The 114532-nt window shown below is 58.3% G+C and carries 107 protein-coding genes, 1 tRNA gene and 1 pseudogene (2 of these 109 cut by a window edge); 62 read left to right on the forward strand and 47 right to left on the reverse strand.

The window, feature by feature from the left end; translation table 11 throughout:
• The 13 genes from PMI27_RS02115 to yaaA form a co-directional block, all read right to left on the reverse strand.
• Window positions 1–1039 carry the 5' portion of a mannose-1-phosphate guanylyltransferase/mannose-6-phosphate isomerase gene (locus tag PMI27_RS02115; RefSeq protein ID WP_008153491.1) on the reverse strand. 413 nt of this gene lie to the left of the window's left edge, so 1039 of the gene's 1452 nt are visible here — the first part of the coding sequence; the start codon lies at window positions 1037–1039; its stop codon lies beyond the left edge, outside the window.
• A 106-nt stretch (window positions 1040–1145) separates the two neighbouring features.
• Window positions 1146–1799, reverse strand: a complete 654-nt coding sequence (locus PMI27_RS02110) for an alginate O-acetyltransferase AlgF (protein ID WP_008153490.1) — start codon at window positions 1797–1799, stop codon at window positions 1146–1148.
• A gap of 14 nt (window positions 1800–1813) precedes the next feature.
• Complete coding sequence (locus tag PMI27_RS02105; RefSeq protein WP_008153489.1) at window positions 1814–2989, reverse strand: alginate O-acetyltransferase; 1176 nt, start codon at window positions 2987–2989, stop codon at window positions 1814–1816.
• An 11-nt stretch (window positions 2990–3000) separates the two neighbouring features.
• Window positions 3001–4566: an MBOAT family O-acyltransferase gene (locus tag PMI27_RS02100; protein WP_008153487.1), complete on the reverse strand. Its 1566-nt coding sequence runs from the start codon at window positions 4564–4566 to the stop codon at window positions 3001–3003.
• Window positions 4567–4778: 212 nt separating this feature from the next.
• Window positions 4779–5903: a mannuronate-specific alginate lyase gene (locus PMI27_RS02095; protein WP_008153486.1), complete on the reverse strand. Its 1125-nt coding sequence runs from the start codon at window positions 5901–5903 to the stop codon at window positions 4779–4781.
• Window positions 5904–5910: 7 nt separating this feature from the next.
• Window positions 5911–7359, reverse strand: a complete 1449-nt coding sequence (locus tag PMI27_RS02090) for an alginate O-acetyltransferase (protein ID WP_008153485.1) — start codon at window positions 7357–7359, stop codon at window positions 5911–5913.
• Between the two features lie 10 nt (window positions 7360–7369).
• Window positions 7370–8959, reverse strand: a complete 1590-nt coding sequence (gene algG, locus PMI27_RS02085) for a mannuronan 5-epimerase AlgG (protein WP_008153484.1) — start codon at window positions 8957–8959, stop codon at window positions 7370–7372.
• Window positions 8960–8985: 26 nt separating this feature from the next.
• Complete coding sequence (locus PMI27_RS02080; protein ID WP_008153483.1) at window positions 8986–10473, reverse strand: alginate export family protein; 1488 nt, start codon at window positions 10471–10473, stop codon at window positions 8986–8988.
• Window positions 10470–11876: an alginate biosynthesis TPR repeat lipoprotein AlgK gene (algK, locus tag PMI27_RS02075; RefSeq protein ID WP_033053649.1), complete on the reverse strand. Its 1407-nt coding sequence runs from the start codon at window positions 11874–11876 to the stop codon at window positions 10470–10472. Before algK ends, PMI27_RS02080 begins: the two co-directional genes overlap by 4 nt.
• Window positions 11877–11888: 12 nt before the next feature.
• Window positions 11889–13058 carry an alginate biosynthesis protein Alg44 gene (locus PMI27_RS02070; protein WP_008153480.1) on the reverse strand — a complete coding sequence of 390 codons (1170 nt, stop codon included), beginning with the start codon at window positions 13056–13058 and terminating at the stop codon, window positions 11889–11891.
• A gap of 35 nt (window positions 13059–13093) precedes the next feature.
• Complete coding sequence (alg8, locus tag PMI27_RS02065) at window positions 13094–14575, reverse strand: mannuronan synthase (protein ID WP_443200790.1); 1482 nt, start codon at window positions 14573–14575, stop codon at window positions 13094–13096.
• A gap of 221 nt (window positions 14576–14796) precedes the next feature.
• Window positions 14797–16113 carry a nucleotide sugar dehydrogenase gene (locus PMI27_RS02060; protein ID WP_008153478.1) on the reverse strand — a complete coding sequence of 439 codons (1317 nt, stop codon included), beginning with the start codon at window positions 16111–16113 and terminating at the stop codon, window positions 14797–14799.
• An 807-nt stretch (window positions 16114–16920) separates the two neighbouring features.
• Window positions 16921–17700 carry a peroxide stress protein YaaA gene (gene yaaA / locus PMI27_RS02055; protein WP_008153476.1) on the reverse strand — a complete coding sequence of 260 codons (780 nt, stop codon included), beginning with the start codon at window positions 17698–17700 and terminating at the stop codon, window positions 16921–16923.
• 303 nt (window positions 17701–18003) lie between these two features.
• On the opposite strand from yaaA, the gene PMI27_RS02050 reads away from it, so the two are divergent.
• From PMI27_RS02050 to moaE, 5 genes are all read left to right on the forward strand, one after another.
• Window positions 18004–19128 (forward strand): polysaccharide deacetylase family protein, encoded by a 1125-nt coding sequence (locus PMI27_RS02050; protein WP_033053651.1) that lies wholly within the window; start codon window positions 18004–18006, stop codon window positions 19126–19128.
• Window positions 19129–19464: 336 nt separating this feature from the next.
• Entirely contained in the window at window positions 19465–20859 is a 1395-nt protein-coding gene (locus PMI27_RS02045) for a PhoH family protein (RefSeq protein WP_008153474.1), read from the forward strand.
• 252 nt (window positions 20860–21111) lie between these two features.
• Window positions 21112–21585, forward strand: coding sequence for a cyclic pyranopterin monophosphate synthase MoaC (gene moaC, locus PMI27_RS02040; RefSeq protein ID WP_008153472.1), 474 nt, complete (start codon window positions 21112–21114; stop codon window positions 21583–21585).
• Window positions 21582–21824 (forward strand): molybdopterin converting factor subunit 1, encoded by a 243-nt coding sequence (moaD, locus tag PMI27_RS02035; RefSeq protein WP_008010586.1) that lies wholly within the window; start codon window positions 21582–21584, stop codon window positions 21822–21824. The genes moaC and moaD overlap by 4 nt, the downstream gene beginning before the upstream one ends.
• 3 nt (window positions 21825–21827) lie before the next feature.
• Window positions 21828–22280 (forward strand): molybdopterin synthase catalytic subunit MoaE, encoded by a 453-nt coding sequence (gene moaE, locus PMI27_RS02030; protein WP_008153471.1) that lies wholly within the window; start codon window positions 21828–21830, stop codon window positions 22278–22280.
• A gap of 135 nt (window positions 22281–22415) precedes the next feature.
• Here the strand turns inward: moaE and PMI27_RS02025 are convergent, their stop codons facing one another.
• On the reverse strand, window positions 22416–23363 hold the full coding sequence (locus tag PMI27_RS02025) for an IS110 family transposase (RefSeq protein ID WP_008156820.1): 948 nt from the start codon (window positions 23361–23363) through the stop codon (window positions 22416–22418).
• Window positions 23364–23776: 413 nt separating this feature from the next.
• Between PMI27_RS02025 and PMI27_RS02020 the strand changes: the two genes are divergently transcribed.
• From PMI27_RS02020 to cyoE, 7 genes are all read left to right on the forward strand, one after another.
• On the forward strand, window positions 23777–24553 hold the full coding sequence (locus PMI27_RS02020; RefSeq protein WP_008147614.1) for an ABC transporter substrate-binding protein: 777 nt from the start codon (window positions 23777–23779) through the stop codon (window positions 24551–24553).
• Between the two features lie 262 nt (window positions 24554–24815).
• Window positions 24816–25325, forward strand: coding sequence for a disulfide bond formation protein B (locus tag PMI27_RS02015; RefSeq protein WP_033053653.1), 510 nt, complete (start codon window positions 24816–24818; stop codon window positions 25323–25325).
• A gap of 814 nt (window positions 25326–26139) precedes the next feature.
• The gene (cyoA, locus tag PMI27_RS02005) at window positions 26140–27084 is read left to right on the forward strand and encodes a ubiquinol oxidase subunit II (RefSeq protein ID WP_008147621.1); all 945 of its coding nucleotides are present in this window, start codon (window positions 26140–26142) and stop codon (window positions 27082–27084) included.
• 3 nt (window positions 27085–27087) lie between these two features.
• A complete protein-coding gene (gene cyoB, locus PMI27_RS02000; protein WP_008147624.1) occupies window positions 27088–29118 on the forward strand; it encodes a cytochrome o ubiquinol oxidase subunit I in 2031 nt (676 codons plus the stop codon).
• A gap of 3 nt (window positions 29119–29121) precedes the next feature.
• Window positions 29122–29748 carry a cytochrome o ubiquinol oxidase subunit III gene (locus PMI27_RS01995; protein WP_008147627.1) on the forward strand — a complete coding sequence of 209 codons (627 nt, stop codon included), beginning with the start codon at window positions 29122–29124 and terminating at the stop codon, window positions 29746–29748.
• The gene (gene cyoD / locus PMI27_RS01990) at window positions 29749–30084 is read left to right on the forward strand and encodes a cytochrome o ubiquinol oxidase subunit IV (protein WP_008147629.1); all 336 of its coding nucleotides are present in this window, start codon (window positions 29749–29751) and stop codon (window positions 30082–30084) included.
• Between the two features lie 11 nt (window positions 30085–30095).
• Window positions 30096–30983 carry a heme o synthase gene (gene cyoE / locus PMI27_RS01985; protein ID WP_008147631.1) on the forward strand — a complete coding sequence of 296 codons (888 nt, stop codon included), beginning with the start codon at window positions 30096–30098 and terminating at the stop codon, window positions 30981–30983.
• An 86-nt stretch (window positions 30984–31069) separates the two neighbouring features.
• On the opposite strand, the gene PMI27_RS01980 is transcribed toward cyoE, so the two are convergent.
• Entirely contained in the window at window positions 31070–32479 is a 1410-nt protein-coding gene (locus tag PMI27_RS01980) for an aminotransferase-like domain-containing protein (protein ID WP_008147633.1), read from the reverse strand.
• A gap of 149 nt (window positions 32480–32628) precedes the next feature.
• Here PMI27_RS01980 and PMI27_RS01975 point away from each other — a divergent pair, with 149 nt between their 5' ends.
• The 10 genes from PMI27_RS01975 to PMI27_RS01930 all read left to right on the forward strand — a co-directional run bounded on the left by PMI27_RS01975 (window position 32629) and on the right by PMI27_RS01930 (window position 41910).
• Window positions 32629–33729, forward strand: a complete 1101-nt coding sequence (locus tag PMI27_RS01975; protein WP_008147635.1) for a hypothetical protein — start codon at window positions 32629–32631, stop codon at window positions 33727–33729.
• Between the two features lie 42 nt (window positions 33730–33771).
• Window positions 33772–35052: a hypothetical protein gene (locus PMI27_RS01970; protein WP_008147636.1), complete on the forward strand. Its 1281-nt coding sequence runs from the start codon at window positions 33772–33774 to the stop codon at window positions 35050–35052.
• 50 nt (window positions 35053–35102) lie between these two features.
• Window positions 35103–35597, forward strand: a complete 495-nt coding sequence (locus tag PMI27_RS01965; protein ID WP_008147638.1) for a RidA family protein — start codon at window positions 35103–35105, stop codon at window positions 35595–35597.
• An 83-nt stretch (window positions 35598–35680) separates the two neighbouring features.
• A complete protein-coding gene (locus tag PMI27_RS01960) occupies window positions 35681–36148 on the forward strand; it encodes a cupin domain-containing protein (protein ID WP_008147639.1) in 468 nt (155 codons plus the stop codon).
• Between the two features lie 226 nt (window positions 36149–36374).
• Window positions 36375–37019, forward strand: a complete 645-nt coding sequence (gene yfcF / locus PMI27_RS01955) for a glutathione transferase (protein ID WP_008147641.1) — start codon at window positions 36375–36377, stop codon at window positions 37017–37019.
• A gap of 31 nt (window positions 37020–37050) precedes the next feature.
• On the forward strand, window positions 37051–38391 hold the full coding sequence (locus PMI27_RS01950; RefSeq protein ID WP_008147643.1) for a KamA family radical SAM protein: 1341 nt from the start codon (window positions 37051–37053) through the stop codon (window positions 38389–38391).
• Window positions 38392–38415: 24 nt separating this feature from the next.
• Window positions 38416–39288: a branched-chain amino acid aminotransferase gene (locus PMI27_RS01945; RefSeq protein ID WP_008147645.1), complete on the forward strand. Its 873-nt coding sequence runs from the start codon at window positions 38416–38418 to the stop codon at window positions 39286–39288.
• A gap of 21 nt (window positions 39289–39309) precedes the next feature.
• Window positions 39310–40068, forward strand: a complete 759-nt coding sequence (locus PMI27_RS01940) for a TauD/TfdA family dioxygenase (RefSeq protein WP_008147647.1) — start codon at window positions 39310–39312, stop codon at window positions 40066–40068.
• Between the two features lie 67 nt (window positions 40069–40135).
• Window positions 40136–41095 (forward strand): diiron oxygenase, encoded by a 960-nt coding sequence (locus PMI27_RS01935; RefSeq protein WP_008147649.1) that lies wholly within the window; start codon window positions 40136–40138, stop codon window positions 41093–41095.
• A gap of 14 nt (window positions 41096–41109) precedes the next feature.
• Window positions 41110–41910, forward strand: a complete 801-nt coding sequence (locus PMI27_RS01930) for an N-acyl homoserine lactonase family protein (protein WP_008147651.1) — start codon at window positions 41110–41112, stop codon at window positions 41908–41910.
• 102 nt (window positions 41911–42012) lie between these two features.
• On the opposite strand, the gene PMI27_RS01925 is transcribed toward PMI27_RS01930, so the two are convergent.
• The 5 genes from PMI27_RS01925 to PMI27_RS01905 form a co-directional block, all read right to left on the reverse strand.
• Window positions 42013–43443: an aminotransferase-like domain-containing protein gene (locus PMI27_RS01925; RefSeq protein ID WP_008147652.1), complete on the reverse strand. Its 1431-nt coding sequence runs from the start codon at window positions 43441–43443 to the stop codon at window positions 42013–42015.
• 302 nt (window positions 43444–43745) lie between these two features.
• Window positions 43746–44450 (reverse strand): hypothetical protein, encoded by a 705-nt coding sequence (locus PMI27_RS01920; RefSeq protein ID WP_008147654.1) that lies wholly within the window; start codon window positions 44448–44450, stop codon window positions 43746–43748.
• Window positions 44451–44587: 137 nt separating this feature from the next.
• On the reverse strand, window positions 44588–45103 hold the full coding sequence (locus PMI27_RS01915) for a hypothetical protein (RefSeq protein ID WP_008147656.1): 516 nt from the start codon (window positions 45101–45103) through the stop codon (window positions 44588–44590).
• A gap of 64 nt (window positions 45104–45167) precedes the next feature.
• The gene (locus PMI27_RS01910) at window positions 45168–46685 is read right to left on the reverse strand and encodes a sensor histidine kinase (RefSeq protein ID WP_008147659.1); all 1518 of its coding nucleotides are present in this window, start codon (window positions 46683–46685) and stop codon (window positions 45168–45170) included.
• Window positions 46682–47398 (reverse strand): response regulator transcription factor, encoded by a 717-nt coding sequence (locus PMI27_RS01905; RefSeq protein WP_008147661.1) that lies wholly within the window; start codon window positions 47396–47398, stop codon window positions 46682–46684. The genes PMI27_RS01910 and PMI27_RS01905 overlap by 4 nt, the downstream gene beginning before the upstream one ends.
• Before the next feature lie 151 nt (window positions 47399–47549).
• On the opposite strand from PMI27_RS01905, the gene msrB reads away from it, so the two are divergent.
• From msrB to msrA, 3 genes are read left to right on the forward strand one after another with little or no spacing between them, the layout of a single operon-like run.
• The gene (msrB, locus tag PMI27_RS01900; RefSeq protein WP_008147663.1) at window positions 47550–48068 is read left to right on the forward strand and encodes a peptide-methionine (R)-S-oxide reductase MsrB; all 519 of its coding nucleotides are present in this window, start codon (window positions 47550–47552) and stop codon (window positions 48066–48068) included.
• 42 nt (window positions 48069–48110) lie between these two features.
• Window positions 48111–49886: a cytochrome c biogenesis protein DipZ gene (locus PMI27_RS01895; protein ID WP_008147666.1), complete on the forward strand. Its 1776-nt coding sequence runs from the start codon at window positions 48111–48113 to the stop codon at window positions 49884–49886.
• A 31-nt stretch (window positions 49887–49917) separates the two neighbouring features.
• Window positions 49918–50625 carry a peptide-methionine (S)-S-oxide reductase MsrA gene (msrA, locus tag PMI27_RS01890; RefSeq protein ID WP_008147668.1) on the forward strand — a complete coding sequence of 236 codons (708 nt, stop codon included), beginning with the start codon at window positions 49918–49920 and terminating at the stop codon, window positions 50623–50625.
• 12 nt (window positions 50626–50637) lie between these two features.
• Here the strand turns inward: msrA and PMI27_RS01885 are convergent, their stop codons facing one another.
• The 3 genes from PMI27_RS01885 to PMI27_RS01875 all read right to left on the reverse strand — a co-directional run bounded on the left by PMI27_RS01885 (window position 50638) and on the right by PMI27_RS01875 (window position 53033).
• Window positions 50638–51042 carry a GNAT family N-acetyltransferase gene (locus tag PMI27_RS01885; RefSeq protein ID WP_008147669.1) on the reverse strand — a complete coding sequence of 135 codons (405 nt, stop codon included), beginning with the start codon at window positions 51040–51042 and terminating at the stop codon, window positions 50638–50640.
• Window positions 51039–52052: a sensor domain-containing diguanylate cyclase gene (locus PMI27_RS01880; protein ID WP_008147671.1), complete on the reverse strand. Its 1014-nt coding sequence runs from the start codon at window positions 52050–52052 to the stop codon at window positions 51039–51041. The genes PMI27_RS01885 and PMI27_RS01880 overlap by 4 nt, the downstream gene beginning before the upstream one ends.
• A gap of 75 nt (window positions 52053–52127) precedes the next feature.
• Window positions 52128–53033: a LysR family transcriptional regulator gene (locus PMI27_RS01875; RefSeq protein ID WP_008147673.1), complete on the reverse strand. Its 906-nt coding sequence runs from the start codon at window positions 53031–53033 to the stop codon at window positions 52128–52130.
• 102 nt (window positions 53034–53135) lie between these two features.
• On the opposite strand from PMI27_RS01875, the gene PMI27_RS01870 reads away from it, so the two are divergent.
• Complete coding sequence (locus tag PMI27_RS01870; RefSeq protein WP_008147675.1) at window positions 53136–54311, forward strand: aspartate aminotransferase family protein; 1176 nt, start codon at window positions 53136–53138, stop codon at window positions 54309–54311.
• An 8-nt stretch (window positions 54312–54319) separates the two neighbouring features.
• Here the strand turns inward: PMI27_RS01870 and PMI27_RS01865 are convergent, their stop codons facing one another.
• The 7 genes from PMI27_RS01865 to PMI27_RS01835 all read right to left on the reverse strand — a co-directional run bounded on the left by PMI27_RS01865 (window position 54320) and on the right by PMI27_RS01835 (window position 59127).
• Window positions 54320–54574, reverse strand: coding sequence for a Txe/YoeB family addiction module toxin (locus PMI27_RS01865; protein ID WP_008147677.1), 255 nt, complete (start codon window positions 54572–54574; stop codon window positions 54320–54322).
• Window positions 54571–54825 carry a type II toxin-antitoxin system prevent-host-death family antitoxin gene (locus PMI27_RS01860; protein WP_008147679.1) on the reverse strand — a complete coding sequence of 85 codons (255 nt, stop codon included), beginning with the start codon at window positions 54823–54825 and terminating at the stop codon, window positions 54571–54573. Before PMI27_RS01860 ends, PMI27_RS01865 begins: the two co-directional genes overlap by 4 nt.
• A gap of 257 nt (window positions 54826–55082) precedes the next feature.
• Complete coding sequence (locus PMI27_RS01855; protein WP_008147682.1) at window positions 55083–55520, reverse strand: bleomycin resistance protein; 438 nt, start codon at window positions 55518–55520, stop codon at window positions 55083–55085.
• 25 nt (window positions 55521–55545) lie between these two features.
• Window positions 55546–56049, reverse strand: coding sequence for a hypothetical protein (locus tag PMI27_RS01850; protein ID WP_008147683.1), 504 nt, complete (start codon window positions 56047–56049; stop codon window positions 55546–55548).
• Window positions 56050–56084: 35 nt separating this feature from the next.
• Entirely contained in the window at window positions 56085–58007 is a 1923-nt protein-coding gene (locus PMI27_RS01845; RefSeq protein ID WP_033053658.1) for an alkaline phosphatase D family protein, read from the reverse strand.
• 78 nt (window positions 58008–58085) lie between these two features.
• On the reverse strand, window positions 58086–58349 hold the full coding sequence (locus PMI27_RS01840) for a hypothetical protein (RefSeq protein ID WP_008147685.1): 264 nt from the start codon (window positions 58347–58349) through the stop codon (window positions 58086–58088).
• Window positions 58339–59127 carry an MlaA family lipoprotein gene (locus PMI27_RS01835; RefSeq protein ID WP_008147686.1) on the reverse strand — a complete coding sequence of 263 codons (789 nt, stop codon included), beginning with the start codon at window positions 59125–59127 and terminating at the stop codon, window positions 58339–58341. Before PMI27_RS01835 ends, PMI27_RS01840 begins: the two co-directional genes overlap by 11 nt.
• A gap of 166 nt (window positions 59128–59293) precedes the next feature.
• Here PMI27_RS01835 and PMI27_RS01830 point away from each other — a divergent pair, with 166 nt between their 5' ends.
• Window positions 59294–60004, forward strand: a complete 711-nt coding sequence (locus tag PMI27_RS01830) for a response regulator (RefSeq protein WP_008147687.1) — start codon at window positions 59294–59296, stop codon at window positions 60002–60004.
• Window positions 60001–61359, forward strand: a complete 1359-nt coding sequence (locus PMI27_RS01825; protein WP_008147689.1) for a sensor histidine kinase — start codon at window positions 60001–60003, stop codon at window positions 61357–61359. The genes PMI27_RS01830 and PMI27_RS01825 overlap by 4 nt, the downstream gene beginning before the upstream one ends.
• A 152-nt stretch (window positions 61360–61511) precedes the next feature.
• On the opposite strand, the gene PMI27_RS01820 is transcribed toward PMI27_RS01825, so the two are convergent.
• From PMI27_RS01820 to PMI27_RS01805, 4 genes are read right to left on the reverse strand one after another with little or no spacing between them, the layout of a single operon-like run.
• Entirely contained in the window at window positions 61512–61733 is a 222-nt protein-coding gene (locus PMI27_RS01820) for a formate dehydrogenase subunit delta (protein WP_008147690.1), read from the reverse strand.
• Entirely contained in the window at window positions 61730–64612 is a 2883-nt protein-coding gene (fdhF, locus tag PMI27_RS01815) for a formate dehydrogenase subunit alpha (protein ID WP_008147691.1), read from the reverse strand. The genes PMI27_RS01820 and fdhF overlap by 4 nt, the downstream gene beginning before the upstream one ends.
• On the reverse strand, window positions 64609–66171 hold the full coding sequence (locus tag PMI27_RS01810; protein ID WP_008147693.1) for a formate dehydrogenase beta subunit: 1563 nt from the start codon (window positions 66169–66171) through the stop codon (window positions 64609–64611). The genes fdhF and PMI27_RS01810 overlap by 4 nt, the downstream gene beginning before the upstream one ends.
• The gene (locus PMI27_RS01805) at window positions 66168–66644 is read right to left on the reverse strand and encodes a formate dehydrogenase subunit gamma (RefSeq protein ID WP_008147694.1); all 477 of its coding nucleotides are present in this window, start codon (window positions 66642–66644) and stop codon (window positions 66168–66170) included. Before PMI27_RS01805 ends, PMI27_RS01810 begins: the two co-directional genes overlap by 4 nt.
• Before the next feature lie 508 nt (window positions 66645–67152).
• On the opposite strand from PMI27_RS01805, the gene PMI27_RS01800 reads away from it, so the two are divergent.
• Together PMI27_RS01800 and PMI27_RS30855 are read left to right on the forward strand one after the other, a co-directional pair.
• Window positions 67153–67512 (forward strand): potassium channel family protein, encoded by a 360-nt coding sequence (locus PMI27_RS01800; RefSeq protein ID WP_008147695.1) that lies wholly within the window; start codon window positions 67153–67155, stop codon window positions 67510–67512.
• 12 nt (window positions 67513–67524) lie between these two features.
• A pseudogene (locus PMI27_RS30855) lies at window positions 67525–67635 on the forward strand (PH domain-containing protein); the annotation flags it as partial.
• Between the two features lie 196 nt (window positions 67636–67831).
• On the opposite strand, the gene PMI27_RS01795 reads toward PMI27_RS30855, so the two are convergent.
• From PMI27_RS01795 to PMI27_RS0229930, 7 genes are all read right to left on the reverse strand, one after another.
• A complete protein-coding gene (locus tag PMI27_RS01795; RefSeq protein ID WP_008147696.1) occupies window positions 67832–68143 on the reverse strand; it encodes a DUF3077 domain-containing protein in 312 nt (103 codons plus the stop codon).
• Between the two features lie 775 nt (window positions 68144–68918).
• Window positions 68919–69644 carry a hypothetical protein gene (locus tag PMI27_RS01790; protein WP_008147698.1) on the reverse strand — a complete coding sequence of 242 codons (726 nt, stop codon included), beginning with the start codon at window positions 69642–69644 and terminating at the stop codon, window positions 68919–68921.
• 268 nt (window positions 69645–69912) lie between these two features.
• Window positions 69913–70905, reverse strand: coding sequence for a hypothetical protein (locus PMI27_RS31680; protein WP_008147706.1), 993 nt, complete (start codon window positions 70903–70905; stop codon window positions 69913–69915).
• Window positions 70906–70908: 3 nt separating this feature from the next.
• Entirely contained in the window at window positions 70909–72015 is a 1107-nt protein-coding gene (locus PMI27_RS30860) for an AAA family ATPase (RefSeq protein WP_008147708.1), read from the reverse strand.
• Window positions 72012–73208 carry a DUF262 domain-containing protein gene (locus tag PMI27_RS01785; RefSeq protein WP_008147710.1) on the reverse strand — a complete coding sequence of 399 codons (1197 nt, stop codon included), beginning with the start codon at window positions 73206–73208 and terminating at the stop codon, window positions 72012–72014. The genes PMI27_RS30860 and PMI27_RS01785 overlap by 4 nt, the downstream gene beginning before the upstream one ends.
• Window positions 73209–73802: 594 nt before the next feature.
• Window positions 73803–74132, reverse strand: a complete 330-nt coding sequence (locus PMI27_RS01780; RefSeq protein WP_008147712.1) for a hypothetical protein — start codon at window positions 74130–74132, stop codon at window positions 73803–73805.
• 150 nt (window positions 74133–74282) lie between these two features.
• Window positions 74283–74367, reverse strand: a tRNA-Leu gene (locus PMI27_RS0229930).
• 107 nt (window positions 74368–74474) lie between these two features.
• On the opposite strand from PMI27_RS0229930, the gene queA reads away from it, so the two are divergent.
• The 6 genes from queA to PMI27_RS01750 all read left to right on the forward strand — a co-directional run bounded on the left by queA (window position 74475) and on the right by PMI27_RS01750 (window position 80561).
• On the forward strand, window positions 74475–75524 hold the full coding sequence (gene queA, locus PMI27_RS01775) for a tRNA preQ1(34) S-adenosylmethionine ribosyltransferase-isomerase QueA (protein WP_008147713.1): 1050 nt from the start codon (window positions 74475–74477) through the stop codon (window positions 75522–75524).
• A gap of 14 nt (window positions 75525–75538) precedes the next feature.
• Window positions 75539–76654 (forward strand): tRNA guanosine(34) transglycosylase Tgt, encoded by a 1116-nt coding sequence (gene tgt, locus PMI27_RS01770; RefSeq protein ID WP_177327889.1) that lies wholly within the window; start codon window positions 75539–75541, stop codon window positions 76652–76654.
• A gap of 43 nt (window positions 76655–76697) precedes the next feature.
• The gene (gene yajC, locus PMI27_RS01765) at window positions 76698–77033 is read left to right on the forward strand and encodes a preprotein translocase subunit YajC (RefSeq protein ID WP_008147715.1); all 336 of its coding nucleotides are present in this window, start codon (window positions 76698–76700) and stop codon (window positions 77031–77033) included.
• Between the two features lie 63 nt (window positions 77034–77096).
• Complete coding sequence (gene secD / locus PMI27_RS01760; RefSeq protein ID WP_008147716.1) at window positions 77097–78965, forward strand: protein translocase subunit SecD; 1869 nt, start codon at window positions 77097–77099, stop codon at window positions 78963–78965.
• A gap of 9 nt (window positions 78966–78974) precedes the next feature.
• Window positions 78975–79889, forward strand: a complete 915-nt coding sequence (gene secF / locus PMI27_RS01755; RefSeq protein ID WP_008147726.1) for a protein translocase subunit SecF — start codon at window positions 78975–78977, stop codon at window positions 79887–79889.
• 120 nt (window positions 79890–80009) lie between these two features.
• Window positions 80010–80561, forward strand: a complete 552-nt coding sequence (locus tag PMI27_RS01750; protein WP_008147727.1) for a glycine zipper 2TM domain-containing protein — start codon at window positions 80010–80012, stop codon at window positions 80559–80561.
• 233 nt (window positions 80562–80794) lie between these two features.
• Here the strand turns inward: PMI27_RS01750 and suhB are convergent, their stop codons facing one another.
• Window positions 80795–81610 (reverse strand): type III secretion system regulator SuhB, encoded by an 816-nt coding sequence (gene suhB / locus PMI27_RS01745; RefSeq protein WP_008147729.1) that lies wholly within the window; start codon window positions 81608–81610, stop codon window positions 80795–80797.
• A 146-nt stretch (window positions 81611–81756) separates the two neighbouring features.
• Here suhB and trmJ point away from each other — a divergent pair, with 146 nt between their 5' ends.
• The 21 genes from trmJ (at window position 81757) to PMI27_RS01640 (ending at window position 100642) form a co-directional block, all read left to right on the forward strand.
• Complete coding sequence (trmJ, locus tag PMI27_RS01740) at window positions 81757–82527, forward strand: tRNA (cytosine(32)/uridine(32)-2'-O)-methyltransferase TrmJ (RefSeq protein ID WP_008147731.1); 771 nt, start codon at window positions 81757–81759, stop codon at window positions 82525–82527.
• 2 nt (window positions 82528–82529) lie between these two features.
• Entirely contained in the window at window positions 82530–83306 is a 777-nt protein-coding gene (gene cysE, locus PMI27_RS01735; protein WP_008147732.1) for a serine O-acetyltransferase, read from the forward strand.
• A 248-nt stretch (window positions 83307–83554) separates the two neighbouring features.
• A complete protein-coding gene (gene iscR / locus PMI27_RS01730) occupies window positions 83555–84046 on the forward strand; it encodes a Fe-S cluster assembly transcriptional regulator IscR (RefSeq protein ID WP_007903581.1) in 492 nt (163 codons plus the stop codon).
• A 50-nt stretch (window positions 84047–84096) separates the two neighbouring features.
• Complete coding sequence (locus tag PMI27_RS01725) at window positions 84097–85311, forward strand: IscS subfamily cysteine desulfurase (RefSeq protein ID WP_008147734.1); 1215 nt, start codon at window positions 84097–84099, stop codon at window positions 85309–85311.
• Between the two features lie 84 nt (window positions 85312–85395).
• Window positions 85396–85782 (forward strand): Fe-S cluster assembly scaffold IscU, encoded by a 387-nt coding sequence (gene iscU, locus PMI27_RS01720; RefSeq protein ID WP_003443374.1) that lies wholly within the window; start codon window positions 85396–85398, stop codon window positions 85780–85782.
• Between the two features lie 34 nt (window positions 85783–85816).
• Window positions 85817–86140, forward strand: a complete 324-nt coding sequence (gene iscA / locus PMI27_RS01715; protein ID WP_007903589.1) for an iron-sulfur cluster assembly protein IscA — start codon at window positions 85817–85819, stop codon at window positions 86138–86140.
• An 8-nt stretch (window positions 86141–86148) separates the two neighbouring features.
• Complete coding sequence (gene hscB, locus PMI27_RS01710; protein ID WP_008147743.1) at window positions 86149–86670, forward strand: co-chaperone HscB; 522 nt, start codon at window positions 86149–86151, stop codon at window positions 86668–86670.
• Window positions 86671–86721: 51 nt separating this feature from the next.
• Window positions 86722–88584 (forward strand): Fe-S protein assembly chaperone HscA, encoded by a 1863-nt coding sequence (gene hscA / locus PMI27_RS01705; RefSeq protein ID WP_008147744.1) that lies wholly within the window; start codon window positions 86722–86724, stop codon window positions 88582–88584.
• Window positions 88585–88586: 2 nt separating this feature from the next.
• Complete coding sequence (gene fdx / locus PMI27_RS01700; RefSeq protein ID WP_008147745.1) at window positions 88587–88928, forward strand: ISC system 2Fe-2S type ferredoxin; 342 nt, start codon at window positions 88587–88589, stop codon at window positions 88926–88928.
• A gap of 14 nt (window positions 88929–88942) precedes the next feature.
• The gene (gene iscX / locus PMI27_RS01695; RefSeq protein WP_008147746.1) at window positions 88943–89143 is read left to right on the forward strand and encodes a Fe-S cluster assembly protein IscX; all 201 of its coding nucleotides are present in this window, start codon (window positions 88943–88945) and stop codon (window positions 89141–89143) included.
• A gap of 92 nt (window positions 89144–89235) precedes the next feature.
• Entirely contained in the window at window positions 89236–89661 is a 426-nt protein-coding gene (gene ndk / locus PMI27_RS01690; protein ID WP_007903599.1) for a nucleoside-diphosphate kinase, read from the forward strand.
• 28 nt (window positions 89662–89689) lie between these two features.
• Entirely contained in the window at window positions 89690–90838 is a 1149-nt protein-coding gene (rlmN, locus tag PMI27_RS01685; protein ID WP_008147747.1) for a 23S rRNA (adenine(2503)-C(2))-methyltransferase RlmN, read from the forward strand.
• 12 nt (window positions 90839–90850) lie between these two features.
• The gene (gene pilW, locus PMI27_RS01680) at window positions 90851–91609 is read left to right on the forward strand and encodes a type IV pilus biogenesis/stability protein PilW (RefSeq protein WP_008147748.1); all 759 of its coding nucleotides are present in this window, start codon (window positions 90851–90853) and stop codon (window positions 91607–91609) included.
• Window positions 91609–92628, forward strand: coding sequence for a RodZ domain-containing protein (locus tag PMI27_RS01675; protein WP_008147749.1), 1020 nt, complete (start codon window positions 91609–91611; stop codon window positions 92626–92628). The genes pilW and PMI27_RS01675 overlap by 1 nt, the downstream gene beginning before the upstream one ends.
• Window positions 92629–92631: 3 nt before the next feature.
• Window positions 92632–93741: a flavodoxin-dependent (E)-4-hydroxy-3-methylbut-2-enyl-diphosphate synthase gene (gene ispG, locus PMI27_RS01670; protein ID WP_008147751.1), complete on the forward strand. Its 1110-nt coding sequence runs from the start codon at window positions 92632–92634 to the stop codon at window positions 93739–93741.
• A 24-nt stretch (window positions 93742–93765) separates the two neighbouring features.
• Window positions 93766–95055, forward strand: coding sequence for a histidine--tRNA ligase (gene hisS, locus PMI27_RS01665; protein WP_008147753.1), 1290 nt, complete (start codon window positions 93766–93768; stop codon window positions 95053–95055).
• Between the two features lie 40 nt (window positions 95056–95095).
• Window positions 95096–95737: a tetratricopeptide repeat protein gene (locus tag PMI27_RS01660; protein WP_008147755.1), complete on the forward strand. Its 642-nt coding sequence runs from the start codon at window positions 95096–95098 to the stop codon at window positions 95735–95737.
• The gene (gene bamB, locus PMI27_RS01655; RefSeq protein ID WP_033053665.1) at window positions 95730–96881 is read left to right on the forward strand and encodes an outer membrane protein assembly factor BamB; all 1152 of its coding nucleotides are present in this window, start codon (window positions 95730–95732) and stop codon (window positions 96879–96881) included. Before PMI27_RS01660 ends, bamB begins: the two co-directional genes overlap by 8 nt.
• A gap of 139 nt (window positions 96882–97020) precedes the next feature.
• Entirely contained in the window at window positions 97021–98490 is a 1470-nt protein-coding gene (gene der, locus PMI27_RS01650) for a ribosome biogenesis GTPase Der (protein ID WP_008147761.1), read from the forward strand.
• 224 nt (window positions 98491–98714) lie between these two features.
• Entirely contained in the window at window positions 98715–99863 is a 1149-nt protein-coding gene (locus tag PMI27_RS01645) for a pyridoxal phosphate-dependent aminotransferase (RefSeq protein WP_008147763.1), read from the forward strand.
• The gene (locus tag PMI27_RS01640) at window positions 99851–100642 is read left to right on the forward strand and encodes an amidohydrolase (protein ID WP_008147765.1); all 792 of its coding nucleotides are present in this window, start codon (window positions 99851–99853) and stop codon (window positions 100640–100642) included. Before PMI27_RS01645 ends, PMI27_RS01640 begins: the two co-directional genes overlap by 13 nt.
• A gap of 166 nt (window positions 100643–100808) precedes the next feature.
• Here PMI27_RS01640 and leuA read toward each other — a convergent pair whose 3' ends face one another.
• Entirely contained in the window at window positions 100809–102488 is a 1680-nt protein-coding gene (leuA, locus tag PMI27_RS01635; protein WP_008147766.1) for a 2-isopropylmalate synthase, read from the reverse strand.
• Between the two features lie 397 nt (window positions 102489–102885).
• Between leuA and PMI27_RS01630 the strand changes: the two genes are divergently transcribed.
• Complete coding sequence (locus tag PMI27_RS01630; RefSeq protein WP_008147767.1) at window positions 102886–103242, forward strand: hypothetical protein; 357 nt, start codon at window positions 102886–102888, stop codon at window positions 103240–103242.
• Between the two features lie 137 nt (window positions 103243–103379).
• Here PMI27_RS01630 and PMI27_RS01625 read toward each other — a convergent pair whose 3' ends face one another.
• Both PMI27_RS01625 and xseA read right to left on the reverse strand, forming a co-directional pair.
• Window positions 103380–104201, reverse strand: a complete 822-nt coding sequence (locus PMI27_RS01625) for a peptidoglycan DD-metalloendopeptidase family protein (RefSeq protein WP_008147772.1) — start codon at window positions 104199–104201, stop codon at window positions 103380–103382.
• Between the two features lie 3 nt (window positions 104202–104204).
• Window positions 104205–105584 (reverse strand): exodeoxyribonuclease VII large subunit, encoded by a 1380-nt coding sequence (gene xseA, locus PMI27_RS01620; protein WP_033053669.1) that lies wholly within the window; start codon window positions 105582–105584, stop codon window positions 104205–104207.
• Between the two features lie 187 nt (window positions 105585–105771).
• Here xseA and PMI27_RS01615 point away from each other — a divergent pair, with 187 nt between their 5' ends.
• From PMI27_RS01615 to guaA, 4 genes are all read left to right on the forward strand, one after another.
• Window positions 105772–106539, forward strand: coding sequence for a sulfite exporter TauE/SafE family protein (locus PMI27_RS01615; protein ID WP_008147781.1), 768 nt, complete (start codon window positions 105772–105774; stop codon window positions 106537–106539).
• A gap of 178 nt (window positions 106540–106717) precedes the next feature.
• Entirely contained in the window at window positions 106718–107266 is a 549-nt protein-coding gene (locus PMI27_RS01610) for a hypothetical protein (RefSeq protein ID WP_008147784.1), read from the forward strand.
• Between the two features lie 207 nt (window positions 107267–107473).
• A complete protein-coding gene (gene guaB, locus PMI27_RS01605; protein ID WP_008147785.1) occupies window positions 107474–108943 on the forward strand; it encodes an IMP dehydrogenase in 1470 nt (489 codons plus the stop codon).
• Between the two features lie 97 nt (window positions 108944–109040).
• The gene (guaA, locus tag PMI27_RS01600; RefSeq protein WP_008147787.1) at window positions 109041–110618 is read left to right on the forward strand and encodes a glutamine-hydrolyzing GMP synthase; all 1578 of its coding nucleotides are present in this window, start codon (window positions 109041–109043) and stop codon (window positions 110616–110618) included.
• A 79-nt stretch (window positions 110619–110697) separates the two neighbouring features.
• On the opposite strand, the gene PMI27_RS01595 is transcribed toward guaA, so the two are convergent.
• Both PMI27_RS01595 and PMI27_RS01590 read right to left on the reverse strand, forming a co-directional pair.
• Window positions 110698–113751, reverse strand: a complete 3054-nt coding sequence (locus PMI27_RS01595; protein ID WP_024164600.1) for a membrane-targeted effector domain-containing toxin — start codon at window positions 113749–113751, stop codon at window positions 110698–110700.
• Between the two features lie 58 nt (window positions 113752–113809).
• Window positions 113810–114532 carry the end of a membrane-targeted effector domain-containing toxin gene (locus PMI27_RS01590; RefSeq protein ID WP_024164601.1) on the reverse strand. The gene runs 2400 nt beyond the window's last position, so the window shows 723 of its 3123 coding nt (coding positions 2401–3123); its start codon lies beyond the right edge, outside the window — the gene reads right to left on this strand; its stop codon occupies window positions 113810–113812.

A 114532-nucleotide genomic window follows, 5' to 3' on the forward strand; every position in this document is an offset into this window, starting at 1 on the left:
TGAGGGTGTTGACCATCTGTTTCACGCCTTGGACCTTGTCCTTGTGGGCGATCATCATGGCGTCCTTGGTTTCGACGACCACGATGTTTTCCAGGCCGATCACCGACACCAGTTTGCCGTTGCCGTGGATCATGCAGTTTTTGCTGTCCTGGATGACCACATCGCCTTTGGTGACGTTGCCGTTGGCGTCTTTTTCATTCACTTCCCACAACGACGACCAGCAGCCGACATCGCTCCAGCCCGCGGTGAGCGGTACAACGCAGGCGCGCTGGGTTTTTTCCATCACCGAGTAATCGATGGAATTGTCCGGGCAGCAAGCGAAGGTGGCGGAGTCGATGTCGACGGTGTCGGCATCCTGCTCGCTACGTTCCAGGGTCAGCACGCAGGTGTCGTAGATGTCCGGATCGTGTTTTTTCAGCTCTTCGAGGAAACGGCTGGCACGGAACAGGAACATGCCGCTGTTCCAGAAGTAACCGCCGGATTCGACGAACTCGGTGGCGCGCTTCACGTCCGGTTTTTCGACGAAATGCGAGACGCGGCTGACACCTTCGGGCAGCAGCGAATCATTGGCCGACTTGATGTAGCCGTAGCCGGTTTCCGGTTTGGTGGCCGGTACGCCGAACAGCACCATTTCGCCGTTTTCTGCAGCGACCGTGGCCAGGGCCAGCGCGCGTTGCAGGGCTTTCTGATCTTCCAGCACGTGGTCGGCTGGCAGCACCAACATCAATTCGTCGCGACCTTCGTTGACCAGCATCAGTGCGGTCAAGGCCACGGCTGGCGCGGTGTTGCGGCCGAACGGTTCCATCAGGATGCGCTGCACGTCCAGTTTACGGGCGGCCAGTTGCTCGTTGACGATGAAACGGTGTTCCTTGTTGCAGACCACGATGGGGGTGTCCATGCCTTCGAACACCAGGCGTTCCAGGGTTTGCTGGAACAACGTTTGTTCGCCGGTCAGGGCGAGGAATTGCTTAGGGAATTGCTTACGCGAAAGCGGCCAAAGACGTGAGCCACTACCACCTGACAAGATCACCGGAATCATGTTGTTACTCCTTGAAAATCGTATGGGTCAGAGCTACTGCGTTCTGTCGTTTCACTCTTGTTCTTATTCCGTGTCCGGGTAGCCCGTGGGCTACCCGACAAAATGATTAGCGCGTCGAAACCGGGCGTTTTACCCAGACTGGCGCCAGGCTGCTGCCGCTGCCGGTCACATACAGCACGGCGGCTTCACCGCGTTCCAGGGCAACCGGTTTCACGTCGCCGACTTTCTTGTCGCCATCGTATAGCGCCAGGCTGACTTTGACGGGGTTGATTTCACGTTCGCCACGGCCCTTGGCGGCCACGGTCGGGACCACTTCGGTCTTGCCGTCAGCGGTTTTCAGAGTCAGGGCCTTGTCGCTGAGGTTCTGCATGCGAACCAGGGATTTTTGCTTGTTTTTGAACGGCGGCTCTTCGATCAGTTGCGGTGCGCCGCTGGCGTTGTTGACCAGGGTGTAATAGTGATCACCGGCCAGTTTCACCGGCAGGGACTGGCTACCGATCTTGGCGCTGTAGTCGCCGCCCGGCATGAAGCTGAAGTCAGTGCTGGACAGCGGCGCGACTTCGGCCAGGTTGGTGGTGCCGACGGTGGCGCTGACTTCAGCGTTACTGGCGTTGTAGACACGTACGAAGCTCGAACCTTTCGGTGCAGTCGGGCCGTAGAGTGCGGCGTCGCCAGCGAAGGCGGACATCGACAGAACGCTCATGCCTGCAACGAGTGCGAAGGTCTTGGCGAGACGGCGAGGAGTAGTAGTGAAAGTCATGGTGTACCTCTCTTTCAGTTTTGCGCCCGGTCGGGCGTCTCGGATTTAGTGTTTGCTGCTACGTTTTGTTGGTTTACGCCGGCTTCTTTGAGCTCTGCGACCCACTGCGGGTCGGCGTCACCGATTTCGTTGTTCACAGGCAGATAACGTTCAGGAAACTCCCAGATCAGCACCTGTGGCGGGCTGTTCTTGAAAGCATCACTTTTCAGATAGCTGAGCATCGGCAGAATCGGGCCGTGGCCGTCTTCGGCGTAATTGACCACGTCGCTGTTCAGCGCTTGTTTCAGCGCACCGACGAAGTTCCAGTTGGGGTTGGCGCTGTAGCTGGTGCCGATCAGGGCCACCGGCACTTCAGTGTTGGCGAACAGGGCGTCATCGCCGCCAGCCTGGTCTTGCGCCGCAACGGTGTTGCGCTTCTGCAACGGCTCAGTCTTGGGCATCAGGTTTTCGAACAGCGGGTCCAGCGGCAGGAACAACCGCAGGTCGCCCTTGTGAGTCACCTTCTCCGCAGGTTCAGTGACGAAGTGTTGTGGCTCGCCGCTCAGCGGGGCTTTTTCGGCGATGGTTTTGGCCAGGGTCTCGGCAGCGATTTGCGCGCCTTCCGGGGTCCAGTGAGTGTCGGTGCGCAGGAACACTTGCTGACCGTCCAGCTTGGCCTTCAGCATCGGGCCGAACAGGTCGGGAGCGAGGATCTTGTTGGCCGCCACATGAGCGTGGAAGTCCTCATAGAGGTTGGCGTGGATGCTCGAAGGCTTCACTTCACCCAGGTGTTCCGGGTACAGGCGAGTCTTGGCCGGCACGATCGCCATGACCAGTTTCACGCCTTTGGCCTTCAGTTCCTGGCGTACGCCTTCAACCAGCGCGTAGTTGCCTTGCAGGTTCAGCTCTTCGTTGACGATCGGGTTGAATTCCTCATCGCTGTACAACCACTGATCGCGGCCGAGCACGACGCCCGGACGACCTTCGTTGAACAGTTTGAAATCCAGCGCAGCCCAAAGGTTGGTACCCAGGCGCTTGATCGGGAACTCGTCGTCGTAGTGCGTCTCCACGGCTTTGGTCCAGCGGCCGTTGAGCACCGTCGTTTCAGCCGAGGTGCTGAAGCCGAGGAAGCTGCGCGTGGACCACAGGCCCAGGACTAACAGCGTCACCATGAACAGGCCGATGTAGAGGATGCGTAATGAGCGGGTCATAGTCAGATCCCTCAGAACTGGAAGTAAAGGAACGGCGAGAAGCTTTGCGCCGAGAGTTTGAAAATCGAGGCGATGAACAGCACCAGTACCAGCGTGCGCATCACGTAACGAGACCAGTCCGCCGTCCAGTAGGCCGGTTGCACAGTCGCTTCAACGCCGACGGTGTAGCCAGGCTGGTGGATGCTGCCCGGGTTGTCGCCCGGTACGGCCTTGATCATTCCAGGAGTCGCGGCAGCCGGGCCATCGGCCTCGACGTTCACAACAGGCTTGGTTTTCTCAGGCGGCAGGTTGCTGTAGAAGTCACGAATGCCGAAGAACGCCAGGGTCATGTAAGCCACCACCAGGGTCGCCACTTGCAGGCCGGTGAGGCTGGCCGCGTTGAGTTCCGACAGTGACCATTCGCCGAAGCTGAACATCGCGCCGTACATACGACCGGCGACGTGAAGGTTTTCCGAGCGGAAGATCACCCAGCCCATGACCACGAGCAGGAAAGTCAGCGCCCAGCGGATCGGGTTGATGCTGCGCGGCGAGGTGTTCAGGCCCAGCGCTTTTTCGATCGCCAGCCACATGCCGTGCCACGCACCCCAGACGATGTAGGTGATGTTCGCGCCGTGCCACAGACCACCAAGCAGCATGGTCAGGAACAGGTTGCGATAGGTCATCAGCGTACCTTTACGGTTACCGCCCAGCGTGATGTACAGGTAGTCACGCAACCAGGTGGACAGGCTGATGTGCCAGCGACGCCAGAACTCGGTGATCGACTGGCTGATGTACGGCTGTTTGAAGTTTTCCATGAAGCGGAAACCCATCATCAAGCCCAGGCCGATGGCCATGTCGCTGTAACCGGAGAAGTCGAAATACAGCTGCGCGGTGTAGGCCAGCGCGCCGAGCCAGGCATCGCCCGTGGTCGGGTTCTGCAAGGCGAAGCAATGGTCGGCCACGACCGCCAGGGTGTCGGCGATGAAGACCTTCTTGATGAAGCCCTGCATGAATCGCGTCGCACCTTCGGAGAACTTGTCGAGGGTGTGGGTACGATTGTTGAACTGGTCGGCGAGATCGCGGAAGCGCAACACCGGACCGGCGATCAGGTGCGGGAAGATCGCCACGAACGCGGCAAAGTCGATCAGGTTGCGAGTCGCCGGCGTGTCACCACGGTAGACGTCGATGATGTAGCTGATGGACTCGAAGATGTAGAACGAGATCCCGATCGGCAACAGCACGTGGGTCAGGATGAACGGCGACAGACCGACGGAGGTCATCATCGCGTTGATGCTGTCGACGCCGAAGTTGGCGTACTTGAAGTAGCCGAGAACGCACAGGTCGACGGCCACGCCCAGGAGCAACCAGCGTTGTGCCGGTTTGGTCCGAACGCCTGCGGCACCGACTTTGAGGCCGATCCAGTAGTTCCACAGCGTGACGGCTGCGAACAGCGCAAGGAAGTCCACACGCCACCAGGCATAGAACACGTAGCTGGCGATCAGCAGCAGCAGGTTGCGATAGCGAATTCCGCTTAAGTAGTACATGCCGAGAAAGATCGGCAAGAACAAAAACAGGAACACGTTGGATGAAAATACCATCCCGGTCTCTCCATGTTTAACCAACAGTCAAGGGCCGCAGCCCCCCCAAACCCCCCATCGAAAAACCGGGGGAATATCACTCAATTCAAATCTTGCACTGACCCTGTAGGAGCCGAGCTTGCTCGCGATTGCGGTCTGACATTCAACATCGATGTCGACTGACACTCAGTCATCGCGAGCAAGCTCGGCTCCTACAGGTTTTGCGTTTGGCTCTAGGAGCCTTTTTTGCCTTTTTCGTTGGCCGGGTCGTAGACCTTGGTCAGGTCACCCCCGAGACGGAAGGTCTTGAACGGCTGCATCTCGTGCTTTTTCTCGAGCACATCCGGCGAGCAGGTGTAGAGCGAGCAGAACGGTTCGAGCCAGGCGAATTTCGAGTCGACCTTCAGGTCGGTCATGTCCTGTTCCTTACCGTTCTTCTCCTCGAATTCTTCCGGGTCTTTGACACCCGCGAGCACTCGATCACCCAGGCGTTTCAATGCGCCGTTGTTTTCCTGACGCAAGTCCACACCGTTGACCTGAGCGAAACTGGCGATCATCGCCAGTGGCGGCAGGGCGTAGTTGTGGTAGGCGAGGGCGCGTTGCTGGCGCTTGAGTTCGTTGGGCAGGTAACCCTGGGCGTCGATTTGATTGGCGCCGACCTTGAATTCCTTCACCGACCAGTCGAACAGGTCGCGACGGTTGGTGGCGATGGACGTTGCCATCACCGACCAGGCGGCCCAGTACGAATGGTTGTTGGTTTGTTCCAGCGGCAAGTTGTCCCAGTCGCTGACTACCTGATCGGCCAACTTGTTGAACCAGGCTTCAATCAACTGCGATTCTTGCGGATGATTCGCCAGCGGATGGGAGTCGGAAAACTTCAGGCGAATGTACGAAGACGCCATGCTGCCCAAGGCCCATTTGCGCATCGACTTGCCGGTGTGGTTGAAGTCCTTGGACATCAACGCATCGGCCTTGGCCCAGGCGGTCAACCAGTTCAGCGTGCATTCAAGTTGTTCCGGACGACCGTCACGCATGAACTGCATCACGCGCTTGCTGGTGCCGCGTTCCAGTTTGGTGATGTCGGCGGTGCTGTCACGAAAGGCTTTTTCCGATGCCTCGTTCAGGGTCGAACGGGCCTTGTCGGAACCTTCGTATTTGCTGCGAAATTGCAGCGAGCCGGTGTACGGCGTCGGCATCGCATCACAGCCTTCGCTCTTGTCGCCGGTTTTGACTTTTTCAATCGGCGCGAAATAACCCTGGGGTGGACGCAGGGGCGCGGCGGCCTGGGTGGCTCCGGCGAACATCGCCAGAGTCAGCAGGGACGGTGCGATCAATCTTTTCAAAGTTCGGGTTTGCATAGTTGCCTCATTGCCCGGCCTGAGCGGTACGCTGCCCAGCGCCAGGGAACACGTTGCGTTTGCAGATTTTCGCTTCGACTTTCTGTCCCGCGGCACCTGCTTCAGGTCCCTGGATTTCGACGGCCAGCAGATTCTGCGAGGCCCAGTCTTCGTCCGTGCGCAACTCAAAGGCGAAACGCCCGTCAGTGTCGGAGGTTTCCGGCTTTTCGATCTTGATGTCCTCGTGGCGGCCGTTCATGTACCAGAGGGTGGCTTGCAGAGTTTTCACCGACGGATCGGCGAAGCGGATATCAACCTGGTGGCTGCTGTTTTGCAGGTTCAGGTTCTTGCTGTTGACCATCAATTCGTTCTTGCCCGGTTTCAACGTGGTGCTGCCGGTCATCTGTGCATCCTTTCCTTCGCAACCGTTGTCCAGCAGCGCCATCATCTGGCGGTAGATGGTTTCCTGGTCGAGGCGATAGAGCGGCGAGAATTCCCAGATCAGAATCTTCGGCGGCTTGGTCTGGAACTCTTCGCTGCCCAGGTACTGCAGCATCGAACCTTCCAGGCCACCGCCAGGGAACGCTACGTTGAGGATGTCGGCGCCGATGGCCTCTTCGAGGAAACCGGCGAAGTTGTAGTTCTTGCCACTGTGGCTGGTGCCGACCAGGGTGATCTCCGGATTGCCGGAATCACTGAACAGATCGCCATCAGCTGCTTCGCCTTTCGGCTCGGTGGTGAACTGATCCATGTACTGGATCGCGTAGCTGGTGCCACAGAGTTGACCAGCCATATTGTGTAACGTTCCGGTCTTGCCCATGCGACCCGACTTATGGCTCTCGAATTCGCGTTTCGGCACGTCGGCAAAGGCCGGCATTTTCTTGATTTGCTCACCGACGATTTTCGCCGTGCGCTGGGCGCCATACGGCGTCCAGTGTTGGTCGCCCTGGAAGTAGAAGTCGTGGGCCGGCAGAGTGTCAGGCAGCGACTCGTTGGTCAGCGGCGACAGGTCCGGCACGGTGTAGCCCATGGCGGCGAAACGCCCGAGCATGGCCTTGTAGTTTCTCAAGGCCTTGTCGAAATCGTACTTGGCCTTCTCTTCCGGGTTGAGCTTGTTGCGGTTCACCAGACCACGGGTCGGCTGGTAAACGATGACCAGTTCAATGCCTTTGCTCTTGAACGCATCGTGCAGTTCTTTCATGCGCTTGTAGCCGGCGGGTGTGGTGTCGAATTCGGTGCGCAAGTCTTCTTGCGTACGGAACAGCCAATCGCCCTGAGCCTGCACCAGCGTGGTGAAGTTCTGCTGGTAACGCGTGGTGTAGTTCTTCGCGTCGTGGGCTTCCGGGCACAGGTTGCAGCACGGTTCGGCGTTGAAGGTTGGTGCTTTGGCTTCATCGGCACGAGCGCCGGTGCTGGCCGCGAGAATGCCGGCGGTCAGGGCCGACAGGCTGAGTAATTTGATCAAGTGTGGGTGCATAAAATTATCCTCAGTCCCGTACTTTGGTCTGGCGTTCGACAGGGTCGATCAGCACGGCTTTCTGCTGGCGCACCAGCAGGTCGAGAATTTCATCCTGGCGTTCGCCGAGAATCCCCGAGAAGCTGATGCCGCTGGATTTGGTCGGCGCGAGCATGGACACGCGATACAACTCCACGCTCAACGGCGAGTCGATGGACAGCGGGCCGCTGCCGTTGCCGGCCAGTTCGCCGCCGACCACGATCAGGGACACCTGGGCATCGAACGGGTCGAGCTTGATGTCCCGGTCGGTGTCGCTCAGGTCCTTGATGTGCCCGTAGACGCCGGTCAGGCCGTTGGCCATGGACAGGTTTTCGTAGAGGCGGATGTTCACGCTGTTACGAATCCGGATGCCGTGGCGTCGGTTGCTGATCACCTTGTTGCCCCACAGCAGATTGTCGGCACTCTCGTAGAGGGTGATGCCGTCAGTGTGGTTCTTGTAGATCTCGTTGTAGGCGATCAGGTTGTTGACGCTGTTACGGTCGATCACCAGGCCCGACAACTTGTTGTCGTAGCTGCGGTTGTTGAAGATGAAACTGTCGTTCACTTCACGGGAAATAATGATCCCGTGCTTCTTCTTGGTACCAAACACCGTGTTGTCGGCAATGATCAGACCGTGGGAACGGTCATGCGGGTCAATGCCGTAGACGATGTTGTCTTTGTAGGTGTTGCCCTTGACCACGAAGTCGCGGGCTTCGTAGCAGTAGAAGCCGTACCACATGTCCGAGAACTCGGAACCGACGATCCAGCCGCTCGGTTCAGGGCGCTTGAGCACCTTGGCCATGTTCGGCGTGTACTGGGAAATACTCACGCCGTAGGACTTACTGTTGGCGTAGCCGAAACTGGCGATCTTACTGTTGGCGATGTAGGTCTGGGTGCCGCCCCAGGACAGCAGGAACGGACGGAATTCCTTCGGCGACTTGAAGGCCGCCGGGCCGTTTGCCTTCTCGCTCCAGCCAGTGATTTTGGTATCGCGCACGAATAGCTGGCCGTCGTTGACCAGGAACGAACCGCCCTCTTGGGACAGGCGCAGTTCCTGGGTCTGCTTGTCGATTTCCAGGATGCCTTTCTCACCGACCACGATCGGCAACTTCGCCAGGAATACACCCGGCGAGGTTTCGCTGAAGTACTGCTGGGGTACTTTCTTGGCCAGATCCTTGAGGTTCATGTAGCCGTCGTCGATGAAAATCGCCTGCGGGATACCGTGCTGACGCACGACCCATTCGGCCATCTTGTTATCGCCGCCAATGAAGTCCTTCAGGGCGTTTTCCTGCATCATCCGGCGCACGCTGATTTTGCCGGGCTTGGTGCGCACGACTTTCGCGGCGATGGCTTCGGCGGTGTAGCCGGAGGTGTCCGGCAGTTTCGGCTTGGCCAGCTCCAGCGGCGCGGTCGGGGCGCTGCTGACGGTGTAGGTCTTGGCCTGTTGCAACCCTTTTGCAATGGTCGCCGGTTGCCCTTTTTGAACGGGCGAGGCCGGCTCCACTGAGGCGAAGGCTGCCGTGCTGGCCAGCAACATCGCGCCGGCCAGCAAGGTTATCGAGCCTCTCTTCGGACTGTTCATGTCAGGAACTCCCTTAGCGGTTCGCATCAGAAGCGCCAAATCACGTCGACAAACGCGCGGTGCATGTACGAGTCGACGCCTTTGCCATACGCATCGCCGGGCTTGAACACACCGCCACGCAACCGCACCAGGGCCGAAGGCTCATCGATCGACTGGCTCAAGGAGGCGGGCAGCAGGCCTTGCTTGAAGTACTTGGTGACGACCACGTCCATTTCCTGACCGAGGTCTTTGTTGCCATCTTCCAGCGGCAGGGATGTGCTGGACAGAATTGCGCCGGTCGCGTCGTCGGTGTTGTTCTCGACGGCGTTGATGCCGTTGCTGCCGACAGGCTTGTTGCCGTCTACGCGCCAGAATTTGTGGTAGATCACGCTGGCGTCGTATTCGTCGTTGAGCATCCACGAACCGAACAAAGTGGCGGACTGCATGTTTTGCATTTCGCCACGGAAGGCTTCGCCGAAACGGTGAACCCGCGAGCGAGTACCGGTGTAGTTCGAGCGGTTGCTTTCCAGGCCGTTCTGTTCGTATTCGGCGCTGGCACGGGCATAGGCTGCACCGACTTGCCATTGCGGATCAAGGCGCAGACGCACGCCCAGGTCAGTGGCCCAGCCATCTACATCGCCGCTGGTTTTGGCTTGTGCCGGAGCGGTGCCATCGGCGTTGAGCGGGTTGACCTTGTCGCGGTCGCCGCTCATACCGGTCACGCTGCCCCAGTAATTGACGGTGTTGGTGTTGCGCCAGTTATAGGCATCGCTGTCGGCGGTAAGGCCCATCCAGCTGATGTCGCCATTCTCTTTCTTGTCCAGGGAATCGGCGGGAACACCTGGCTGCGCGGTATCGAGCTTGCCGTCATCGTGGGTGTGATGACCGCGAATGCCGACCCAGTTGCCCGGGGTCCACTGGTACGACGCATCGGCGAAAGCGTGCAGGCGATCCTTGTCTTTTGGGGCCAGCTCGGTGAGGTCGGTGCGGTACTCGCTGAAGCGTTCGGCAACACCGGCGTTGGCGCGCAACAGGGTGGTGTCGAAGGTCCAGTTCAGGGCTTCGATGTTGGTGTCGCGCCATTGGCCATCGTCGTTGTGCAGACGCTGGCGACCGAGCTTGAGCATCTCGCCGGGGTAGGGCGTAAGGCCGCTGTAGCCGACCCAGAACTCACGCATCGCCAGGTAGTTTTTCTTGCTCTTGCGACCACCGCTGTCGGTGCTCTGGGTGCCGTCGCTGTCGGACTGTTGCAGGGTGTCCGTCTCGATGATGTCGGTGGACGTCACGGCCTGACCCATGGCGTAGCCGCTCCACGCGCCGCTCTCGCCATAAATCCATGGACGCAAGTCAAGGCCGACGCCGTTGACGTCGCCGCCGCTCTGCGTACCCAGGTCAGTGTCGTCTTCGGACTGAGCGGTGACTTTCACGTCAAGGCCGTAGTTCTTGCTTTCAGTCAGGGCCGCCAGGGTCGGGCACGACCACAGCAGGGCGAATGACAGGCCAATACCGGCCTTAACGAATGGATTCAACTTCATAGGGATTCCTCGCCGTCTTCTTCTTCCAGGGCATGCAGTTCCAGCGTGTTCTGACTCAAGGCACCACGAACGGCCTGTTCTTGTTTCAACAGGCGTTGGGCCTCGGCGAGCTGGGCAGGCGGCAGTTGGGTTTCGAGTGTTTGCGCAAGCTCGGTGGCTTGCGGGGTGTTCTGGGCCTTGGCCAATTGGCTGAAGACATAAGCGTTAAGTGGGTCGGGCCGGGTGCCCTTGCCTTGGGAGAACAGTTGGGCAATGGCGAAGTCGGCGCTGTTCTGGCCGTTACGCGCAGCCTTGAGCAGGTGATCCAGCGCTTTCTGCGGATAGACCTTGCCCAGGTAACCGCGACGGTAGATCTGGCCGAGGTAGTAATCGGCAGCCACTTCTCTGTCGACGGCTTTCTTGAAGTGTTCTTCGGCGACCTTCGCGTCGGCCGGCACCATTTTGCCTTCGTAGTAGAGCTTGCCCAGCAACAGTTCGGCGCGCGGCTGGTCGGCGGCGCGGCCGTTGTCCAGGTACTTCATCATCGTGTCGACGTCACCCAGTTCCGGGAAGTCGTAGAGCAGTTGTGCCAGGCTGACCCAGGAAGCGGGGTAGCCGGGTGCGATACCTTCGAGCAGCGACTGGGCGGTTTTCTCGTCGGTCGTGCCCAGGGATGCATCGCCCAGCACGCGAGCCACGCTGTCCACCCGCTGGGCGGAAACCACGCCGCGAGCCTGAGCGGCTTGCATTTGCTTGATCAGCTCGGCCTGTTTCTCTGGCTGGGCTTTTTTCTGATAGACCGTGGCCAGTTCGACGTAGCAGATGTCGGTGGTGTTCAACGCGGCTTTGCAGATCGTTTCCACTTCGTCCAGATGCTGGTCGTAAGTGCCTTGGGTGCGATAAAGCAGCACTTGGGCCAGGCCCGCTTCCGGCTTGCCTTCGGCGCGCCATTGGCTGATCTGCTGTTGCGCATTGACGTTCGGGAAACTGTGCGGGTATTGCAGGTACAGCATCGCCAGCGGGATCAGGGTGTTGCCTTCACCATTGGCCGAGGCTTTTTTCAACAGGCCTTCGGCTTCGTGCTGTTCGGCTTCGGTGGAGCCGGGTTTGGCCACCAGCAGACGACCCAGGCGAGCCTGGGCTCGCGGCGAGACGCTGGCCGCAGCGCGATAAGTCGCCTCGGCTTTCTTGATTTGCGCCGGGTCACGGCTGTCGACCTGGATATCGGCGAGGCCAACCTGTGCTTCGCTGTAGCCCAGGTCTGCCAGTTGCTGGTAATTCTGCGCCGCCAGCGTGGTATCACCGCGCTTGAGGGCTTCGTTGGCCAGACGCTGGTCGGGCAGGCCGGCGCATCCGGCCAGGGCGATTGCCATGGCCAGAGTCAGCGGGACTGGCAGGATTCTGAGTGGGCTAGTCACGGGCATGTCCTCTTGTTTTTAACGACCGGCGGCCATGGCTTTGTCGATCAGCCAGTTCAGGTTCGGACCACGGGTGGCGTTGACTTCAACCGGGCGACCGGCGAATTTGCTGTCCAGCGGCTCGTCAGGCTTGATCATCACGCGGATGTCGGACGACAGGTCGGCGCTTTTCAGGCTGGTGCTGCTGACGATCGTGCCGGAGCGGGTTTTGTCTTCGCCGGCGATCTGGAAGCTGACCGAGCTGCCTGGCAGCACGTCGCCGAACTGGCGATAGGAGAAGCGCGCTTCAACGTTGGCTTCGCTGTTACGCGGCACCAGTTGGAAGATCACGTCACCCTTGCTGGCGTACTGACCGTTGGCGACCATTTGCTGCGCTACGGTGCAATCGCACGGCGACGTCAGGGTGCCGGTCATTTGCTTGCCGAACAGTTCTTCAACCTTGGCCGGTTGCAATTGATTGTCGTCAAGATGGCCCTTGAGCACATCGAGCATGCTGGTGCTGAAGGTCGCGAGCGGCGCGCCCTTGGCGGCAATGCCGTCGGGCTTGATCAGGCTCTGCACGGTGCCGTCGCGCGGCATGGTGATGTTCATGCCCGCCACGCTGACCAGACCGGCCTGGGCGTGGCTGACGAAGTACATGCCGTACACCGACTTGAAGATGAAGCCGAATGCCGTCAGACCGACGAGGAAGATCGCGAGGCTGAAGGTCACTGCACGCAGACGACCGAACGGGGTCATGCCGTGGCCGCCATCCTTGGCCTTGCGCGCCTTGGTGAAGTTGTCGCGTTGCAGGGTGGCCAGCACTTCACCCATGGTGACGATGTCGCCGGCCAGGTGAGAAGTGATCAGGTGGCGCAGGGTGGAAATGTCCTGGGATTCGAGGTTCTGGAACTGGCAACCGGTACGGCCGGTTTCGCGGTCGTGGGAGCGCACCAGTAACTCGACGTCCATGGCCAGGCCGAGGTTATCGATGACGAACTGCAGGCGAGCCTTGTACACGTCGCCGATCTTCAGTGGCAGCTGACCGGCGTTGAAAGCCAGGCCGCCAGCGGAGAGGTCGATGACCCGAGCTTCGACCGGGGTCCGGTCAGGACCGAAGAAACGCAGCTTGGCCGGAATTTTTACTCGGGCGTGTTGGCGCTGGGCTTCTGATTCATGCACTACGTTGGCGTTGACGGCGGTATTCATATGGGCGATTTCCTAGTTAATTCAGGCGAGTTCGGTCAGACCATCATCAACAGCACAGCAACAAAAATGCTGCCGGCGGAGAAGGTCATGGTCCGAGACGACCAAGTGTTGAACCAACCTTGAAAGCTGGCGAGATCACGGGTCAGGGAAGTGGGCTGGCGACTCCAGGACTGTCGGTCGAGGCGGAAGAACACGTAGATCTTCACCAGCGCGCCGACGATCTGGTTGTAATAGAGAATCACCGGGTAGGCCGGGCCGATCGTGTGACCGGACAAAGACAGCAGCACGGTCAGGATCAGGCGGGTAATGCCGATCCACAGCAGGTAAACCAGGATGAACGCGATGCCGTACTTGAAGCTGGCGATGAGCGCGACGGTCAGGCCCAGCAGCGACGTCCACATCGACACACGCTGGTCGAACAGCACCACCGAAGTGAACAGGCCGAGACGTTTCATCCCCAGGCCCAAGGCGCGGGAGTTCTGCCGCAGGTTGTTGCCGTACCAGCGGAACATCAGTTTGCGACTGGCCTTGATGAAGCTTTTTTCCGGCGGGTGTTCCACGGTATGAATGGCGGCGTCCGGCACATAAAACGTGTCGTAGCCCATGCGCATCAAGCTGAACCAGCTCGACTTGTCATCACCGGTGAGGAACTTGAAGCGACCCAGGCGCCAGTGTTGCAGCGAGTCGCTTTCCACGTCGGCGATGAATTCCGGGTTGGTCACCACAGTGGCGCGGAATACCGACATCCGCCCGGTCATGGTCAGCACGCGCTTGGACAGGGCCATCGAGCACATGTTGATGTGGCGCTGGGCGAATCGCAGTTTGTGCCATTCGCTCATGATGTAGCCGCCGCGCACTTCGCAGAACTCGTTGGTGGTCAGGCCGCCGACATTGCCGAACAGCTGGAACCACGGCACGGTCTTGAGCACGACGCCTTCGGCAAGCACGGTGTCGCCATCGATCACTGCAACCACTGCGCGGTCGTCCGGCAGGTGGCGGGAGATGGCGCGGAAACCGTAGGCCAGGCCATCACGCTTGCCGGTGCCGGGAATGCGCACGAAGTCGAGCTTGACGCGAGCCGGTGGGTTCATTTTGACCCAAAGGCTTTTCACCAGCTTCTCATCGGACATTTCCACGATGGAGCAGACCATGGTGGTCGGCAGGCCGCAGTCGATCGCTTCGCGAATTACCGAGGCGTAGACCTGGGCTGTGGTCAGCGCGTCGATACGAAAACTGGTGACCATCAGATACACATGGGACGGGTCTGCCGCTTTACCCAGCTTGCGCACTTTGCGCCGCAGGTGCGGGTAGACCACGTACAGAAACAGCATGCCGCGCAAAAAGTGCGTGGCACCCATCGAGTAGCGCCAGATACCGACGATACCGATCAGGAAGATGAAGTCCTTCGACTCGGAGTCGAACGTGGACGCAGGCAACGCCATGGCGATGCCCATCAAAATACTTAAGTAAAACAGCCAACCGGCGGCCTGAAGTAGGCCGTGCTTTAGCCTGTGCATAATCTGCATCCGTCTCTATCTCGGGCGAGCCTGTGGGGTGGCCCGATGGGGTTAAGGCAGGCTTACGAAAACTGGCGACATCCAGTCTGGATGACGCCAGAAATCCTGTAGGAGCTGGCGAAGCCTGCGATCTCTTGATCTTTCGTTTGAAACTCAAGTGGATCTGGAAAGATCGCAGCCTCGTTTCACTCGACAGCTCCTACGCAGCTCCTACGACCGCATTACCAGCAGATGCCTTCGGTGCGACCGCTAACACTGGTGGCTTGAGACATGAAGCCGACCAGGTCGATCACTTGCTTGCCGTGTGGGGCGTTCTGCGCCAGGGCGCGGAATTTCTCGTCACGGTTGCCAAGGATGATCACGTCGGAGTTGTTGATCACGTCGTCGAAATCGGAGTTGAGCAAGGACGAGACGTGAGGGATCTTCGACTCGATGTAATCCTTGTTCGCACCGTGGACACGGGCGTATTCGACGTTGGTGTCGTAGATGCTCAGGTCGTAACCCTTGCCGATCAGCATTTCCGCCAGATCAACCAGCGGGCTTTCGCGCAGGTCGTCAGTACCGGCCTTGAAGCTCAGACCCAGCAGGGCGACTTTGCGTTTGCCGTGGCTGGAGACGATGTCGAAAGCGTTCTGCACCTGGGACTCGTTACTGCGCATCAGCGAGTTGAGCAGTGGTGCTTCCACGTCCAGGGAGCCGGCGCGGTAGGTCAGGGCGCGAACGTCCTTCGGCAGGCACGAGCCGCCGAACGCGAAACCAGGGCGCATGTAGTACTGGGACAGGTTCAGCGTCTTGTCCTGGCAAACCACTTCCATCACTTCGCGACCATCGACGCCGACAGCCTTGGCGATGTTGCCGATCTCGTTGGCGAAGGTCACCTTGGTGGCGTGCCACACGTTGCAGGTGTACTTGATCATCTCGGCCACTGCGATGTCCTTGCGGATGATCGGAGCGTCGAGTTCTTCGTACAACGATTGCAGAACGTCACCCGAAGCCTTGTCGAACTCGCCGATAACAGTCATTGGCGGCAGGTCGTAGTCGGCGATCGCGGTGCTTTCACGCAGGAACTCAGGGTTCACTGCAACGCCGAAGTCGACACCGGCTTTCTTGCCGGAGCAGTCTTCGAGGATCGGGATCACTACGTTTGCCACAGTGCCTGGCAGTACGGTGCTGCGAACCACGATGGTGTGACGGGTGGTCTTGTCACGCAGGACAAAACCGATCTCGCGGCACACAGCTTCGATGTAGTTCAATTCCAGGTCGCCGTTCTTCTTGCTCGGCGTGCCGACGCAGATCATCGACAGGTCGGTGTCGCGAATCGCCTCGGCGAAGTTGGTCGTGCCGCGCAATTTGCCCGTCTCGATACCCTTCTGCAGAAGCTCGCCCAGACCCGGTTCAACGATCGGCGATTTGCCGGCGTTGATCATATCGATTTTGTCTTTGGCAACATCGACGCCAACGACGTCATGGCCCCGTGCAGACAGGCAACCGGCACATACTGCGCCGACGTAACCCAAACCAAATATGCTGATGCGCATCGCAATTACCTCTGTGTTTATCAAGCCATTACATGGCCGGAGTTAATGGTGTTCAGCGGTCGAAGTGCACTCGGAAGTGCGCCTTAAAGGCGTCACAATGCCGCGTGCAGGCATATAAGTTCCGAGTGTCTAAATAAGTGCACTCAAGATGTGCGCAACTAGGCTTTTATTGTTATGGCGTGCCCTGTTATGCAGCAGGTCTTCTAATCAGAAGACATTCGTGCAAAGGTCTTGCGCGCTCAATGCCAGGCCAGAAGCCCGTAAATCAAGCGGTTGGGTGCTCAGGTGAGCACGTTTATAGGGGCGCAGCCTTGGCCTTGTAGGGGATATTTCTGATGTTTATCTCCTGTCCTTCATGTGTTGCCCAAATCAGGGATCAGTCAGCAGAAGTTAATGTGACAACTTTGCTACGTGGATCTCTTCTCTGCGTAAGTTATCTCGTACAAGCTCAGAGAGAATGGTTACCGGTGGTATGAGCGACGCATTTGGACATAGTTCCAGTCCACCCATCGCGAATTCTGAAATTTCTTGAAATATTGAAAAAGATGGCACTGCTTTCATATTGATAGCAGCACCTGTTTGGCCCTTGATACATAGGGTTATTGTCGGATTAGATGGTTATGTGCCACTACCGATAAAAAATTTCAGTGCCACTACTGAAAAAATTCAACAATGTCGAGTGAAACTAAAGTTAGAAAATCGAGTGATGTATTTTTGACGTCAGTAAGATGACGAATGAGGCGGGGAATTGTTGGACGATTGGACGTGGCGCACGACCTGTTAATGAGGCGTGCGCCAACCGGATATTTACTCGGGGGTGTGATCGCGCAGGAACACCAGATTGTCCGGTTTAGACTGCTCGGCGCTGTAGCGATAACCTTGTACATCGAACTGCTTGAGGGCTTGCGGGTCGTTGATGCGCTCTTCAATGACGAAGCGACTCATCATGCCGCGGGCCTTTTTCGCGTAGAAGCTGATGATCTTGTACTGGCCGTTCTTCAGGTCCTTGAATTCGGTATTGATGATGCGCGCGTTCAGGGCGTTGCGTTTGACCGCCGAGAAGTACTCGTTGGAGGCCAGGTTCAGCAGCACGTCATCGCCTTGATCGGCCAGGGCTTCGTTCAGCCATTCGCTGATCCGTGTGCCCCAGAAGGCATACAAGTCCTTGCCACGGGCATTCGCCAGTTTGGTGCCCATCTCCAGCCGATACGGCTGCATCAGGTCCAGTGGGCGCAGCAGGCCGTACAGGCCGGACAACATGCGCAAGTGCTGCTGGGCGTAATCGAAATCGGCCTCGCTGAAGGTTTGAGCATTCAACCCGGTGTAGACGTCGCCCTTGAAGGCGAGCAATGCCTGCTTGGCGTTTTCTGGTGTGAACGCAGGCGTCCAGCTGCCGAAACGCGCGGCGTTGAGCCCGCCGATCTTGTCGGAGACGTGCATCAACTCGCTGATCTGCGCAGGGGCCAGTTCGCGCAATTGCAGGATCAGCTCCTGGGAATGGTCGAGGTATTGTGGCTGGGTGAAGCGCTGGGTCGCCGGCGGTGTTTCGTAATCGAGGGTCTTGGCGGGGGAAATCACCATCAGCATGAAGTCGTCTCCTTTAATCGTGGGGGCGATTCTAGGGGGTTGTCTGGGCTGACTCCAGCTATGGGTGTCATAGGTGATCGGTGGTGCATCAGTTTTTCATGGCGAGGGGAAGATCCCTGTGGCGAGGGGGCTTGCCCCCGTTGGGTTGCGAAGCAGCCCTAAATCGATTTCCTTCAGGTAATACGCATGCATCGGGTTTGCGACCGCTTCGCGATCGAACGGGGGCAAGCCCCCTCGCCACAGGAGTTCGGTGGGGCGGGATCAGCTATAGTGCCGCGCGGGTTTTGTTATGGAGACATCCCATTGCGTATCGTTTTTCTATTCTCGGCCTGGCTGTTGAGCTTCGGTGCCATGGCGGCACCGGGCGATGTAGCGACGCTTGATCGCAGCACCTGGCCTGAACAGCTCAACAGCCCGACCCTGTTTGATGTCGCGTCACGGGCCGAGATCCTCATGTTTTCTCGCGTCCTGTTGGCCAGCGAATCCCTGGATGAAGTGAGCCTGGCCCAGCGCCTGGGGTTGCGCACGGTCAATCTGGAATCGATCAACAACCTGCGTCAGCGCATGTGGCAGCGACTGCTGACCAACTACAACTTCGCCCAGCAGAGCTGCGATCAGGATGCTTCCTTCTGTTTCCTGGTCGAGGACATGGACACCCTGCGCCAGCAAGCCGCCAAGTTTCAGGTCAGCGATGAGAGCTACTACATAAAGTGGGCCGAGCCGAGCCGACTGTTCCACGCCCAGTACCTGGACGAGCAATTGCGCAAGGCCGCGCTGTTTCCGCAAACCAGCAGCGAAGTCGATCGTTTTGGCGACTATGAGCGCAACGGCGATCAGATGCATGACCGGCTGTTTTTGCTGACCTTCGACAGTGCCGCCAATACCGTGCCGGATAACACCGCCTGGGCCACGGAATACCTGCGCAAGTCGAACATGAATGGCACGTTCTTCGTCCTCGGCAAGGACATCCAGGCCCGTCTGGCCGATCGTTCGGTTGCCAGCCTGCAAGCGACGTACTCGAAGCAGTGCATTGGCGTGCAAGGTTGGGAGTTCCGCTCCCACAGCCACTGGCAGGACTGGCAGGATTCGGTGCGACGCAGCGCCGAACTGGTCAAAAGCAAACTGCCCGAGAACTACGTGCCATTGTTTCGGCCGCCCGATGGTCAGCGTCGGTCTGACGCTGAAGGATTCTTCAAGTCCCAGGGCTTGCAGGTGGCGCTGTGGGATATCGATGCCCAGGACGGCGCCGGCAAGCTGAAAGCCAATCAGAGCGCTCAACGGGTATTGAGCCTGATGTTGTTGTGGCGCCACGGGGTGATCAACTTCAACGTGAAGCAGGATGCGCTGAAAACGGCGATGCCCTGGCTCATCACGCAAACGGCGCAAAGCGGAATCGGCTGGGAAGACTGTCAGGACGCGTTTCGCTGAAAACGACGAAAGGCCGTAAACATTGGGGGAGGGGTGGTTTTGGACGAGAATTCGGTGCAGGCGGACTTCCGACTTTAACGGGGTGATGGCAATCCGCCTAGTGCTATTGGTCACTCTGAAAAATAAACTTCAAAAAAACGTCAAAGTACTTTTTTCTGTCACAGGTTTTGGAGTATTACGAAGACAGACCGCCGAAACCTGCAGACAGGTGGCGTCTTCCAAGACCCCCATTTGTGTGCAGTTCACTTGACTCCTCGCAGGTGAATTCGGTGGCCACTTCGAGGCGCAGCACTGTAACGGTATTGCGTCGACTGGCTCCCACAAAGGTGACCGAGTATGGATGATCACGGACGTAGTTCTTCCTCCAACCAGCCAATCCTTTATGTACTCGATACCAACGTATTGATTCACGATCCAAACGCCCTGCTTAACTTCGAAGAACACCACGTCGCTATCCCGATGACCGTGCTTGAAGAGCTCGACAAGCTCAAGAGCGGGCATCACAGCGTGGCTGCGGAATGCCGTCAGGCGATTCGCCTGATCGACAAAACCCTGGGCGATGCCAGTCCTGAAGACGTCGAGCTCGGCGTCCCGATCCAGCGTGGCAAAAGCGGACCGAAGGGTTTGCTGTCAATTCTGATGAGCAAGCGTGCAGAACCGAACCTCATTCTGCCCGAGCACCTGAACGACAACATCATCATCAACCAGTTGATCGACCTGCACGCACGCGAACCAAAGCTGCCCGTGGTGCTGGTCACCAAAGACATCAACATGCGCCTCAAGGCCCGGGCTTGCGGGATCGCGGCCGAGGACTACAGCACCGACCAACTGGTCGACGACGTGTCGCTGCTGCCCAACGGTTATCACAACATGACCGGCTCCTTCTGGGACCGCGTAAGGAATGTCGATACCCGTCAGGATCATGGCCGCACCTGGCACCAGGTGCAGCTGATCGACAACCTGCCGGCAGTGCACGTCAACGAGTTCATCATCGATGAACAGGGCTTTGTCGGCTGGATCAAGGAGATCGAGGAAGACAAGCTGCTGATTCTCGACCTGCATCAGGAACCCCTGTTGCACCAGGAAGCCTGGGGCCTGAAACCGCGTGACATCTATCAAAGCCTGGCGCTGTACGCCTTGCTCGACCCGGATATCCACCTGGTCAACCTGACCGGGGCAGCAGGTTCCGGTAAAACCATCCTCGCACTGGCGGCGGCGATCGAGCAGACCATGGTCAGCAAACGCTATCGCCGGATCATCGCGACCCGTAGCGTGCAGGGCCTGGACCAGGAGATCGGCTTCCTGCCCGGCACTGAAGCGGAAAAAATGGAGCCTTGGCTGGGCGCCATCACCGACAACCTCGAAGCCTTGCACATGGATGACGAAAACACCCATGGCAGTGTCGATTACATCCTCAGCAAAGTGCCGTTGCAGTTCAAATCCCTCAACTACATTCGAGGCCGCAGCTTCCAGCAGAGTCTGATCCTGATCGATGAATGCCAGAACCTCACGCCGCACCAGATGAAAACCATCATCACCCGTGCCGGCGCCGGTTCCAAAGTGGTGTGCCTGGGTAACCTGGCGCAGATCGACACCCCTTACCTGTCCGCGACCAGTTCCGGGCTGACGTACCTGACAGAACGCTTCAAGGATTTCCCCAACGGTGTGCACATCACCCTGCAAGGGGTGCCGCGTTCGATTCTGGCCGAATACGCCGAATCGCATTTGTAACCCTTCACACAAGAACCGGGCGACCTCAAAGTCGCCCGGTTTTTTTATGCCCCACACAAAACCTGTAGGAGCATGCGGGCGGCGATCCGACTTGCCCTCGATGGCTGCGTGTCAGTCGGCATCATTATTGACTGGCACGCCGCCATCGCGGGCAAGCCATGCTCCTACAGGGGTTGTGGTGATCCCATAATCAAAGGTGCGGAATTTTGACCCACAGGTTTACAATCGGGGCTCCTGATCAGGAGTATCCCTGTGCTGACTCATCTCGATTCCCAAGGTCGCGCCCATATGGTCGACGTCACTGAAAAAGCCGTGACGTTCCGTGAAGCAACGGCCCAAGCGCTTGTGCGCATGCTGCCCGAAACCCTGCAGATGATCGTCAGCGGCGGTCACCCCAAGGGTGATGTGTTCGCCGTGGCGCGTATCGCCGGCATTCAAGCAGCGAAGAAAACCAGCGATCTGATCCCTCTGTGCCATCCGCTGCTGCTCACCGGCGTCAAGGTCGAGCTCAGTGCCGAAGGCGACGACACCGTGCGCATTGTCGCGCGCTGCAAGTTGTCCGGGCAGACCGGCGTAGAGATGGAAGCCCTGACCGCCGCCAGCGTCGCGGCGCTGACTGTCTACGACATGTGCAAAGCCGTGGATCGCGGCATGACCATTGAAAGCGTGCGGCTGCTTGAGAAACTCGGCGGCAAGAGCGGCCATTTCCAGGCGGATCAACCATGAACGTCACCGTGAAGTTTTTTGCCCGTTACCGTGAGGCGCTCGGCGTGGACTCGGTGAAAGTTGAAGGTGATTTCGCCACGGTCGACGATGTGCGTGCGCTGCTGGCCCAGCGTGACGGTGCCGAAGTGTTGAGCGAACAGAACCTGATGTGCGCCCGCAACGAAGACCTGTGCCAGCTCGATGAGCCGGTGAGCGATGGCGATGAAGTGGCATTTTTCCCGACTGTGACCGGAGGCTGAGCCATGGCGATTCGCGTGCAATCCACGGCGTTCGATCCGGGGGCTGAAGTCAATGCCATGCACGCCGCCAATGTGGGCGTTGGTGCGGTGGTGAGTTTTGTCGGCTATGTTCGCGACTTCAATGACGGGCTCGACGTCGCCGGGATGTTCCTTGAGCACTACCCGGGCATGACCGAAAAAGCCCTCGCCAAGATCGCCACAGAGGCCGAGCAGCGCTGGCCGCTGCTCAAGCTTGAAGTGCTGCATCGCATTGGCGCCCTGGAACCGGGGGAGCCGATCGTCTTCGTCGGCGCCGCCAGCGCCCACCGCCAGGCCGCGTTCGATGCCTGCGCCTTTGTCATGGACTACCTGAAAACCCGTGCTCCGTTCTGGAAGAAAGAAAACACCCCTGACGGGGCGCGTTGGGTTGAAGGGCGTGACAGTGATCATGCGGCGGCGGATCGCTGGAAGCAGTAAGCAGACAGTTGGTTCTTCATTGACTGTCAGTCAGCCTTCGCGAGCAGGCTCGCTCCCACATTTGATCTCCATGTACACAAATGCTGTGTACGACATAGATTCCCTGTGGGAGATTCTATGGTTGAGGGGAAGCCCTCAACTGACTTTCGGTTGGTATTCGTCCTGCCCCTTTAGCAGAGCGAATACCACCCGAGCGAGCTTTCGAGCCAGCATCACCAATGCTTGAGTGGTGCTGAAACCCCGAGCTCTTTGTTCTTGATAAAAATCTTTCCAGGCCTCGGTGCGACTCGCCGACATTGCCGCATTGTGCAGCAGCCGCCGAGCCTCCGGGTCACCGCGCTTGGTCAAACTGCGGCGGCCGTCTTTTTGCCCTGATTTTGATACCCGCAAATCCATTCCCAGAAAGGCGATAAAGGCATCCGCGTTTCTGAAGTCACCCCGCTGAAACGCCGTGATCAAACGCGCACCTGTCAAAAAACCAATGCCTTCCACTTTCAGACAGCGTTTTAACTGGCCCAGCAAACCGGCTTCTTTGAGCTGATCGTTGATCGTCTTCTCGATCAGCATCTCAAGCTGTTGCATGGACTTCACTTGTTCGGCAAAAGCGGTCTTGAGCAGCGGCTCATTGGCCCAGCTTTGCACCAGGCCGACCCTTGCCTGGACCAACGCCGCCCGGCGGCGGAAAAGACTCAGCAGCTGGCGGTATAGTGGGGATGGCGGGGTCCATGGGTGAAGCTCTTCATGTTCATTTTTCAGATACCGAGCAAGCAACTTGGCATCCAGTGCATCAGTTTTGGCACGGACCTTCACACCTTCGCGGTAATGCTTGAGTTCATAGCCGCCCACCATGTAAATCACGCATCCGGCCTCGTAGGCCAGATCGGCGAACTCCAAGTGGTAGATATTGGTGGCTTCGACGGCAATGGCCACCGTGCTCGGCAAGGCCTTCAACCACTTCTTGATGGCTGTTTTATTGTTGGGAATCTCTTCAAGCAGGCCCAGTTCGGCGTGATAAATCACCAACTCATTCTTGGCGACATCCACGCCCACGATCGGCTTTGAAGCAGAAACCGGCATTGCCATAGGATTTCCTCCGGGATATGGTTTTAAGCACTTGAAGGGCTCACCCAGGGGCGCAGGCTTGTTCCTATCGTCGGTCTAGGCCCGATGCATTCTTTATCGGCGCTTGGGTGAAAGGAGGAGGGGCGAACTCTCCCACGGTCTGTACTGCGTCAACAGTCAGAATCGAGCCTTGTCCCTTCTCCTCCCTTCAAGTCCTACCATACAAGCGAGCCTGCTCGCGAAGAGGCCATCAGCAACACCAAAAATCCCAATAAGCCACCGCCCGACCACCGGCCCGCACATCCTCGATCGCCCTGATTGACGGTTTGTACATAAAAGTCCAGTATGGAATTATAAGTACAAAAAAGCGCTTCCCCCGTTTCTGCTCTTTCTTCTGTCTTGCCAAACCAACAACAACCCGCGAGAGAACGAATATGAAGAAATTCCCCCTCATCACCGGTCTGGCTCTGAGCCTGTTGGCGTGCAGTTCCCTGTTCGCCGCCGATAAAACCCTGCGCATCGGCATCGAAGCGGCTTATCCACCGTTCGCGTCCAAAACCGATAAAGGTGAGATTGTCGGGTTCGACTACGACATCGGCAATGCCCTGTGCGCGCAGATGAAGGTCAAGTGTGTCTGGGTCGAAGGTGAGTTCGACGGTCTGATTCCTTCCCTTAAAGTGAAGAAAATCGACATGGCGCTGTCGTCCATGACCATCAACGAAGACCGCAAGAAGTCGGTGGATTTCACCCACAAGTACTACTTCACCTCATCGCGTCTGGTGATGAAGGACGGAGCGGTCGTGGATGACCAGTACGCCAGCCTTAAGGGCAAGACGATCGGCGTGCAGCGCGCAACCACCACTGACCGCTATGCCACTGAGGTTTTTGAACCGAAAGGTATCAACGTCAAGCGTTACGGCAACAACGAAGAGATCTACATGGATCTGGCGGCCGGTCGCCTCGATGCCATTTTTGCCGACACCATCCCGCTGAATGACTTCCTGATGATGCCGCGTGGCAAGGGTTATGCCTTTGTCGGGCCGGAGCTCAAGGATCCGAAGTACGTGGGCGAGGGCGCCGGGATTGCGGTGCGCAAGGGCAACACCGAGTTGGTCTCCGAGCTGAACACGGCCATTGACGGTATTCGCGCCAACGGCGAATACCAGAAGATTTCAGATAAGTACTTCAAGTCTGATATCTACGGCGATTGATCAACCGCATCGCCAGCAGGCTGGCTCCCACAGTTGAATGCATTCCAAAGTGGGCCAGCCTGTGAATGCATTCCAAAGTGGGAGCCAGCCTGCTGGCGATACGGTCGCGGGATCATGCAAATCTCTGGAAATAGCCCGAATTTAATCCCTTCTTAACCGGCTCGTCGTCTATTCCCCGATACCCCGCTGCGCGCGCCGGACTCTCAAAGGTCAGGGCCAGCGTGTAGACTTCTGGGCAATCGATATTTAGAAGGGAAACGCAATGAGCGAGGAAACGATGCGGTTGGGCCGTGAACGGCGCTATCTGGTGTTACTGGGCATCATCTGCCTGGCGCTGATCGGTGGCGCGCTGTACATGCAAATTGTTTTGGGTGAGGCGCCATGCCCGCTGTGCATCCTGCAACGTTATGCGTTGCTGCTGATCGCGCTCTTCGCGTTCATCGGTGCGGCCACGCGCACCCGCCGCAGCATCACGGTTTTTGAAACCCTGGTGGTGATCTGCGCCCTGGCAGGCGTCGGGGTGGCCGGGCATCACGTCTATACCCAGTTCTATCCGGCGGTCAGCTGCGGCATTGATGTACTGCAACCGATTGTCGACGGTTTGCCACTGGCGAAGATCTTCCCGCTGGGCTTCCAGGTCGACGGCTTCTGCTCCACGCCGTACCCGCCGATCCTCGGTTTGTCGCTTGCGCAGTGGGCGCTGCTAGCCTTTGTGCTGGTCGTGGTGCTGGTGCCGCTGCTCACGTTGCGTAATCGCAAAGCCCTGCGCTGACGTCATCCGGCGCATCGCTGCCATACAAAAAAACGCCCCGGCCCTCGTTGAGGGGGCCGGGGCGTTTTGCATTTCAGGGCACGGGTGAAATGACCTTGATGCGCGACAAGTATGGGTGCGGCACGTGTGCGACATGTTGTCACAGCAGTAGTGTCGCAAGGCATTTCAGGGCGCCGAATTGGTACATGGCTACGTAACAAAATTGGCCTGGTTCAGCGTTCGGCAACTTCAGTCTCAAAAATCCGCAACAGGCAGTTTTAACAGGCTCTGGCGAATTGGCGAAGCCCTTGTCACATGGGGCTTTGGCAGGGTCGAAGGAGGGCGCAGAGCCTTCGATACTGTCTGAATTGCCTAAGGTAGACCTACAATTTTTGGTGTTTTTGTTGAGAATGAATTTCGATACCATGGCGCACTTTTGCAAATGCCGTTAATGATTGTTGCTGGAATGGATAAAAATTATTTCGGGATGAGACATGGTTTATAAAACGTTACATATCTACAATCGCCCGCACTGAATTCCCGGCACTGCTCATCCCTGAGCAGGAATAGGGCGTCGAGAGGCTCTTTGGCTTCATGCGACTCCCAGGTGTCGGTGCCTTCCAACTATCCGCACCAAATGGAATTGGTCTGTAACAAGGCCTTTGACCACGAATTCGAATAAGAACTCAACGCTGGCCCAGGATTTGTCGAACAGCGTCTGACGCGCGACGGGCAGCCACTTATTCAATCCAAGAAAAATGCCAACCCTTGGCAGGGTGAAGTGTTGGCGATCAAAACCCAACTGCATTGCGCAAGCTGCTTTAGAGGTCGTGAGATGAGTAAAAACAGGTACCCCAGACTACTAGGCTTATTGCCGCTGATCGGCACATTGTTGCTGTCAGGCTGCAACATGACCTTGCTCGATCCCAAGGGCCAGGTCGGCCTGGACGAGCGAAACCTGATCATCACCGCAACGCTGCTGATGCTGTTGGTCGTGGTTCCGGTCATCGTCATGACCTTCCTGTTCGCCTGGAAATACCGCGCGTCCAACACCGACGCCGTCTACACGCCGAAATGGTCGCACTCCACCAAGATCGAAATCGCGGTGTGGGCTGTTCCAGTGCTGATCATCATTGCCCTGGGTTATGTCACCTACAAGTCGACACACGCGCTGGATCCTTACAAGCCGCTGGAATCCGACGTCAAGCCGATCACCATTGAAGTGGTCGCGCTGGACTGGAAGTGGATGTTCATCTATCCAGAGCAAGGCATCGCCACCGTCAACAAGATCGTGTTCCCGGCGCACACGCCGATCAACTTCAAGGTGACGTCGGACTCCGTGATGAACTCGTTCTTCATCCCGGCCCTGGGCGGCCAGATCTACGCGATGGCCGGCATGCAGACCAAACTGCACCTGATCGCCAACCAGAACGCTGAAATGGACGGTATCTCCGCCAACTACAGCGGCGCTGGTTTCACCGGCATGAAATTCAAAGCTATCGCCACCTCTCAGGAAGATTTCGACGCCTGGGTCAGCGAAGTCAAAAAGGCACCTAAACAGCTTGAAAAAGCTGAATACGAAGCCCTTTCCAAGCCAAGCCAGAACAACCCAGTCGAGCTCTACTCCTCGGTCACGCCGAACCTGTTCCAGATCATCGTCGACAAGTACGAAGGTATGAATCCGGGCAAGCCGATGCACCACGAGAAGAAAGAGCACGAAATGGCCGCCATGGAAGGGATGGACATGAGTTCGCATTCAGCTGCCGGGGCAGAGGAGTAAACGATGTTTGGTAAATTAAGTTGGGAAGCGGTCCCGTTCCACGAACCGATCGTGATGATTACCATCGCCATGATCGCGCTCGGTGGTCTGGCGCTGTTCGCTGCAATCACCTATTTCAAGAAGTGGACCTACCTGTGGTCCGAGTGGCTGACCTCGGTCGACCACAAGAAAATCGGCGTGATGTACATCATCGTCGCCATGGTCATGCTGCTGCGCGGTTTTGCCGACGCCATCATGATGCGTACCCAGTTGGCCATGGCCACCGAGGGTTCGCCTGGCTACCTGCCACCTGAACACTATGACCAGATCTTCACCGCTCACGGTGTGATCATGATCATCTTCATGGCGATGCCATTCTTCACCGGCCTGATGAACCTTGCAGTGCCGCTGCAGATCGGCGCACGTGACGTTGCCTTCCCGTTCCTGAACTCCCTGAGCTTCTGGCTGCTGGTGTCGGGCGTGGTACTGATCAACCTGTCCCTGGGCGTCGGCGAATTCGCCAAGACCGGTTGGGTTGCCTATCCGCCGCTGTCGGGCCTGCAATACAGCCCGGGCGTGGGGATGGATTACTACATCTGGGCGCTACAGCTATCCGGTCTGGGTACGACGCTGACGGGGGTCAACTTCCTGGCCACCGTGCTGAAAATGCGTACCCCGGGCATGAAGCTGATGGACATGCCGATCTTCACCTGGACCTGCACTTGGGCCAACGTCCTGATCGTGGCTTCGTTCCCGATCCTGACCGCTACCCTGGCACTGCTGACGCTTGACCGTTACATGGATTTCCACATTTTCACCAATGAACTTGGTGGCAATCCGATGATGTACGTCAACCTGTTCTGGGCCTGGGGTCACCCCGAGGTTTACATCCTGATTCTGCCGGCGTTCGGGATCTTCTCCGAAGTCATCTCGACCTTCACCGGCAAGCGTCTGTTCGGCCACCACTCGATGGTCTACGCATCGGGCGCGATCTCGATCCTGGGCTTCATGGTCTGGCTGCACCACTTCTTCACCATGGGTTCGGGTGCCAGCGTCAACGCCTTCTTCGGTCTGGCGACGATGCTGATTTCGATCCCGACGGGGGTGAAGCTATTCAACTGGCTGTTCACCATTTACCAAGGGCGTCTGCGTTTCACCAGTCAGGTTCTGTGGACCCTGGGCTTCATGGTGACTTTCGCCATCGGCGGCATGACCGGCGTTCTGCTGGCCATCCCGGGTGCGGACTTCGTCCTGCACAACAGCCTGTTCGTGATCGCTCACTTCCACAACGTGATCATCGGCGGCGCGGTATTCGGCTACATCGCAGGCTTCGGCTTCTACTTCCCTAAAGCGTTCGGCTTCAAGCTGCACGAAGGTTGGGGCAAGGCAGCGTTCTGGTTCTGGATCTCGGGCTTCTTCGTCGCGTTCATGCCGCTCTATGCACTGGGCTTCATGGGCATGACCCGTCGTCTGAACGCCACCACCAACCCTGAGTGGGTGCCGTACCTGTACGTCGCCATGTTCGGTGCGGTGATGATCGCGGCCGGTATCGCCTGCCAGCTGATTCAGCTGTACGTCAGCGTGCGTGATCGCAACAAGCCGGAAAACATGTGCGAACACGGTGACCCGTGGAATGCACACACGCTGGAATGGTCGACCTCGTCGCCACCACCGTTCTACAACTTTGCCGTGCTGCCAAAAGCGGACACCATCGATCCGTTCACCGAAGCCAAGGAAAACGGTACCGCGTACAAGGCTCCGGCCAGGTACGAACCGATCCACATGCCAAACAATACCGCGACCGGTGTGGTCATGGGTGCTCTGTTGACCGTGTTCGGTTTCGCGATGATCTGGCACATCTGGTGGTTGGCCATCGTTGGCCTGGTTGGCACCGTGGGCTACTTCGTGATCCATGCTGCCCGCGATGATCAGGGCTATATGGTGCCGGTCGACGTGATCGAGCGCATCGAAGCCGAGCAGCACAAGCGTCTGGTAGCGGCCGGGAAAGTTCCAGCCACCGCCACCCGTGTTGAAACCTCGTTGGAACAGGCTTAAACCATGTCGAACTTAGTGACCACTGCTGGACACGCCCATGGCACGGACCATGGGCACGACGACCATCACCACGACTCGGGCGAGATGACCGTATTCGGTTTCTGGCTCTACCTGATGACCGACTGCATTCTGTTTGCGTCGATCTTCGCAGCGTACGCGGTACTGGTTAACAACGTAGCGGGTGGCCCGTCGGGCCACGACATCTTCGAACTGCCGTACGTACTGGGCGAAACCGCTCTGCTGCTGTTCAGTTCGATCACCTACGGCTTCGCCATGCTGGCGTTGTTCAAGGGCAAGAAGAACCAGGTACTGGGCTGGCTGGGCATGACCTTCCTGTTCGGCGCCGGCTTCATCGGCATGGAGATCAACGAGTTCCACATGCTGATCTCCGAGGGCTTCGGTCCTAGCCGCAGCGGCTTCCTGTCCGGGTTCTTCACCCTGGTCGGCACCCACGGTCTGCACGTGACCAGCGGTCTGATCTGGATGGCGATCATGATGTACCAGGTGCAGAAAAACGGCCTGACGGCGACCAACAAGACCCGTCTGAGCTGCCTGAGCCTGTTCTGGCACTTCCTGGACGTGGTGTGGATCTGCGTATTCACCGTTGTTTATCTGATGGGGACTATGTAAATGGCTAACGCTCATTCCCACGATAGCCACGACGCCAGCCACGGCAGCGTCAAGTCTTACGCTATCGGTTTCATCCTGTCGGTGATCCTGACCGTCATTCCTTTCGGCCTGGTGATGTACCCATCGCTGCCGAAAGCCTTGACCCTGTGGATCGTACTGGCCTTCGCAGTCATCCAGGTGCTGGTGCACCTGGTGTACTTCCTCCACCTGGACCGCTCCGCTGCCCAGCGTAACAACGTGATCGCGTTTGTCTTCGCTGCACTGGTCATTGTCCTGTTGGTAGGCCTGTCGCTGTGGATCATGTTCAGCATCCACTCCAACATGATGGCGCACTGAGGAAAGTCCGGATGTCCTTTAAGCACTTTATCCAAATCACCAAACCGGGGATCATTTTCGGTAACGTGCTTTCTGTGGCGGGCGGATTTTTCCTGGCCTCGAAAGGGCATGTCGATCTGGCCATTTTCCTGGCCGCCATGATCGGCACGTCGCTGGTGGTGGCTTCCGGTTGCGTGTTCAACAACTGCATCGACCGCGACATCGACCTGAAGATGGAACGCACCAAAAACCGGGCGCTGGTCCAGGGCTTGATCTCCCTGAAACTGGCCCTGGCGTTTGCGACCGTCCTGGGTGTTTTCGGCGTTGCACTGTTGTACAAAGTGGCCAACCCGTTGGCCGCGTTGTTCGCGGTGATCGGTTTCGTCATCTACGTCGGCTTCTACAGCCTGTACCTCAAGCGCAAGTCGGTTCACGGCACGCTGGTGGGCAGTCTGTCGGGCGCCATGCCGCCGGTGATTGGCTACGTCGCTGTGACGAACAGCTTCGACATGGCCGCACTGACGTTGCTGGTGATGTTCAGCCTGTGGCAGATGCCGCATTCCTACGCCATCGCGATCTTCCGCTTCAACGATTACCTGGCTGCATCGATTCCGGTGTTGCCGGTGAAGCGCGGGATTGAAGTGGCGAAGAAGCACATCCTGCTCTACATCCTGGCGTTCCTCGTGGCGACCTTGATGCTGACCTTCAGCGGCTATGCCGGCATGAGCTACCTCGCCGTCGCCGCGGCCATGGGCATGTACTGGTTGTACATGGCCTGGACCGGTTACAAGGCAGTGGATGACACGGTCTGGGCACGCAAGCTGTTCGTGTTCTCGATCTTCACCATTACCGCGTTGAGCGTGATGATGTCGCTGGACTTCAAAGTGCCGAGTGAGCTGTTGCTGACTTACGCGCCTTAAGCGTCGGATGCTGTAAAGAAAAACCCCGCCTTCGAGAGAAGCGCGGGGTTTTTTATTGGGTGTGCTCTGGTGGACCGAGAGAAAACTCAGCTATCGAGCAACCGGAAAAACCGCTCCCGCACCTGGCTGTTATCGCTATGCGCCACGTTGAAACGCAGGAAGCGGCTAGCGTCCGGCGCTTTGCTGAGCAGGGTGCCGGGCGCCAGTACAAGGTCGATTTCCAGGCCTTTGCGGGCCAGCGTTTCGGCATGCAGCCCTTCGGGCAGACGCGTCCAGATAAACAACCCTTCCCCCGGCAGCGAAGACACCGAGCAACCTGCCTCCTCCAGCCAACTCGTCACCCGACTGCTTGACTCGTAAAGCCGATCCACCGTGCGCCGGGTATGTTTGGCATAGCTGCCATCACTGAGCATCGTGCAGATAATCTGCTCCGCCAGTTCCGAGGTCATGCCACCTGCAGCCATTTTGAGCGTAACCAGCCGTGCGGCCAGTTGCGGTGAAAGCACCGCGTAGCTGACGCGGCTGTTAGCCGTCAGCGTCTTGGAGAAGCCGGACACGTAACTGACGTTGTTCAGCCCGCCCGCTGCCAGACGTGGCGTGCTTCGCTGCTGCAAGTCGCAATACAAGTCGTCTTCGACGATGTGGAAACCATAGCGGTGGCTCAATTCCAGCAAGCGATAAACCTGGGCCGGGGAGAACGAGTGCCCGGTCGGGTTGTGCAGGGTGCTGTTGGTCATGTAGAGAACGGGACGATGGGCAATCAGCAATTGCTCGAGGGCCTCCAGGTCCATACCGTCGCTGCCCCGGTGGATGGTGATGACCTTGGCACCATGCAAGGCCAGATTGGTGTGCATGGTGAAGTAACACGGATCGTCGAGCAGCACCGTGTCGCCGGGTTTGACCAGCAGGCGCATCAGCATGTCGATGGCCTGCACGGTGTTGGCCGTGGTGATGATCTGGTCCACCGGCACTTCGATGCCCAAGGCCGACAGCTTGACCCGCAACGCCTCGCGCAGTGGCAGGTAACCGCTGGCGACGCCGTATTCGCCCATGCGCAGGGAGGTTGCGCGCAATGTGCCGCGCACGGCTTTCAGCAACTCGTCAGCCGGTAGCCACGAGGACGGCAGGAAACCCGCACCAGGGCGCAGCGCGCCGTTGTCCAGCAGCACCGCGCGGCGGACCACGCTGAGGGTGTCTTGAGGCTGCAGGTCCGGGCCGGCATCGGTCTTGATCGGGGTGCTGGAACGGTGCACGTAATGCCCCGAGCCCTGGCGTGAAACCACCAGACCCTTGGCCCGCAAGCGGTCCAGAGCATCCACCACGGTGGATTTGCCCACGTTCATCATCTCGGAGAGCTCGCGAATCGGCGGCAGCCGGGAGCCGTGAGGCAGGCCTCCGTGGCTGATTGCCTCCGATAACTGATCGACGATCTGCTGAACCAGCGGTACACCCTGCTGGAACTCGATAGCGGCGATCACTGCGCGCTGAACCTGCATTTTACTGGTCTCTCCGGCAGTAAAGTTCGTTGGATTCTATACGAACTTGCTCTGATGAAAACAAGCGACTCTCTCTACCATCACCTTACAGACTTTCTTGATTGTCGGCGCCTGTGGCCTCGGCATTCGCTTGGTTCCAGAGGTATTGCATGAGTGTAGAAACAACGGTCGCCATCGCCAAACCGGTGATTAACATTCGCCTGTTCACAATCCGGATCATCACGGCCGTGTCGCTGTTTGCCGTGCTGGGCAAGGCCAACGTCTGGCTCGACACCGCCACCAACAGCATCCTCGCCCTCGGTTATCGGGCCTTGTTGTTGCTGTTGCCGTTGACCTTGTTGGTGTTGGGCCGGCGTTCGCTGAGCGTCACGTTGCTGTGCGCCGCCCTTGGATTGGTGTTGCTCGCGGTCACCAGCAACCAGGGCATGGTGATGTTTGCCGCTGCATTGTTTGCCTACGGCATTGCCATCGCCGGTTACCTGATCAAGAGCGAAGCCGCCCAGACCAAAGAGGGCGCGGCCTACAACCGGGTCGCCATGAACATGGGCAGCCTGCTGGCGGGGTTGATCCTGCTCTCGCCCTTGTTGACCCCAACCATGTTTTTTCTCGGCGCCGCCGCTTTCGTGCTGCTGTGTTTGCCCATCGCCATGGGCGCAACGTTCACCACTCAACCGGTCGTTGCCCACCCGGTGACCCAGGACGGCAGCGGCTGGCGCAACAAACTGCCGTGGGTGATCGCCGGCATCATCATGGGGATCAAACTGTTTGGCGTGTTCTCGATCCTGCCGCAAGCCATCCTGCTCGAAACCGGTGAGTTACCGGCCTGGTATGGCCTGATGCTGATCCTCAACAGCGCGGTAGTGGTGTTCGCTCAGGTGCCGATGATGAAACTGATCGAGCGCACCGGGCGCTTCAAGGTGGTCGCGGTGATCGGGATCATCGTCGGCGGTTTTGCGGTGCTTTCGTCTCCGGCCGCTTTTCACGTCGAAACCCTTGTGGGCGCGTTGATCTGGGTGGCGCTGCTGTCCCTCGCCGAATGTGCGTTCAGCTACCTCGATTACTTCTCCGTCAAACAAAACAACATGTTCGTCAAGGAAGTCTCCCTCGGTGTCGGCGCCGGTCTGACGGTGCTGATCATGCGGGTCGTGCCGCCGCCGTACAACGCACTGGTGCTGGCCGCCATTGGCGCGGGCGGGATCCTGGCCTGGTACTACCTCAACCGTAAATCCAATGCGTCGTTGCACGACTGACTCATCGCAGTTGCGTTATTCACTTCACAGGTCGGAGGCTTCATGAATACGACATCATGCGTAGTCGTGGTCGGGTACAACGGCAATCGGGTTCACGACATCCAGAAACTGCGCGAGCTCTGCAAGACGCTCTATAACGCCCGACTCATCCTGCTGGTCGATCAGATTCAGCCCGATGACGAGCAAGTGGCCGATCACGTCTGCAGCACTTCACTGGCGCCCGAAGCGGTAGCGGCCTCCCTCGAACTGGTGGTGGGATGTTTGAACGCCGATCGATGGAAGCTGATTGGCGTGCTGCCCTTTTCCGACCGTGGCGTGTTGCTCGGCGCCGCGCTGGCTTCCCATTTCGGCCTGCCCGGCATCACCCCGGACGAGGCGAGGGCCGGGCTGGACAAGCAGGTTTTTCGCAAGCTGGAAGCGGCTGCCAGCACTTCACCGCAGGATTACCGTCCGGTGTTTTCCGCACGCATCGAGAGCTTGCCCGAACTGCGCCAGAGGGTCATCGAACTGGGCGGCAAAGCCTTTATCAAACCGGCTTGTGAAGGGGCGAGCAGAGGTTGTCGGGTCATCCATCATCCGTCCGAATGCGACGAGGCCTGGCACGCACTCAAGCCGTATCGCGAAGGCGGCATCGTGCTCGAAGAGCTGATCCTGAACGCCCGGGAATACAGCTGGGATTACGTGGCTGGCAGCACCTGGGTTACCGAAAAAACCACCACCGAAGGCGCCTATCGCGCAGAAATCCAGCAGGTGGTGCCCGCGCCGTTGACGGCCGACGTGCAGGCTCGATTGTCGGCCGCGGGTCGGCACATGTCGGCGTTGGTCACGGTGGATAACGGTGCCTACCACAACGAAGTGTTCCTGCGCTCCGGCGGGCTGACCTCCGCAGTGGAAACCAACATGCGCCCCGGCGGCATGCACATCTGGGACCTGGCCCGTCTGGCGTTCGTGGATTTCGATCCGTGGGAGAGGTGGGTCAGATGGGCGGTGGAAGGCAAGACCGAACACCAGGATCCCGTCGCCCGGGGTTATTGCGGCATCCGTCTGCTCCGGGCGCCGGCTGACGGTCTTTTGCGCGCCACGCCAGACATCGAATCGCTGGCCCGCAAACTCAACATCGAACTGGTGGAAGCGGTGTATGCCAAGCGCCTCGGTGATTCGGTCGCGGCATTGGTGAAGGACAACACCTCATTCATCGGCCACATCGTGTTGTTCAGCAAGGACTACGGACAACTCAGCGACAACCTGTTGCGGCTGGCAGAAGCGATCGAGTCACGCGTCGAGGTCACCTGCCTGGCCCCGGCGACGAGGGCCTGTTGCTGAACCGTGGGGACCTGCGTTTTTTTGCATGATTGATTCAGAGGGTTTGGTAAATGATTGAGCAAAAGAGCTGTGATGAGCGTTTCATCGACCTGGCAAAAGAGCTCGGCTATGACATCTACGGCGAGAACACCGCTGGCGGGCATTATGCCCCGCTGGTTCGGCATCATGATGAGCTGTACATCAGTGGTCTGGTGCCGCGCATGAACGGCAAAATCCAGTACCCCGGCAGAGTCGGCCTGGAATTGAACATGACGGATGCTCAAACGGCAGCCAGCATCAGTGCGATGCGCGGGCTGGCGCTGATCGTTGATGCCATCGGTTCGCTGGATAAAATAAAGTCGCTGATACGGGTCACGGTCTATGTGAAATCCACGGCAGACTTTGTTGATCTCAGTGAAGTGGCCAACGGCGCATCGGATGTCTTCAGCCATGTGTTGGGGGACGCCGGTAAACATACCCGAACGACTGTGGGTGTTTATCAATTACCGAAAAATGCCGCGATAGAAGTTGACATGATTGTTGCGCTGAAGCCGGCAGCGTTATAAGTGTTAGTTGTTCGGCTTTACAGCGATGAATGGTTGGCCTAAGGTTCGGCCATTCAAGTCGACAACATAAGTTGGAACTCGCAATGAATAACGTTCAAGGTGCGTTTTTTTCATATAAGGACTTTCGCCAGAGTTTGCACCAGCCGCCGGTCAGTGCACAGGTGTGGAAGAGCGGTGAACTGACAGACATGCGGCAGAGCCTCGAGGCCAGCGATGTCGATATTGTCGCGCTGGCTCACGACAACAGCATCGAAGGTTGCAAGTTGACGCCAGGGATGGCGGTGTCCATGCAATGGTTGAAACCGGGTGCGGTGTTGAACGGGCACGCTCATTCGTGGTGGCACCTGTTCATCATTCAGTCCGGCCGTGGCGCGTTGACCTTGGGCGATGCCGATGAAGTGAGCGTCAGCACTGGCGATGTGCTGCTGGTGCCGGCGTGGACCCGGCACGGCTTCGTCAACACCAGCGCCGACGAGCCGCTGGCGATGCTCAACATGAGCAACATGCCGCAAATGGCGTCGCTCTCCAATCTGGGCGATCGCCAGGCCTGATCACTCTCCAACCGTCATTTTCCCTTCGTTGCACACCAGGGAGTCAGCGTTCGCTGACTCCCTTTTTCTTTTCTGCGGCCCTGAAAAATCCTCCCGGCGATCTGCGTTTTTGAACTTTCTGTATCGATAGAAACGGATAATTTCTGTATCTGTTCAGCGCTTGATCAACTAACTACGATCACTTCCAAGGCAACGGATTAATGTGGTTAATGCAAGGGAGTGTTCTATGGAAAGTACAAAGCTTAAACTCTATGTTGGCGCAGATTTTGTCAGTGCTTTTGCGATGTCGGCTTTTGTGGCGCTCAAGGAAAAGCAACTTTCATTTGAACTTGTCACGCTGGATTTGAAGGCTCGGGAGAACTATCAAGCGAGTTATCGTGATCTGTCTCTCACCTGCAAGATTCCCACGCTAGTTCACCAGGATTTCGCATTGTCGGAATCTTCGGCCATTGCCGAATACCTGGAAGAAATAGCGCCGGGGCATAACCGACTATTGCCGCTGGACATCAAGCAGCGAGCGCGCGCCCGTCAACTCCAGGCCTGGTTGCGCAGCGATTTGCTGGTCATTCGCAAAGAACGCCCAGCGGATCTTATTTATTTCGGCAAAAAACATACCCGGCTGTCCGACGATACCCTGGCCGCCGTCGACCGGTTGTTTTTTGTCGCCGATCGGTTGCTGGAGGGGGGCGCCGAGCATCTGTTCGGTGACTGGAGCATTGCCGACACCGACCTGGCAATCATGCTCAACCGACTGGTCGCCAATGGTGATGAGGTTCCCTCCCGACTCGCCGCGTATGTCCGCCGCCAGTGGGATCGCGACAGTGTTCGGGCATGGATGGACATAGAGCGCGCAGCGCCGGCCATCCAGTAAGAACTGTCAGCCAATCACCAGGAGCGCTGCCATGCAGGGAATGTCGGAACAGGAAAGATACAAGCCCTATAACTCACGCACCATTCGAGACACGCCGTACTGGCAGAAACTGACGCCAGCGTTGCAGGAAGCCATGACCGTCGTGGCCCGGGTCATGCCGTTTCGCACCAATGAATACGTACTGGGCACGTTGATCGACTGGAACAACATCCCGGACGATCCGATTTTTCGCATGACCTTTCCCCACAAGGACATGCTGCTGCCGGACGAGTACGCATCACTCAAGCAACTGATCGAACGGGATGACGCCGTGGCCATCAAGCGTCGGATCGAGGCGATCTGGTTGCGCATGAACCCGCATCCGGCGGGGCAACTGACCCACAACGGCGCGACCCTCGACGGAAAAGTCCTACCGGGCATTCAGCACAAGTACCGCGAAACCGTGCTGTTTTTCCCCGGTGCCGGTCAGACCTGTCACGCCTACTGCACGTTCTGTTTCCGCTGGGCGCAGTTCATCGGGGAAGAAGAACTCAAGTTCAATGCGCGCGAATCCCAGGAGTTGGTGAGTTACCTGCGGGTGCACACCGAAGTCACCGATGTGCTGATCACCGGGGGCGACCCGATGATCATGAACACCCGTTCGCTGGCCGGTTACATCGAGCCGTTGCTGGACTTGCCCCACCTGAAAAGCATCCGCATCGGCACCAAATCCGTGGCGTATTGGCCGCAGCGGTTTGTCAGCGACAAGGACGCGCCCGAGCTGCTGGAGCTGTTTAAGCGGATCGTCGCGGCGGGGAAAAATCTGTCGATCATGGGGCACTACAACCACCCGGTGGAGATCCGTCAGGACATCGCCCGCCAAGCCATCGAACGCATTCGCTCCAGCGGCGCGACGTTGCGTATGCAGGCGCCGGTGATTCGGCACATCAACGAGAACCCCGCTGATTGGGCGGCGCTCTGGACCGAAGGCGTGCGGCTCGGCGCGGTGCCTTATTACATGTTTGTCGAGCGCGATACCGGCCCCAGCCATTACTTCGCGATGCCGCTGGCTCGGGCATTCGAGATCTTTCAGGCGGCGTATCGCACGGTGTCCGGATTGGCGCGCACGGTTCGCGGCCCGTCCATGAGCACCTTCTACGGCAAGGTATTGATCAACGGCATCGAAACCGTGGCCGGGGAAAAAGTCTTCGTGCTGCAGTTTCTCCAGGCTCGCGATCCGCAATGGGTGTTGCGCACGTTCTACGCGCGCTTCGATCCGCAAGCGACCTGGTTCGATGAGTTGCGGCCGGCATTTGGCGAGCGCTCATTCTTCTTTCAGCCAGAGCCTGTGGCAGCACCCGAATTAATACCGGTTCTGCTCGAAACGGCGTAGGACGATTCATCAGGAGATATGGACATGAGCGGTATCCCGTTTGATCAGCGAGAAGGTTTCATCTGGCTCGACGGCGAGTTCGTCGAGTGGTCCCAGGCCCGGCTGCATGTGCTGACCCATGGTCTGCACTACGGGAGCACGGTGTATGAAGGGGAGCGTGTCTACAACGGTAAGATCTTCAAATTGCGCGAACACAGCGAGCGTTTGTATCGCTCGGCCCAGTTGATGGATTTCGTCATTCCCTATGAGCTGGCCGAACTGGAAGCGGCCAGCCATGAACTGCTGCAACGCAACAACGTGGTCGACGGTTATCTGCGGCCGGTGGCCTGGCGCGGCAGTGAAATGATTTCCACCTCGGCCCGCTTCAACAGCGTCCACGTGGCGATCGCCTGCTGGCAATGGCCGAGCTATTTCGACCCGGCGGGGCACATGGCCGGCATTCGCTTGAAGACCGCCGAGTGGCGTCGTCCGCCACCGAGCTGCAGCCCGTTTGAAGCCAAGGCATCCGGGCATTATCAGATCGCCACGCTGAGCAAGCACGATGCTGAAAACAACGGCTATCACGACGCCTTGATGCTCGACTGGCGCGGCAACGTTGCCGAAGCCACCAGCGCCAACGTGTTCTTCGTCAAAGGTCGGACGTTGCACACCCCGGTGCCGGATTGTTTCCTCAACGGCATTACCCGTCAGACCGTCATCGAACTGGCCAGGGCGCTGGATTACCAAGTGGTCGAGCGAACCATTATTCCTACGGAGCTTGGCGACTTCGACGAGTGTTTTCTTACCGGTACCGCTGCCGAAATCACACCCGTGCAGCTCATCGATGAACATCGCTACCGACCGGGCAACGCCTGCCGCGAATTCATTGCCGCCTACACCTCAACCGTCAACGCCTGATAAACAACCAGGAATCTCACCATGTCAGATCAAGGGATTGTCGCGTCTAAACCTTACGTTTCACTGGGCCACCGCCATGAAGAATTGTCGGCGCGAGGCTGGACGGTGCTGACGCCGGACGAGTTCGCCGATGATGTACTCGGCACGCTGCATGAGTTCGGTCCGGTCATTCCGCAATTCAACGGGCAGACCGCGTTCGCCATCACCCGCAAGCCAGGGTACGAAGACTTGCCGTATTCCCAGAGCATGAACGGCATCGGCCCACACACCGAAGCGCCGGTGTACGGACCGCCGCCGCGCTACCTGGCGTTGCATTGTCATCAACAGGCTACGTGTGGTGGCGGGCATACAGGGTTGGTGGATGGTTATGAATTGCTGGCGTTCCTCGAGCGCACCGATCCCGAGCTGCGTGAATGGATCGACGACACGCCTGTGGAGTTCGTTGCCACCGCCAAACCCGGTGAAGCCGCGCAACGCCGGGTCAAGGAATACATCCTGACGCCTACAGAGGACGGGGACATTTTCCGCTTCAGCTACAACCAGTTTCACTACGGCGATGTGAACCCTTCCAAGGAAGCGCTGCTGCACTCGCAAGTCGCCAACAGCTCGTCGCCACTGGCCAGGTTTGCAGTCCTGGGCGAAGCATATTTCATTGAGCACAACACCCCTGTGCTGATTCCCGACGGATGCCTGCTGATTTGGGACAACTGGCGAATGATCCACGCCCGCAGCCGATACACTGACCCGGCGCGAAACCTGACCCGCTATTGGCTGGCCTGATTCATCCGTCGCCCTTAATTCTATTGGCGTACCCGTCATCGGGTACGCGTCCTACAGGTATCGCGTCATGCAAACAGCAATCGAGATCGCCAAGGTCGATCATCAACTGGTCGTGCGGCTTAATCAGGCCTGGACCAAAAGAGCCACGGTGTGCGCACCGGACAAGGCCGAGGCGAGCGAAGCGTTCGATCCCGCGCGCCCGGATTACCCGGAGTGCATGGTGCCGTTTTTCCATCATCCGAAGTTCCAGGCCCTGAGCGATGAACTCAAGAGCACCGTGGTGACCTGGGGCTGGATCGGCTACAACCTGCGTACGGTGACCGCCGAAGAGCACGTAGTGAACCCGGCGTTGAGCGTCATAGCCAATCAATACCTGGGCAAGGATGACTGGCATTTTCGCGAGGCCATGCAGCAGACGTTGATCGACGAGCACTACCACACGCTCATGCACCTGCGGGCCATCGAACGGACCAAGCTGGAGAGGGCGCTCGATCAGGATCTGGATTTGCCGCCGTCAGTCACCTATCTGCGGCTGATCGCCCTGCGTGAGGAACTGCCGGAGCAGTGGAAGCGCGACCTGGCGGCGATCACTTTTGCGGTGGTGGCTGAGATCAGCGTCAATGCCTACCTGGATTTGCTGGCCGACGACCAGAGCATTCAACCGCAAAACCGCCGCGTGGCCGAACTGCATAACCGCGACGAATATGCCCACAGCAAGATTCTCGCTGAAGTGGCGAAGGTCATGTACACGAACATGCAGCCTACCCAGCGGGCGTTTTTCGCTCGCACATTGTCGGTGGCGCTGAGTGCCTTTATTGCCCAGGACTACTCGATGTGGGAAGCGATTCTGACGCAGCTTGGGGTCGAGGACGCGGCGCTGATCATCGCCGACACCCGGGAGAGCAACAAGAACGCCACGATCATGCGTGACTACAGTGGCCTGCATCGTCTGGCCCAGGATCTGGGCATCAGCGACGAGATCGATTTCGACTTCCGCCCGACCCTCAAAGCCACCGTAGCGGCCTGAACCAGGAGGTGAATATGTCCGTTCCTGTGTACGAAGTATTCGCGATCCGTGTCGGCGCCAATGCCCAGCGCACCGCCCGGGAGAACTTTCTCTACGACGCTTGCTGCGGTGATCCGAATGCGTCGATGCCATTGGATTATTACTTCTGGGTCATTCGTAACGAGCAGCAAGTGATCGTGGTCGACACCTGTTTCCAACCGGCCACGGCGGATCGGCGCAATCGTCAGATGTATCGCCTGCCGGAAGAATCACTACGCCAACTGGATATTGATCCGGCGCAGGTCGACAACCTGATCCTCACCCATTTGCACTGGGACCACGCCGGCAACCTGGGGCTTTTCCCCAAGGCCACAGTGCATTTGCAAGAAGCGGAACTGCGCTTCTGCACCGGGCCGAAAATGGCCCATCGCACGGTGAACAAAACCTACGAGGTCGACGACGTGATGTCGGCGCTTCCACCGCTGTTTGAAGGCCGAATGCGTTTGCACACCGGCACGGTCGAGGTGATTCCCGGTGTGACGTTGCACCCGGTAGGCGGGCATACACCGGGTAGCCAAGTGGTGCGGGTGAACACTGAGCGTGGGTGGATTGTTCTGGCCTCGGATGCGGCGCACTTGTGGGCGAACATCCGTCAGCGCAGTCCGTTTCCGATTCTGGATGATCTGGCGCAGACGCTTGAGGCGTTCAGCTTGATCGACAGCCTTGCCGACGGCGAAGATCACGTCATCCCCGGTCATGATCCGCTGATTGCTGAACGTTTCCCGCATTGGAATAACGATCCGCACATCATCTGCCTGCACCAACCCCCGATCTGAAGAACACCTTCAACCCTGTAGGAGCAAGGCTTGCCCGCGATGGCGGCGGCACATCCAGCATTTATGTGTCTGACACACCGCCATCGCGGGCAAGCCTTGCTCCTACACCTGGTTTTTGAGGAGTTGCCCGAGGGTCGCCAGCGCTTCATCTATCCGCGATGAATACGGCGCACCGCAACCAATGCGCACAAAGTGATTGAAACGCTGGGCGTTGGAAAAGATATCCCCAGGCGCAATCTGGATGCCGGCCTTCAATGCCTCATGGAAAAACGCCATGGACGAATGCTGACGCGGCAGTTCAATCCATAACAACGTACCGCCCCGAGGGGTGGTCACGCAGGTGCCGGTGGGAAAGTAGCGAATGATCGCTGCGCTCATTTGCTGGCGTTGTTGAGTCAGGATTTTCCTCAAACGGCGCAGGTAACGTTCGTAGGACGGTGTCTTCATGAACGCACTGACCGCCAGTTGCGACAACGCCTCACATCCCCGGGACTGAGTGTGTTTGAGCATTTCCACGCGGTCGTGCCATTTCCCCGCGCTGATCCAGCCCAGGCGTATGCCCGGTGCCAGGGTTTTGTTCAGGGAGGCGCAATAGATCACGTTGTCGGTGCGGTCCCAGTGCTTGAGTGTGGACAGCGGCTGCTCGGTATCCACCAGATCGCCATAGGTGTCGTCTTCGATCAGCACCGTGGCGTGCTCGGCACACAGCTGCACCAGCCGCGCCTTGTTGGCGTCGGGCATGATGCTGCCTAGTGGATTTTGCAGATTGGGAATGACGATCAGCGCCTGAATCCGTTCGGGGCCTTGTAGCAATTGTTCGAGGGCGAACAGATTGATGCCGGCGTGCGCAGTCGCCGGAACTTCCAGTACCCGTAGATTCAAGCTTTCAAGAATTTGCAGCAAGCCGTAAAAGGTCGGCGACTCCACAGCCACGGTGTCGCCGGGTTGGGTGACCGCGCGCAAGGCCAGGTTGATCGCTTCGGTCGCGCCGTTGGTGATCACAATCTTTTCCGCTGGCAGGTTGGCCTTTGCGGTCAGTGCCCGTCGCGCAAGAATACTGCGCAATGTGCTGTTGCCGCAGGTGGAACCCGCCGCGCCGAGCAAGTGCGGATCGTGACGCAGCGCCTTGATCATATGATCTTGCAGGATCTTCAGCGGATAGAGTTCCGGCGCGCAGAAGGCACTGGCGAAATTGACCTTGATCGTCGCGCGCTGACTGGCCATGAGGACCGATGATACCTGCTCGTGAATGCCGACGTAGACGCCGGTGTCCAGAGGCGGGGGAGGCGCGATCGGGACGGGTTTGCGCAACGTATCGGGCTGGCGAATGTAATTGCCGGAGCGCGGCCGGGCTTCCAGCACGCCACAGTCCTCGAGTTCCCGGCAAACCTGCACGGCGGTCGACAGACTGACAGCGTGTTTTTCCATCATCAGCCGAATGGAGGGGAATCGTTCACCGGTTTTCAAGGTGCCGCAGCGGATCGCGTCAAGGTAGTGGTTGGCCAACTGACGGTAAAGGGGAGTTGTGTTCATGATGACCTCAGCAATCGCACCACTGAAGTCTTGGGCTGGAAAGTGAGTTGGCGCTCCCTGCAGGCGGACCCGTGGTGCTGAAGGGTTAAGGAAAAGTATTTTTCTGGCGCCGAATCACCGTGGCATGAGTGCCTTTTGGGCATTGATTGCCGAACGGGGTGGCACTTTGCAACTGTCGCGGTGCGGGCGACGACGACAGGAAGGGAAATTGTGGGTTGTATAAAATCACGGGCAATAAAAAGCCCCGCTCTAGGGCGGGGCTCTTGGGTCAGTGGCGCCCGAAGCGCCGCTGATGGATCGTGTTACTGCGCGGCGATGCTGTAGCCATCGAACGCGGTTTGCTGCTGAAGCGCGGTGATGATGTTCTTGCGGTTAACCGCTTGTTCGGCCCCGGCATTGTCCAGGAACGTCTCGCTTTCCAGCTCCGCTTCTTCGCCTTCGCCGACGAAGGTGAAGCCCAGGAACTCCAGTGCTTCACGGTCAACGTTCAGTCGCGAACGCGGGGTGCGCAGCGGCAACGTCACGCTGATGCCGTCTTTGCTGATGGTGAACACTTCGACATCTTTCTTGGCGCGAGCCGCCTTGCTTTTGCCACTGCTTGGGTTGCTGATGGCCTGGTGGGTCTGGTTCAGCACTTTCAGTGCGAGGCCATAGACCAATTCCTGAAATGCCGGGTCGTCCTTGAAGCTGGAGAGAATCCGGCTGATCGGGAATTTGCTGCTCAAGTCTTCCAGAGCCGCAATGTCGGCAGCCTCGGCGTCCTTGAGCTGCTTGAGTTCGCCCATCAATTCGTAGGCTTTATCGTCGTCGAAGCTGTCGTGAGCCTGGCGAATCGCGGCGCGCAGCTCGCGGATCTGGTCGCTTTCCCGGGTGGACTGGAAAGCGTCCAGGACCATCTCGCTGATGGTCTTGGCCTGGGACACGTGCTGTGAAAGATTGATGGAGTTTTCGTATTCCGCTTTGGACGACAAGGTGACTACGGATTCAGCGGTATTGGAATCGGACATTGAAATTTCACTACTTCTTTTAACTTGGATTGAGGCGAGAAAGCACAGGGCCTTTTCAGGCCGCCTAATCTATTGGACCGAGGCGGCGTTGTCACGGATGAACAGGCGGCTGGTCATCATTTTTGGTACAGCGACTTTTAACCGGTGGCTATATGGGGGCGTTTTGCCTGAAGTGTCAGCAGCAGCCGATAAAGTTTCAATGCCCGACCGCTGATCAGTCCACAGACAAACCCGGAAGCCGACGCCTTGAGCAGCAACATCTCAAGGGTGGCGGCCATTTCCGGGTGAACGTCATCCTGGTAGCCGAAGTAATAGTTCACCGCAAAAAACAGCAGATACAGCACCAGGGTTTTTGCTGTGCCCGGCACGATCAGTCCGGTTTGCGGATCATCCAGCTCAATGCCCTTGCGTGGGAAAATCAGCAACGCCGCAAGGCTGCCCAGGATGACGGCGGCCAACCAGCAACTGACTGATAGCTGCGGATTCAGCGTCAGATTCAGCGAATACAGGGACCAGCCCAGCAAGATCGGCGCTGTGACGAGCAATGAAGTTTTGCTTTCACGGGTCGGGGACAGGGCTTTGATGCCGTAGTAGCACAGCAGCAGAAATATCGCGTAAACCCACAATGGGGTGTTTTGCAGGGTGTTGAGCATCGCGCAGCGTCCTTGCCGAAATGGGTGCCAGGATATTAGCCGTTACTGTGGCCCAGGCAGTCGACTATTTCCCCAGCGAATTCAGATTCATCGACCGAACCGCCAATTGCTCAGCCGTTTGCTGATCCACCGGCAACGAAAAGCGGAAGGTCGCGCCGCGACCGGGAACATCAATCAGCTGGATCTCGCGGCCGTGCAATTGCAGGATCCGGTGCACGATCCGCAACCCCAGTCCGCCATCACGCCGTGCGCCGCCAATGTTGAATGGGCGCAGGAACAGACCTTCGCGCAGTTCGGCGGCAATGCCGGGGCCGGTGTCGCTGACGGTGACTTCGATAAACGGTCCTTGAGGGCGCAGGCTGAGCTCGATTTCTCCTCCTTGCGGGGTGTGGCGCAGGGCGTTGTCGAACAGGTTGGTGAGCACCCGCTCGATCAATCCAAGGTCGGCGCAGGCCGCCGAAACATTGGGTGCGAAAGTGGCCTTCAGTTCGACCTGGCGCGCCTCGGCTGTCAGTTCGAACTTTTGGAAAATGTCCTGCACCAGATCGGTCAGCGAGAAACGCTCCAGCACCGGTTGCACGAAACCATGTTCCAGGCGCACCAGTTCCAGCAGCGATTGCGCCAGACCACCGACCTTGCGGCTTTGATCCAGCGCGATGCCCAGGTAACGGCGGCGGTCGGCGGGTGACAACGTGGCGTCCTTGAGCGACAAGGTTTCCAGGTAACCGTGCAGCGAGGCCAGAGGCGTGCGCAGGTCGTGGGAGATGTTGGCCACCAGTTCGCGGCGTTCCTGATCCTGGCGGGTCAATGAACGCCATTGCTCACCGAGGCGCGCCTGCATCTGCCGGAAGGTCGCGTCGAGTATGGCAATTTCATCGTGGCTGGCGGCTTTTTCCACCGGGACGGATGCAGGCGGCGTTACCGGAGCACCATCAATGTCGAACCGGCTGACGGTTTCGGTCAAACGGCGCAAAGGTCGGGTGATGAGGGCGAATGCGGTGAGACCGGCAATCAGGCATAGCAACGCCACCAGCCCGATGGACAACAGCGCGGTATTCAGGGCGGCGCTGGTGGCGCCGCGTTCGGCGAAGCGGTCGTGCTCTTCGCTCAACAGCACCACATAGAGATAGCCCACCTGTTTGCCATTGACCTGCAATGGCGCGGCGCTGAACACTTTGCGGCCATCGACGCTGCGCGGATCGTCGCCAAGAACCGGCAGGGCATCGCCCTTGAGCAGACGCTGGATCGGCGCCAGATCGACCCGCTCCCGGCGTATCCGACCCTCGGGTGCAGCACTGCCGACAATCCGGCCCTCGGGGTCGAGCAGATAGACCTCGACACTGGGGTTGACCAGCATCAGTTGGCTAAACAGGTCGCGCACGGCGTCGGGCATCAGCCCTTTGGCGTCCATCAGCACGGTGTCATGGGCGATGTGCCGGGCCAGATCCCGCGACAACCCTTGCACCACTTCCAGCTCATGCATCTTGTTGGACCGCACCTGCATCCAGGCCGACGTGCCGCAGCACACCAGCAGCAACACGGCGAACACCAGCGACAGGCGCTGAGTCAGGGTCAGTCTCACGGTTGCTCCTCCCTGGCCGCGAACTTGTAGCCGCGTCCCCACACCGTGAGGATGCGCGCCGGTTGCGCCGGATCGGCTTCGATCTTTGCCCGCAGGCGGTTGATGTGAGTGTTGACCGTGTGCTCGTAGCCTTCATGGCTGTAGCCCCAGACGGCGTTGAGCAGGTCCATGCGCGAGAACACTTTGCCGGGCTGACGGGCGAAGAAATACAACAGGTCGAACTCCCGTGGGGTGAGGTCGAGGCGGCGACCGTCAAGGGATACATCGCGCGTGATCGGGTCGATGGCGAGGCCGTCCGTGATCAGGCTGCCGGCGTCCATTTTCAGGTTGCGGGCCATGGCGTCGACCCGTCGCAACAGCGCTTTGACCCGGGCCACCAGTTCGAGCATCGAAAAGGGTTTGGCCAGGTAATCGTCGGCGCCGAGTTCTAGCCCGAGAATCCGGTGCACTTCGCTGGAGCGCGCACTGGTAATGATGATCGGTGTGTAGCGGGCCATGGCGCGGGCGCGGCGGCAGATTTCCAGGCCGTCGACGCCGGGCAGCATCAGGTCGAGGATCAGTGCGTCCCAGCTTCCTTGCTGCAGCAGTCGCATGCCTTCATCGCCGTCGGCGCAGTGCACCACCTCGAACTGCTCATCGCGAAGATGCAGGCAGATAAGGTCGGCGATATGCAGGTCGTCCTCGACCACGAGGACGCGTTTGGTCTGTTCCATCAAGCTCAATCCTTCGGCGCAATGAGCGCATTGTGCGGGTTTTCCGGGGCCTGAGTTATCACGAATTGTTTAACTTCTCGTGAGGATTTGGCGATCAACCCAAGCCTAGGCTGTGTTCCATGACAGGCACCTGGAATTTTCGGAGACGACCATGTTTTCACGGCGACAGTTTCTCGTAGCAAGCGGCGGGCTAGGCGCTGCAGCCCTGGTCATCGGTGTATTGCCAAAATTTGCCGCCAGTTCTGCACTGGTCAGTGACGCCAGCGCGGCGGAGGTGTTCGAGGTGACTCACAGCGACAGCGAATGGCGCGCCATGCTCAGCGCCGAGCAGTACGAAATCCTGCGCGAAGAAGGCACCGAACGGGCCTACAGCAGCCCGCTGAACAACGAGCATCGTGAAGGTACGTTTGCCTGTGCCGGTTGCGACCTGCCGCTGTTTTCTTCCGCGACCAAGTTCGACAGCCGCACCGGTTGGCCGAGCTTCTGGGCACCGCTGGACAAGGCCGTGGCCACTCGTCAGGACCGCTCCTTCGGGGTGCTGCGTGAGGAAGTCCACTGCCGGCGTTGTGGCGGTCATCTTGGCCATGTCTTTGACGATGGGCCCAAACCCACCGGCTTGCGCTACTGCATGAACGGCCTGGCGATGACCTTTGTGCCGCAGGCGACTTGATCCGCGGGTACTCCCTTTCACTCACTTTTGCAGGTCGATGTTATGTGGCTTCTGGTCCTCGCTTATCTCGGTGGTGTACTGACGATTGTCAGCCCGTGCATCCTGCCGGTGCTGCCCTTTGTCTTCGCTCGCACCGGGCAGCCGTTCATGAAGAGCGGGTTGCCGCTATTGGCGGGCATGGCGCTGACCTTTGCGCTCGTCGCCTCGCTGGCAGCGGTGGGCGGCGGTTGGGTGGTGCAAGTCAATCAATATGGTCGCTGGCTCGCATTGCTGTTCGTTGCACTGTTCGGGCTGACGCTGTTGCTGCCTCAATTGGCCGAGCGTCTGACCCGGCCACTGGTGGCGGCTGGCAGCCGGTTGTCGGAAGTCGCGGGCGCCGATGCACGGCCGCGTCCCGGCGCTTCGTTCCTGATCGGCGTCGCCACGGGCCTGCTCTGGGCTCCGTGCGCCGGGCCGATTCTGGGGCTGTTGCTGACTGGCGCCGCGTTGCAAGGGGCAAGCATCGCAACCACCTTGTTGTTGCTGGCCTACGCCGCGGGTGCCGCAACCTCCCTCGCGGTGGCGTTGCTGCTGGGCGGTAAAGTCTTCGCGGCGATGAAGCGTTCCATCGGCGCTGGCGAGTGGCTGCGTCGAGGCCTGGGCGCCGCGATGCTGGCCGGTGTCGCGGCGATCGCCCTGGGGCTCGACACCGGGATTCTGGCGCGGATTTCGACGGCGTCCACCGGCGGTATCGAGCAGGCTTTGGTGGGACGGCTGGCCGGCAAATCACCGAACGTTAGCGGGGCGATGATGGCGCAGGTTCCAGCCTCGGGAAGTGCAATGAAAGCGGCTGACAAAGCGCCGGGCGCACTGCCGATTGAAGGCAACCTTCCACCGCTGGACGGCGCGGTGCAATGGCTCAACTCGCCACCCCTCACAGCGCAGGCCTTGAAAGGCAAAGTCGTGCTGGTGGATTTCTGGACTTACTCCTGCATCAACTGCCTGCGTTCGCTGCCTTATGTGAAGGCTTGGGCCGAGAAGTACCGCGACCAGGGATTGGTGGTGATTGGCGTCCATGCGCCCGAGTTTGCTTTCGAACGAGACGTAGGCAATGTCACCAAAGCGATGAAGGACCTGGGCATCAACTACCCGGTGGCCATCGATAATGACTTCAAGGTCTGGCGAGCTTTCAACAACCAATACTGGCCGGCGCACTATTTTGCCGATGCTCAAGGTCGCATCCGTTATCACCATTTTGGTGAGGGCGAGTACGCCGAATCGGAACGGGTGATCCAGCAACTGCTGCGCGAAGCAGGTGCCGCGAAGGTCGCGGACGGCCTGATCAATGCCAGTGCCGAGGGTGTTCAACTGGCCCCGGACATGAACGAAGTGCAATCACCGGAAACCTATGTCGGCTACCAGCGTGCCGAGCATTTCGTGCCTGAAACCAGCCTGGTGCCGGACAAGGTGTCGGCCTATAGCGCTCCATCGCAATTAGCGCTCAACGACTGGAGCCTGGACGGTCAATGGAATGTCGGCCCGGAACGGGCGACTTCAAGCGCGCCGGCCAGTCGCATCGTTTACCGCTTCCATGCCCGCGATCTGCACCTGGTGCTGGGGCCTGGCGCTGACGGTAAACCGGTGCGCTTCAAAGTGTTGGTTGACGGAAAAGCCCCCGGCGATGCCCACGGTACCGACGTGGCGCCCGACGGCAGCGGCAGTGTGACTGAACAACGCTTGTACCAATTGGTGCGCCAAACCGGCGGCGTAACGGATCGGACCTTCAGCATCGAGTTTCTCGATCCCGGAGTGTCAGCGTATGCGTTTACGTTCGGTTGATCGTCATTCCATTCACTCAGGAATCAGTCTCATGAAAACCCTATTCACCTGGCGTCGCACCCTGTTGGGCCTGGCCGCTGCCGGCATCATCGGCCAATGCCTGGCGTTCTCCTTCGGTGCGGCGCAAGACGCGGTCATCATTCCTCCCCCCACCCTCGACGAAACCACCCAGGCCGACAGCGAAAAGGCAGTCTTTGCCGGTGGTTGCTTCTGGGGCGTCCAAGGCGTGTTCCAACATGTGAAAGGGGTGAAGAAAGCGGTCTCCGGCTACGCCGGCGGTGCAGCCAACACTGCTCAGTACGAGCGGGTCAGCAGTGGCGATACCGGTCATGCGGAATCCGTCGAAGTCACCTTCGACCCCCGTCAGGTCAGCTACGGCACCTTGCTGCAAATCTACTTCTCGGTGGCTCACAACCCGACCGAACTCAACCGTCAGGGACCTGACAGCGGCACTCAGTATCGCTCGGCGCTTTTCCCGGAAAACAGCGAACAGCAACGTGTTGCTCAGGCCTACATCGCCCAGCTCGGCGCCGCCCATTCGTTCAACAAACCCATTGTCACCAAGCTGGAAACCTACAACGGTTTCTACCCGGCCGAGGAGGAACATCAGGACTTTCTGACCGAGCACCCGACCTACCCCTACATCGTGATCAACGATCTGCCGAAGGTCGCGCAGCTGAAAAAGCTTTATCCGGATCGGTATCAGGAGAAACCGGTGTTGGTGAAGGCGGGTATGTGAATGGCGGGTTGGCTATTTACGACGTGGGCGCTCCATCGCAATGGTCGACGTTTCAAAACCCAGGCTTGAAAAGAAATCCGAAGCGCCTTCCCGGCCTGCTCGCAGAGCCCAGGTAATGTCGGTGTTCTCGCCCATGACATGTTCAACCAACGCGCGCCCGATACCTTCGCGTCGATGTTTTCCACAGACAACGACCATCGACAGATAACCGTTTGATAGGCCGTCAGTGATGCCTCGGGCAAAACCGATAATCCGGGAGTCCTTCATGGCAAGGGCTGTGCGTTGGGAGTTAGCGATCAACTGCGCAAAATGCTCAGCGGAACCTGTGCGGTGAGCCCATCCGTTCTGTCCCAGAAAAAGGCGTACGGACTCTACTTCCGAGGGCAGTACATCGCGAACATGCAAGGCATTGTTCATCCGGAAATCACATTCTTGCCGGCGATCTTCGACCGATACAGCGCCTGATCGGCCCTGGCCAGCAACCCGGTCTTTTGTTCTTCGTCAAAGCGCTGAACCACGCCAAAACTCATGGTCACTTGAAAGTCCCCCACTGGCAGCAGGCTTGCGAGGCCATGGCGGATACGTTCGGCGAGGGTCCGGGCGTCGGCGAGTGGTGTATTGGGGAGGATCAGGATGAACTCGTCGCCACCCCAACGCGCGAGCAGATCGCCCTCGCGTACGCAGTGCTTCACGCTATCGATCACCTGCACCAATGCTGCATCGCCCAGCGCGTGGCCATAGTGATCGTTGATGTTCTTGAAGTCGTCGATGTCCATGGCGATCAACGACAGCGGTTGTCGAAAGCGTTGGGCGCGGTCGCATTCCTGAGGCAGGGCTTTTTCCAGAAGATAGCGATTGGCGATTGAGGTCAGTGTGTCGGTTTCCGCCAGCTTGCGATTTTCTTCGAGTTGGATTTGCAGTTGCTGATTAACGCGAGACAACTCTCGAGTGCGTTCTTCAACGATCGCTTCAAGGGATTGGTTGCGTCGTTCAAGCGCTTCGTACAGGCGCTTCTTGTCGTCGATGCTACGGTGCGCGCCGACCATCCGCGCCACCGAGCCGTCGGCATTGCGTGCCAATACGTAGCCACGGTCTTCGATCCAGGTATAGCTGCCATCCTGCATGCGACAGCGATACTCGGCCTGATAGCCGGGGGCTCGTTGATTCAGGTAGTTGTCGAACAGCGCCATGACCTGCAGGTAATCGTCGGGGTGGATTATGTTTTCCCAGGTCAACACGTTGTTATTCAGGGAATGAGGCGGGTAGCCGAGCATCTCGTACCACCGGGGGTTGCGATAGACGAACCCTGTGTTGGCGTTCCAGTCCCAGATGCCGTCGCTGACCAGTTCCAGAATGGTGTGCAGCATGTCTTCGTTCAAATCCGACAGATTGAACTTCAACGGCTCGATTTTCGACGCTTCACCCATCTCCGCACTCCTTGCCGCCCTGAAATCTAAGTGACCCGCCTGTCGAGGAGATTAGTCGATGGCATATTGAGCCGGCTAGTGCTTGCCCCATCTCTGCAAGGCAAAGTCGACGAAACTGCGCAGTTTTGGCAAACGGTAGCGATCCTGGGCATACATCAGGTTCATCGGTCGGCTCGGCGGCAAGTAATTCTGCATCAATGCCACCAGTTTTCCGTCCTTGAGATCTTGCTCCATCAACGCATCAGGCAACACCACGATGCCCATACCGGTTCGCGCCGCTTGATGCAGTCCTGCCGAACTGTTGATCAACATCGGTCCATTGACCGCTACCGCCACTTCGCCCTCGGGACCGGTCAGGCGCCAGTGTTTTTCCACCGACTGCCAGTCATCCCCGGCCGGATAGGCAAAGGATAGACAGTCGTGGTGTTGCAGATCATCGGGTTTCTGCGGTGTGCCTTTGCGCGCCAAATACTCCGGTGATGCACACATGGTCAGGCTGTAGTCGAGGAGTGGACGGGCGATCAGGTGTGTCTCCTCGGTATTGCCCAGGCGAAACGCCACGTCGAAACCGTTTTCGAGCAGGTCCGGACGGCGATTGGTGAGGACCACATCCAATTTGACGCGTGGACACAGCAGGGTGAATTCACTCAGGGCCGGTGCCAGTTTTTCGCTGCCGAACGTCAGCGGCGCGGTGATGCGCAAGGTGCCACTCGGCTCGTCGAGGGCCTGCTCGGCCAACCGTTCGGAATCGGCCACCAGCCCCAGCACTTCGAGGCAACGCTGGTAATAAGCGGTGCCGAATTCCGTTAACCGCTGGCGTCGCGTCGTACGGTTGAGCAGACGTACACCCAGGCGTTGCTCCAGGGCCCGCAGGTGATTGCCGACCATGGTGGTGGACATTTCGCACTGCAAAGCGGCAGCGGTCATGCTGCCGCTTTCCACCACCCGGACGTAAACGGTCATTGCCTGGAATAAATCCATTATCAAGCCCAGCTTTAAAATGATTGAAGTGTTGCAGCGTTTATCCAGTTCAGGTGGCTAACCATACTGCAAAAACACCGACTATTGATGGAGCTTGATGTCATGACCGCCGCCTGCCTGATGACCACTTACCAACCCTTGGCCTTGAGTTTCACCAAGGGCCTGGGCACGCGCCTGTGGGATCAGGCCGGTCGTGAATACCTGGACGCGGTGGCGGGCGTGGCAGTGACCAACGTCGGTCACTCCCATCCGAAAATTGTCTCGGCCATCAGTGAACAGGCCGGGCTGCTGTTGCACACTTCCAACCTCTACAGTATCGATTGGCAACAGCGACTGGCGCAGAAACTGACGCAATTGGCGGGCATGGAGCGTGCCTTCTTCAACAACTCCGGCGCCGAAGCCAACGAGACCGCGCTGAAACTCGCTCGGTTATATGGCTGGCAAAAAGGCATCGAACAACCGCTGGTGGTGGTCATGGAGAACGCCTTTCACGGCCGCACTCTGGGCACCTTGTCCGCCAGTGATGGCCCGGCCGTACGCCTGGGCTTCAACGAGTTGCCGGGGGACTTTGTCAAAGTGCCATTCGGCGACCTCAAGGCGCTGGACAAGGTGCAGCAAGCCCACGGCCCGCGCATCGTGGCGATCCTGATGGAGCCGATTCAGGGTGAAAGCGGTGTCCAAATGGCCCCGCCCGGTTACCTGAAAGCCATTCGCGAACGCTGCACTCGGCACGCGTGGCTGCTGATGCTCGACGAAATCCAGACCGGCATCGGCCGCACCGGCCAGTGGTTTGCCTTTCAGCACGAAGGCATCGTTCCAGACGTCATGACCTTGGCCAAAGGCCTGGGCAACGGCATTCCCATTGGCGCCTGCCTGGCCCGGGGCAAAGCCGCCGACCTCTTTACACCCGGCAGTCACGGCAGCACCTTCGGCGGCAATCCACTTGCCTGCCGCGTGGGTTGCACCGTGCTGGAGATCATCGAAGAACAAGGGCTGCTGGAAAACGCCAAACTTCAGGGCGAACGTTTGCTCGCCAGATTGCGCATCGAATTGGCGGACGACCCGAACATCCTGGAGATTCGCGGCCAGGGTTTAATGATTGGTATCGAACTCAAACAGCCGATTCGCGACCTGACCCTGATCGCCGCGCGGGATCACGGCTTACTGATCAACGTGACACGGGGCAAGACCATTCGCTTGCTGCCGCCGCTGACGATTGATGAGCGGGAATTGGAGATGATTGTCAGAGGGGTTTGCCGGGCAGTGAGCGCGGCCTGATACTTATCTCAGTAGTGGTATCTACACATCACGATGCGTATTTCACCGTCCTCGACCGCATAGACCAAGCGATGCTCGGCTGTAATTCGGCGCGACCAGCAACCGCTCAAGTTGTATTTGAGCGGTTCAGGTTTTCCAAGTCCATCGAACGGCTCGCGCTGGATTGATTTGATCAGCAGGTTGATTCGCTTGAGTCCTGCCTTATCGTTTTGTTGGAACCACAGATAGTCTTCCCAACCTTCAGGAGTGAACTCAATATTCATTCTTCGATGAGTTGCCTGGTTTTAGTTTTCCCTGTCCGCAGGTTGCCGATCGATTTGATCAGGCGTTCAGCATTAGCAGGGGAGCGAAGTAGATAGGCTGTCTCTTCGAGGGCGTTGTATTCCGCCAGAGACATCATCACCACGGGTTCGCCTTTCTGGCGAGTGACCAACAGTGGAGCGCGATCTTCATTGACCCGATCCATGGTTTCGGCCAGATGTGCACGTGCAGTGGTGTAGTTGATGGTTTGCATGTTGTAGTCCTCGCTCGATGCAAAGAACGTACAGAAATGAGTACAGGATGACAAGGTGGTACCTACGAGTGGTCGTTGCGCAGACGATGCATCCGCGCTTGTCCTGAGTATCGCCGAAGATTCTTCAAGACGTTTCCGTGATCGATGTAATCCCGATCCGATTTACTCGACATCCCCCGGCACCCAAGTTTTTTGATCGTTCCCATGCTCCGAGTGGGAATGCTCGATGGTGAAATGCACACGGCCTAGGCATCGGCTCAGTGTCTTACGGACGCAAACGGCCGCTCCCCCAAACTCTCCACCAAACGAACCAGATAACCGTCCGGATCCTGCACCAGAAATTCACGCTGGCCGACTTCTACCGCACCGGCGCGATACCAGACATCGGCGCAAGGACGAAACAGCGGCCATTCAACGTCGGTCAGGCGCTGGAGTATCGGCTCGACGACATCAACCGTGATCTGAAAGTTGATGCCTCGGCCAAACGGCGCTTGCAGTACGCCGGTCATCCACTGGCCTTCGGCCGGGTTGTATTGCTCCAGCATGATCTGAACGCCGTTTTGATCGAGGTAGGCAAAGCCGACTTCGGGACGTTCATAGGCGATTTGAAAACCGATCAGGGATGTCCAGAAGTGAAGGCTTTTCTTGATGTCCGTGACCATTAATTCGGGGACTAATTTGCTCCGTGCAAACATACGTATCCTTGGTAAACAGTGTGAGTTAGTTGGCTTGTAACACGGTGTTTGCGAATGTTGTGACTTCGGTTCGATTCCTGAGCTTGAGTTTCGAACCGTCAAACCCGTCGAACAATTGCTCATGCGCGGAAAATCCACTGGAGTCTTCGCGCGTACGATAGCTGCCGGCCCAGTCGAGCAATGCAATCAACAACTCGTCAGTCTTGTCCCGCTGCGCCTCTCGCTGACGAACATTGGCAACACATTCGTCATCGTCAACGCACAGCCAGATCAGTGCTGTCGCCCGGGGCAAGAGTTCGCTGATGATCCAGCCGTAAACGCCTTCGATCACCCAGCGCTCTTCACTGGCCACCACCCGTGCCATGCCCAACACCTCGGCACGGGGGCGGGCGATGCTGTGTTCGTCGGACAACCAGTGAATCGAATCGAGATCAACCCACGGCACTTGCAGGTGCTTGGCCAGTCGTTCGGCCAGCCAGCTTTTGCCGGAACCGGAGTTGCCGATGATCAGGGTTCGGGTGAGGTTCATGAGCGGCACCGATCAAATGTCGGAACGATCAGCCTTCAGTCGTCATTCTCAGGCGCAACCATCCGGGTCTTCGGCGAGCCGTTTGAGTTGTGCTGATAGATCTCCTGCGGCTGTCCTTTTTCATTAAAGAACACTTGCCCGATCCCCGCCGAATTCCACAGCCGTTCACCCGCTTCAGCATGTTCCGGGACATGCGGAACAATGCGCATACGTCGACGTTTAGTCAGCCAGTTCAGTGGTGAGCGTGGCGAGTAGAGCCAGCGGTTGAGGCGGTCGAACCACTCGAGCAGTGCGGGCGGGAATTCGTTTTTGATGCCGCTGCTGGTGATCTGCCAGATGCGCGGGCCGGCCTTGCGGTGTCGGATCAGTACTTCGTAGACGAAGGAATAATGCACATCGCCTGACAGCACCACGTAATTACCGGGTGTACGCGAGTGTCGGAAAATGTTCAGGATCACCTGGGCCGCACCGCGATGGGCCATCCAGTTTTCGGCGTCCACCAGCAGGGGATAACCGCACCAGCTGAAGACGCGCTGCACGGTTTCGATCAGTTTGACGCCGAAGATTGGCGCCGGCGAAACGATGATGGCCGAGGGGTGATCGAGGAGTTCCTGTTGCAGTTCGCTGAGTGCTTCCCAGTCCAGCAAACCCGACGGTTGCTTGAGGTTCATCTCGCTGCGCCAGCGCCGGGTGCGGGTGTCGAGCACCACGATGGCTGGGCTGGTGGGCAGCACGTAGTGCCAGTTCTGAAATCTCAGCAGATCGTCAATCAACTCGTCCTGAATGTCACTGTCGAGGTTGCGGTCATGCCCGCTGGCGCTCAATCTGCCGGCCTTCTTCAGCACCGCGCCGAACGCATCCGGGTTGTTGCCCCAGCCTTGGCACAGCATATAAGCAAGCAGTGCGTTGCCGATGATGCGCCTGGAGAACGAATGGCCGTAGGCCGTTTCCTCCCATTGCGCGGAAAGATTCCAGTCATCGGTAATATCGTGATCGTCGAAAATCATCAGGCACGGCAGGTGCGCGAGTGCTCGGGCGACACCGCCCAGACCGGCCTTGAAACCATCGATGCGTGTCTGCTCAAGCGCATAACGCTCGCGTCTTGCAGGCGTCAGCGCCGGCGGTTGCGGGGCGATCAATGTCCAGGGTGTCGGCGACCAGACCAGCAGGTACATGGCCATGACTTCGGCGAACGTCACCAGGTGGTTGTCGGCACTGCTGCTGGTGAAAATCGGCTTACGCGCCCCACCGAAAAATCGCTCGCGCAGGGTTTCGTTGCTCTCCAGCGCCGGTAACAAATCCGCACGATGGTAATAACTGGCGGGGTGCTCGTAGAGCTTGGCGCTGTCGCTGACCACTGCGCCTTCGAGGTGCTCTTCGAACAGCCCAAGCCGCTTGATCAAGGCATGGATGGCTCGCAGCATCGGCCCCGCGACATCGTCGGCATACACCTGATCGCCGCTCATCATCAACAGCGCCGGGCGTTTGTGTGCGTCCGGCTCGGCTTCCAGCAAACGATCGACGCACAGCAAACCGTCCGGGGCTGGATGATGAGGTTTGCGGCAAGAGCCGTGCAGCAGATGATCGGCCCGTGTACGCAGGACGAAGTTGGGGCAACGGGCGTCGCCGTACAGCAAGTGCGGGGCCCAATCGGCGATGCCTGTGCCAGCGTCGTCAATCAGCAAGTCGTATTCGATTAACGTGTCGCAGGGCAGGGCGGTGTCCAGCGACACATCGATCAAATGAACAAAGGCCTGGGTGCCCACCGCAATGACCGTGCACTGACTCGCGTCGAGGTGGATAGCGTCGCGATCCTGCAGACGCAACGTCAGCGACAACGCCCGCGACCCCACCAGCCACATCACCAGCCGCGTGGGCTCCAGACGCCGCAACAGCGGCCCGACCAGGACAGGGGGCAGGGATTGGTGATCGTCAGGCAGCGGCAAAGACATGGACATCCGGGTTTCTGGAACGGAGAAGCGCGCGATGATAACGCAGCTGACGTCAATGAATGGCAACGGGCGCGAATCTGACAGTCAAGGCAACTGCTCGCTACCCGCCGTCATTACATCGGTCTCGCCATTGGCCACGAGCCAGCGAAACAAGTCTGTCACGGACACCGTGTGGCTACGCTCGATCCAGCGCACCAGCGCCGGGCCATAGTGTTCGGTGTAGCGGCTGAGCACCAGATGGCGACAGTCCTCTGACAGGCGCAGGGTAATTTCCCGGCAGTGCAGAGTGTCCGGGTCGTCCTTGATGACCCGTTGTTGCAGCGTCAGGCTATTGCCTTCAGAAACCATCGGCCGGTGCTCCTGTGCATTGATGTTTGGTTGTCTGCGCCGAGCCTTGTTTGCCATCGGCGACGTAAGCGGCACGATGCTCGGCGACCACGTTGCGTAACGCGCTGTAGTAGTCCGGCAGTTTTTGCAGGCTGTCGGTCAGCGGTAAGGCTTCTGCGCGGCCATCGACGAAGCCGCCGACCGTGCTGATAGTGGATAACGTGTCCACGGTGTCGCTGTTGCTGCCAAACGGATCGATCACAAAACCGAGCACGCGGCCGACGGCGTCGCGGCTGTTGGAAGTGCCGAGCAAAGGCAGTTCGACGATCGGACCGTTGCCGATGCCCCACACGCCGAACGTCTGGCCAAAGTCCGCGTCGTGACGCGGGATGCCGGCCATGCCGGAGACGTCGATCAAGCCCACTACACCGACTGTGGTGTTGAGCACGAAACGCCCCAGCGTATTGGCCGAGCGCATCGGGTTGCCTTGCAGCAGGTCATTGATGAACACCTTGGGCTCGCCAAAGTTCGCCACAAAGTTATGCACACCGGTCTGGAAAAAGTCCGGCGAGTAGCGATAGCCGCGAGCGACCGGCGCCAGGGCATAGTCATCGACCACCCGATTGAACGCGAAGACCCCGCGATTGAACGGTTCCGCCGGGTCGTACACCGAATAGGCGATGTCGGCGCAACTCACATCGGTGGACGGCGGCTGACTGCTGCAACCCGCCAACCCGGCGGCCAGCACGGCAACCGAGGTGTTGCGGGTCAGCCAGGGAGCACATTTGAAAGGCAACATGGACGCGATTCTCGGGAGGAATTCGCCGAGATGCTGAGCCCCAAGCCTTGCGCAAAGATGTCTGGTTTATTGCGCCGCTGTCGTTTTATTGCAGGATTGAAATATATGACGCGCTGCCGTGAATGGTTTTAGATGGCGGTTCCATTCGCCCCTTAAGTGACCTTCGGTGAACAGCCTTTTAATTGTGGACGACGACCTTGAGGTTCTCGATCTACTGAAAAAATTCTTTGTGCAGCACGGCTACAGCGTCGAAGTCGCCACCGACGGCGCATCGCTGTGGGCGGCCATCGAGCGACAACCGCCAGACCTGATCATTCTTGACGTGATGTTGCCCGGGGACAGCGGACTGATCCTGTGCCAGCAACTGCGGATTCGACACGCCATTCCGGTGATCATGCTCACCGCCATGGGCGAACTCAGCGACCGCGTGGTCGGCCTCGAACTGGGCGCCGACGATTACCTGACCAAACCCTTCGACGCCCGAGAGTTGCTGGCCAGGGTGCGCGCCGTGCTGCGTCGCGTGGACGAGCGCCGCCCGGTATTGCAGGAACGGCCACGGCCGCTGATCGACTTCGCCGACTGGCACCTGGACGTGACTCGTCGCGAACTGCGCTCGCCGGACAACGTGATGATTCCGCTGTCGGCCGGTGAGTTTGACTTGCTGCTGGTCTTCGTCGAACACCCGCAGCGCATCCTCACCCGCGAGCAATTGCTGGACCTGGCGCGTGGGCATTGCCATGAAGCGTTCGATCGCAGCATCGACGTTCAAGTCAGCCGCCTGCGACGCAAACTCGAGTCCGACACCAAACGGCCGGCGATGATTCGCACCGTGCGCAATGGCGGTTACCTGTTCACGCCCAGCGTGACGCGGCGATGAGCTGGTTGAAGCGGATTCGCGCCCGAGACTGGCCGCAAGATACGGTTGCGCGCTGGATCGCGTTGACGATCATCCTGGCCATGCTCATTTCACTGGCGCTCAATGGGCTGTTTATCCAACTGGCCGGCGTGTGGGCGCGTCCGCCGCTGACCGAAACCGGCTTGCTGGAAAAAGCCGCTGCCATCACCCGTGTCGTCGAGGCCGCCCCGGCGCCCCTGCGCAACTCATTGGCGCAAGCCGCCAGCGAGAACGGCTTCACCGTCAGTTGGCACCCGGACCGACACGATCTCAATCTGCCGACCGTAGAAGATCCGAAGTCCGGCATCGGCTCGACCATTCTGCAGCCCATGCTCAAAACCCCTGACCGGCGCATCGAAGCCTATGAACCGGCCGACTGGACGGAGCACTCGGCGGACGCACATTACGCGCTGCTGATCGAGCTATCGGATTCGACCTGGCTGATGTTCTCCGCGCCCTCGCGCAGTTGGGGGCTCGACGAAACGCCACGCTACCTGATCGTGATCCTGCTGGTGCTGATCTCCACCGCACTGGTCGCGCTGATCGCCACCCGGCGCCTCGCCACACCGTTGCAGCACTTCGCCGAAGGCGCCCGGCGCTTCGGCGTGGACTTCCGCGCACCGCCGATCGAACCGCTTGGCCCTCACGAAATCCGCCAGGCGATTCTCGCGTTCAATGCCATGCAGGCCCAGCTGCAGCACTTCATCCGCGACCGCACGCAAATGCTCGCCGCCATCTCCCACGACCTGCGCGCGCCCCTGACGCGGATGCGCTTGCGTGGGGAATTCATCGAAGACAGCGAGCAACAGCAGCGTTTGTTTCGTGACGTGGATGAAATGCAGGCGATGATCAACTCGGCGCTGGAGTTCTTTCGCGATGATGCGCGGCTTGAGCCGGCGACCCAGTTTGATCTGGCGGAACTGCTGCAAACGTTGCTGGATGATTATCGGGATCAGGGAGTCGAGATTGCTTTCAGTGGGCCGCTGCGGTGGGTGTATTTCGGGCGACCGTTGGGGCTTAAGCGGGTGATGACCAATCTGCTGGATAACGCGATCAAGTACGGGAGTGAGCCGGCGATTGAACTGATCCCGGGTGCTGGCGAGGTGCGGATCAACGTGCTGGATCGTGGGCCGGGTATTCCGGATGCCAGTCTTGAACAAGTGTTCGTGCCGTTCTTTCGCATGGAAGGCTCGCGGAACAAAAGCACGGGGGGCGTTGGTTTGGGGTTGTCGGCGGCGCGGGCGATTGTGCTGGAACACGGAGGCGAGCTGACGCTGCGCAATCGATCGAAGGGCGGGTTGGAGGCATTGGTGGTGTTGCCGGTGCATCCAGGTTGAGGATTTGACCGATTCTGATGAGTAGCCCCTGTGGGAGTGAGCCTGCTCGCGATGAGGGAGTGTCAGGCGCCATATCGGTCGACTGACACTCCCTCATCGCGAGCAGGCTCACTCCCACAGGGTTTTTCGGTCAGGCTTAGGATCGTGCGGACCTAAGCCTCCCAGCCCGCCCCACTGACCGCCGCTTGCGCCAGTGGATGCAAGTCTGCCCCTTGATGCTCCGTCTGCCAGGCCAGCAACTCCTTGCGCATGCCGGGCGTCCAGTACATCTGCAGGTGATTACGCACGCCGAGCACGGCCTGTTGCTGGTCCGGTTCGTTGGCGAAGTACTGGGCGATCTGGTTGACCATTTTGATCAGGTTTTCAGTGCTCATCGGCGTACCTCGGCTTTAGTGCCACGCGCCTGACGGCGTTCGTTGAGCAGACGGTGCTGGTTGTCGCTGAACTCCTGATAGCGTTTTTGCCACTCGGAAGGGTGGTAGACGCGGCTGACTTCCACGGCGGTGACCTTGTACTCCGGACAGTTGGTGGCCCAGTCGGAGTTGTCGGTGGTGATCACGTTGGCGCCCGATTCAGGGAAGTGGAACGTGGTGTACACCACGCCCGGGGCGACCCGTTCGGTGACCCGCGCACGCAGTACGGTCTGGCCGGCGCGGCTGCCGATACCGACCCAGTCACCTTCGTTGATGCCACGGCTCTCGGCGTCGGTCGGGTGGATTTCCAGACGGTCTTCGTCATGCCAGGCGACGTTATCGGTACGCCGTGTCTGAGCGCCGACGTTGTACTGGCTGAGGATGCGCCCGGTGGTCAGCAGCAGCGGATAGCGATTGTTGACCTTCTCCTCGGTGGGCACGTAGCCGGTGAGCATGAAGCGCCCCTTGCCGCGCACGAATTCCTCGATGTGCATGGTCGGCGTGCCGTCCGGTGCCGCGGCGTTGCACGGCCATTGCAGGCTGCCGTGGCGATCCAGTTCGGCGTAGCTGACGTTGGTGAAGGTCGGCGTCAGGCTGGCGATTTCATCCATGATTTCTGACGGGTGCGCGTAGTTCATCGGGTAGCCCAGCGCGTTGGCCAGGGCCACCGTGCCTTCCCAGTCGGCCTTGCCGCCCAGAGGCTCCATGACTTTGCGCACTCGGGAAATGCGCCGCTCGGCGTTGGTGAAGGTGCCGTCTTTTTCCAGGAACGAGCTGCCCGGCAGGAACACGTGGGCGAACTTGGCGGTTTCGTTGAGGAAAATGTCCTGCACCACGATGCATTCCATGGCGGACAGGGCTGCGGTGACGTGTTGGGTATTCGGGTCGCTCTGGGCGATGTCTTCACCTTGGCAATACAAGCCCTTGAAGCTACCGCTCAACGCTGCCTCGAACATGTTGGGAATGCGCAGGCCCGGGTCGGGTTGCAGGGTGACATTCCAGGCCTGTTCGAATTGTGCGCGAACGACCTCGTTGGAGATGTGCCGGTAGCCGGGCAACTCGTGGGGGAAGGAGCCCATGTCGCAGGAGCCCTGAACGTTGTTCTGCCCCCGCAGCGGGTTCACGCCCACGCCTTCGCGGCCGATGTTGCCGGTGGCCATGGCCAGGTTGGCGATGCCCATGACGGCGGTGCTGCCCTGGCTGTGCTCGGTGACGCCCAGGCCGTAGTAGATCGCTGCGTTGCCGCCGGTGGCATATAGACGAGCGGCGGCACGGATGTCGGCAGGTTCTACGCCGCAGATGGGACCGAGGGCTTCCGGCGAGTTGTCCGCGCGGCTGACGAATTCGCGCCAGTGGGCGAATTCGTTGTCCTCGCAACGGGCGTCGATAAAGGCTTGGTTCAACAGGCCTTCGGTGACGATGACGTGGGCCAGAGCGTTGAGCATGGCGACGTTGGTGCCCGGACGCAGGGCCAGGTGCAGTTCGGCGCGGGCATGCACCGTGTCCACCAGATCAATGCGTCGTGGGTCGATGACGATCAGTCGCGCGCCTTCACGCAGGCGGCGTTTGAGCTGGGAGGCGAACACCGGGTGAGCGTCGCTGGGGTTGGCGCCCATCACCAGGATCACGTCGGCCTGCATCACCGAATCAAAACTCTGGGTGCCGGCGGACTCGCCCAGGGTTTGCTTCAGGCCATAGCCGGTCGGCGAGTGGCAGACCCGCGCACAGGTGTCGACGTTGTTGTTGCCGAAGGCGGCGCGCACCAGTTTCTGCACCAGGTAGGTTTCTTCGTTGGTGCAACGGCTGGAAGTGATGCCACCAATGGAATCGCGGCCGTATTTTTGCTGCAGTCGGCGGAATTCGCTGGCGGCGTAGGTTACCGCTTCATCCCAGCTGACTTCCTGCCAAGGGTCGTTGATGTTTTTGCGGATCATCGGTTTGGTGATGCGATCCGGGTGGGTGGCGTAGCCCCAGGCAAAGCGTCCTTTGACGCAGGAGTGACCATGGTTGGCTTGGCCATTCTTGTCTGGAACCATGCGCACCAACTGGTCGCCTTTCATCTCGGCGCGGAACGAGCAGCCCACGCCGCAATAGGCACAGGTGGTGATCACGCTGCGTTCGGGCTGGCCCAGTTCGACCACGCTTTTTTCCATCAGCGTCGCAGTCGGGCAGGCTTGCACACAGGCGCCGCAAGACACGCATTCCGAGTCGAGGAAGTTCTCGCCACCGGCGGCCTCGACCCGGGATTCGAAACCGCGCCCGGTAATGGTCAGGGCAAAGGTGCCCTGGGTTTCTTCGCAGGCACGCACGCAACGGTTGCAGACAATGCACTTGCTCGGGTCGTAGTCGAAGTAGGGGTTGGAAGTGTCCTTCACGTCGGCGAGATGGTTGTCGCCTTCATAGCCGTAACGCACTTCTCGCAGGCCAACCTGGCCGGCGACGGTTTGCAGCTCGCAGTTGCCGTTGGCCGAGCAGGTCAGGCAATCCAGCGGGTGATCGGAGATGTACAGCTCCATGACGTTGCGGCGCAGGGTCGCGAGCTTCGGCGTCTGCGTGTGTACGCTCATGCCTTCAGTGACCGGCGTGGTGCAGGACGCCGGGTAGCCGCGCATGCCGTCGATCTCCACCAGGCACATGCGGCAAGAGCCGAAGGCTTCCAGGCTGTCGGTGGCACACAGTTTCGGAATGGTGGTGCCCAGCAGCGCCGCGGCGCGCATCACCGAGGTGCCTTCAGGCACGCTGATGCTGCGGCCGTCGATGTTCAGGGTCACCTGTACGTCGCTGTCGCGGGCCGGGGTGCCCAGATCGATATCGGTGTTCGGGTCGAAGAGAGTGATCATTGGTCGGCCTCCGAAGATTGCAGACCGAAGTCGGCGGGGAAGTACTTGAGGGCGCTGGCCACCGGAAACGGGGCCATGCCGCCCAACGCACACAGCGAACCGTATTGCATCGTGTCGCATAGGTCCTTGAGGATGATCACCTGCTCTTCGCGACCGCTCTGGTCTGGCGCGGCGAGCAGGCGGTCGATCACCTCCACGCCCCGGGTCGAGCCGATGCGGCACGGCGTGCATTTTCCGCAGGATTCCTCGGCGCAAAACTGCATGGCGAAACGCGCCATTTGGGCCATGTCCACCGTGTCATCCGCCACCACCACACCACCGTGGCCGAGCATCGCGCCAATGGCGGAGAACGCTTCGTAATCCAGCGGCGTATCGAATTGCGACGGCGGCACCCACGTGCCGAGCGGGCCGCCAACCTGCGCGGCCTTCAGCGGCCGGCCACTGGCGGTCCCGCCGCCGTAGTCTTCCACTAGTTCCCGCAGCGTCAGGCCAAAGGCCCGTTCCACCAGACCTCCGTGACGAATATTGCCTGCCAGCTGGAAGGGCATCGTGCCGAGGGAACGGCCCATGCCGTAATCGCGATAGAACTGCGCGCCCTTGGCCAGAATCAGCGGCACCGAGGCCAGGGTCAGCACGTTGTGCACCAGTGTCGGCAGGCCGAACAGGCCCTTCAAAGCCGGGATCGGCGGCTTGGCGCGGACGATCCCGCGCTTACCTTCGAGCGAGTCCAGCAGCGCGGTTTCTTCACCGCAGATGTACGCGCCGGCCCCGACGCGCACTTCCATATCGAAGGCCTGGCCGCTGCCGCCGACATTGGCGCCGAGGTAACCGGCGGACCGGGCGATGTCCAGCGCTGCACGCAATGTGGCCACGGCGTCTGGATATTCCGAGCGCACATAGATGTAGCCGTAAGTGGCGCCGACCGTGATGCCGGCAATGGCCATGCCTTCGATCAGCAGGAAGGGGTCGCCTTCCATCAACATGCGATCGGCGAAGGTGCCGGAGTCGCCTTCGTCGGCGTTGCACACAATGTACTTCTGCGCCGCCTGGGTGGCGCGCACAGTGCGCCATTTGATCCCGGCCGGGAAGGCCGCGCCGCCGCGGCCACGCAGGCCTGAATCGAACACTTCCGTCGCGGTCTGCTCGCCGCCCACTGCGATGGCGCGGGTCAAGCCCTCGAAGCCACCGTGGGCCCGGTAATCATCCAGGGACAACGGCCGGGTAATGCCGGCGCGGGCGAATAGCAGGCGTTGTTGAGTCTTCAGATAAGGCAGTTCTTCCACCAGGCCCAAAGCCAGTGGATGCGCGGACGGCTCGCCTTGCAGCGCATCGAGCACGGACGGCACGTCGGCAGCGGTCATCGGGCCAAAGCCGATACGGCCTTGCGGTGTGTCCACTTCCAGCAGTGGTTCCAGCCAGTACAGGCCACGCGAGCTAGTGCGTTGCACCTCCAGGGGCACAACGCGTCCCCGGGCATGGGTGATAAGGGCTACCACAACCTCTTCGGCACCCACGGCACGGGCTAGCGAATCACTGGATAGATAGAAAGCCGGCATCATGCGTCCTCCCGGCAAGCGTCGAGCAAGGCATCCAGACGCTCAGCGCTGAGCCGCGCATGCACCCGGCCATCCAGTTCCAGAGCGGGCGAGCAGGCGCAAGCGCCGAGGCAATACACCGGGCGCAAACTGATGCTGCCGTCGGCACTGCTGCCGTGATCGTCCAGTTGCAGGCGTTCGCGCAACTGCGCAGCAAGCTGCTCGGCGCCGCGACTCTTGCACGACTCGGCGCGACACAGCCGCAGGATATGCCGGGCCGGCGGCGCGGTACGGAAGTCATGGTAAAAGCTGATCACCCCGCGAACCTCGGCCTGACTCAGGTTCAGCGCGTGGGCAATCTCGGGGATGGCGGCATCGGGGATGTAACCGATGCCCTCCTGAATCTCATGAAGAATCGGCAACAGTGCGCCCGCAGAGCCCTTGTGGCGCTCCAGCACGCTGTTGACCATAGGCAATTGCAACATCTCATCAGGCATTCAGCATTCCTCACGGTCACGGACAAACCAGAGGGTTGTCGGTCGTCCGAAAGTGTCGGCTGCGGCACTCACACCACGTCACGGAATCGTGGCAATTTCAGGCCGTCGGCCAGGGCACCCTGAGCGGGCATCTTGTTGTGCCCGGCACGGTCTTCGCCGCACCTTTTATAGGGCATTGAGGCAGCTTGCCACGCTGCTTTTGATTCGACTGCACCAAAGCGACGTGTTCAGTTCTGCCTACGACTATCCATTAAGTCTAGATGAGTGTGCGGCCAGAGGCGGCGTCCCGGAATAGTCGGGGAGTATGGGCAGCGCTGTCGCGAATCATGCTTGAACCACCCCCAACCCGCTGCTGATGCACCGCGCCGTTTGGATGACGTGGAAATAAAAGAGGTGATCAAGTCGGGAGGGGGAGTGGCTCAGTTGGCCATCAGTTTCCAGCGCTTGTGCCAAGCTGATGGGGTGTTAATACGCCATCAGCTCAGGCAAACCTCAGGAAGCCCATGACATGAAGCCCACTCATGCATCGCACGTCCGTCGAGAATTCTTCAAAGCAATCGGGTTCTACCTGCGCGTTGTCTGGCCGATCTTTTCCGTACTGTTTTTTCTGATCGTGCTGTTCGGCCTCATCATCAGCTACCTGGAGGGCTGGGATCTTCTTGACGGCATCTATTTCGGCTTCGTGACCGGTTTGACCATCGGCTATGGAGAGCTCGTGCCGAAACTTGGCGTCTCGCGGATTTTGGCGATTTTGCTGGGGTTCAACGGAGTGTTGATGACGGCGATATTTGCGGCGATCAGCGTTCGGGCGATTGAGGTTGCAGTGCGGGCGGCGGGGCAGGAAGAGTCGGGTAAGCCGACGGCGTGAAGTTATGCTTGGTTGCTACTGGAAGGGGAGCAACTCATCGACTCCTGCAAATCCATGCGCGACGGCGTGGTGTTTACCAACAAACGCATCATCGCGGTCACGTGCGGGGCATCACCAGCAGGTTGAAAGCCCCGAAAGAACTCGGGGCTAACAATGCCAGTCAATTCACCGCAAACCCTGTAGGAGCAAAGCTTGCTCGCGAAAGCGCCAGACCAGCCAACATCAATGCTGAAAGCCCTGGCATCACCCTAAGCAGTCCGTTCCCCCAGACTTCAGACCTCGCCGACCGACATCAGAACCATCCCGCCATTTTCAGCCACTACCCCTCAGACTTCGCCCCCGCCCGCTTAGACGCCAGCTCATTATCCCGATCCCGATTCAGCACCTTCACCGCATCATCAACCACCGCCTTGCTCATCGCCGTCAAATAATGCGCGGCCCAGGCGTGGCGGTCGGTATCTGTGGCGTAGGCAGCATCTTCGGTGAGCTTCTTGGCGAGGAATAGGAAATCAGAAGCCATGGCCAACGCATCGCCGAGGGGGACGTTGCAGGAGACGTGGAATAAAGGTTGATCCCCGCAGTAGATCGCGGGTGTAAGGCCGATGGTTTTGAGTTCTGATTGTTCGGTCATTGGCCACCTCCGATGATGGAGAGGCAGTGGGCGAGGGTGGACGGAGGGGCGTTACGCAACCGGGAATCGCGTTGAGGGAAAAGCCAAATTTTGTAGGTATCCATACAGCGCATTGTGAAGCTCCTTAATTTTTAAGAGCTGCCACAATTCGTTACCAAGCGAATGGGTGGCAGCTGTGCGCAGGTTGGTAAACCGGGAAATCAAGGAAACCGGCACGTCCGAAGACGTCCCACGCACAGCCGCCATAGCGCAGATTGCAGGCGAAAAAAAAGCGCCTGCGAACGCATGGCACTGTTGCGCAGTGATTTACCTCGGGTTACCAAGCCCGGTCGCTGAATTGGCAGCGACGGTGGGAGGGTATCGTGCGGACTACCATGCTGCAACCTTCTACAGAATCCAGTGCCAGCTTTTTTGCGTCTGAAAATGACTGGCCTAATTGGCAGAAAAACCTCTTGGCTGAAATTTCTGAGTCGCTTGGAGCTCCTGCAGCGGTTTCGTGGAAGGAGGTCTTTTGATCTCGGTTTAACCGGGAAGCGGAGTGAGTAGCTAACCTCCTCGCTAGAACAAAAAAGGTCCAGCTTAGCAGGACCTTTTTTAAGTGCTAATGCCGAGGGAAGAAACACCCTTATAGTGCGGGCTTGCAGTCGAATTGTATGGGTTAGGGATACATGTCAAGATCTGCTGTAGCTGAGCATCTTACAAAAAATCAAGTCGCTCCCCTAGATTGAATCGAACATTCGGGCCTGTGGGAGCTCTCCGGGCATAGCAGCGCGATTCAAAAAATATTCTTTGTCAGCCATTCGGCGCCCTGTATCAACTCCTCGGCTTGTTCCTTCGTGGGTTCGACGTCTTTCTTATGCGAGCACAGATTTCTTAAATCGGCCAAGAACGAAATCTTCCGCCATACGGCAATGTCAATCACTCCGGCAGCTTTCAGTGGTTCGTTCAAGTCTGCGATTGTGGGGTGTTTCTTGGCAATTTTGATAGCGTGAGCATTCGCGACTTTCTGAAGGTGTCCTTCAATCATTACTCCCATCAGCGCACCTGCCGCTCGTGGGCTGATCTTTGCGAGCTGCGCGGCGATTACTAGCTCGCCATCTTGCAACTCAGCATAAAGTTCGCTTTCGATGTTGGAAATTACAGAGTCAATGCGTGCTTCTAAGGAGCTGAGAATCGTAAGCTGATTGATGAAACAAGTGAGCACCTGGCTTTTGGTATCGCTCGCGTCCCAAGATGCAGGGGAAACACCCTTCATAAAATCTTGTATTACGTATGTGCCATATCCGAGGCTTTTTCTTTTCGGATCAATTTCATAGTAGCTCTTAAACTCTATATATCGGTCGGGAGCAAGCGCTCCGGCAGCCTTTACTGCTTTCGAATACCACGTTTGATAGCCACCACGAAAATCTTTCGCCTCCTCTTTACTGAATTTACCTGCAAGCGCGTAACCTTCTGCGCACAGCTCTTCAAGCTCCTTGCGAATCCGTTCACGTTTAGTCATAGGTGCCCTCATCGTTCGCTGGTTGGTGAGGCAGACTGGATACATCATTTCTTGGGGCTAGCGCTAGGAGCAAAACCATCAACAATCCTGCAGGTCGCCACACGAGTAGCATTGATTGCCTAGTCGAACGTAGCTGGGGACTCTGGAGTATCCTGAGTCGGTGGGATCGGAAACCCTCGATCTCGTTAGCCTTAGGAGCTCCAGCTTACTGAAATTTAAGCGTTGAAATTGCAAAAATAAATCCGTCCCCGTTTCCAGCTTCGACTATTTAGGGAAGCTCTAAGTGTTCGTGGATTATGGCAATAATAAACTTCCCGTTGGACTCCTCAACTGGAGGGTGAACGTGAATTCTATTTTGATGTGCCTGTATTTTTGCATGCCATTCGCAATATAGCTCCCTGGTTCCGATGGTTATCTCGCGAGCTCGGCGACAGTTTGCGTTACGGTAGACGTTCGGATTTTCCGGTGCTATGTCTACATTAAAACCAACGAAGCGACGTTCAATTGTTTGATTGGGTGGAGCTTTTGACTGGTCCAGTGCCATGGCCTCATTTGGGGCTAAGGCTGGAGGCGGACACACAAATGCCCAAGTGCCGTAGTCATCGAAAACTGCAAAATGCCTCTTAACTTCACTCCGGTGCTCGAGGTACCCGCCAGACAGCCGATGCAGACCGGCCCAAACATCAGGATGAATATATAGGGAAGGAAACGCATGTGGTGCCAATCGACGCAATGATTCATAACTGTCGCCTTCGACATCAATCGCAGAGCGCCAAAACTCTAAGGTGCTTGTTTCATCAGTTACCCAATGAACGTTTGCAGTACCCACTCGGGAGGTAGTTGAATAGGCCCCTTTACGATTAAAACTTAGGCATGCAACAGCTCGTCCAGCTCGAACATTGTGGTGAGCCCACGCGACGTCTGAATTCTCCGTGACAGTTGCCCCATCAATTTCAGTAACTGGTTCATGCATGTCGATTGGCCAGTCTTCGTCCAAGTAGCAACACCCACGGCCTAGCCACGCAGCGAGCTCCTCCCATATTTCGGGCTCAAGGGTTACAGGCGATTCGGTCGATTTGAGTCCCCAAAGATCAAACTCTCCAAAAACATTCTGAATCTGGAGATCTTCCCCAACCCAGACCGATTCATTACGCTCTAGGGCAATATGAACACGATTGAGTAGCTTCTCCATTGCAGAGGATATTTGCTGCGAACTCCATCCATCAAATATCCATTCCGATCCATCGACCACCATTGCCATTGGTTATCCTCGCCTCCGCACTCGCCCGAGCGAGGCAATGTCTATCTGATACTGATCGAAGAATCCTTTTGGCCAATGAGAAATTCCCCCAATCGCCGTAAATTCGAGTTTTTGCACTTGAGGAGAGTCATCTTCTAATGCATCGAAAAAATGTACCACCGCATTATCGTGAGGAAGATATCGGTGTTCTCCGATTGCACGTCGTATTCCGTTGAGAACGTGATCGGAGTGAGTCTCGACAATTACTTGAACTCCGCAATTGGCAAGCCAAGCAAGAAAAACTCCCATTCGTGACTGTCCGGCCGGATGCAAGTGAGCTTCTGGGTTTTCTACGATAAACAAGCCGCCTCGTTCAATAATCAAACCAGCTAATATAATGGGAAGGGAATAAGATATGCCGAAGCCCATATTAGGTGCTCTTACCCAGTCTTGACCAGCAAAGCGGAATTGCATGGCATTATATGCAGTCCCAGGGTATTGAATTGTGTCCAGTTCGACAGGTCTGGCAACTTCTGCAAGCCAACGTTCCACCTCGTATTTTAATAGTGAAGTTGGCTCGCCTGAACTCAAGGGGTGAATTCGATCAGAAAACTCAATTGGTCGACTTCCAAGAGTTCCAAAAATTTGAGCGCAATACTCCCCCCTCACTCCAATTTCAAGTTTGTTGCTCGGTAGTGGCGAGGCGGAAGATACGTTTCTAGGGCCTAAGCGCTCTGCACATAAATATGAAAATGATCGCGGTTTTTTGCTGAAGGCAGTAAGCGAAGTGTTGGGTGTTTCTTCGATTGTTAGGTACAAGGAGTTGCTGGCTGGAACACCTAGTTTCCAGATTTCTGTTTCGTTTTTATCGGATGTTATATGAAATTCTATAAGTTCATTAGAGCTCCAGTTCCGAACCTCTTCGGCTGCTCCTAGTTCCATTCCAAATGGTCCGCTCAATCGGATTGCGTCACCTAGGTTTACTGTGGATGCTTCAGCAGCTAACAGTAGAGAGTGAATTACAGATGTTTTGCCAGAACCATTAAGCCCTGTCAGAACAGTTAATGGTCGTAAGGAAAATGTTTGATCGTTGAATCGCTTGAAAGATCGGATTCTCAAGTCCGTAATCATGGCAAAATCCCTTCGAGAATCGCTTTAGTATATTCAAGCCGCAAGATGACTTTTCTTGGGTCGCCCGTGCCTACGGTGACGGCGCGTGAATAATCAGGATCATCGAATGCTTTTCTAAATTCGAGAGCAATTTTGTCCTTAAAAGGCTTAAGCTCGGTGAGCTTGTAATCGGCCAGTGCAATTGCTTGGGACTCGAAAACTGCACGGTTTAGCGGGCCTCTGCGCTTCTGGCCTGGTGGCCAGCGCCTAAATGCCGCTGCGCCGAGAATCTCAGTTGCGTTCTTCATTGCTCGTTTGAAATCGGAGACTAATTTCCTTAGCTGAACATCAGTAATAGGAGATAGATCATCTGCTTCCGAGTCGACTCTTTTTGTAAATGCGACAAGAAATGCATCTAAACTTGGATGAGTTCTATAGTGTTCATCTGAGTAGTTTCGGAAAGCGCAAAACCTTAGCGCGAGCTCTCTATTTGTCATTCGACCACTGTCACGGACAAGGTTTTCGGATACCCATTTCCAATACTGCCATTCAGTGGCCTCGTCAAACTCTTCCATCTCAGAAAGTTTCTTCAGTAGCGACCTTGACCTTGATTTGCTCATGGCGTGTCGAATTTCTTGCGCTGAGAGTGGGCTTCCTAAAGTATTGACCCTGCTGAAAATGTCATATTTTACTTCGTCAGGGGTTTGAGGTTCTATTACGTGGACTACTATTTGCGTACTTCTAAAGCGGCGTAACTCTGCTGGGGTTAGTGTTGAGTAGATCATTCCGTCAAGGTTTATTAAGTATTCGAGATCTTGCGCTGAAAGCGTGTGCTCATCTTTCATGAACATGGCTACAGTTGAAAGTCGTTGAACGCCATCTACAACCTGATATGTGCCATCTAAAGCTTGGTTGAAGTAGAATGCGGGTAGGGGAATACCTAAGAGAACTGATTCAATAAGCCGCGTACGTTGTCTTTCTTTCCAGATATAGTCGCGCTGAAAGTCAGGCGAGAGATATATTTCTTCATCATTTATCTGGTCGACGACATCTCGTAGAGAGAAGTGCTTAGTAGTGATTCGAATTTTAGTAGGATCCCACGGCTTCGCAGTGGAATCTCCACGACTAGAATCCTCTACTTCAATATGATCGATACTATCTTCCCCGTCTAACTCGTCATCTGGTCGCTTGATGGAAGGAGGCTTCGTTGCCATTGTGGGTCTCTCGAAAAAAACGGTTATAAGCGGCTGGGAAAGCCAATTTAACAGCTAGCACGTCTGGAAGTACGCCTAAGCCAGGATAGGTTCAATCTACAGGGGCATATTAGGCACTTCAAGACTTGCGGGCGAATCACTTGTAGTTACCACACCCTTTCAAATTGTAAAGACGGAAATCTCTGCACGAAATTTCAGCTAGAGGAATCAGCGGGTCTGAACCCCGTGTAGGGTCCCCCTTTGGGATGCACCGTAAAATCCGCTGGGGTGGGTGCCTAGGCTGCGATGAGTCAGAGAAGACCTTCGAAAATTCGGAGTTAATCTGCACCGTCCGTTCTCACTGAAGGTTTACGCTGTGAAAAGGGGTGAGGGGAGTGCTAATACGCTGGTGTGTAGAAAGAGGTATTCCATGTGTTCCAGATTTGCTAGAGGCCATGTCTTGCTTTGCACACTTATTCTGCAGCTTTTGGAGATCCGTCTGCGCTTGGCTGATTTCTTTCTGGGAGAAAGAGAACAGAATTGCTATCTGTCCATACGTGGCGGCCAGCGTCGGTACGCCCATAGGGCGTACGCTTTTTAGTCAGACCCCTTCATTTATTGAATATCTTTCAAGTATTCCTTGAGCGAGTTAAGTGGGGCATCAAGCTGCTCCATTGTCCTTGCATCGCTGAATTCAGCTGACAACCTATGCATCTCACGCCCTAGCGGTTTATCAGCGCCGCCTAGAGATTCCATAGCCAAATTCAGGCATTCACGCACCTTCGACTGAATCGCCCCAACATCCCCCCTCCTTACCAACAACCCAAAAACCTCCCGCTCATAATCACTCATCAGCAAATCATCCCGAAGAATCGGACTCGAATCCTCCGTCTCATAAGCAAGCTTAAGGCAGAACAGGGCGACGGTTTCCAGCAGCAGTTCCATGGGGTGAATCCTTGAGATGGGTCGTACCGGTCGAGGATGCGAGAAATCAAAAGCATCGCCAGCAAGCCGGCTCCTACAGGTCGGCGTTGTGTCAGGCACTTTTTGGCAGACGAAAAAAAAGGCCTTGCAAAGCAAGACCTTTCTTAATTTTGGTGCCCCGAGGGAGACTCGAACTCCCACTTCTTGCGAAAACGGATTTTGAATCCGCCGCGTCTACCAATTCCGCCATCAGGGCTCAATGGCGGCGAAGTATAGAGATGAGATAACCGTCGGTCAATCAGGTACATGGAGAATTTTTGATATTTCCGCTAGACTTCCCGGCCCTGCTAGACGAACCCCATCATGCGCGTTGCTGACTTTACCTTCGAGCTCCCTGATTCGCTGATCGCCCGCCATCCTTTGGCTGAGCGTCGCAACAGTCGCCTGTTGACCCTTGATGGGGTCAGCGGCGCCCTGGCACACCGTCAATTCACTGATTTGCTTGAGCATTTGCGCCCGGGCGATTTGATGGTGTTCAACAATACCCGGGTGATTCCGGCGCGGCTGTTTGGCCAGAAGGCTTCCGGCGGCAAGCTGGAAATCCTGGTGGAGCGGGTGCTCGACAGTCATCGCGTGCTGGCGCATGTGCGTTCCAGCAAGTCGCCGAAGCCGGGGTCGAAGATCCTGATTGATGGCGGTGGCGAAGCCGAGATGCTGGCGCGCCATGACGCGTTGTTCGAGTTGGGGTTCGCCGAAGAGGTGTTGCCGCTGCTCGACCGCGTCGGGCACATGCCGTTGCCTCCTTATATAGACCGCCCGGATGAAGGCTCGGACCGCGAGCGTTATCAGACGGTCTACGCCGAGCGTTTGGGCGCGGTGGCGGCGCCGACGGCGGGGCTGCATTTCGATCAGCCGCTGATGGAGGCGATTGCCGCCAAGGGCGTCGAGACGGCGTTCGTGACCTTGCACGTCGGTGCGGGCACGTTCCAGCCGGTGCGCGTCGAGAAGATCGAAGATCACCACATGCACAGTGAATGGCTGGAAGTCGGTCAGGACGTGGTCGATGCAGTCGAAGCCTGTCGCGCTCGCGGTGGTCGTGTGGTGGCGGTGGGGACCACCAGCGTGCGTTCCCTGGAAAGTGCCGCGCGCGATGGCGTGCTCAAGCCGTTCAGTGGCGACACCGACATCTTTATTTATCCGGGCCGGCCGTTTCATGTGGTCGATGCCCTGGTCACCAATTTCCATTTGCCCGAATCCACGCTGTTGATGCTGGTTTCGGCGTTCGCCGGTTATCCCGAAGCCATGGCCGCTTATAAAGCCGCCGTGGAGCATGAATACCGCTTTTTCAGCTACGGTGATGCGATGTTTATCACCCGTAACCCTGCACCACGTGGCCCTGAGGAAACAGAATGAGTCGCCAAAGTCGTATGTCGTTTGAGTTGCTTGCTACCGACGGCAAGGCTCGTCTCGGTCGTTTGACCTTCCCACGCGGTACCGTAGAAACCCCGGCCTTCATGCCGGTGGGCACCTACGGCACCGTCAAGGGCATGTTGCCGCGGGATATCACCGCCACGGGCGCGGAAATCATTCTGGGTAACACCTTCCACTTGTGGCTGCGCCCTGGCACCGAAGTGATCAAGAAGCACGGCGACCTGCACGATTTCATGCAGTGGAAAGGCCCGATTCTGACTGACTCCGGCGGTTTCCAGGTGTTCAGCCTCGGCGCCATGCGCAAGATCAAGGAGGAGGGCGTGACCTTCGCTTCTCCTGTCGACGGCGCCAAAGTGTTCATGGGCCCGGAAGAGTCGATGCAGGTCCAGCGCGATCTGGGCTCGGACATCGTGATGATCTTTGACGAATGCACCCCGTACCCGGCTGACGAAGACGTCGCACGGGTATCGATGGAGCTGTCGTTGCGTTGGGCCAAGCGTTCGAAAGAGGCCCATGGCGACAACACGGCGGCACTCTTCGGCATCGTTCAGGGCGGCATGCACCAGGATTTGCGCATGCGCTCCCTGGAAGGTCTCGACAATATCGGCTTCGATGGTCTGGCCATTGGCGGTCTGTCGGTGGGCGAGCCGAAACACGAGATGATCAAGGTCCTGGATTACCTGCCGGGTCAGATGCCGGCTGACAAACCTCGTTACCTTATGGGCGTTGGCAAACCGGAAGATCTGGTTGAGGGTGTGCGCCGCGGTGTGGACATGTTCGATTGCGTGATGCCAACCCGTAATGCCCGCAATGGGCATCTGTTCATTGATACAGGCGTGCTGAAGATCCGTAACGCGTTCCATCGCCATGATGATTCGCCGCTGGATCCGACCTGCGATTGCTACACCTGCCAGAACTTCTCCCGTGCTTATCTGCACCATCTGGACAAGTGCGGCGAAATGCTGGGTAGCATGTTGAATACCATCCACAATTTGCGCCATTACCAGGTGCTTATGGCTGGTTTGCGCGAGGCTATTCAACAGGGTACATTGGCCGCCTTTGTCGATGCCTTCTACGCCAAACGCGGGTTACCTGTTCCGCCTTTGGACTGAGTTTTCTGACCCCAAGATTCAACATTTGCAACTGGAGTGCTAAATGAGCTTTTTTATCTCTAATGCCATGGCTGACGCTGCTGCACCTGCTGCAGGCCCAATGGGCGGCGGCTTTGAGTGGATTTTCCTGGTCGGTTTCCTGGTCATCTTCTACCTGATGATCTGGCGTCCACAGGCCAAGCGCGCCAAAGAGCAGAAAAACCTGCTGAGCAGCCTGCAGAAAGGCGACGAAGTTGTGACCACCGGTGGTATCGCCGGCAAGATCACTAAAGTGGCAGATGACTTCGTTGTTCTGGAAGTTTCCGACACCATCGAAATGAAGTTCCAGAAAGGCGCCATCGCCGCCACGTTGCCAAAAGGCACGCTAAAAGCGATCTAAGTTTCAACTTCTACTCAATCGACGGGGCGCGCAAGGCGCCCCGCGTCATAAGCGGGCGGCGTGATGCTGAACAAATACCCTCTGTGGAAATACATTCTGATCCTGGCGGTGCTGGCGGTCGGTCTGATTTATTCCGCTCCCAATCTATATCCTGATGACCCGGCCATTCAGGTCAGCGGTGCAAGCACTGCGCTGCAGGTCAATCAGGCTGATCTGGATCGCGTGAGCGCAGCGCTCAAGGAATCCGGGATCAACGTCAAGGCTGCCACCCTGGCAGCAAACGGCAAGGGCGGTCTGATTCGTCTGACCAAGGCTGAAGATCAGCTGCCTGCCAAGGACGTCGTGCGCAAGGCATTGGGTGATGACTACGTCGTTGCACTGAACCTGGCACAAACCACCCCGCAATGGCTGCGCAGCCTGGCCGCGCACCCGATGAAGCTGGGTCTGGACTTGTCCGGTGGTGTGCACTTCCTGCTGGAAGTGGACATGGACAAAGCCCTCGACGCTCGCTTGAAAGTGTACGAAGGCGATGTGAAGAGCCTGTTGCGTAAAGAGAAACTGCGCTATCGCAGCCTGCCGCAACTCAACGGTGCCATTCAGCTGGGCTTCACTGATGAAGCAGCCCGCGAACAAGCCCGTGCGCTGATCCGCAAGAGCTTCAACGATTTCGACATTGTTCCGGCCGACCTCAATGGCCAACCGGTACTGCGTCTGGCGATGACCCCGGCCAAGCTGGCGGAAATCCGTGAATACTCCATCAAGCAGAACTTGACCACGGTACGTAACCGCGTCAACGAACTGGGTGTTGCCGAGCCAATCGTTCAGCGTCAGGGCGCCAACCGCATCGTGGTTGAGCTGCCGGGCGTGCAGGACACCGCCGAAGCCAAGCGTATCCTCGGCAAGACGGCCAACCTTGAGTTCCGTCTGGCGGCTGAGCCAGGCGCTTCGAAAGCCACTTCCGAATCGTTTGAGTTCCGTGAAGGCAAGCGTCCGCCGGCACTGATCGAGCGTGGCTTGATCATCACTGGCGACCAGGTGACTGACGCCAAGGCTGGCTTCGGCGAGCACGGCACGCCAGAAGTGAACATCCGTCTGGATGGCCACGGTGGCGAGCTGATGAGTCGTGCGACTCGCAGCAACGTTGGTCGCAGCATGGCAGTGATCTTTATCGAGCAGCGTCCGGTTACCACTTACGTCAAGCAAGTGGTTAATGGCGTCGAGAAAGACGTGCCGGTCCAGACGTTCAAGGAAGAGAAGAAGATCATCAGCCTGGCGACCATTCAGTCGCCGCTGGGTGCTCAGTTCCGCATCACCGGCCTGAACGGGCAGGGCGAGTCGTCCGAACTGGCGCTGCTGCTGCGTGCCGGTGGTCTGGCTGCACCGATGTACTTCGCTGAAGAGCGCACCATTGGCCCAAGCCTGGGTGCCGACAACATCATCAAAGGTATCGATGCATCGCTGTGGGGCATGCTGTTTGTCTCGCTGTTTATCATCGCCATCTACCGCTTCTTCGGCATCATCGCCACCGTCGCGCTGGCGGTGAACATGGTGCTGCTGCTGGCCCTGATGTCGCTGCTGGGTGCAACACTGACCCTGCCGGGTATCGCCGGTATCGTGTTGACCATGGGTATGGCCGTCGACGCCAACGTTCTGATCTTCTCGCGGATACGTGAAGAGATCGCGGCGGGCATGACCGTACAACGGGCAATCAACGAAGGCTTCGGCCGGGCATTCACCGCGATTCTCGACGCCAACCTGACAACCTTGTTGGTCGGCGGGATTCTCTTTGCCATGGGCACCGGCCCGGTCAAAGGCTTCGCAGTGACCATGTCCCTCGGGATCTTTACCTCGATGTTCACGGCCATCATGGTGACCCGCGCGATGGTCAACCTGATCTTCGGCGGTCGTGACTTCAAGAAGTTGTGGATTTAAGGGGCTGCCATGTTACGTACAATCAACTTCATGGGCGTTCGCAACTTTGCGTTCGGCGTCACATTGTTCCTTACGGCGCTGGCCATTTTCAGCGTCTTCCACAAGGGCATGAACTGGGGCCTGGACTTCACCGGCGGTACGCTCATTGAGCTGACCTACGAGCGTCCGGCCGACGTCACCAAGGTGCGTGAGCAGCTGGTTACATCGGGTTATCACGAGGCGATCGTTCAGAGCTTCGGTGCGACTACCGATTTGCTGGTGCGTATGCCAGGTGAAGACCCGCAGCTGGGTCATCAAGTGGCAGAAGCGCTGCTGAAAGTCGGCGGCGACAACCCGGCGACGGTCAAGCGTGTCGAATTCGTCGGCCCTCAGGTCGGTGAAGAGCTGCGCGACCAGGGCGGCCTCGGCATGCTAATGGCATTGGGCGGCATCCTGATCTACCTGGCTTTCCGCTTTCAGTGGAAGTTCGCGGTCGGTGCCATCGTTTCGCTGATCCACGACGTGATCGTGACCGTCGGTATCCTGTCGTTCTTCCAGATCACCTTCGACCTGACGGTGCTGGCGGCGGTACTGGCGATTATCGGTTACTCGCTCAACGACACCATCGTGGTATTCGACCGGGTGCGTGAGAACTTCCGCGTACTGCGCAAGGCCACCCTGATCGACAACATCAACATCTCGACCACGCAAACCCTGCTGCGGACCATGGCGACGTCGATCTCCACCTTGCTGGCGATCGCGGCCCTGTTGTTCTTTGGTGGCGACAACCTGTTCGGCTTCTCCATCGCGCTGTTTGTCGGTGTGTTGGCGGGTACCTACTCGTCGATCTACATCGCCAACGTCGTGCTGATCTGGCTGAACCTGAGCACCGAGGATCTGATTCCTACGGTGGCTACCGATAAGGAAGTCGACGACCGCCCATAACGGCTATCGTTTTCCAGCTGTTGGCCGAAAAGGCGCGAGTGTTGAACTCGCGCCTTTTTTAATGCTCCAAGGCTAGGAGAAGCGCGGGCATGTCCCGCATGTGATGGTCAGGAGGTTCATGTGAACAAGTCGATGCTGGTTGGTGCAGTATTGGGTGCTGTTGGTGTGACGGCCGGGGGTGCTGTTGCCACCTACAGCCTTGTTAAAAAAAGCAGCCCTGAGTATGCGCAAGTCCTGGCCGTTGAACCGGTCAAGACACAAATCAAGACGCCACGTGAAGTATGCAAGGACGTTGCAGTAACCCGGCAAGCGCCGGTGAAAGATCAACATCAGATCGCCGGTACCGTGGTCGGTGCGCTGGCTGGTGGTCTGTTGGGTAATCAAATCGGCGGCGGTACTGGCAAGAAGATCGCCACTGTGGCCGGTGCGGTCGGCGGCGGTTATGCGGGTAACAAGGTGCAAGAAGGCATGCAGGAGCGTGACACTTACACCACGACCCAAACTCGCTGCAATACGGTGAATGACATCAGTGACAAGGTTGTAGGTTACGACGTGCGTTATTCACTGGATGGCAAGGAAGGCAAAGTGCGGATGGATCGCGATCCGGGTAATCAGATTCCGGTCGACAAGGAAGGCAAGCTGGTCCTGGGGCAGAACGAAGAGAACCGCTAAATATTCAGGTTTGAGAGTCAAAAAAGAAGCACCCTGCGGGGTGCTTTTTTTGTGCCCGGGATTTGCGCGCACGCACCCCTGTAGGAGCAAGGCTTGCCCGCGATGCAGGCGGCGCGGTTTTTCAGCCAGGTTGCGGTGATGCAATCGCGAGCAAGCTTTGCTCCTACAGGGGTAGGTTCGGGAATTGAGCATAAAAAAAGCACCCCGAAGGGTGCTTTTTTGTGGCTGCTCGCTTAGCGCTTCAGCGAGGCCGGCAGGTGCGGCTGGATGGCCGTCAGTACTGCTTTGAAGCATTTGGTGTTACCGGCAACAACGTGGCCTTTCTCAAGGAAATCGTGACCGCCGGTGAAGTCGCTCACCAAACCGCCGGCTTCCTGGATCAGCAGGGCGCCTGCAGCCATATCCCACTCGGACAGGCCCGACTCCCAGAAGGCGTCGAAACGGCCGGCCGCTACGTAAGCCAGGTCCAGGCTCGCCGAGCCAGCGCGGCGGATGCCGGCAGTCTGGCCAACCAGGGCGCGGAACATGCCCAGGTAGTTGTCGAGGTTGTCCATTTGGTCATCGCGGAACGGGAAGCCGGTACCCAGCAGGGCGCCGTCCAGGCTGGTACGGCCGCTGACGCGCAGACGACGACCGTTCAGTTGGGCGCCGCGACCACGGCTGGCGGTGAATTCTTCCTGGCGAACCGGGTCCAGAACAACAGCGTGTTCCAGGCGACCGCGGTATTTGCAGGCGATGCTGACAGCGAAGTGAGGAATGCCGCGCAGGAAGTTGGTGGTGCCGTCCAGCGGATCGATGATCCACAGGTATTCTTCGCCTTCGCCGCTGCCCGGGTGCATGCCGGTTTCTTCACCGAGAATGCCGTGGGTAGGGTAGGCCTTGCGCAGCGCGTCGATGATTTTTTGCTCAGCGGCGCGATCCACCTCGGATACGTAATCCTTGGCGTCTTTTTCGTCGACCTTGATGGTATCCAGGCGCTCGATGGAGCGGAAGATCAATTCACTGGCGCTGCGGGCGGCGCGCAGCGCGATATTCAGCATGGGCTGCATGGATGTGTCACCTAAGGTTGTTAAAGAAAGCCGGGCATTCTATCAGAAAGTTTCTACAGGAGAAGGTCGGTGTTCGCTTTCATAGCTTAACGGTAGGTTGAGCTGTAAGATTCTGCTCCCCATTAAAGTGTTCGAGAGCGCCTCCCTTGCTGCAAAACATTCGTGTCGTCCTGGTCAATACCAGCCACCCCGGGAATATCGGCGGTGCTGCGCGTGCCATGAAGAACATGGGCCTGTCGCGGCTGGTGCTGGTCGAACCGCGGCTGTTCCCGCATCACGAAGCCGATGCTCGTGCTTCCGGTGCCGGTGACATCCTTGAAAACGCGCAAGTCGTCGCCACCTTGGAAGATGCCTTGGTCGGCTGCAATCTGGTGCTTGGCACCAGCGCCCGTGACCGTCGCATTCCCTGGCCATTGCTCGATCCCCGCGAATGCGGCGTGAAAGTGGTCGAGGAGGCAGGGCAGGGTGCCGAGATCGCCTTGGTCTTTGGTCGTGAAGATTCTGGCCTGACCAATGAAGAGCTGCAGCGATGTCATTATCACGTGCACATCCCCTCAGACCCTGAGTTCAGCTCGCTGAACCTTGGGGCAGCGGTGCAGGTGTTGAGTTATGAAGTGCGCATGTCCTGGTTGGCGGCCCAAGGCCAGCCGAGCAAGGTCGAGAAGGAAGAAGTGGCCTCGGTCAAAAGCGCTGAGCTGGCGACCATGGATGAGTTGGAGCGATTCTATGAGCACCTGGAGCAAACCCTGGTGGCCATAGAATTCCTCGATCCGGAAAAGCCACGGCACTTGATGGCGCGCCTGCGCCGGTTGTACGGACGCAGCTCGGTCAGCCGGGCGGAAATGAATATATTGCGTGGCATCCTCACGGAAACCCAGAAAGCGGCCCGTGGTGAGCTTCTTAAGCGGAAGGATTAAAAATGTTCGAGCGTTTGCGTGAAGATATCCAGAGTGTTTTCCATCGTGATCCGGCAGCGCGCAACGCCTTTGAAGTTCTGACGTGCTACCCGGGCATGCACGCCATCTGGATCCACCGCTTGTCGTCGGCCCTGTGGGGCATGGGCTGGAAGTGGCTGGCGCGACTGGTGTCGAACTTCGGTCGCTGGTTGACCGGGATCGAGATCCATCCGGGCGCCAAGGTCGGTCGTCGCTTCTTTATTGACCATGGCATGGGTATCGTCATCGGTGAAACCGCTGAGATCGGCAATGACGTCACCCTTTATCAGGGCGTGACTCTGGGTGGCACCAGCTGGAACAAGGGCAAACGTCACCCGACGCTTGAGGATGGTGTTGTGGTCGGGGCGGGGGCCAAGGTGCTGGGGCCGTTTACGGTCGGAGCGGGGGCCAAGGTCGGCTCCAATGCTGTGGTCACCAAGGCGGTTCCGCCCGGGGCGACCGTGGTGGGGATTCCGGGGCGGATCATCGTCAAGTCCGACGAAGAGACAGACGCCAAGCGCAAGGCGATGGCCGAGAAGATCGGCTTCGATGCCTACGGTGTTGGCGAAGACATGCCCGATCCGGTGGCGCGAGCGATCAATCAGTTGCTCGATCATTTGCAAGCGGTCGATGGTCGGCTGGAAGGTATGTGCGGGGCGCTGAAGGATCTGGGTAGCAATTACTGTGCGAAAGATCTGCCTGAACTGCGCGAAGAAGACTTCGCCTGTGTGAAGGACAAGGATCAGAGCCAGGCCAGCTAAACCGAGTCAGCTTCATCGCGAGCAGGCTCGCTCCCACATTGGACTTTTGGTGTGTATGGGTTCCTTGTGGGAGCGAGCCTGCTCGCGATGAACGATAACGCGCAATTGCTGGCTGTACGCCGCCAGCCTTTGCTATGATGCGGCCGCTCTTTTGCGGGTAATCCTGACTAAAGTACTAGGTCTTATAGTTGACTTAAATACTCGGGAATTGCATACTCGCCCCATTCCGAACTCCGTGGTAATTGTCCATGCGACTGACTACAAAAGGCCGATACGCCGTAACCGCCATGCTTGACCTGGCGTTGCACGCGCAGCACGGGCCGGTGTCCCTGGCCGATATCTCCGAGCGCCAAGGCATCTCCCTGTCCTACCTCGAACAGCTCTTCGCCAAATTGCGCCGCAGCAATCTGGTGTCCAGCGTCCGTGGTCCGGGCGGCGGCTATCAGCTGTCGCGCGACATGCAGGGCATCCAGGTCGCCCAGGTGATCGATGCGGTGAACGAATCGGTCGATGCAACCAAATGCCAGGGCCAGGGTGATTGCCATCAAGGTGACACCTGTCTGACCCACCACTTGTGGTGCGATCTGAGCCTGCAGATTCACGAATTTCTCAGCGGTATCAGCTTGGCTGACCTTGTCACTCGCCGTGAGGTACAAGAAGTAGCCCAGCGTCAGGATCAGCGCCGTTGCAACAGCAAGGCGCCACGCCTGGATAAGATTGAAGCGTCCGCCGTCGAATGACAGCCAAAGAGCTAGCGGCACGCCAGCCAGCCTGATTTAGGAGATAGTCCATGAAATTGCCGATTTACCTTGATTACTCTGCGACCACCCCGGTTGATCCGCGTGTAGCGCAAAAAATGAGTGAATGCCTGCTGGTTGACGGAAACTTCGGTAACCCGGCGTCCCGTTCCCACGTGTTCGGCTGGAAAGCTGAAGAGTCCGTTGAAAACGCTCGTCGTCAGGTCGCTGACCTGGTCAACGCCGACCCGCGTGAAATCGTCTGGACCTCCGGTGCCACCGAGTCCGACAACCTGGCAATCAAGGGTGCGGCGCATTTCTATGCCACTAAAGGCAAGCACCTGATCACCACCAAGATTGAGCACAAGGCTGTCCTCGACACCATGCGCCAACTGGAGCGTGAAGGCTTCGAAGTCACCTATATCGAGCCTCGCACTGATGGTCTGGTCACCCCAGAGATGATCGAAGCTGCCCTGCGCGACGACACCATCCTGGTTTCGGTCATGCACGTGAACAACGAAATCGGCACCATCAACGACATCGCAGCCATCGGCGAACTGACCCGCTCCAAGGGCATCCTGTTCCACGTCGACGCTGCTCAGTCCACCGGCAAGGTCGAAATCGACCTGTCGAAGCTGAAAGTCGACATGATGTCGTTCTCTGCCCACAAAACCTACGGCCCTAAAGGCATCGGCGCACTGTACGTGAGCCGCAAGCCGCGTGTTCGCATCGAAGCGACCATGCACGGCGGCGGTCACGAACGTGGCATGCGTTCCGGCACCCTGGCGACCCACCAGATCGTCGGCATGGGCGAAGCCTTCCGCGTAGCCAAGGAAGACATGGTTGCCGAGAACATCCGCATCAAGGCCCTGAGCGACCGCTTCTTCAAACAGGTCGAAGGCCTGGAAGAGCTGTATATCAACGGCAGCATGACCGCTCGTGTTCCGCACAACCTGAACCTGAGCTTCAACTACGTTGAAGGCGAGTCGCTGATCATGGCGCTCAAGGATCTGGCGGTTTCGTCCGGTTCGGCCTGCACCTCGGCTTCCCTTGAGCCTTCGTACGTACTGCGCGCCCTGGGCCGCAACGACGAACTGGCACACAGCTCGATTCGCTTCACCTTCGGCCGTTTCACCACCGAAGAAGAAATCGACTACGCCGCGCAGAAAGTCTGCGAGGCCGTTACCAAGCTGCGCACTCTGTCGCCGCTGTGGGACATGTACAAAGACGGTGTCGACATTTCGAAAATCGAGTGGGCGGCACACTGATTTCAAGTCGCCGCAAACCGGCCCTGTGAACCTTCGGGCGCAGGGCTTCAAGAGCGACTCTCTGATGAGTGAGGATTAAGAATCATGGCTTACAGCGAAAAGGTCATCGACCACTACGAGAACCCGCGCAACGTCGGCAAGATGGACGCGGAAGACCCTGATGTCGGCACCGGCATGGTCGGCGCTCCGGCGTGCGGCGACGTGATGCGTCTGCAGATCAAGGTCAACGAGCAAGGCATCATCGAAGACGCCAAGTTCAAGACCTACGGTTGCGGTTCGGCTATCGCCTCCAGCTCCCTGGCGACCGAGTGGATGAAAGGCAAGACTCTGGATGAAGCAGAGACCATCAAAAACACTCAGCTGGCTGAAGAACTGGCTCTGCCGCCAGTAAAAATTCACTGCTCCGTACTTGCTGAAGACGCTATCAAAGCGGCCGTTCGCGACTACAAGCAGAAGAAAGGCTTGATCTGACTTTCAAGTTTTGGCGACGAGTAAGGAGTCACCGATGGCTATCAGCATGACAGAAGCGGCTGCTCAACACGTGCGACGCTCCCTCAACGGGCGCGGCAAAGGTGAAGGGATTCGTCTGGGTGTTCGCACTACAGGCTGTTCCGGCCTTGCCTACGTGCTGGAGTTTGTCGACGAGGTGGTTGCAGAGGATCAGGTGTTCGAAAGTCACGGCGAGAAAGTGATCATCGACCCGAAAAGCCTGGCCTACCTGGACGGCACCGAACTCGATTTCGTCAAGGAAGGGTTGAACGAAGGCTTCAAGTTCAACAATCCCAACGTGCGCGGTGAATGTGGCTGCGGCGAAAGCTTCAACATCTGAGGCTGCGCGTGGGTACTCCTTGTCATTTCGCTTTATTTGAGCTGAAACCGAGCTTCCGTCTGGATCTCGATCAGTTGGCCACGCGCTACCGTGAGTTGGCGCGCGGTGTTCATCCGGACCGCTTTGCAGACGCTTCCGAGCGCGAGCAGCGGCTGGCGCTAGAGCAATCCGCGAGCCTCAACGAGGCCTACCAGACGCTCAAAAGTCCCCCGAAGCGCGCGCGTTACTTGCTCGCCATGGGCGGTCGCGAGCTGCCGCTGGAGGTCACGGTGCATGATCCGGAGTTTCTTCTGCAGCAGATGGAGCTGCGTGAAGAGCTCGAAGACCTGCAAGACAGCGCCGACCTGGCGGGTGTTGCAGTGTTCAAGCGTCGCCTGAAGACTGCGCAGGATGAACTGAACGAAAGCTTCGCAGCCTGTTGGGATAATGCAGCGCAACGTGAACAGGCCGAACGCCTGATGCGGCGCATGCAGTTCCTCGACAAGCTCACCTACGAAGTGCGCCAGTTAGAAGAGCGCCTCGACGATTAACCCAGTGCCGCTCCGGTCGCACGCCTGATATACAGATAAGTCCTGATAACGATGGCCCTACTGCAGATCGCCGAACCCGGCCAAAGTCCTCAACCGCACCAGCGTCGTCTGGCTGTGGGGATCGACTTGGGCACTACCAATTCGCTGGTCGCTGCGTTGCGCAGTGGTCTTTCCGAACCTCTGGCTGACGCAGACGGGCAGGTCATTCTGCCGTCTGCCGTGCGCTATCACGCTGATCGCGTTGAGGTCGGCGAGTCGGCCAAACTGGCTGCCGCCACCGACCCTTTGAACACTGTGCTGTCGGTCAAGCGCTTGATGGGTCGTGGTCTGTCCGACGTCAAGCAATTGGGCGACCAACTGCCGTACCGCTTTGTCGGCGGCGAGTCGCACATGCCGTTCATCGACACGATCCAGGGCCCGAAAAGCCCGGTCGAAGTTTCCGCCGATATCCTGAAAGTGCTGCGTCAGCGCGCCGAAGCGACGTTGGGTGGCGAGCTTGTGGGCGCGGTGATCACCGTTCCGGCCTATTTCGACGATGCTCAGCGTCAAGCCACCAAGGATGCGGCCAAACTGGCCGGTTTGAACGTGCTGCGTCTGCTCAATGAGCCGACCGCCGCCGCTGTGGCTTACGGTTTGGATCAACACGCTGAAGGCCTGGTCGCGATTTATGACCTGGGTGGCGGCACCTTCGATATTTCGATTCTGCGCCTGACCGGCGGTGTGTTTGAGGTTTTGGCCACCGGCGGCGACAGCGCGCTGGGCGGTGATGACTTCGACCATGCAATCGCCGGCTGGATCATCGAGAGCGCCGGTCTGTCCGCCGACCTCGATCCGGGTGCGCAACGCAATCTGCTGCAAACCGCTTGTGCGGCCAAAGAAGCCCTGACCAATGCCTCGTCCGTTGAAGTCGCTTATGGCGACTGGAAAGCCGAGCTGACCCGTGAAGCCTTCAATGCGCTGATCGAGCCAATGGTTGCCCGCAGCCTGAAAGCTTGTCGCCGCGCTGTGCGTGATTCCGGCATCGAGCTGGATGAAGTGCACGCAGTGGTCATGGTCGGCGGCTCGACTCGCGTGCCTCGCGTCCGCGAAGCCGTTGCTGAAGCCTTCGGTCGCGAGCCGCTGACCGAGATCGATCCGGATCAAGTGGTGGCCATTGGTGCTGCGATCCAGGCCGATACCCTGGCTGGCAACAAGCGCGATGGCGATGAGTTGCTGTTGCTTGACGTGATTCCGTTGTCCCTGGGGCTGGAAACCATGGGCGGCCTGATGGAGAAGGTGATTCCACGCAACACCACCATCCCTGTCGCGCGCGCTCAGGACTTCACGACTTATAAAGATGGCCAGTCGGCCATGGCGATCCACGTATTGCAGGGCGAGCGCGAGCTGATCAGCGACTGCCGCTCCCTGGCACGCTTCGAATTGCGCGGCATTCCGGCGATGGTGGCCGGTGCGGCGAAGATTCGCGTGACCTTCCAGGTCGATGCCGACGGTCTGCTCAGCGTTTCTGCCCGCGAGCTGGGCTCGGGCATTGAGGCCAGCATCCAGGTCAAGCCGTCCTACGGTCTGACGGATGGCGAAATTGCCAAGATGCTCAAGGATTCGTTCCAGCATGCCAACGACGACAAGGTCGCTCGTGTCTTGCGTGAACAGCAGGTCGATGCCCAGCGCCTGATCGAAGCGGTGCAGGGTGCTCTCGATGTCGATGGCGAGCGCTTGCTCGACGCCGAAGAGCGCATGGTCATCGAAGTGCAGATGCAGGAACTGACCGAACTGATGAAAGGTACTGATGGTTACGCCATCGAGCAGCAGACCAAGCGTCTGTCGCAAGTGACCGACGCCTTTGCTGCCCGCCGCCTGGACTCGACGGTGAAAGCCGCGCTGGCGGGGCGCAACCTGAATGAGATTGAGGAATAACGATGCCGCAGGTCATTTTTCTGCCACACGAGAAGTTCTGCCCGGAAGGTATGGTTGTGGAGGCTGAGCCTGGCACATCCATTCTCGAGTTGGCCCACGAACACCATATCGAGATGGAAAGCGCCTGTGGCGGCGTCTGCGCCTGCACCACCTGTCATTGCATCATTCGTGAAGGCTTTGACTCGCTGGAAGAGGCGGACGAGCTGGAAGAAGACTTTCTGGATCGTGCCTGGGGTCTGGAGGCGCAATCGCGTCTAGGCTGTCAGGCGATCATCGGGAATGAAAACCTGACTGTCGAAATTCCAAAATACTCGGTCAACCATGCGGCTGAAGCGCCGCACTGATTCAAGGAACTGAAATGAGTCTGAAATGGGTTGATGTGCTGGAAATCGCGATCCAGCTGGCTGAATCCAAGCCGGATGTGGATCCGCGTTACGTGAACTTCGTCGATCTGCACAAATGGGTGCTGGCATTGCCGGAGTTCAGTGATGATCCGACCCGCGGTGGCGAGAAGGTGCTTGAAGCCATTCAGGCCGCCTGGATCGAAGAAGCAGACTGAGTCTGCGCCGTATGCAGTTAGGCAATACCCAAGAACCCGCGTATAATTCGCGGGTTTAATTTTTCGCAAATTACCGTTTCTGGAGTTACACCATGGCTGTTCAACGTACTTTCTCCATCATCAAGCCTGACGCTGTTGCAAAAAACGTTATCGGCGAGATCACCACTCGTTTCGAAAAAGCTGGCCTGCGCGTTGTAGCTTCGAAACTGAAGCAACTGTCCAAAGCTGAAGCTGAAGGCTTCTACGCTGAGCACAGCGCTCGTGGTTTCTTCAACGACCTGGTTGCTTTCATGATCTCCGGTCCGGTTGTCGTTCAGGTTCTGGAAGGCGAAAACGCTATCGCTCTGAACCGTGAGCTGATGGGCGCCACCAACCCTAAAGAAGCTGCTGCCGGTACCATCCGCGCTGACTTCGCTGATTCCATCGACGCCAACGCTGTACACGGTTCGGACTCCGAAGCCGCTGCTGCTCGCGAAATCTCGTACTTCTTCGCAGCTACTGAAGTAACCACTCGCTAAGCATTGGCTTAAGAGTGAAGGTGAATCCATGACTACATCGACTGTAAAAACCAACCTGCTGGGTCTGACTCAGCTGGAAATGGAAAAATTCTTCGACTCAATCGGGGAGAAGCGTTTCCGTGCCGGTCAGGTAATGAAATGGATTCACCACCTTGGCGTCGATGATTTCGACGCCATGACGAACGTCAGCAAGGCCTTGCGCGACAAGCTCAAGGTTATTGCCGAGGTTCGCGGTCCTGAAGTGGTCAGCGAGGACATTTCCACCGACGGCACCCGTAAGTGGGTGGTGCGCGTGGCGTCCGGCAGCTGCGTCGAGACCGTGTACATTCCCCAGGGCAAACGCGGCACTTTGTGCGTTTCGTCCCAGGCAGGCTGTGCCCTGGATTGCAGTTTCTGCTCCACCGGCAAGCAAGGTTTCAATAGCAACCTCACCGCAGCCGAAGTCATCGGCCAGGTGTGGATTGCCAATAAATCATTCGGCAGCATCCCGGCGACCGCCGACCGTGCGATCACCAACGTGGTGATGATGGGCATGGGTGAGCCGCTGCTGAACTTCGACAACGTCGTGGCCGCCATGCATCTGATGATGGATGACCTGGGCTACGGGATCTCCAAGCGCCGCGTAACCCTGTCTACATCGGGTGTGGTGCCGATGATCGATGAGCTGTCCAAGCACATCGACGTCTCCCTGGCGTTGTCCCTGCACGCACCGAACGACGCATTGCGTAACCAATTGGTGCCGATCAACAAGAAGTATCCGCTTAAGATGCTGCTCGAGTCGTGCCAGCGCTACATGTCGTCCCTGGGCGAGAAGCGCGTGCTGACCATTGAGTACACGTTGCTCAAGGACATCAACGACAAGGTCGAACACGCGGTCGAAATGATCGAGTTGCTCAAGAACATCCCGTGCAAGATCAACCTGATTCCGTTCAACCCGTTCCCGCATTCCGGTTACGAGCGCCCGAGCAACAACGCGATTCGTCGTTTCCAGGATCAGCTTCACCATGCCGGCTTCAATGTCACCGTACGCACCACCCGCGGTGAAGACATCGATGCCGCGTGTGGCCAATTGGTAGGACAGGTGCTGGATCGCACCCGTCGCAGCGAACGTTATATCGCCGTGCGCGAGTTAAGCGCCGAAAACGATATCGCAACAAACGCTGCGAACAATAATTAAGAGAGGATCTCTATGTCCCTGCGCTTCGCGCTGCTTTTGCTGTTGGCCAGCCTGTGTGCTGGCTGTGTCCTGTCGGGCGATTTCAACCCGATGAAGACCAGCAAGGGCCGCGATGAAGCGCGCGTTGCCTATGTGCAGCTGGGCTTGGGGTACTTGCAGCAGGGCATGACCGAACGGGCGAAAGTACCGTTGAAGAAAGCGCTGGATCTGGATGACTCGGATCCGGATGCCAACGCCGCGCTGGGTCTGGTCTTCCAGGCCGAGATGGAGCCGGAGCTGGCGGATCAGCATTTTCGCAAGGCACTGTCTTCCCGCCCCAACGATGCGCGAATCCTGAACAACTACGGCAGTTTTCTTTACGAAGAGAAACGCTACAAAGAAGCTTACGAACGCTTTGAACAGGCCGCCGCCGATACCTTGTACCCTGAGCGTTCGCGGGTATTCGAGAACCTCGGAATGACCGCTTCGAAGCTGGGGCAGCGCGATCTGGCGCAGCAGCAGCTGGAAAAAGCCCTGCGCTTGAATCGTCAACAGCCACGTGCATTGCTGGAAATGGCTGAGTTGTCCTTCGAAGACAGGCATTATGTGCCCGCGCGTGACTATTACGATCGTTTTAGCCTGCTCACCGAGCAAAATGCACGTAGTCTATTGCTCGGCGTTCGGCTGGCAAAAGTGTTTGAAGATCGCGACAAGGCCGCCAGTTTTGGCCTGCAACTAAAACGACTCTATCCCGGTACGCCGGAATATCAGCAATACCTGTCGGAGCAATGATGAAAGCGGCGCATCCCGAAGTTGTAGCAGCGAATCGCGTTAATCCCGGTGAGACTTTACGCCAGGCCCGCGAAAGCAATGGCTGGTCGCTGGCCGAAGTGGCCCTCAAGCTCAACCTCACCGTCAATTCCCTGAGCAATCTGGAAGCCGGCGCTTTCGACAAGCTGCCTGGGCATACCTTTGCTCGTGGTTATATTCGCGCCTACGCGAAATTGCTCGGCATGGATCAAACCGTACTGGTCCAACAGTTCGACCAATCCACCGGCACCGACTCCCAGGGCAGCAACGTTCATAGCCTGGGACGTATCGAAGAGCCGGTTCGGGTTTCCCACACCATTTTGCGAATTGTCAGCCTGCTGTTGCTGATCGCAGTGATTGGTGGTGGTTTTGTCTGGTGGCAGGATCAAACCTCACTGCGCACCAAAGACCTGATCAGCCTGAGCCCGGAACACGTTGAAGTCGAAGGCGCTGACGGCACCACCCAGATCCATCCGCTGGACGAGCCGGAAGACCAGGCCGTCGCGGAAGGTCAGGCTGAAGGCGCAACCGCTCTTGCGTTGCCGCAAGCCGAGACGTCGGCTGAAGCGCCGACCGAAGCTGAAGCGCCTGCGCCTGCTGCACCAGCGCCAACGCCTGTTGCACCGACTCACAGCACCGCTCCGGTTGTCGCGACTCCAGTCGCGCCAGCCCCGACTGCTCCTGTTGTATCAACTCCGCCTGCGAGCGCTTCGGTTACCCCGACCATTCCCGCTCCAGCAGCGGCTGCTCCGGTTGCCGGCCAAGGTCAGGTTCAACTGCAGTTCACTTCTGATTGCTGGACGCAAGTGACCGATGGCACCGGCAAGGTGTTGTTGAGCGGTCTCAAGCGTAAAGGCGAAAACGTCTCCGTAAGCGGCAAGCCACCGTTTTCCGTGCGTCTGGGCTTCGCCCGTGGCGCGCAGGTCAGTTACAACGGGCAGGTGGTTGATGTCGCTCCGTTCACCAGTGGCGAGACTGCTCGCCTGAAGTTGGGTCAATAAGTCATGCACGGCGAATCTCCAATCAAACGTCGCGAATCCCGCAAGATCTGGGTCGGTAACGTGCCCGTTGGCGGCGATGCGCCTATCGCTGTGCAGAGCATGACCAACAGCGACACCAACGACGTCGCTGCCACCGTGGCCCAGATCAATCGTCTGGAAGCGGCTGGCGTCGATATCGTGCGCATTTCCGTGCCCGACATGGATGCCGCTGAGGCCTTCGGCAAGATCAAGAAGCTGGTCAAAGTACCTTTGGTTGCCGACATCCACTTCGACTACAAGATCGCTCTGCGCGTAGCCGAACTGGGTGTTGACTGCCTGCGCATCAACCCGGGCAACATCGGTCGCGAAGACCGCGTGCGTGCGGTAGTCGATGCCGCCCGTGATCGCGGGATTCCGATCCGCATCGGCGTGAACGCCGGTTCCCTGGAAAAAGACCTGCAAAAGAAATACGGCGAGCCGACTCCGGCTGCGCTGGTTGAATCTGCCCTGCGTCACGTCGAGCACCTTGAGCGTCTGAACTTCCAGGACTTCAAGGTCAGTGTGAAAGCCTCCGACGTGTTCATGGCCGTCGCCGCTTACCGCTTGCTGGCCAAGGAAATCGTTCAGCCGCTGCACCTGGGCATCACCGAAGCCGGTGGTTTGCGTTCAGGCACGGTGAAATCCGCCGTGGGCCTCGGTATGCTGCTCGCCGAAGGGATTGGCGATACTATTCGCATCTCGTTGGCTGCTGACCCGGTCGAGGAAGTGAAAGTCGGCTACGACATTCTCAAATCCCTGCATCTGCGTTCCCGTGGCATCAACTTCATCGCCTGCCCGAGCTGCTCGCGGCAGAACTTCGATGTGGTCAAAACCATGAACGAGCTGGAAGGGCGCCTCGAAGACCTGCTGGTGCCGCTGGATGTTGCGGTCATCGGTTGCGTGGTCAACGGACCGGGTGAAGCCAAGGAAGCCCATATCGGCTTGACCGGCGGCACGCCAAACCTGATTTACATCGACGGCAAGCCGTCGCAGAAACTGACGAATGACAATCTGGTGGATGAGCTTGAACGCTTGATCCGCCAGAAAGCGGCCGAAAAGGTCGAAGCTGACGCAGCAGTCATTGCACGCGGCTAAGTCGAACGAATTTAAGGATTTATAGTGAGCAAGTCTCTGCAAGCCATACGTGGCATGAACGACATCCTGCCCGAGCAGACTCCCCTGTGGCGTCATTTCGAGGGCACCGTCTCGCGTTTGCTGGATAACTACGGTTACAAGCAGATCCGCATGCCGATCGTCGAGTTCACCGAGCTGTTCAAGCGCTCCATCGGTGAAGTGACCGACATCGTCGAAAAAGAGATGTACACCTTCGACGACCGCAACGGCGACTCCCTGACCCTGCGCCCCGAAGGCACAGCGGCCTGCGTGCGTGCGGTGCTCGAGCACGGCATCACCGGCGGTGGCCAGGTGCAGAAACTCTGGTACATCGGCCCGATGTTCCGCCACGAACGTCCGCAGAAAGGCCGTTATCGCCAGTTCCACCAGATCGGTTGCGAAGTCTTCAACCTTGATGGTCCGGACATCGATGCCGAGCTGATCGTGCTGACCTGGCGTCTATGGGGCGAACTGGGCATCCGTGATGCGGTCAAGCTCGAGCTCAACAGCCTGGGGACCAGCGAGTCCCGTGGCCGTTATCGTGAAGCACTGGTCGAATACCTGTCCGCTCGCCTGGATCAACTGGACGAAGACAGCCAGCGCCGTCTGAAGACCAACCCGCTGCGGGTTCTGGATACCAAGAATCCCGAGACTCAAGCGGCGTTGGCCGACGCGCCGAAGATGGCCGATTACCTCGACGAGGAATCCCGCGTGCACTTCGAGGGCCTCAAGGCTCGCCTGGACGCCGCCGGCGTTCCTTACGTGATCAACCCGAAGCTGGTTCGCGGGCTGGATTACTACAGCAAGACTGTTTTCGAATGGGTCACCGACAAGCTGGGCGCCCAAGGCACCGTGTGTGCCGGTGGCCGCTACGACGGTCTGGTGGAGCAAATGGGCGGCAAGCCGACCCCTGGCGTTGGTTTCGCCATGGGCATCGAGCGCCTGGTGCTGTTGCTTGAAACCCTGGAACAGATCCCGGAAGAGATTTCCCGTCAGGTCGACGTCTACCTCTGCGCCTTCGGTGAAGCCGCCGAGCTGGCCGGTCTGGCCCTGAGTGAACGTGTTCGTGATCAATTGCCCAACCTGCGCCTGCAAGTGAATGCCGGCGCCGGCAGCTTCAAAAGCCAGTTCAAGAAAGCCGACAAGAGCGGTGCGTTGTACGCGCTGATCCTCGGTGACGACGAAATGGCCCAGCAAGTGGTAGGTTTCAAACCCCTGCGTGGCCAGGGCGAACAACAAAGCATTGCCTGGGATGCGCTTGCTGCACACCTGGCCACCTGCGTCGTGCAGGGTTGAAGCTGTCAAACAGCCGATTTAGCGATTAAGGAGTATTGGGGTGTCGAGTACCGAAGACGAACATCTGGCGGAGTTTAAGGACTGGTGGACACGCAACGGCAAGCCCCTGGTCACTGGCGGCCTGTTGGCGCTGGTCATCGTGTTCGGCTGGCAGGCTTTTCAGAAGTATCAGAGCAATCAGTCGCAAGGCGCCTCGATGCTCTATCAGCAACTGCTGGAAACCACGCTGACGCCAGACGGCAAGCCTGATGCCGCCCGTGTTGCGGACCTGGCCGGCAAGCTCAACAGCGAGTTCGGCGGTAGCGCTTACGCGCAGTACGGCAGCCTGTTCGTGGCAAAAGTTGCGGTCGACAGCGGCAAGCTGGATGACGCAGCCAGCGAGCTGAAAGCCATTGTTGCCAAACCGGCCAACCCGGCGCTGGGCGAAATTGCTCGTCAGCGCCTGGCGCAGGTGCTGGCCGCGCAGAACAAGGCCGATGAAGCCCTGAAACTGCTCGAAGGCGATGCCGATAAAGCATTCCTGGCCACTCGCGAAGAACTCAAAGGCGACCTGCTGGTGCAGTTGGGTCGTACCGACGAAGCGAACACGGCGTATCAAAAAGCCAAGGCGGCACTGTCGGATGAAGCGGCAGTGGGTGGCCTACAAATCAAGCTGGACGACCTGGCCAAAGGGGATGCGTGACGTGATTCGTTGGAAACATGCAGCATTGCTGGCTCTGGCCATATTGGCCGCGGGTTGCAGCAGCAACAGCAAAAAGGAACTGCCACCGGCCGAGTTGACCGACTTCAAAGAAGAAGTGGTTCTGCAAAAGCAGTGGAGTCGTTCGATCGGTGACGGTCAGGGCGAGTCGTACAACATGCTGGTTCCGGCGATCGATGGCGATACCATCTATGCCGCCGACGTCACCGGTGTGGTGATGGCGATGGATCGCAGCAATGGCGACGTCAAATGGAAGAAAGATCTCGAATTGCCTGTTTCCGGCGCGGTCGGCGTCAGTTACGGTCTGCTCCTGATCGGTACGATCAAGGGTGAAATCGTTGCCCTGGACGCCATCAACGGTGAAGAGAAATGGCGCGCTCGCGTGTCCAGTGAAGTCCTCGCACCGCCGGCCAACAACGGTGATGTCGTTGTGGTTCAGACTCAGGATGACCGTCTGATCGGTCTGGATGCCGCTACCGGCACCCAGCGCTGGTTGTATGACAGTACTCCGGCGGTATTGACCCTGCGCGGCACCAGTGCGCCGATCGTCACCAACCGCCTCGCGGTGGCTGGCCTGTCGACCGGTAAAGTGGTCGCTCTCGATATTTCCAACGGCGTGCCGGTGTGGGAACAACGTGTAGCAATTCCACAGGGTCGTTCGGAACTGGAGCGCGTTGTCGATATCGACGGCGGCCTGCTGCTTTCCGGCGAAACGCTGTACGTCGCCAGCTACCAGGGTCGCGTTGCGGCACTGGACCTGCAAAGCGGTCGTCAGCTTTGGCAGCGTGATGCTTCCAGCTATGCCGGTGTCGCCCAGGGTTTTGGCAACGTTTACGTGAGCCTGTCTTCGGGCACCGTTGAAGGCGTCGACGAACGTTCCACCACAGCCTTGTGGAGCAACGATTCGCTGGCTCGCCGTCAACTGTCGGCTCCGGAAGTGTTCTCCAGCTACGTTGCAGTCGGCGACATGGAAGGCTACCTGCACCTGCTGAGCCAGGTGGACGGTCGTTTCGTCGGCCGCGAACGCATCGACAGCGCTGGCCTGCGTGCCCGTCCGCTGGTGGTGGGTGACACGATTTATCTGTATGGCAACAGCGGCAAACTGGAAGCCCTGACCATTAAGTAAAGGTTTGACTATGCTTGGGGTTAAACCCCAGGCAGCCCCGTTTGACGGGGTTCGCAGCGCCCTCAAGCGCTGCCCCGAGCACCAGCCGCTGCCTCGCAGCGGCTTTTGTATTTTCTGAAATAACGAAGTGGAGAGCCGCATGGTTCCCGTAATCGCCCTGGTGGGCCGACCGAACGTCGGCAAGTCCACCTTGTTCAACCGCCTGACCAGGACTCGCGACGCCATCGTTGGCGACTTGTCCGGTCTGACCCGTGATCGCCAATACGGTGAGGCCAAGTGGCAAGGGCGTTCCTACATTCTGGTCGACACCGGCGGTATCTCCGGTGACGAGCACGGTATGGACGAAAAAATGGCCGAGCAGTCGCTGCTGGCCATTGAAGAAGCGGATGTCGTTCTGTTCCTGGTAGATGCCAAGGCCGGTTTCACCGCCGCCGACCAGATGATCGCCGAGCATTTGCGCAAACGTAACAAGCGTTCTTACGTGGTTGCCAACAAGGTCGACAACATCGACCCTGAAATGGCCCGCGCCGAATTCGCCCCGTTGGGCATGGGCCACGCGATCCCGATCGCCGGTGCTCATGGTCGTGGCATCACCCAGATGCTGGAAATCGCCCTGAGCGACTTCCCGAAAGACGATGACGAGCTGGAAGAAGGCGAGGAAGAGATCGTTGCCGAAGGCGAGGAAGCCAAGCGCATTCCTGGCCCTAGCGAAAAAGACGGTATCAAGATCGCGATCATCGGCCGTCCGAACGTCGGTAAGTCGACCCTGGTCAACCGTATGCTCGGTGAAGACCGGGTAATCGTCTATGACGAGCCCGGCACCACCCGCGACAGTATCTACATCCCGTTCGAGCGTAACGACGAGAAGTACACGCTGATCGACACCGCTGGTGTGCGCAAGCGCGGCAAGATCCACGAAGAAGTTGAAAAGTTCTCCGTGGTCAAAACCCTGCAAGCGATCAAAGATGCCAACGTGGTGATCTTTGTGATGGACGCCCGCGAAGGCGTGGTCGACCACGACCTCAACCTGCTGGGCTTCGCCATTGAGTCGGGTCGTGCGCTGGTAATCGCGATCAACAAGTGGGACGGCATGACGCCGAGCGAGCGCGACTTCGTGAAAGTCGAGCTGCAACGTCGACTGTTCTTCGTTGACTACGCCGACATTCACTTCATATCGGCCCTGCACGGCACGGGCGTGGGCAACCTCTACGCCTCCGTACAGAACTCGTTCAAGTCTGCGGTCACCCGCTGGCCAACCAACCGTCTGACCACGATTCTGGAAGATGCGGTTGGTGAGCACGCGCCGCCGATGGTCAACAACCGCCGGATCAAGCTGCGTTATGCCCACTTGGGTGGCGCGAACCCGCCGATCATCGTGATTCACGGTAACCAGATCGAGAAGGTGCCGAAGTCTTACGTGCGTTACCTGGAAAACACTTATCGCCGTGTCTTGAAGCTGGTCGGTACGCCGATCCGCATCGAGTTCAAGGGCGGCGAGAACCCGTACGAAGGTAACAAGACCTCGCTCACCGACCGTCAGGTCAACAAGAAGCGTCGCATGATGTCGCACCACAAAAAAGCCGACAAGAAGCGCCGCGACAAGCGCTGATCCACGGCTTGCCTGACTGATGTAGGAGCAAGGCTTGCCCGCGATGAATGATAACGCGGTGTACCTGTTACACCGCGGTGCGGCAATCGCGGGCAAGCCATGCTCCTACAGGATCGGGTTCTAGAAAGGGCGCTTAAGGCGCCCTTTTTTTATGGACGTCGTTTGGGCTATTCTCGGGCTCTCCCGCGCCGCCGTAGAGCCGGGTGTAGAGCAGGGAATCACCGATGATCACCAGTAAGCTGCCGAATGTCGGCATCACTATCTTCACTCAGATGTCTCAGCTCGCGGCGCAAACCGGGGCGCTGAACCTGTCCCAGGGTTTTCCCGACTTCGATGCCCCGCAGGCCCTGTGCGATGCGGTCGGTCGGCATATCGCCAATGGCCATAACCAGTATTCGCCGATGACCGGGCTTCCGGTATTGCGTCAGCAGATTGCGGCGAAGATCGCCCGCAGCTACGGCGTCAATGTGGATGTCGACCATGAAGTGACCGTCACGCCCGGCGCAACCCAGGCGATCTTCTGCGCTATTCAGGCGGTTATCCACAGCGGCGACGAAGTGATCGTGTTCGATCCGGCCTACGACAGTTATGAGCCCTCGGTTGAGCTGGCCGGTGGTCGTTGCGTCCACGTGCAGTTGGGCCTGAATGACTTCGCCATCGACTTTCAGAAGCTGGGTGAAGCGATTACACCGCGCACGCGGATGATCATCCTCAACTCTCCACATAACCCAAGTGGCGCACTGATCAGTCGTGCCGAGCTGGACCAGCTGGCGGCGTTGATTCGAGATCGCGACATCTACATCGTCAGCGACGAAGTCTACGAACACCTGGTCTTCGATGGCGTGCCCCACGCCAGCGTGCTGAATCACGAAGAGCTGTATCAGCGTGCTTTCGTGGTCAGCTCCTTTGGCAAGACCTATCACGTCACTGGCTGGAAAACCGGCTACGTGGTCGCACCGCCGGCCCTCACAGCGGAGCTGCGCAAGGTTCACCAATACGTCAGTTTCTGCGGTGTAACGCCGCTGCAATATGCCTTGGCCGACTTCATGGCCGAGCACCCGGAACACGTTGAAGAACTGCCGGCTTTCTATCAGGCCAAGCGCGATCTGTTCTGCGATCTGCTAACGCCGTCGCGCTTCAGTTTCACCCGAGTGGCCGGCACGTATTTCCAATTGGTCGATTACTCGCAGATCCGCCCGGACCTCAATGATGTCGAGATGGCGTTGTGGATGACCCGCGAACATGGCGTGGTGAGCATCCCGATCTCGGTGTTCTACCAGACCCCACCCGAAGGCCAGCGCCTGGTGCGGCTGTGCTTCGCCAAACGCGAGGAGACCCTGCGTGAAGCAGCGGCAAAACTATGCGTGATCTGAGTGCGCTACCCAATCTGAACATCGCGCTGATCCAGACCACCCTGGCCTGGCACGATCGCCAGGCCAATCTGGAGCATTTCGAGTCGTTGCTGGAACAGGCTCGCGGGGCGGATCTGATCATTTTGCCGGAGATGTTCACCACCGGTTTCTCGATGGAGTCCGAGACTCTCGCCGAGTTGGAAAACGGTCCCACCAGCAAATGGCTGCGGGTTCAGGCCGCGAAACTGGATGCGGTGATCACTGGCAGCATCATCGTCCAGGTGGCTGACGGCAGTCATCGCAATCGCCTGTTGTGGGCGCGGCCGGACGGCGAGGTGTGGCACTACGACAAACGCCATCTGTTCCGCATGGCCGGCGAGCACAACCACTTCACTCCCGGTGAGCGTCAGGTGCAGTTCGAACTAAAGGGCTGGCGAGTGCGACCGCTGATTTGCTACGACCTGCGTTTCCCGGTCTGGAGCCGTGATGCTCAAGACACCGATTTGCTGCTGTACACCGCCAACTGGCCGGGTGCACGGCGTCAGCACTGGAACCGTTTGCTGCCAGCGCGGGCGATCGAGAATCTCTGCTACGTGGCGGCGGTGAATCGCGTTGGTACTGATGGAAAGGGCTTTGCCTACACCGGTGATAGCCAGGTGCTGGATTTCCAGGGTGAGACATTGCTCAGTGCAGGCGAGGCGGATGGGGTGTTCCAAGTCGTTTTGAACGCTGCTGACCTTCAAGCTTATCGCACGCGGTTTCCGGCGAATCTGGATGCCGATACCTTCGAGTTCACTTGAGATTCGGGTGCTCCCGAAAAGATCGCAGCCTTCGGCAGCTCCTACAGGGGAACGCATTCCAACGTAGGAGCTGCCGGAGGCTGCGATCTTTTGATCTTTCAGCAGCATGTCAAACAAAAAGGCCCCGAGGTTCGCACCCCGGGGCCTTTTGCATTGCAGCGAAGGCTTACGCCGCTTTCGCTTCCGGCTGGCTCAGCGAGCGGTTCAGTGCACTGAACAGGGCCTTGAAGCTGGCAGTGGTGATGTTTTCATCGATGCCGACGCCGTGCACCGCACGTTCGCCGTTCACACGCAGTTCAATGTAGGCCGCAGCCTTGGCATTGGTGCCCGAACCGATGGCGTGTTCGTTGTAGTCCATGATCTCAACCGGAATCGGCAGACCGGCCACCAGCGCTTCCAGGGCACCGTTGCCCTTGCCACGCCAGTGCAGGTTGGTTTCACCCTGACCTTTGCCCGAGACTTCCACTTCGACGGCGCTATGACCGTTTTCTTCCTGCAGGCGATGGCTGACCAGCGCGTACGGGGTGTTGGCCTGCAAGTACTCGCTGTGCAACAGGGCATGGATCTGCTGGGCCGTCATCTCAAGGCCCAGGCGATCGGTTTCACGCTGCACAACCTGGCTGAACTCGATCTGCATACGACGCGGCAAGCTGATGCCGTATTCCTGTTCCAGCAGGTAAGCGATACCGCCCTTGCCCGACTGGCTGTTGACGCGGATCACCGCCTCGTAGCTGCGGCCGATGTCGGCCGGGTCGATCGGCAAGTACGGTACTTCCCACAGGGCGTCCGGTTTCTGCTGGGCGAAGCCCTTGCGGATGGCGTCCTGGTGGGAGCCGGAGAACGCGGTGTGAACCAGGTCGCCGACGTACGGGTGACGTGGGTGCACCTGGATCTGGTTGCATTCTTCGACGACTTTGCGCACGCCGTCGATGTCGGAGAAGTCCAGCTCAGGGTGAATACCCTGGGTGTAGAGGTTCAATGCAACGGTCACGAGGTCGACGTTACCGGTACGTTCGCCGTTGCCGAACAGGCAGCCTTCGACACGGTCGGCGCCGGCCATCAGGCCCAGTTCCGTAGCCGCAACGCCGGTGCCACGGTCGTTGTGGGTGTGCAGGCTGATGATCACGCTGTCACGACGGTTGATGTGACGGCCGAACCATTCGATCTGGTCGGCATAGATGTTCGGGGTCGCGCATTCGACGGTGGCTGGCAGGTTGAGAATCACCTTGTGCTCAGGCGTCGGGTTCCAGACTTCGATGACGGCGTCGCAGACTTCCTTGGCGAACTCGAGTTCGGTGGCGCTGAAGGTTTCTGGCGAGTATTCGAAGGTCCACTCGGTGTTTGGCTGCTGGGCGGCATATTTGACGAACAGCTTGGCCGCATTCACGGCGATGGCCTTGACCCCTTCCTTGTCCTGGTTGAAGACAATGCGACGGAAGGAAGGGGAGGTGGCGTTGTACAGGTGAACGATGGCTTTCTTCGCCCCGCGCAGGGATTCGAAGGTGCGCTCGATCAAATCTTCACGACCCTGGGTCAGCACCTGAATGGTGGTGTCGTCCGGGATGTGGTTGCCTTCGATCAGGGTGCGCACGAAGTCGAAGTCGGTTTGCGAAGCCGCCGGGAACGACGCTTCGATTTCTTTCACGCCGACCGACACCAGGGTTTTCCAGAAACGCAGCTTCTTGACCGCGTCCATTGGCTCGATCAGCGACTGGTTACCATCACGAAGGTCGGAGCTGCACCAGATCGGCGCGGCGGTAATGGTCTTCGACGGCCAGGTGCGGTCCGGGATGTCGATGGTCGGGAACGCGCGGTATTTCGAAGACGGGTCTTTGAGCATGCTCATCGGGAAATCCTTATTGTGTGGGCCGAAAAAAGGCGGCCTGCCGGTGGATCAAATGTTCTGGGGATAAAGCGTAGGACGAGGCACCGCGATTCAGCCTGGCAGTCGTGCACTGACAAGGCACAGGCTGCGGTGCTGGCGAAGCTGAATGAGGGTGTGAGAGGTTTTCATGCCTTCAACCCTAACCGCGAGGGTGAAGGATGGCAAGCGGTCGAAAAAAATTGAGAGGAATCCTCGAAAAGTCGTGGTTATCGAGATTTTATTGCGGTGAACGGCGGTGATTGTTTTTATGTTTGCGCGAGGTTTGAGCGATGCGCAATTGAAGGCTTTCGGTGATGGGGCGTGTCAGCGGGGCTATTCTTAAAGCCTCACAAGGACTACTGGCAGGCAGGAGTCGGCAATGAACGAGTCGGATTGGAAGTTTTATAGTGCGCTGCGTCCGTTGGCCCATGAGCGGCTGTGCATCCGGATCATGGAAGAGGTCGAGCGCATCGTGCTGGATAAAAGCACTGCGCCTTACGAGCGTATTGAAGCCAGTGAGGAAAGGCTGAAGGCGGGTCAACAGGAGCTATATTGGGCGTTTGGCGTGTTCAGCCATTCACGCAATGAGGCGCCTGCTCATTTGCTGGGGCTGTGTACTCATGAGTTGATCAGCGCTGAAGAGTTGGCGGGCTTCTCGGAGGAAACTCAGGCGTGGATCAAAGAGTGCCTGGCGCACAGGGAAATCCATGGGATTGAGGACCTTGAGGCTGAGTAAGCGGCGCCTGTGATATCGCCATCGCGGGCAAGCCTTGCTCCTACAGGGTTTGGTGTCGTTCGCAAAACTCGTGATCGACACCAACCCCTGTAGGAGCATGGCTTGCCCGCGATGAGGCCATCAACCTCAACAACTATCTATGGTTGAAACGCCCCAATGAAAATCGCCGGATCAACCCGCGCATCATTCAGGCTGACGTTCCAGTGCATATGCGGCCCGGTCGCCCGCCCGGTGGCCCCCACTTTCCCGACCACCCCACCACGGGCCAATTGCTGGCCAACCTTCACGTCGATTTTCGACATGTGGCAAAACATGCTGATAAACCCCAGCCCATGGTCGACGAACACCGTGTTGCCGTTGAAAAAGTAGTTGCCGATCAGGATCACCTTGCCGGCAGCCGGGGTCTTGATCGGCGTACCGGCAGGCACGGCGAAGTCCAGGCCGGCGTGAGGATTACGCTCTTCACCATTGAAGAAGCGGCGCACGCCGAACTTGCTCGACAGCGGGCCGTTGACCGGTTTGTCCAGTAACAGGTTGCTCGGGGTGTTTGGGCTGAAGCTGCGGTAAGCCTGGATTTGTTCGGCCAACTCACCTTCGATGCGCTTGAGATTCTCCGGGTTCGGATTGACCTGCTGCGTGTTCTTCAACGTGATGTGCTGTTCCGGGTATTTCTTGTTGCCGACCGTGAAACTCAGATTCCGCCCGTCACTGCTGACCTGCTGCGTGCCCGGTTTAACCGTCAGCGGCACACCGACAATCGCCAGCCAGTTGTTCTGTTCCTTGACCACCAGCACAGGCTTGCCTTGATAACTGGCCTTCGGCGCCTGCGCAGAGGCGCCCAGATCCACCACGGCCACGCCGCCCGGCACCGGTTTGTTCAACAGGCGGGTGATGTAACTGTCGGCGTGGGCATTGAAGGTCAGGCACAGCAACAGCAGCGGAGCTAAAAAACGCGGCATGGATCAATCCAGTAAAGAAAGGGTGACAGGCGTCAGGTGATTGTCTTCGACCCGCACTTGCAGTTCGCCTTCGCCAAGTCTGGCTTTCAGGCGCTGACCGTTGTGGGTTTGCGCGGCATTGCGGATCGCGTTGCCGCGTTCGTCCAGCAAAATGCTGTAGCCACGGCCAAGGGTCGCCAAAGGGCTGACCACATGCAGCGTCTGCATCTGGCTTTGCAGTTGCAGACGACGGGATTTGAGCCCTTCGCGCATGGCACGGGGCAGGCGTTCGGCAAGGCTGTCGAGGCGCTGACGGAGCATCGCCAGTTGCCGTCCCGGATGTTGCCCGGCGAGGCGGGTTTCCAGGCGGATCAACCGTTCGCGACGGGTATTGAGGCTGCGTTCGAAGGCGCGGCGCATGCGCATGTCCAGATCGTCCAGGCGCTGCGCTTGCTGGCGCAGACGTTCACCGGGATGACGCAAGCGGCGAGACATGCCTTCCAGGCGCAGCCGATCACGGATCAAGCGGTCGCGGATACGCATCACCAGCCGTCGATGCAGGCTTTCGAGCCGACGGACCAGGTCACTGGAATCCGGCGCGAGCAGTTCGGCGGCGGCGGAAGGCGTCGGGGCGCGGACGTCGGCCACGAAGTCGCTGATCGACACGTCGGTTTCATGGCCGACGGCGCTGACAATCGGTGTCACGCAGGCATCCACGGCGCGGGCTACGGCTTCTTCGTTGAAGCACCAAAGGTCTTCCAGCGAACCGCCGCCACGGGCCAGGATCAACGCATCGAAGCCGCGAGCGTCCGCCAGTTTCAATGCGCGGACAATCTGTGCAGTGGCTTCGCGGCCCTGCACGGCAGTGGGGATCAACGTCAGTTGGATCTGCGGCGCACGACGGCGGAATACGCTGATGATGTCGCGAATCACCGCGCCGGTCGGCGAGCTGATGATGCCGATGCGTTGCGGATGCGCGGGCAGCGGCACTTTGCGCTCGGCGCTGAACAGGCCTTCGGCACTGAGTTTTTCCTTCAACGCATCGAAGGCCAGACGCAGGGCGCCATCACCGGCCGGTTCCACGGTATCGAGAATCAACTGATAGTCGCCACGGCCCTCGAACAGCGAAACCTTGCCGCGGACCTTCACTGCCAGGCCATCCTTCAATGCCTGACGCACCCGCGCGGCGTTCTGCCGGAACAGTGCGCAACGTACCTGGGCGCCGCTGTCCTTGAGCGTGAAATACACGTGGCCGGACGCCGGACGGGCGAGGTTGGAGATTTCGCCTTCGACCCAGATGTTGCTGAACACGTCTTCGAGCAACACCCGCGCGCGGCCGTTGAGCTGGCTGACAGTCAGGACTTCACGGTCCAGGCCGAGTCTTGCAAAGGGATCTTTAATCATGGGGCGCAGTTTAAAGGCATTCGACAAACAATCTCCATGACCCAACGAAAATCCCCCCTGTGGGAGTGAGCCTGCTCGCGATAGCGGTATATCAGTCGACAACAGTATTGAATGTTAAACCGCTATCGCGAGCAGGCTCACTCCCACAGGGGTAAAGTCAGCTCCGGGATTCAGGGATGACGGGGGAATGAACGTGCTCGAGTTGTTGAACCAATGGCCATTCGGGGCTACGGATTGGCTGGTAATCGGGTTGGGCATTGCCCTAGCCTACATCGTGTTCGGCATAGCCGGCTTTGGCACTGCGTTGGTGGCGGGGCCGATTCTTATCCTGTTCATGCCGCTGTCGAAGATCGTGCCGCTGTTGGTGCTGCTGGATTTCGTCGCGGCGTTCGGCAATCTGCTGCCTTCGCGACGGGATGTGGCGAAGCCCGAGTTGTTGCGGCTGCTGCCGTGCATGGCGGTGGGCTGCACGCTGGGGGTGATTTTTCTACTGAATCTGAAATCCGATGTGTTGTTGCTGTTGATGGGGCTGTTTATCAGCACCTACGCGATTTACAGCCTGTGGGTCAAAACCCGCCCGACCCAATTGTCCGCCGCTTGGGCCGTGCCAATGGGCACGGTGGGCGGGATGTTCGGGGCCTTGTTTGGCAGTGGCGGCTTTTTATATGCGATCTATTTGAACAGCCGCCTGCCCAAAGAGGCAGCCCGGGCGACCCAGAGTGCGCTGATCAGTTGCAGCACGGTGGTGCGCTTGAGCCTGTTTGTCGTCGCAGGTGTGTACGCCGAGCTACCCTTATTGGTATTGGCGCTGTGTTTGTTGCCGGCCATGGCAGTGGGGCTGTGGATCGGCCGGCGGTTGACCATGAAATTGTCCCGCGAGGCGTTTGTGCGGCTGGTGACCTGGTTGGTGTTGGCCAGCGGAATCGCCTTGATCGGGCGGTACTTGAGCACTTGACCTGAGAGTGTCAGGGATTAAGCTGCCGCCCGAAAATCCTGTAGGAGTGAGCCTGCTCGCGATAGCGGTTTACCAGTCGACAACATTATTGAATGTTAAACCGCTATCGTCGGAACGCCGCCCGGAGCCGGCTCGCTCCCACAAGGGTGAATGTTCAGTATTTGCAGAGTCTGCACCCATGAATTCGCAAAGCATCATCGTCCCGAAAATCTCCACACTGCCGGTGCACGAACCCCGGGCCCGGGCGGTCGTGCGTTGGCTGGTGCGCAAGAACATTATTAAAGAAGAACTCACCACCTGTGGTCGCACTGGCAACCGCATGGCTCATGCCATCGGCGACGGTGCCCGCGCTGTCGTGCTGCATCCTGAAGCGCTGCCGTTCGGCGAACCGATCAATGGCCTGGAAATCATCACCAAGCGCTGCATCTACACGCCAGCCAAGGGTTTCCTTGAAGAGGCGGGCTGCGCCGAGTGCCGCAAGGAAGTCGGCGAAGCGCTGTTTGAAAGCCTGGAAGACTGGATGCCGGGGCGCACCGATAACTTCACGTGTCCGGAATGCGGGCATGAAGACGACATCAACGGCTTTCTTTTCCTGCAGGAATGCGGCTTTTCCAACCTGGGCTTTATCTTCAACAACTGGGCCGAGGCCGGATTCAAACAGAGCTTTATCGACGAATTTGCCGATTGGCTTGATCAACCCGTGAGCTGGGTGAAAGTCGAACTGTGAACACCTGTAGGAGCTGCCGAAGGCTGCGATCTTTTGACTTTGATTTTCAAAAACAAGATCAAAAGATCGCAGCCTTCGGCAGCTCCTACAAGAGTGAAAATTCCCGTATATCAGTAATGCTAATAATAGACAGAGTTTTACATTGAACCCGAGGGGGTGTCTGACTATAATGGCGCGCTTCCATTTTCCCGCTCGGGAGCCCCCGCGATGCTGCGTATCAGCCAAGAAGCTCTGACATTCGACGACATTCTCCTAGTGCCTGGTTATTCCGAGGTGCTTCCTAACGAAGTCAGTCTCAAGACCCGCCTAACCCGTGGCATCGAGCTGAATATTCCTCTCGTTTCTGCCGCCATGGACACCGTTACTGAAGCCCGTCTGGCAATTGCCATGGCTCAGGAAGGTGGCATCGGCATTATCCACAAGAACATGACCATCGAGCAGCAAGCTGCCGAAGTGCGCAAGGTCAAGCGTTATGAGGCCGGCGTGGTCAAGGACCCGATCACCATCGAGGCTGACGCCACGGTTCGTGAACTGTTCGAACTGACCCGCATGCACAACATCTCCGGCGTTCCGGTACTGCACGATGGCGACCTGGTCGGCATCGTCACTTCCCGTGACGTACGTTTCGAAAACCGTCTGGACGCCAGTGTCCGTGAAGTGATGACGCCGAAAGAGCGTCTGGTCACGGTCAAGGAAGGCGCCGACAAGAATGACGTCCGCGAGTTGTTGCACAAACACCGCATCGAACGCGTGCTGATCGTCGACGACAAATTTGCCCTCAAAGGCATGATGACCGTCAACGACATCGAAAAAGCCAAGGCATACCCGCTGGCCAGCAAGGACGACCAAGGTCGTCTGCGTGTTGGCGCTGCAGTCGGTACCGGTAAAGACACCGGTGATCGCGTAGCGGCCCTGGTCAATGCCGGCGTTGACGTGGTGGTGGTCGACACCGCTCACGGTCACTCCAAAGGTGTGATCGACCGCGTTCGCTGGGTCAAACAGAATTTCCCTGAAGTGCAGGTCATCGGCGGCAACATCGCCACCGGCGCTGCCGCCAAGGCTCTGGCCGAAGCAGGCGCCGATGCAGTCAAGGTCGGTATCGGCCCAGGCTCGATCTGCACCACCCGTATCGTCGCCGGTGTCGGCGTCCCGCAAATCAGTGCCATTGCCAACGTCGCCGCTGCCCTCGAAGGCACTGGCGTTCCGTTGATTGCCGACGGCGGCATCCGTTTCTCCGGTGACCTGTCCAAGGCCATCGTTGCCGGTGCTTCCTGCGTGATGATGGGCTCGATGTTCGCCGGTACTGAAGAAGCGCCGGGTGAGATCGAACTGTTCCAGGGTCGTTCGTACAAGGCTTACCGCGGCATGGGTTCGCTGGGCGCCATGTCCCAGGCTCAAGGCTCCTCCGACCGTTACTTCCAGGACTCCTCGGCAGGCGCCGAGAAACTGGTTCCGGAAGGTATCGAAGGGCGTGTTCCTTACAAGGGCACCCTGAGCGCCATCATCCATCAACTGATGGGCGGCCTGCGTTCCTCGATGGGTTACACCGGCAGTGCCGACATCGAAGAAATGCGCACCAAGCCTGAGTTCGTGCGGATCACCGGCGCTGGCATGGCCGAATCCCACGTTCACGACGTGCAAATCACCAAAGAAGCGCCAAACTACCGCGTAGGTTGAGGCTTCAAGCAAAACGTTAAGTAACCGGGGCTGTTTTATTCAGCCCCGAGTTGTTTCTGATTCTCTTCACCCGAATTGCATAGACGAGACTGACCCCATGGCCCTCGACATTCACGCCCACCGCATCCTGATCCTCGACTTCGGTTCCCAGTACACCCAGCTGATCGCCCGCCGCGTGCGTGAAATCGGCGTGTACTGCGAGCTGCATCCGTTCGACATGGACGACGAAGCGATTCGCGAATTCGCTCCAAAAGGCGTCATTCTCGCCGGTGGTCCCGAGTCCGTGCACGTCGCCGACAGCCCGCGCTGCCCGCAAGCGGTGTTTGACCTGGGCGTACCGGTCTTCGGCATCTGCTACGGCATGCAGACCATGGCTGAACAGCTGGGTGGCAAGGTTGAAGGCTCCGAGCTGCGTGAGTTCGGTTATGCCCGCGTTGACGTGGTCGGCAAGAGCCGCCTGCTCGACGGCATCGAAGACCACATCGACGCCGACGGCCTGTTCGGCCTCGACGTGTGGATGAGTCACGGTGACAAGGTCACCAGGATGCCTCAGGAATTCCACATCCTGGCCAGCACCCCAAGCTGCCCGATCGCCGGCATGTTCGACGACGCGCGTGGCTACTACGGCGTACAGTTCCACCCGGAAGTGACCCACACCAAGCAGGGCGGTCGCATCCTCTCGCGCTTTATCCTCGACATCTGCGGCTGCGAAGCCCTGTGGACGCCTTCGAAGATTGCTGAAGACGCCATCGCCAACATTCGTGCCCAGGTCGGCACTGACAACGTACTGCTCGGCCTGTCCGGCGGTGTGGACTCTTCGGTGGTTGCCGCGCTGCTGCACAAAGCCATTGGCGACCAACTGACCTGCGTCTTCGTCGACAACGGCCTGCTGCGTCTGCACGAAGGTGAGCAAGTGATGGCCATGTTCGCCGAGAACATGGGCGTCAAGGTGATCCGCGCCAATGCCGAAGATCAGTTCCTCGACAACCTGGCCGGCGAGTCCGACCCGGAGAAGAAGCGCAAGATCATCGGCCGTACCTTCATCGACGTCTTCGATGCCCAGTCCAACAAACTGGACAACATCAAGTACCTCGCCCAAGGCACCATCTACCCGGACGTGATCGAGTCGGCTGGCGCGAAAAGCGGCAAGGCCCATGTGATCAAGTCGCACCACAACGTGGGTGGCTTGCCGGAAGAAATGAACCTCAAGCTGGTTGAACCCCTGCGCGAACTGTTCAAGGACGAAGTCCGTCGTCTGGGCCTGGAACTCGGCCTGCCGTACGACATGGTCTACCGTCACCCGTTCCCGGGCCCGGGCCTGGGCGTTCGCATTCTGGGTGAAGTGAAGAAGGAATACGCCGACCTGCTGCGTCGCGCCGACCACATCTTCATCGAAGAACTGCGCAAAGCCGACTGGTACCACAAGGTCAGCCAGGCCTTCGTGGTGTTCCAGCCAGTGAAATCGGTTGGCGTGGTCGGCGATGGCCGTCGTTACGCCTGGGTTGTTGCCCTGCGTGCCGTGGAAACCATCGACTTCATGACCGCTCGTTGGGCACACCTGCCTTACGAACTGCTGGAAACCGTCAGCGGCCGGATCATCAACGAAATCGAAGGCATCTCCCGCGTCACTTACGACGTGTCGAGCAAGCCGCCAGCGACGATTGAGTGGGAGTGATCCCGCGCAGGCCTTGATGGCTTGATTGCAGGTAACAAAAAAGGCCGTGTGAACACTGTTCACACGGCCTTTTTGTGTTTTACACGCCTGGTAGTGAGACGGGGGTCATCCTCATTATTTGTAGCGCCGAACTCAAACCCTCGATAGTTGGAAAACGTTGTCCGTTGATCTGCCAGGAATCCCGTTCGACGTAGTAGCCGCCTGCATCTTGTTTTATGGGCGTACGAACGAGTTTCCCCCAGGTCACGATGCCGTTACGGGTGACGGTTCTGCTGCGATGAACCAGCAATAGTTCACCGGTACTGGTGCTGAGGGTGTACATGCCAGGCTTGGGCAGGCCATCTTCCAGTCTTTGCGCAAGGACCACGCTTTTCGGCGTCGGGATCTGCAGCAACAAGTCATTTTTGGCAAAACCGGCCGCTTGCCCCGGGCGCGTCACATCGGAAACCCCGGGGTCGACCTTGATACCGCCGAGCTCATCCGGCCCCACACTCTCGATACGCAGGCCGATGCTGCCTTCAAACTCACTGATACCCGTCACGCCAGCATAGGTATTGGCGTGGCTGTTCCCGACCAACGCCACCCAGCGATGGGCGCCTCTGGCTGTCTGGTCGGCGCCGATGACTTGTCGGGCGAAGAAATTCATCATTTTTTGCCGAAAATTGATATTTGCTCCCTGAATACCGGCGCTGCGGTAACTGGCCATGCAGTCGATGGCCTGCACGCGGATATTGTTTTTTTGCGCCGTCCTGACCACCTGTTCAAACGTGAATTGTTTGCTGGGGTCGGTCGAAAAATCTGCATCAAGATCCTTGAGGTAGCTTTCCAGATCCTCGGACATCACCCCGGTGCGATTGAACACATCCAGGTCCGCTTGATGGAAATCGGTCAGCAGATGCTCCATGTACAGGGTCTTGACCTTTTGTTTGCGCAGCACGCTCATGTTCTCGATCAAAAACTGTTTGCTGCCCACGCTGGAGTGACTTTCACCGACGACCAGGCTTTGTGAGCGCTTGAACAGGGTCTTGATGATGTCCTTGAACTTCGCATTCGCGATGAACGATGGAATGGCAGGCCTGGGTGGCAACTGTGGTTGCGGCTGCGAATAAAACGACACGGCGTCGTCGTATAGTCTTCGGCGTAGTCTTTTGAAGGCTTCCCGCTCATTGTCCGGATTGGTGAGACTGATAAAGCCGTCCTTCAAATCTCCCTTCATGGCCATACCCCTGGCTGCCTGTTTAAGGGCTGGCTTGAGGTCCTGCGGAACATCATATGCAGTCGCCGGGGCATCGAAGTCCGGGAGTGGCGGCTCGGCCCTGGCGAACAGATCGGAAAACCTGCCGCCTCCCGCCAGACCGGGACGCGTGAGGGGCACCCACTCACCCAGTTCATCCAGGCGCACCGGTATGTTGCGGTAAAAGGAGTGGGGATTGACCGGATCAATGATTGTCCAGGTCTTCAGTTCGTTGCTGTAGCTCACCTGGTAGAAACTGTCCCCCATGGCGATGTAATTACCGCCTGTTTCGGGCTGATAGATACCTTGAAACTTGCCTTCGGCGTTGATGGGGGAATAGCCATCGAGAATTTCATTGGTTTCAAAAGGAGCCAATATGACGGAATCGCTTGGGTGGGGTGCAATGGCTTCGACGGGGGGATGCACAGTTGTGCCGGACTCTTCTGGATTTCCCTCTGTCGTGAGTACCTCCTCGGCTTCTGTTTCTGCTTGCGCTGCTTCTGCGAATTCAGCCGCCCCTCGTAAAAATGGCAAGTTGAACAGCACATCCACGCTACCGAGAATGGCGCCTGTGATTGCGGCCTTGCGTTCAGTCGGGGTAGTGGCGTTGATGGCTTGATCGATGTGCAGGCCGACATTGGCAATGCCCGCGCCTATGACGACCAGCGCTGCTGGCCATGCCGCGGCGGCCATTGGGCCAAAGATGCGGTTGAAGGCATTGAGGTAGCCGATCCACAGTTTTTTGCGTAGCTCGCCATTGGAGTGCAGCAGGAAGTTGGCGTCGCTCAACATGCGCTCATGGGTGGACTGGCTTAAATGAGTGAACGCGTCGCCGCTGATTATCTCGCCACGGTAATGCAGCAAGTGACGGTCGGCGGCAGGGTTTTCGTCAGTTAATGCGTCGTACGCATGGGTGAGGCCGACGTTTTCATGTTCCGTGTTTTCCAGGAAATGAACGATCAGGCCAATGCCGGTGTAGTTGGCCAGTTTGTGCCCTAGCGAAGTGGGCTTCTCCTGAACGATGTCGCGCTCTTCCTGCTTGAAGTGCATGAGCATGCGTTCGCGGCCTTCAGCATCCTTGACCTCATTGACCAGCCATTCGTGCAGCTCTTCGACCTTGTTGAAACAGTGAAAACCCCTGGGTTCGCCCGGAATGTAGAGAATGTTCAGGTCACTGTCGTCAGTGATGCTGAAAATGTCCGTCGACACGAACTCATCAATACAAAACTTGCGAATCGATAAACCGCTGCCTGTGGCCGCCTCGTCCAGCAGCATTTGCCGGGTGAGCGGCCTGCTGACATTACCGGCGCAGGCGCTGAGCACCGTGCTGAAGTGTTCTTGGGTCAAGTGACCCTTCTCGTAGTCTTCAATGGCTTTGGCAATGAACGTGCACTTGGCCAGCGCACGGAAGTTGTCGCTGTGCTTTTCCCAGAATGTCGCGATGGCCGTTTTGTAGCGGTCAGCGAAATTGATATCCCAGAAGGCTTTCAGCACGTCGTTGCCGTGCAGGCGCACTTCATTGGTTTCATCGTAGGATTCGGCGTCCGCCCCCACACGGTAAAAGCCGCCGTAGAGGTCCAGCAGGTCGGCATTGTCCTGGTCGTGGACGCTGAAACGTTGCATGACCAGTTGCGGGAAGGTCATGGATTCCTTGGGCTTTTCAAGGATGTGCTGCCAACCGGTAAAGGCCGTGGAACTGCTTTGGGCGCCATGGAACCGGTGCCAGTAGACCTTGTCCGGTGTGATGTCGGTGATGTGATGTCGGGTGAGGATGTCCTGGGCGATCTCGTACGCCATGGCGTACAGGTCGGGGCAGTCGTCGACCAGGTCAGGGATCAGGGCCTGAAGCGCCTGGGTATCGGCGGCGTTGGCCAGGGTTGTGTCTTGGGTATCGTCCATGATGCTTTCCTTGGAATGCAGTAAATTCGCGAGCAAAACTGCTGTTACATACGACTGATCAAGTGGGAATGCGCGTCTGCAGCCTCAAGCCTGAGTTGTTCAGCGAGCGCGACAGCGCTTCGATGCTGGGGAAAGGACGCCTGTTTTGCGGCCAGGAGGGTCGGTCGATAACAAAACTGCCATTGGCGAGTCGCTCGACCGGCGTGCGATTGATCAGTTCGTTGCTGCCGCGGTGAATCAGGGTGTAGCTGTCACCGGTTTTCTCGAACAGGTATTTGCCGGGTACATCGAGTAGCTTCTCCGTTTGCTGCTCGGTTCGGATCGCCGGTGTCGCTTCCATTTGTATGCGAAGGTCTGCATAGAATGGGTCGAAAGTTCCGCGCATGGTCTCGTTCTGCATGATCGGTCCGCGATCGATTTCGATACCGGGATCCAAGGTGATGCCCAGGCTTTCACCTGGATTTACCTCTTCGATCCGCAGGCCGATACCACCCTGCAGTTCACTGATGCCGGCCATCCCGCGGAAGGTATTGATATTTTCCTGTCCGGTTAACACCACCCATTTGGTCGGCTGATTCAAGGCCTTATCGGCAAGCATGATTTCGTTCGTCAGGCTGTTAGTCATCATTTGCTCTTCAACCGGCCTGAAAAAACGCGGTTTTTTAAAGCTTGCTGCGCAGTCGGTGGCCTGGATCCGGATGTTGTTTTGTCTTGCGCTCTTGACCAGTTCCAGTTCGTTGAAACGCCCGGCGGGATCCTGGCCGAGCTCGGTCAGGTATTC

Origin of the sequence: Pseudomonas sp. GM41(2012), assembly GCF_000282315.2 — a bacterium.
In the GTDB taxonomy this organism is placed as follows: Bacteria; Pseudomonadota; Gammaproteobacteria; order Pseudomonadales; family Pseudomonadaceae; genus Aquipseudomonas.

Coding starts and splice junctions, on each gene's coding strand:
- PMI27_RS02110 (WP_008153490.1), bottom strand. CDS start 1,799: ATGACTTTCACTACTACTCCTCGCCGTCTCGCCAAGACCTTCGCACTC.
- PMI27_RS02105 (WP_008153489.1), bottom strand. CDS start 2,989: ATGACCCGCTCATTACGCATCCTCTACATCGGCCTGTTCATGGTGACG.
- PMI27_RS02100 (WP_008153487.1), bottom strand. CDS start 4,566: ATGGTATTTTCATCCAACGTGTTCCTGTTTTTGTTCTTGCCGATCTTT.
- PMI27_RS02095 (WP_008153486.1), bottom strand. CDS start 5,903: ATGCAAACCCGAACTTTGAAAAGATTGATCGCACCGTCCCTGCTGACT.
- PMI27_RS02090 (WP_008153485.1), bottom strand. CDS start 7,359: ATGCACCCACACTTGATCAAATTACTCAGCCTGTCGGCCCTGACCGCC.
- algG (WP_008153484.1), bottom strand. CDS start 8,959: ATGAACAGTCCGAAGAGAGGCTCGATAACCTTGCTGGCCGGCGCGATG.
- PMI27_RS02080 (WP_008153483.1), bottom strand. CDS start 10,473: ATGAAGTTGAATCCATTCGTTAAGGCCGGTATTGGCCTGTCATTCGCC.
- algK (WP_033053649.1), bottom strand. CDS start 11,876: ATGCCCGTGACTAGCCCACTCAGAATCCTGCCAGTCCCGCTGACTCTG.
- PMI27_RS02070 (WP_008153480.1), bottom strand. CDS start 13,058: ATGAATACCGCCGTCAACGCCAACGTAGTGCATGAATCAGAAGCCCAG.
- alg8 (WP_443200790.1), bottom strand. CDS start 14,575: ATGCACAGGCTAAAGCACGGCCTACTTCAGGCCGCCGGTTGGCTGTTT.
- PMI27_RS02060 (WP_008153478.1), bottom strand. CDS start 16,113: ATGCGCATCAGCATATTTGGTTTGGGTTACGTCGGCGCAGTATGTGCC.
- yaaA (WP_008153476.1), bottom strand. CDS start 17,700: ATGCTGATGGTGATTTCCCCCGCCAAGACCCTCGATTACGAAACACCG.
- PMI27_RS02045 (WP_008153474.1), top strand. CDS start 19,465: ATGGATGATCACGGACGTAGTTCTTCCTCCAACCAGCCAATCCTTTAT.
- moaD (WP_008010586.1), top strand. CDS start 21,582: ATGAACGTCACCGTGAAGTTTTTTGCCCGTTACCGTGAGGCGCTCGGC.
- moaE (WP_008153471.1), top strand. CDS start 21,828: ATGGCGATTCGCGTGCAATCCACGGCGTTCGATCCGGGGGCTGAAGTC.
- PMI27_RS02025 (WP_008156820.1), bottom strand. CDS start 23,363: ATGGCAATGCCGGTTTCTGCTTCAAAGCCGATCGTGGGCGTGGATGTC.
- PMI27_RS02020 (WP_008147614.1), top strand. CDS start 23,777: ATGAAGAAATTCCCCCTCATCACCGGTCTGGCTCTGAGCCTGTTGGCG.
- PMI27_RS02015 (WP_033053653.1), top strand. CDS start 24,816: ATGAGCGAGGAAACGATGCGGTTGGGCCGTGAACGGCGCTATCTGGTG.
- cyoA (WP_008147621.1), top strand. CDS start 26,140: ATGAGTAAAAACAGGTACCCCAGACTACTAGGCTTATTGCCGCTGATC.
- cyoB (WP_008147624.1), top strand. CDS start 27,088: ATGTTTGGTAAATTAAGTTGGGAAGCGGTCCCGTTCCACGAACCGATC.
- PMI27_RS01995 (WP_008147627.1), top strand. CDS start 29,122: ATGTCGAACTTAGTGACCACTGCTGGACACGCCCATGGCACGGACCAT.
- cyoD (WP_008147629.1), top strand. CDS start 29,749: ATGGCTAACGCTCATTCCCACGATAGCCACGACGCCAGCCACGGCAGC.
- cyoE (WP_008147631.1), top strand. CDS start 30,096: ATGTCCTTTAAGCACTTTATCCAAATCACCAAACCGGGGATCATTTTC.
- PMI27_RS01980 (WP_008147633.1), bottom strand. CDS start 32,479: ATGCAGGTTCAGCGCGCAGTGATCGCCGCTATCGAGTTCCAGCAGGGT.
- PMI27_RS01975 (WP_008147635.1), top strand. CDS start 32,629: ATGAGTGTAGAAACAACGGTCGCCATCGCCAAACCGGTGATTAACATT.
- PMI27_RS01970 (WP_008147636.1), top strand. CDS start 33,772: ATGAATACGACATCATGCGTAGTCGTGGTCGGGTACAACGGCAATCGG.
- PMI27_RS01965 (WP_008147638.1), top strand. CDS start 35,103: ATGATTGAGCAAAAGAGCTGTGATGAGCGTTTCATCGACCTGGCAAAA.
- PMI27_RS01960 (WP_008147639.1), top strand. CDS start 35,681: ATGAATAACGTTCAAGGTGCGTTTTTTTCATATAAGGACTTTCGCCAG.
- yfcF (WP_008147641.1), top strand. CDS start 36,375: ATGGAAAGTACAAAGCTTAAACTCTATGTTGGCGCAGATTTTGTCAGT.
- PMI27_RS01950 (WP_008147643.1), top strand. CDS start 37,051: ATGCAGGGAATGTCGGAACAGGAAAGATACAAGCCCTATAACTCACGC.
- PMI27_RS01945 (WP_008147645.1), top strand. CDS start 38,416: ATGAGCGGTATCCCGTTTGATCAGCGAGAAGGTTTCATCTGGCTCGAC.
- PMI27_RS01940 (WP_008147647.1), top strand. CDS start 39,310: ATGTCAGATCAAGGGATTGTCGCGTCTAAACCTTACGTTTCACTGGGC.
- PMI27_RS01935 (WP_008147649.1), top strand. CDS start 40,136: ATGCAAACAGCAATCGAGATCGCCAAGGTCGATCATCAACTGGTCGTG.
- PMI27_RS01930 (WP_008147651.1), top strand. CDS start 41,110: ATGTCCGTTCCTGTGTACGAAGTATTCGCGATCCGTGTCGGCGCCAAT.
- PMI27_RS01925 (WP_008147652.1), bottom strand. CDS start 43,443: ATGAACACAACTCCCCTTTACCGTCAGTTGGCCAACCACTACCTTGAC.
- PMI27_RS01920 (WP_008147654.1), bottom strand. CDS start 44,450: ATGTCCGATTCCAATACCGCTGAATCCGTAGTCACCTTGTCGTCCAAA.
- PMI27_RS01915 (WP_008147656.1), bottom strand. CDS start 45,103: ATGCTCAACACCCTGCAAAACACCCCATTGTGGGTTTACGCGATATTT.
- PMI27_RS01905 (WP_008147661.1), bottom strand. CDS start 47,398: ATGGAACAGACCAAACGCGTCCTCGTGGTCGAGGACGACCTGCATATC.
- msrB (WP_008147663.1), top strand. CDS start 47,550: ATGTTTTCACGGCGACAGTTTCTCGTAGCAAGCGGCGGGCTAGGCGCT.
- PMI27_RS01895 (WP_008147666.1), top strand. CDS start 48,111: ATGTGGCTTCTGGTCCTCGCTTATCTCGGTGGTGTACTGACGATTGTC.
- msrA (WP_008147668.1), top strand. CDS start 49,918: ATGAAAACCCTATTCACCTGGCGTCGCACCCTGTTGGGCCTGGCCGCT.
- PMI27_RS01885 (WP_008147669.1), bottom strand. CDS start 51,042: ATGAACAATGCCTTGCATGTTCGCGATGTACTGCCCTCGGAAGTAGAG.
- PMI27_RS01880 (WP_008147671.1), bottom strand. CDS start 52,052: ATGGGTGAAGCGTCGAAAATCGAGCCGTTGAAGTTCAATCTGTCGGAT.
- PMI27_RS01875 (WP_008147673.1), bottom strand. CDS start 53,033: ATGGATTTATTCCAGGCAATGACCGTTTACGTCCGGGTGGTGGAAAGC.
- PMI27_RS01870 (WP_008147675.1), top strand. CDS start 53,136: ATGACCGCCGCCTGCCTGATGACCACTTACCAACCCTTGGCCTTGAGT.
- PMI27_RS01865 (WP_008147677.1), bottom strand. CDS start 54,574: ATGAATATTGAGTTCACTCCTGAAGGTTGGGAAGACTATCTGTGGTTC.
- PMI27_RS01860 (WP_008147679.1), bottom strand. CDS start 54,825: ATGCAAACCATCAACTACACCACTGCACGTGCACATCTGGCCGAAACC.
- PMI27_RS01855 (WP_008147682.1), bottom strand. CDS start 55,520: ATGTTTGCACGGAGCAAATTAGTCCCCGAATTAATGGTCACGGACATC.
- PMI27_RS01850 (WP_008147683.1), bottom strand. CDS start 56,049: ATGAACCTCACCCGAACCCTGATCATCGGCAACTCCGGTTCCGGCAAA.
- PMI27_RS01845 (WP_033053658.1), bottom strand. CDS start 58,007: ATGTCCATGTCTTTGCCGCTGCCTGACGATCACCAATCCCTGCCCCCT.
- PMI27_RS01840 (WP_008147685.1), bottom strand. CDS start 58,349: ATGGTTTCTGAAGGCAATAGCCTGACGCTGCAACAACGGGTCATCAAG.
- PMI27_RS01835 (WP_008147686.1), bottom strand. CDS start 59,127: ATGTTGCCTTTCAAATGTGCTCCCTGGCTGACCCGCAACACCTCGGTT.
- PMI27_RS01825 (WP_008147689.1), top strand. CDS start 60,001: ATGAGCTGGTTGAAGCGGATTCGCGCCCGAGACTGGCCGCAAGATACG.
- PMI27_RS01820 (WP_008147690.1), bottom strand. CDS start 61,733: ATGAGCACTGAAAACCTGATCAAAATGGTCAACCAGATCGCCCAGTAC.
- fdhF (WP_008147691.1), bottom strand. CDS start 64,612: ATGATCACTCTCTTCGACCCGAACACCGATATCGATCTGGGCACCCCG.
- PMI27_RS01810 (WP_008147693.1), bottom strand. CDS start 66,171: ATGATGCCGGCTTTCTATCTATCCAGTGATTCGCTAGCCCGTGCCGTG.
- PMI27_RS01805 (WP_008147694.1), bottom strand. CDS start 66,644: ATGCCTGATGAGATGTTGCAATTGCCTATGGTCAACAGCGTGCTGGAG.
- PMI27_RS01800 (WP_008147695.1), top strand. CDS start 67,153: ATGAAGCCCACTCATGCATCGCACGTCCGTCGAGAATTCTTCAAAGCA.
- PMI27_RS01795 (WP_008147696.1), bottom strand. CDS start 68,143: ATGACCGAACAATCAGAACTCAAAACCATCGGCCTTACACCCGCGATC.
- PMI27_RS01790 (WP_008147698.1), bottom strand. CDS start 69,644: ATGACTAAACGTGAACGGATTCGCAAGGAGCTTGAAGAGCTGTGCGCA.
- PMI27_RS31680 (WP_008147706.1), bottom strand. CDS start 70,905: ATGGCAATGGTGGTCGATGGATCGGAATGGATATTTGATGGATGGAGT.
- PMI27_RS30860 (WP_008147708.1), bottom strand. CDS start 72,015: ATGATTACGGACTTGAGAATCCGATCTTTCAAGCGATTCAACGATCAA.
- PMI27_RS01785 (WP_008147710.1), bottom strand. CDS start 73,208: ATGGCAACGAAGCCTCCTTCCATCAAGCGACCAGATGACGAGTTAGAC.
- PMI27_RS01780 (WP_008147712.1), bottom strand. CDS start 74,132: ATGGAACTGCTGCTGGAAACCGTCGCCCTGTTCTGCCTTAAGCTTGCT.
- queA (WP_008147713.1), top strand. CDS start 74,475: ATGCGCGTTGCTGACTTTACCTTCGAGCTCCCTGATTCGCTGATCGCC.
- tgt (WP_177327889.1), top strand. CDS start 75,539: ATGTCGTTTGAGTTGCTTGCTACCGACGGCAAGGCTCGTCTCGGTCGT.
- yajC (WP_008147715.1), top strand. CDS start 76,698: ATGAGCTTTTTTATCTCTAATGCCATGGCTGACGCTGCTGCACCTGCT.
- secD (WP_008147716.1), top strand. CDS start 77,097: ATGCTGAACAAATACCCTCTGTGGAAATACATTCTGATCCTGGCGGTG.
- secF (WP_008147726.1), top strand. CDS start 78,975: ATGTTACGTACAATCAACTTCATGGGCGTTCGCAACTTTGCGTTCGGC.
- suhB (WP_008147729.1), bottom strand. CDS start 81,610: ATGCAGCCCATGCTGAATATCGCGCTGCGCGCCGCCCGCAGCGCCAGT.
- cysE (WP_008147732.1), top strand. CDS start 82,530: ATGTTCGAGCGTTTGCGTGAAGATATCCAGAGTGTTTTCCATCGTGAT.
- iscR (WP_007903581.1), top strand. CDS start 83,555: ATGCGACTGACTACAAAAGGCCGATACGCCGTAACCGCCATGCTTGAC.
- PMI27_RS01725 (WP_008147734.1), top strand. CDS start 84,097: ATGAAATTGCCGATTTACCTTGATTACTCTGCGACCACCCCGGTTGAT.
- iscU (WP_003443374.1), top strand. CDS start 85,396: ATGGCTTACAGCGAAAAGGTCATCGACCACTACGAGAACCCGCGCAAC.
- iscA (WP_007903589.1), top strand. CDS start 85,817: ATGGCTATCAGCATGACAGAAGCGGCTGCTCAACACGTGCGACGCTCC.
- hscA (WP_008147744.1), top strand. CDS start 86,722: ATGGCCCTACTGCAGATCGCCGAACCCGGCCAAAGTCCTCAACCGCAC.
- fdx (WP_008147745.1), top strand. CDS start 88,587: ATGCCGCAGGTCATTTTTCTGCCACACGAGAAGTTCTGCCCGGAAGGT.
- iscX (WP_008147746.1), top strand. CDS start 88,943: ATGAGTCTGAAATGGGTTGATGTGCTGGAAATCGCGATCCAGCTGGCT.
- ndk (WP_007903599.1), top strand. CDS start 89,236: ATGGCTGTTCAACGTACTTTCTCCATCATCAAGCCTGACGCTGTTGCA.
- rlmN (WP_008147747.1), top strand. CDS start 89,690: ATGACTACATCGACTGTAAAAACCAACCTGCTGGGTCTGACTCAGCTG.
- pilW (WP_008147748.1), top strand. CDS start 90,851: ATGTCCCTGCGCTTCGCGCTGCTTTTGCTGTTGGCCAGCCTGTGTGCT.
- PMI27_RS01675 (WP_008147749.1), top strand. CDS start 91,609: ATGAAAGCGGCGCATCCCGAAGTTGTAGCAGCGAATCGCGTTAATCCC.
- ispG (WP_008147751.1), top strand. CDS start 92,632: ATGCACGGCGAATCTCCAATCAAACGTCGCGAATCCCGCAAGATCTGG.
- bamB (WP_033053665.1), top strand. CDS start 95,730: ATGCGTGACGTGATTCGTTGGAAACATGCAGCATTGCTGGCTCTGGCC.
- der (WP_008147761.1), top strand. CDS start 97,021: ATGGTTCCCGTAATCGCCCTGGTGGGCCGACCGAACGTCGGCAAGTCC.
- PMI27_RS01645 (WP_008147763.1), top strand. CDS start 98,715: ATGATCACCAGTAAGCTGCCGAATGTCGGCATCACTATCTTCACTCAG.
- PMI27_RS01640 (WP_008147765.1), top strand. CDS start 99,851: ATGCGTGATCTGAGTGCGCTACCCAATCTGAACATCGCGCTGATCCAG.
- leuA (WP_008147766.1), bottom strand. CDS start 102,488: ATGAGCATGCTCAAAGACCCGTCTTCGAAATACCGCGCGTTCCCGACC.
- PMI27_RS01630 (WP_008147767.1), top strand. CDS start 102,886: ATGAACGAGTCGGATTGGAAGTTTTATAGTGCGCTGCGTCCGTTGGCC.
- PMI27_RS01625 (WP_008147772.1), bottom strand. CDS start 104,201: ATGCCGCGTTTTTTAGCTCCGCTGCTGTTGCTGTGCCTGACCTTCAAT.
- xseA (WP_033053669.1), bottom strand. CDS start 105,584: ATGATTAAAGATCCCTTTGCAAGACTCGGCCTGGACCGTGAAGTCCTG.
- PMI27_RS01615 (WP_008147781.1), top strand. CDS start 105,772: ATGAACGTGCTCGAGTTGTTGAACCAATGGCCATTCGGGGCTACGGAT.
- PMI27_RS01610 (WP_008147784.1), top strand. CDS start 106,718: ATGAATTCGCAAAGCATCATCGTCCCGAAAATCTCCACACTGCCGGTG.
- guaB (WP_008147785.1), top strand. CDS start 107,474: ATGCTGCGTATCAGCCAAGAAGCTCTGACATTCGACGACATTCTCCTA.
- guaA (WP_008147787.1), top strand. CDS start 109,041: ATGGCCCTCGACATTCACGCCCACCGCATCCTGATCCTCGACTTCGGT.
- PMI27_RS01595 (WP_024164600.1), bottom strand. CDS start 113,751: ATGGACGATACCCAAGACACAACCCTGGCCAACGCCGCCGATACCCAG.